Raw genomic sequence first — 111,250 nt, forward strand, 5'->3', positions numbered from 1 at the left:
AACTACTTTCTGCCTCCGGGCGTGCAGTTCGACATCATGCTGCGGGTGATCATCATGGTGACGCTCTTCTCCTCGGCCTATATTGCCGAGGTGGTTCGCGGGGGCCTCGCGGCCCTGCCACGCGGGCAATACGAGGGCGCTGACAGTCTGGGGCTGAACTACTGGCAGTCCATGCAGCTGATCATCCTGCCGCAGGCGTTGAAGATTTCGATCCCGGGGATCGTTTCCACCTTCATCGGCCTGTTCAAGGATACGACGCTGGTGGTCTTCATCGGCCTTCTGGACCCGATCGGCCTGTCAAACTCGATTCGGGCATCGACCGATTGGAACGGCATCTATTGGGAGCTGTTCATCTTCATCGGCCTGTGCTTCTGGATCTTTTGTTTTTCCATGTCCCGCTATTCGCAATGGTTGGAGCGCAAGCTTCACACCGGGCATCGTTAAGGAGACGTCCCAATGACTGACGCTCAATCAATCGCAGAGAACCGGCAAATCGACCGGTCGCACATGAAGGTCTCGGACGAGGTCGCCATCGACATCTCGGGTATGAACAAGTGGTATGGCACCTTCCACGTGCTCAAGGATATCGACCTGACCGTCTATCGTGGCGAACGGATCGTGATCTGTGGCCCGTCCGGCTCGGGCAAATCCACGCTGATCCGGTGCATCAACGCACTGGAAGAACACCAGCAGGGCAAGATCGTGGTGGACGGCACCGAACTGTCGAACGACCTCAAGAACATTGACAAGATCCGGTCCGAGGTTGGCATGTGCTTTCAGCACTTCAACCTGTTTCCGCACCTGACGATCCTTGAAAACTGCACGTTGGCCCCGATCTGGGTGCGCAAGACGCCCAAGAGAGAAGCTGAAGAAACGGCGATGCATTTCCTGCACAAGGTCAAGATCCCCGAACAGGCCGACAAGTATCCCGGCCAGCTTTCGGGCGGTCAGCAGCAGCGTGTGGCGATTGCCCGGTCGCTGTGCATGCGGCCCCGGATCATGCTGTTCGACGAACCGACGTCGGCCCTCGACCCCGAGATGATCAAAGAGGTGCTCGACACCATGATCGAACTGGCGGAAGAGGGCATGACCATGCTGTGTGTGACCCACGAGATGGGTTTTGCGCGGCAGGTCGCCAACCGCGTGATCTTCATGGACGCGGGCCAGATCGTGGAACAGAACGAGCCGGAACCGTTCTTTACCAATCCGCAGTCCGAGCGGACCAAGCTGTTCCTCAGCCAGATCCTCGGCCACTGATTGGGCCGAGAATAGACAGTCCAGACGCCCCGGTCGCAAGGCCGGGGCGTTTTGCATTGGGTCAAGCTGGGTCAGGCTGGGTCGGGCAGCTCGCGCGGGACGGCAAAGGCGACGATCTGCCCTGTGTCGGGGCACAGGTCAGACCAGTCGTCGATGTTGAACCGCATCACGCAGGTTGCACCGGTGGGGTAGTGGCAGAATTTCGGGTGCGCGGCCGGGGCGGCGGCAAGCCACCCGGCCAAGGCCGCCGTGCCCGGATTGTGCGCGACCACGGCCAGGGTCGCGCCGGTGGCAGAGCGGAGCTGGTCCAGCATCTGCTTGGGCGCGGCGAGGTAGAGCGCCCGGAGCAAGGTGGGAGCCGGGGCCGATGGCAGGAAGGGGGCGATCCCCGCCCATGTTTCCTGCGTGCGGGTCGCGGTCGAACACAGCACCTCGTCCGGCACTGTTTCAAGGCCCGCCAACCAGTGCCCGACCCGAGGGGCAGAGGCGCGGCCCCGTGCGTTGAGCGGGCGGTCATGATCGGGCAGGCTCTGGTCGTCCCAATCGGATTTTGCGTGACGGATCAGGATCAGGGTGCGGGTCATCGGTGGAAATGCCTCATGTAATGGGCGGATTGCGCGGCATCGCGGCCAAAGCGTTGGCTGACTGGGCAGATTTGGCGCACCAGGCAGCCGCCGGTCAGGCAGTCGGCCCCTTGGGGCGTATCCAGGTAGGCGTGGCAGGCGGGCACATCATACGGCTCGGACCCAAGCGCGCCAATCGGGCATGCGGTCAGGCAGTGTTGGGCGCAGCCCGCGCATGGGCTGACGGCGGGTGCAGGGGGCAGGTCGATCCGGCCTGGCAACAAGATCGCGCCCCGGATCGAGATCATCAACCCCGCCGTGTCGTGCACCAACATTCCCACCGGGCTGGCCCACGCCCGCCCGGTGCGCTTGGCCCATGCGATGAAGGGGGCATAGGGCGGGCCGTCGAATGGAAAATGCGCTGCGCCGCCAAGCGTGTCGGCAAGCCCGCCGATGATTCGGCTGGACCAGCGGTCGATCGGGTCGGGGGCACCGTCAGTGAGTTCCGGTTCAGCGGTCACATGCGCCCAGAACCCCGGTTCCAGCGGCGACAACATGATCAGCGTGCCGGGCGCGCACCCATCATCCGTGCCCGCATGAAACGCGCCGAAAATGTCCAGATGATGCCGCGCGGCGCGCTGACGGATCGTGTCGTAAATCATGATCGGCACAGTGCGCAGCCCTGGGCCGCTTGGCAAGCCTCAGGCCCGGATCATGCTGCCCGCGCCGTGATCTGTGAAGAGTTCCAACAGCACGGCGTTGGCGACACGCCCGTCAACGATGGTGCAGGCCCGCACCCCGCCTCGTACCGCCTTTACCGCGGTTTCGGTCTTGGGAATCATGCCGCCCGCGATCACGCCCTCGGCGGTCATCGCCTCGACCTCGGTGGCGGTCAGTTCGGTCACCACCTCGCCCGACGCGTTCTTGACGCCAGCGACATCGGTCAGCAGCAAGAGCCGGTCCGCCTTGAGCGCCGCCGCGATGGCCCCGGCGGCGGTGTCGCCATTGACGTTGAAGGTTTCACCCGCGCGGCCCGCGCCCAAGGGCGCGATGACGGGGATCATGTTATCCTCGAACAGGTTGAACAGAACGCTGGGGTCCATTTCCGCCGGTTCCCCGACAAAGCCGAGCGCTGGGTCCGCCGGGTCGCAGATCATCAGGTTGGCGTCCTTGCCGGACAGGCCCACCGCCTTGCCGCCCTGCGCGTTGATCGCCTGCACGATGCGCTTGTTGACCATGCCAGAGAGGACCATTTCCACCACGTCCACGGTGGCGGCGTCGGTCACGCGCTTGCCGTTCACGAAGTCGGATTTCACCCCAAGCTTGCCGAGCATTTCGTTGATCATCGGGCCGCCGCCATGAACGATCACCGGGTTCGCGCCCACTTGCTGCATCAGCACGACATCGCGGGCAAAGCTCGCCATGGCGTCGTCATCGCCCATGGCGTGACCGCCGAATTTTATCACCACGATCGAATCCGTGTAGCGCTGCATATAGGGCAGCGCCTCGGACAGCGTGCGGGCGGTGGCGGCGTAGTCGCGGGAGGTCATGGTCACTTGTTTCTTCATCGCTCTGCCCTATCGTCACGCCTTGTTAGCCTTACCGGGGCAGGCGCTCAAGTGGGAGTGAGGCGGCCGGGTGCAGGCGCGTTTACCCGGCAATCCCGGCAATGATCGCGCGCAGAGTGGCAATGCCCACGCCTTTTTCGGACGAGGTTGCCACGATCTCGGGGTAGGCGGCGGGGTGTTTGGCAAGGGCGCCGCGCACCTGCGCCAGGATTTTCCCCATCTCGGCCTGCTTGATCTTGTCGGCCTTGGTCATCACCACCTGAAACGGCACGGCGGATTTGTCGAGCAGGTCCATGATCTCTTCATCGACGGCCTTTGCGCCGTGACGGCTGTCGATCAACACGAAGGCGCGGCGCAGGTTCGCGCGGCCCGAGAGGTAGGCCTTTAGCAACCGCTGCCACTTTTCCACGACATGGACGGGCGCATTGGCAAAGCCATAGCCGGGCAGGTCGACCAGATAGTGGCTGTCGGCGATGGTGAAGAAGTTGATTTCCTGCGTGCGGCCCGGTGTGTTCGAGGCGCGGGCCAGCGCCTTGCGCCCCGTTACCGCGTTGATCAGGGTCGATTTGCCCACGTTCGAGCGGCCTGCGAAGCAAACCTCGACACGGTCGCCCGGTGGCATTCCGTCCATGGCGACGACGCCTTTGAGAAAGTCAGAGCCCGCAGCAAACAGCAACCGGCCCTGTTCGGCGGTCTGCTCATCCGGTTTCTCTGCAAGGGGGAAGCGGATTTCCATTGTCAAAGCACCTCTGCCGTGTCGCCAACCGCGATATCGCCCGAGGTCACGACCTCGCCATAGACGCAGAATTCGCGGTTTTCATTCAGAACGCTCAGCGTATCCGCGTCGCGTTTTCCGGTATCGGGGTTGGCCGCGGTGGCCATGCAGCGCACCACGGGTTCACGAATAGCAATCTCGGCGCTGCCGATCCGCAGGGTCTTGCCGACCAGGTCGATCTCTTCCCACGGGGCCAATCCGTCGAGCCAGATATTCGACCGCCAGCGTTTCGGTGACAGAGAGCGGCCGATCCGTTGTTCCACCACCCGGTGCGAGGCAAGGTTGCCAAGGCTGACCGAGGGGTAGTCGGTATCCGTCATCCCGCGGCCCGGAACCCGCACGATGCGTTGCGACACCGCCCGGTCGGGGGCCATCAGAGGCCGCGTCCAGTCGATCAGCGCTTGCGGGGCGTCGTCGGGGCGAAAGGTCAGGTCGGGCAGGTCGGGATGGCTGAGGGTGAGCGTCTCGGTCGCCTCGTCAAGCCTTGCGTTGATGGCCGTCAGGCCCGGCAGCTTGGTGCCGATCGAGAAGTTTACGCAAGGGGCCCAGCTTGTGCCATCTGTCCTGGCCGCGTCATGCGCAACCGCCCAGACCCGATCCCATGGAAAGGTCATGCCCGCCGTAAGGCGGGCATGGGGCAGGGCCTCTCGGCCATGGCTCTTGATCGGATGACGCCAGAGCTGGGTGACCGTGGCCGTCATCACTCGGACTTTTTCTTGCGCTTGAAGGTGGACAGGATGTTTCCGAACACATCCGGACGGTGCCCGTGGCTGCGCATGATAATGTATTGCTGGGTGAAGGTCACCGTGTTGTTGGTGATCCAGTAAACCAGCAGACCGCTGGCGAAATGCCCCAGCATGAACATGAAGATCCACGGCATGTACGAGAAGATCATCGCCTGTGTCGGATCGGCCGGGGCCGGGTTCAGCTTTTGCTGAAGGAACATCGAGATCCCCAGCAGGATGGGCAGCACGCCGATGAAAATGGTCGCCATGGTGGTCCCGGCCATCGGCGCGTCCCACGGGAACAGGCCGAACAGGTTGTAGATCGACGAGGGGTCGGGCGCCGACAGGTCGGTCAGCCAGCCAAAGAACGGCGCATGGCGCATTTCGCTGGCGTTGGCGATCACCTTGTAAAGCGAGAAGAAGATCGGGATCTGCAACAGGATCGGCAAACAGCCGGAGGCGGGGTTCACCTTCTCGCGCTTGTAAAGCTCCATCATCGCGGTCTGAAGCTTTTGCTTGTCGTCGCCCGCGCGTTCCTTGAGCTCTTCCATCTTCGGTTGCAGCTCTTTCATCTTGGCCATCGACACGTAAGAGCGATAGGCCAGCGGGAACAGCAGCGCCTTGAGGAACAGGGTCAGCAGGATGATCGAGATGCCCATGTTGCCGATCAGGGCGTGGACATGGTGCAGCACCCAGAAGATCGGCTTGGTCAGGAAGAAGAACCAGCCCCAGTCGATCGCATCGACGAAACGGTCGATGCCTTCTTCGTCTTGATAGCGGCGCAGGGTTTCCCATTCCTTGGCCCCCGCGAACAGGCGCGTCGTGCTCTCGCTGGTTTCGCCGGGCGCCACGGTCACGGCGGGAAGGCGGGCCTGCGTTTGGTAGATGTCCTGCGATTCGATGTAGCGCGAAACGGCGGTAAAGGGCTGCCCGGACTGGGGCACCAGCGCCGCCAGCCAGTATTTCGAGGTAAAGCCGATCCAGCCCGACCCCGTCACTTCCGTGATCTCGGCATTGGCCGCTTCGCGGTCGATATAGTCGAAATCGGGCATCTGGTCGTATTTGACATCGTTCAGCGTGCCGTCGCTGACCTGCACCACGCCTTCGTGGATCACGAAGAAGTTTTGCAGGTCCGACGGCAGGCCGTGGCGGGTCACGATGCCATAGGGGGCAAGTCGGACCTCGGACTCGCCGGTGTTTTCCACCGACTGGCTGATGGTGAAGAGGTAATCTTCGTCCACCGACACGGTGCGGCGGAAGATCAGGCCACTGCCGTTGTCCCACCGCAAGGTGACAGGGCTGTCGGCGGTCAGAACGTCACCAATTTCGATGGTCCACGGGGTTTCGGGGCCGGGAACCTGTTCGTAGTCAAGTGTACCGGCCGGCGTCCAGCCATAGAGCGCGTAATAGGCGCCCTCTTCCCCCGACGGGGTGAACAGGCGGACCGGCTCGGAATCCGGCGCAAGCGTTTCGCGGTAGTCCCGCAGCATCAGGTCGTCGAGTCGGCCACCGGTCAAGGCGATAGAGCCGCTGAGCGAGGGCGTGTTGATTTCCAGACGCTCCGTTTCGGCGACCGGTTGGGCGGCAGGGGCGTTGGCGGCGGTCGCCGTCGCGGTGCTGTCGACGCTTGGCGGGGTCAGCGTGACATCATTGCCGGCAGAGTCGGTGGTGGCGACGGCGGCAGGATCGGTAGGGTTGGGATCGACCGGAGGGGTCGCCGGTGGAAACAAGACCGACCAAATGAGGATGACGCCCATGCTCAACGCCATCGCGAGGATGAGGTTCCTGTTCTGGTTCTTGTCGTCCATGCCCGCGTGTCCAACCTTTATTGAAGTCACGGAGGTTCAACAGACTGAGGCTGGAAAGGTCAAGCGGTTTTCCCGTAAGGCCCCGAAACCCGCGCGGATTGGCCTCGATTCCAGCGGACTGTCAGCCCGCACGGCGCCCGATGCGCGTGGGCAGGGCCCGCCGCTTGCGATAGGTCGTGAGCCAGTCGGTCACCTGATCGCCGGGCATCGGGCGAGAGATGAAATAGCCTTGCAGATGATCGCAGCCAAGATGCGCGAGCATGCCCTGCTCGGCCTCGGTCTCGACCCCTTCGGCGACGGTGCCCACCCCCAGCCGATCGGCCAGCGCAAGGATTCCCGAGACGATGGCCCGCTGCGCCGGGTCGCTGTCGAGGTGGCTGACAAACCCCCGGTCGATCTTGATCCGATGCACCCGGAAGCGCCGGATATTGGCGATCGAGGATTGCCCGGTGCCGAAATCATCGAGATCGAGGTTGAAGCCATGCGCCGCCAATTGCTCGATATTGCGCAGGATGACATCATCCTCGGATTGCGCGGCCACGGTTTCGAGGATCTCGACGGTCAGCCGCGCCGGGGGCAGGTCGCACCGGTCTACCTCCCACTTGATGCGATCGGCGAGGCCGGGGTCGCGCAGTTCCTCGTCCGAGACATTGATCGAGACCGAGGGCACGCTGCACCCGACCGCATCCCACGCGGTCAGCGCCGCCAGCGCCGCGCGCAGCATCACGTCGCCAAGCCGCCCCATGTTGCCGGTGTCCTGCAAAGCGGGCAGGAAATCGGGCGGGACCAGAACCCCTTGGGTCGGGTGATGCCACCGCGCCAACGCCTCGACACCGGTGATCTCGCCGGTATGGGCGCTGATCTGTGGTTGAAACCACGGCCGGATGGCACCGGTGGACAGGGCCGTTTCAACCTCTTCCGCAAGGCAATGGCGGCGTTCGGACCGCGTCTTGATGCGTTCGGAAAAGCCGCGCACGCCGGCGGGGCCATGGCGGCGCGCCTCGATCAGGGCGGTCAGGGCGGCGTCCAGCAGGCAGGCCGCGGTCGCTTCGGCTGTTTGTTCGGGAATGGCGAAACCGACCGAGGCGGTTTGGTGGGTCGAGACCCCGGCCAACGCGATGGGTTCGGCCAGTGCGTTTTGAATACGGTCGACAAGGCCGGTCAGCACGTCAAGGTTGACCCGAGGCACCGGCGACAGGGCGACGGCGAACCGACCTTCGCCGATACAGGCAACCAGATCGTCCTGCCGCACCGCGGTTTGCAGGCGCTCGGCGCTGCGGCACAGGATGTGGTCGCTGGCCTCGGCGCCCCACCGGGCCGAGAGGTCGGCCACGTCGTCCAGTTCCACGACAAGGCAGGCTGTGTTCTGCCCGCTGTGTGCGGTTGCGTCGAGCATTTGACCAAGCGCCTTCAGAAAGGCGGGGCGCATGGGCAAGCCGGTCTTGCCATCCGCGGCGGCGTGGTCTGCACATGCCGCCGGTCGGGGCCGCAGGGCCTGCAACGCCAAAAGGCCGGGCAACAGGAAGGACGTGGCCAGGATGACCGCATTCGCCCCCAGCCAGAAGGCCGCCAGCGCCAGCGCCGGGAACAGCACCAGCACCTCGACCCGAGACAACCAGCGCCGGACGCTTTGGACAAAGGTCCACAGGCGGGCGGAAACGGTGTCTCGCATGGCGGGCCTCTCGTGCGGTTCTCGGTGTCGATGCGGAGATCGCTACGCCAAACTGCCTGACAGGCTGTTAATCCAAGCCGTTCATTCCTCGGGATTTACGTCGAATTGTTCTTGTCGGCTGAGCCCTGCGAAGTCGAACAATGCCGGGTCCAGCAGGTGCGATGGCCTTGCATTCATGAGCGCCGAGAAGATCTTTTGCCGCCGTCCGGGCGCGCGGGTCTCCCACTCATCGAGCAGTTTCTTGATCTGCTGGCGCTGCAACCCGTCTTGCGACCCGCACAGGTCGCAAGGAATGATCGGATAGTTCATCGCGGTGGCGAATCGCTCGCAATCGGCTTCGGCCACATGTGCGAGGGGGCGGTAGACGAAAAGATCGCCCTCGTCGTTCAGCAGCTTCGGCGGCATCGTTGCCAGCTTGCCGCCGTGAAAGAGGTTCAGGAAAAAGGTTTCCAGAATATCGTCGCGGTGATGGCCCAGAACCACCGCCGAACAGCCCTCTTCCCGCGCGATGCGATACAGGTTGCCGCGGCGCAGGCGCGAACACAGCGCGCAATAGGTGCGGCCTGCCGGCACTTTGTCCATCACGATGGAATAGGTGTCCTGATACTCGATCCGATGATCGACACCCATCTTTTCCAGAAACTCGGGCAGAACCGTCGCCGGGAAGCCCGGCTGCCCCTGGTCGAGGTTGCAGGCCAGAATCTCGACCGGCAGCAGCCCGCGCCATTTCAGTTCGGTCAGCGCCGCCAGCAGCGTGTAGCTGTCCTTGCCGCCCGACAGGCAAACCAGCCACTTGGCGCCGCGTTCGATCATGCCATAGCGCTCGATCGCCTCGCGGGTTTCGCGGATCAGGCGTTTGCGCAGCTTCTTGAACTCGGTCGTCGTGGGGGCGCCGTGAAAGAGCGGGTGAATATCGTCGGTCTCGTCAAGCATCTCTGGCCTCGCGGGGATCAGGGCAGAGCCTTACGGCAAAAGGGCAGGGCGGGGCAATGACGTTGGCTGGCGTTGCGCTCAGTTGCGATGCTCGGCGTCCCACTCGGCATCGGCGCCGGGAACCGGGTCGTAGCCATGATTGCCAAGCGGATGGCAGCGTCCGACCCGTCGCATGGCCAGCCATGTGCCCTTGATCGCGCCGTGCCGCTCCAACGCCTCCAGCGCATAGGCCGAACAGGTCGGTTGATAGCGGCAGCCATGCCCCACCCATGGGCTGAACAGCAGTCGATAGGCCCGGACAGGCAGGGCGACGATATGGGCGAGTGGGCTCATGTGTGCACCTTTCTCAGGGCGCGCGACAGGTCGGCCATCATGGCCTCCATCGGGCGGGCGGCGGTTTCATTGGCACGGCCAATCAAAACGTAGTCCCAGCCGGGGCGTCCCTCAAGCGGCAGGATGGCGCGGGCCACGGCGCGCAGGCGCCGCTTGGCCCGGTTACGCGCCACGGCATTGCCGACCTTCTTGGAACAGGTAAAGCCGACGCGGACCAGATCGGGCGACACGCCCTCGTCCTTGCGCCGTTTGCGGGCCTGCACCAGAAACGCCCCCGCCGGGGCCCGTGCCGCCCGTGCGGCCCGAAGAAAATCGGGGCGCTTGGTCAGGGTCTCGACTGTGGGCATGGCACGCTCCTGATCAGATCAGAAATACGAAAAGCCCCCGGGGCCGTGGCCAAAGGGGGCTTTCATGCGGCCCGAAGGCCAGTGCCGCAGGCGCAATTATGCGCTGAGCGACTTCCGGCCGCGTGCGCGACGGGCGTTCAGGATCTTGCGGCCTGCTTTGGTCGCCATGCGTGCACGGAAACCGTGGCGGCGCTTACGAACCAGGTTCGACGGCTGGTAGGTGCGTTTCATTTGTCTGTTCCCTTGTCATCAAGGCCGGTTGCGCGACAACTGACTCGCATCGACGGCCGGAGAATCCGTGTGAGGCCCGGGCAATAGGCCGTCATGGGCACCATGTCAACACGGGCAAGGCACTGAATCGGTCTTTCCCGTGACGCGCTGCAAATCCTTGTTTCTTTTTCTCCGATTTTCGCGCCCAAGGCCACCCATTCTGAAACAATGCCGCGCCATTCTGACATATCCGGCGCGAATCCGTCACGCCCGATCAATGGCCCGTGAAGGGGGCTGTTGTCCGCACCCTTGGCACCGCATGTTGCCTGAAAGTATGCAGGGGACATTTGATGATGAGCGAAACCACCCAAGCGATCCGGCCCGCGTGGCGCCGCGTGCTGCCGATCCTCGGGATCGTCGTCGGCGCGGTCATGGGGTGGGTTTTCCTGCGCGATTACCTGAGCTTCGAGACCTTGCGCGATAACCGGGTGGCGCTGTTGGCGTTTCGGGATGGGCACTACCTCGCACTCGTCGCGGCATATATGGCGGTCTACGTTCTGGTCGTGGCCTTCTCGTTGCCCGGCGCGACCATTGCCACGTTGTCGGGCGGCTTTCTGTTCGGCCTGTTTCCCGGTGTGCTGATCGTCGTTGTCTCTGCCACGCTTGGCGCAACCTGTATCTTTCTGGCCGCGCGCATGGGCTTTGGCGACAGGCTGGCCGCGCGCATGAATGCCTCGTCGGGCACGGTCAAGCGACTGAGCGATGCGATCCGCGCGAACGAATTGTCGATGCTGTTCCTGATCCGGCTGGTGCCAGCGGTGCCCTTCTTCGTGGCCAACCTGCTGCCCGCGCTCGTCGGGGTCAGCCTGCCGCGCTACGTTTTCACCACCTTCTTCGGCATCATGCCCGGCACGCTGGTCTTTACATGGGTGGGCGCGGGCCTGGGCGAGGTCTTTGCCCGTGGCGACACGCCCGACCTGTCCATCCTGACCGAGCCGATGGTGCTGGGGCCCATTCTTGCGCTCTGCGCGTTGGCGGGGCTGCCCATTCTCATAAAGGCCCTTCGCGGGCGGAAAGGCAATTGAGCCATGTCTGAGTTAACGACCGATATCTGCGTCATCGGGGCTGGCAGCGGCGGCCTTTCGGTTGCGGCGGGGGCCGTTCAGATGGGCGCGCGGGTGGTTCTTCTGGAAGGGCACAAGATGGGGGGCGATTGCCTCAACTATGGCTGTGTGCCGTCCAAGGCGTTGCTGTCGGCAGGGGCCAAGGCCCACGCGTCGGGGCAAAGCCCGACCGCCGCCGACTATCTGGCGGCCAAGGATCACGTCGCCGCCACCATCGCCTCCATTGAACCCCATGACAGCCAGACGCGGTTCGAAGGGCTCGGCGTTCAGGTCATCAGGGAATTTGGCCGCTTCATCGCGCATGACAAGGTGCAGGCCGGCGACACAGTGATCCGTGCCCGCCGCTTCGTGGTCGCCACCGGCTCGCGCCCCTTCGTGCCGCCGATTCCGGGGCTGAAGGACGTGCCCTACCTGACCAATGAAACCGTCTTCGATCTGCGCGACCGGCCCGATCATCTGATCGTCATCGGCGGTGGTCCCATCGGGTTGGAAATGGCGCAGGCGCATCGGCGGCTAGGCAGCCAGGTCACGGTGGTCGAGGCCGCCAAGGCGCTGGGCCAGGATGATCCCGACGCGGCGGCCCACCTGCTGGACAGGCTGCGGGGGGAAGGCGTCGATATCCGTGAAGGCACCGCCGTCACCGGGGTCTCGGGTAAAGCCGGTGACATCACCGTCGCATTGGGCGAAGGGCAAAGCCTGTCCGGCTCTCACCTGTTGGTCGCCGTGGGGCGCAAGGTCAACACCGATGGGCTGGACCTGCACAGGGCAGGGGTCGAGTCCACGAGGACCGGAGTCAAGGTCGGGACCGATTTGCGCTCGCCCACCAACCGGCGGGTCTATGCCATTGGCGACGCGGCGGGCGGGATGCAGTTCACCCATCTGGCGGGCTATCATGCGGGGGTGATCCTGCGGCCCATGCTGTTCGGCCTGCCCGCCAAGGCGCGCGCCGACCACATCCCGCGCGTGACCTATACCGACCCCGAACTGGCGCAAGTGGGCCTGACCGAGGCCGCGGCACGCAAGGCGCACGGCGATGCCCTTACGGTGATGTCCCAGCCCTACAGTGGCAACGACAGGGCCATCGCGACCGGCCAGACCGGGGGCTTTGCCAAGGTCATGGTGGTCAAGGGCCGTCCCGTTGGGGCGACAATCGTGGGGCCTCAGGCCGGGGAACTGATCCAGGTCTGGGCGCTGGCGCTGGCCAACGGCTTGAAAATGGGCGCAATTGCCGCGATGGTTTCACCCTATCCCACCTTGGGGGAGATTAACAAAAGACTGGCGGGCGCCTATTTTTCCCCCAAACTGTTTGAAAGCCCGTGGGTGAAACGGATCGTGCGGCTGATGCAACGCGTCTGACCCTCGGGTCAACGCAACGGAAGGACTTTTGGCCGCGTGCTCAATTCACTGACAGGCCGTTTGCTGATCTTGACCGTCATCTTCGTGATGCTGGCCGAGGTGATGATCTTCGTGCCTTCGGTCGCGCGGTTCCGAGAGGATTACCTGCTGGCGCGTATCGAACGGGCGCAGATCGCCTCGCTTGCTTTGCTGGCTGACGATTCCATGATGATCGACGACGCGCTGGAACAGGAACTGCTGGACAATGCGGGCGTTCTGAACGTGGCCCTGCGCCGCGATGCGGTCAGCCAGCTTGTGCTGTCGGTTGACCATATTCCCCCGATTGCGGCGCAATATGACACGCGGGACACCTCGGCCTGGGTGCGTATCCGCGACGCGATGCACAGGCTGATCACGCCGGAAAATCAGGTCATCCGCGTCATCGGCACGCCTTCGCGCGATGCGGGGATGCTGATCGACGTGACGCTGTATACCGCCCCCTTGCGGATGGCGATGATCGACTATGGGCTGCGCATCCTGATCCTCTCGGCGGTGATCTCGGTCATCACCGCGGCGCTTCTGTTCGTGGCGGCGCGCCGGGCCATCGTGTTGCCGATGCGCCGTGTGATCGATTCCATGCGGGACTATGCCGAGGCACCGGACGATGCGAACCGGATCATCGAGCCCTCTGCCGGGGTCAGCGAATTGCGCGACGCCGAGGTGACGCTGTGCGAGTTGCAAACTCAATTGACCGCCTCGCTCAAACAACGCGAGCGGCTGGCGCAACTGGGGGAGGCCGTGGCCAAGATCAGCCACGACCTGCGCAATATCCTGACCGTGGCCACGCTGATGGCCGACCGGCTGGAAGGATCGGAAGACCCCGCCGTTCAACGCACCGCCCCCAAGCTGTTGTCCTCGCTCGCTCGGGCGGTGAACCTCTGCGAAGGCACGCTGGCCTTTGGCCGGGCCGAGGAACCGCCCCCGCGTCTGACCCGCGTCGACCTTGCCCCGCTGATCGAGGACGTGGTCGATCAGGAACGGCTGTCCGCGACCGAACCCGAGGTCGAGATTCAATGCGACGTGCCCGCCGGGCTGGAGGCGCGGGCCGATCCCGAACAGCTTTACCGTGTGCTGGGCAACCTGTTGCGCAATGCCCGGCAGGCCATTCAGGCCACCGGCAAGCCGGGCCGCATCACGATCTGCGCCGTCGAAGATACCGAAGGCTGGCGGCTGCGCGTCACCGATACCGGGCCGGGCCTGCCGAAAAAGGCGCTCGACCACCTGTTCCAACCCTTTCAGGGGGGGGCCCGCAAGGGCGGCACCGGGCTGGGTCTGGCCATCGCGGCAGAACTGGTGCGCGGCCATGGCGGGCGGCTGGACTTGCAGAAAACCGGGCCAGAGGGGACCGTCTTTGAAATCCTTTTGCCAAGTCACCAGAAACTTTAATTTCGCTCTTGCACCTCTCCGAGGCTCGCATTAGACACCGCTCTCACGCGCTGGTAGCTCAGTTGGATAGAGTACTTGACTACGAATCAAGGGGTCGGGGGTTCGAATCCTCCCCAGCGCGCCATCACCAAAGGCTCAGCGATTAAACGCTGAGCCTTTTGCGTTTCCGGGCCATTTTTTTGCGGCTGCCTTGCCCCATCGAAAGGCCCTGCTCCCGTTATCTGTAGCCGTCTGCGGCCTCGTCGCCCCGCGCAACCAGATGCGCCTGGTCCCCCTCGCGTGCCGGGCGCTGTCCTGCATTGCCGAATTGACATGAATGATGATTCATGTTTCACATATTGCCATTACGGGAGAACAGGAGGGAGGAACCTGAGATGAGGACGATTTTCGCGGGCCTGGCCACGGTCGCTGCACTGACGGTCGCGGGCTCGGCCCATGCCGACATTCGTATTGCGCATGTCTACGGCCAGACCGGACCGCTCGAAGCCTATGCCGCGCAGTCCCACACCGGGCTGATGCTGGGGCTGGAATACGCCACCAATGGCACGATGGAGATCAACGGCGAGCCGATCGAGGTGCTGGAATTCGACACCCAGCTCGACCCGGCCATCGGGCGCGCGGCCCTCGCAGAGGCCTATGGTGACGCCGATGCGCAGATCGCCGTCGGGCCGGTTTCGTCCGGCGTGGCGCTGGCCATGTTGCCAGTGGCCGAGGAATATGAACGCCTGCTGATCGTGGAGCCCGCCGTGGCTGACTCGATCACCGGGACCAATTGGAACCGCTACATCTTTCGCACCGGGCGCAACTCGTCTCAGGATGCCATTGCCAATGCCGTCGCTCTGGGTGGCGAGGGTGTCGCCGTTGCGACTCTGGCGCAGGACTATGCCTTTGGCCGCGATGGCGTCTCTGCCTTCCGCGAGGCGCTGGCCGATACCGGGGCCGAGCTGGTGCACGAGGAATACGTGCCGACCGACACCACCGACTTCACTGCCGCCGCCGAGCGGATCTTCAACGCCATGCAGGATGTCGAGGCCGAGCGCCGCTTTCTCTTCATCATCTGGGCCGGGGGCGGCAACCCGATGTCCGCCATCAACGCGATGGACCCGGGCCGCTTCGGGGTGGAAATCGCCACCGGCGGCAATATCCTTGCAGCGCTGACGGCCTACCGCGAATTGCCGGGCCTCGAAGGGGCGACCTACTACTACTACGAGATTCCGCAAAACCCGGTGAATGACTGGCTCGTCGAAACCCATTTCGACCGTTTCGGCACCCCGCCCGACTTCTTCACCGCCGGTGGCATGGCGGCAGGCATCGCGGTGGTCGAGGCGATCCGGGCCGCCGGCGGCGCGGATGACACCGAAGCGCTGATCAACGCCATGGAAGGCATGTCGTGGGAAACGCCCAAGGGCACCATGATGTTCCGCCCCGAGGACCATCAGGCCCTGCAATCCATGTATCACTTCGTCACCGAAGTCCGCGACGACGTGGATTACGGTGTGCCCGTCCTTGTCCGCGAACTCGGCATCGAGGACATGGATATCCCGATCCGCAACCAGTGATCCTTTGTTCGGGCGGCGGCCTGGTCCGCCGCCCGTCACAACCTTCGGGAACCTTCAAATGTCTCAGGCACTTCTGGAAACGAACGGTCTGACCGTCCGGTTCGGCGGGCATGTCGCGGTCGATGGCGTGAGCTGTGCCTTCCGCGCCGGTGAGTTGACCGCCATCGTGGGGCCCAACGGGGCCGGAAAGACCACCTATTTCAACCTGATTTCCGGCCAGATCGCCGCCAGCGCAGGCAAAGTCAAGCTGATGGGCGAGGACGTGACCCGCGCTTCGGTCGCCGATCGCTGCCGCCGGGGCCTTGGTCGCGCCTTCCAGTTGACCAACCTGTTTCCCGACCTCTCGGTTCTGGAAAACGTGCGTCTGGTGATCCAGGCCCGTCATCGCAAGGGCTTCAACCTGCTGTCGATGGCCTCTTCGCATTCCGAGATCACGACTGCGGCCCGCGCCATTCTGGAGCGCGTGCATCTTGACCCGCTGGCCGACAAGCCCGTGTCCGAACTCAGCCACGGCAACCAGCGCAAACTGGAAGTGGCAATGCTGATCGCGCTCGACCCCATGGTCTACATGTTCGACGAACCCACGGCGGGGATGAGCGTCGACGAGGCGCCCGTCGTGCTCGACCTGATCGCGGAACTTAAACACGACACCGACCGCACCATCCTGCTGGTGGAACACAAGATGGACGTGATCCGCACGCTGGCCGACCGTATCATCGTGCTGCACAACGGTGCGCTCGCCGCCGATGGCCCGCCCGCCGAGGTGATGGCCTCGGACGTGGTGCAAGAGGCCTACATGGGAAAGGCGCTCGATCATGTCTGATCCGGTTCTCGAACTCTCGGGCCTGCACACCGATATCGCGCAGTATCACATCCTCGAAGGCGTCGATCTCAGCGTGCCACGCGGGCAGGTGACGATGCTGCTTGGCCGCAACGGCGTCGGCAAAACCACGACCCTGCGCACGATCATGGGCCATTGGGCGGCCAAATCCGGCACCATCCGCTATGACGCGCAGGACATCACCGGCTGGCCCACGCCCGCCCGCGCCCGCGCCGGGATCGGTTTCGTGCCCGAGGACATGGGCATCTTCTCGGACCTCACGGTCGAGGAAAACATGGTGCTCGCCGCCGCCTCCGGTCCGCTCGACCCGGCCCGGCTGACCCGCATCTTCGCCGCTTTCCCACCGCTCAAGACCTTCTGGACAGCCGAGGCGGGCAACCTTTCCGGCGGCCAGAAACAGATGCTGTCCATCGCCCGCGCCATGGCGGAAGAGCGCATCCTCTACCTGATCGACGAACCCACCAAGGGCCTCGCCCCCGCCATCGTCTCGACCATGGCGGGCGCTTTGCGCGACCTCAAGGCGCAAGGTGCGTCGATCCTGCTGGTGGAACAGAATTTCGCCGTCGCCAAGGCGCTTGGCGATCACGCCGCCGTCATGGAAGGCGGTCGCATCGTATGGACCGGCCCCATGGCCGAACTGGCCGCCGACACCGCCCTTCAGGAACGCCTGATGGGCCTGAACATGGAGGTGCAGGGATGACCGCCGCCCCCGACCACGCCCCCACCATGACCCGCGCTTCGCTGTTCCACCGCTTGGGACAGGCCGCGCCGGTCCTGCTGGTGCCGATCCTGATCCTCGCGGGCTTCCTCGCCATCGGCGCGCCGTCCTCTTGGCTGACGCTCACCGTGTCTGGCCTTGCCATGGGCATGATGATCTTCGTCATGGCCTCGGGCCTGACCCTCGTCTTCGGGCTGATGGACGTGATCAATTTCGGCCACGGGGCCTTCATCTCGCTCGGGGCCTTCGTGGGCATCTCGGTCCTGCTGGCGCTCTCTGGCTGGACCGAGGCGCCCTCGCTGGTCCTCAACCTCGCCGCGATCCTTCTGGCCATCGCCGCCGCCATGGTCCTGACCGGGGCCGTCGGCTGGGGGTTCGAGCGTGTCATTGTCCGCCCGGTCTACGGCGCGCATCTGAAACAGATCCTCGTCACCGTGGGTGGCCTGATCGTGGTCGAACAACTGATCCACGTGATCTGGGGCCCGGACGAGATCTTCCTCAACCGACCCGAGACCCTGCAAGGCGCGATCACCTTCGCCGGGGCCGCGCTGGAGAAATACCGCATCCTCGCGGTCGCCCTTGGCCTCGCCATCTTCCTCGCCATGCGTCTTGTCCTGCGCCGCACGAAGATCGGCCTGATCGTGCGGGCGGGGGTGCAGAACGGCCAGATGGTCGAAAGCCTCGGCTACCGCCTGCGCCTCGTCTTCATCGGCGTCTTCGTCGCGGGGTCTGCCCTGGCTGGTCTCGGTGGGGTGATGTGGGGCCTCTACCAAGGCGTCATCACCGCGGGCATGGGCGAACGTATGATGATCCTCGTCTTCATCGTGGTGATCATCGGCGGGCTCGGTTCGGTCGAGGGGGCCTTTATCGGCGCGCTCCTCGTCGGGCTGATGCAGAACTACATCGCCTTCCTTGAACCCAAGCTCGCCCTCGTTTCCAATATCGGCCTGATGACCGCCATCCTGATGTGGCGGCCGCAGGGCATGATGCCAGTCGTGAAGGCCAAGTGATCCCATGCTCGTGACCCTCCTCTCTGGCGACAAGCCACGCTCTGCCATCCTGACCGTGCTGCTGCTTGGCGTGCTGATCTGCCTCGCCGGGGCGCCGTTCCTGTTCCCCGGCGTCCGGTCGCTGGAAACGGCGGCGACGATCTGCATCTTCATCCTGCTGGTCGCGTCCTATGACCTGCTTTTGGGCTATACCGGCATTGTCAGCTTCGCCCACACCATGTTCTTCGGCCTCGGGGCCTACGGCGTGGCGCTGTCGGCCACGCATCTGGGCCGGGGCTGGGGGGCGCTGGTGGTGGGCAGCCTGTCGGGCGCAATCGCCGCAGCCCTGCTGGCCCTCGTCATCGGTCTCTTCTCGTTGCGGGTGCGGGCAATCTTCTTTGCCATGATCACGCTCGCCGTCGCCTCTGCTGTCGCGGTGTTGGTCAGCCAGCTTTTCAACATCACCGGCGGCGAAGACGGCCTGACCTACCGCATCCCGCGCGAACTGACCCCTGCCTTCCGAATGGGCGAACTTTTCGGGGTGCGCCTCAATGGCCGAATCCTGAACTACTACCTCGTGTTCATTTGCTGCTTCCTGCTCTTCCTGTTCTTGCTGCGGGTCGTAAACTCCCCGTTCGGGCGCGTTCTGCAGGCGATCCGCGAAAACGATTTCCGGGCCGAGGCCATCGGCTATCGCGTGGTCTGGTATCGCACCGCCGCGACCTGCCTGTCCGCTGCCATCGCCGCCCTTGCGGGCAGCCTCTACGCAATCTGGCTGCGCTATGTCGGGCCGGACACCACGCTGAGCTTCGAGATCATGCTCGATATCCTGCTGATGGTCGTGATCGGCGGCATGGGCACCATGTATGGCGCGGTTTTGGGCGCGGTGATCTTCGTGCTGGCGCAGAACTATCTTCAGGCCTTGATGGGCGTCGCCGCCAGCGCCACCGAAGGGGTGCCGATCCTGCCGCTCTTCCTCGACCCCAACCGTTGGCTGCTGTGGCTCGGCCTGTTGTTCATCCTCAGCGTCTATTTCTTCCCAACGGGCATTGTCGGACGGCTGAGAGCCGGACGCTGAGCTTGGACCGGACGATCATCCTCCTGCATGGCTGGACCATGCGTGGCGCCGTCTTCGAGCCGCTGATCCGCCACCTGCCGCGCGGGCTGCACGCCCTTGCGCCCGACCTGCCGGGCCATGGCGACACGCCCCCCGCCTGGCCGATGCTGGACGCCGCCGCGCGGGCCGTGCACGCCTTGGTGCAGGCCAATCCGGGGGCCATCGTCGTCGGCTGGTCGATGGGGGCAGCCGTGGCGTGGCGCATGATCCAGCAGCAGGGCACCGCCGGGCTTGGCGGCCTCGTCACCGTCGATATGTCGCCCCTCATCGTGAATGGCCCGGACTGGCCCCATGGCCTGCGCGGCCAGACCGCCGCGGATATTGCCCGCACCACGGCGCGGATGCAGGCCGACTGGCCCGGCACCGCCGACGCCATCACCGCCACAATGTTCGGTCCCCGCGACGGGCTTGACCCGGTGTTGCGCCGCCGGACGCGTGCGCAGGTGTTGTCGAATGACCCAGAGGTCATGCGCCGCTGTTGGTCGGAACTGACCGGCATGGACCTGCGCGGCGTCATCCCCCGCATCGACATTCCCTATCTGGTCACGCGCGGGGCCCGCAGCCGGGTCTATCCCGGCTCGGTCTCGGGCTGGCTCGCCGCGACCGCCCCCGATGTGAGGGTCCGCATCTTTTGCAACTCGGGCCATTCTCCGCCGCTGGAAGAGCCGCAAGAGATGGCCTCCGCCATGGCGAAATTTGCGAAGAGCCTGTGACCGGGCGTAGCCGTTGACCGGGTGCGCGCCTCTCGGTAGGCGACGTTTGGTCTGCACGGGTGGTGTACGGGGGGTGTACAGGGGGTGTACGGGCGGCGACGGTCGAAAACAGGGTTAATTGGCCCCCGCCACGTCCTTCGCCTTGACCAGAGACCGTCCCTCGCAGACCACTTTGCCGTCCGCCAGAACACAGGTGGCCCGCAGGTCCACAAGGTGCTTTTCCGGCCGCAACCGGGTGATCTCGACCCGCGCCGTCAGGGGCTGGCCGAGCGGGGCAGGGGCAAGGAAATTCAGCTCTTGTTTCAAATAGTTGGTTCCCGGCCCCGGCAGTTTCACACCCAGCAGATACGAGAACAAAGCCGCGATCAGCGGCTCTGGCACAGTGTCTTGCGCCGCCGCGCCAGACAGGCCCGCGAACGCCTCCAGATCCAGTGCCGTATAGGTCCGCGACAGCTCTGCTGATTGCCCCAGATCCATCACGCCACCTCCGCTTCGCCCACAAACACCTGCCCCCCATCCCCCCGCACCGCCACCATGGCAATCGTCCCCGGCATCTCGCCGGTGATCCGCAGGGTGATTTTTTCGTTTGTAAAGCAGGGGTTTGGGAACATCATCTCTTGTCGAATCTGCCGCGTTTCCGGGCGAGTTTTCATCACAAGACCCCAGAGTTTCGAGTAGATCAGCATGCCGTGGCTGACTGTTCGGCCAAAGCCTGTGCTGGCGGAAAAGGCCGGGTCCACATGGATCGGGTTGTCGTCCCCTGAAACGGCGGCAAAGGCATCGAATTCGTCCTGCGTTGGCGTCCAATCTGCGGTGATCTCAGGCATCGGCCAGCATCTCCTTCAACTCGGGTTTGCGCACCTTTCCAGCGGCGGTGCGCGGGAAGTCGTCCACCACCCGGAACAGCGCCGGAACCTTGTATCCAGCCAACCGCTCTCGGCACCATGGGCGCAGGCCATCCATGTCCAGCGTCTCGCCCGGACGCAGGATCACGAAGGCCGCGCCGGTCTCGCCCCATTTCGCATCGGGCACCCCCACGACGGCGGCTTCCAGAATGGCCGGGTGGGTGTGCAGAATCCGTTCCACTTCAGCGGGATAGACGTTCTCGCCGCCTGAGATGAACATGTCCTTGATCCGGTCCACGACAAAGAGATACCCGTCCCCATCGCGCCGCCCGACATCGCCGGTTTTCAGCCAGCCGTCTTCGGTAAAGGTCGCGCGGGTAGCGGTGTCATTGCCGAAATATCCGGGGGTTACGTTGGGGCCGAGAAACTGGATTTCACCGGTCCCCGCGCTGCGCCCCTCTACCCCCGCAAGGCGGATTTCATTCATGATCTGTGGCTTGCCGACCGAGCCGATCTTGGCCTCTGCCCCGCCTGCATCCATCAATGTGCCCATTGGGCCGGTCTCGGTCATTCCGTAGCCGTTCAGAACTTTGCAACCTTTGTCTGCGAAGAAGTGAATCAGCGGCTCCGACAAGGGTGCCCCGCCGCAGCCGCATCGGATTGTGCGCCAATCCACGTCTCTGACCGACTCTGACAAGCTGAAGGATTGATAGATTGCAGGCACACCGAAGAACTGGCTCACCGCCCCGTCCCGACACAGCCGCAACAGGGCTTCGGGATCGACCTTGGGCAACACGGTCGAGGCCCCCCCTGCGAGGAACAGGGGAAGGGTATAAAGGTTAATGCCCGCCGTGTGAAAGAGCGGCAGGAAATTGACTGACCGGTCGGCATCGGTCATCGCCACTGAATGATGCACGCTGACCGCATTGGCCCAAGCCATCCGCGCGGTCTGGATCACCGCCTTGGGCTGTCCCGTCGTGCCCGAGGTAAAGAGCAGATACCAAGGCCGGTCTGCTGGAACAGCCCCGGATGGGGCCAGCGGGGTCAACCCTTGCCACGCGCGCACGTCCTGATCGAAGGAGTAACAGGTGGCGTCGGCCCCGGCCGCCACTTCCGCCGCAAGCGGGGCGAAGGTGGCATCGTGCAAGATCGCGTGAATGCCCACTGGCGCAATGGTGCCCAGCAATTCCGGCGCGGGCTGGCGCCAGTTGAGCGGGCACAGGATGATCCCGGTCTTCTGGCAGGCAAACAGCGTCAGGAAAAACTCTACCGTGTTGTGGCACAGGATCGCCAGCCGATCACCTGCGCCAAGGCCTGCGGCCATCAGCCCCGCCGCAATGCCCCCCGCCGCGCGGTCGACCTCGGCGAAACTCCAGTCCCGCTCGGCCCGAAAGGCAAGCGCGTCAGGGGAAAGCTCGGCCCGTTTCGCGGCCATGTCGGGGATCGCGTCAAACATGCGCAGGCTCCTTGAGGCGTGCGAGGAAGGCGGCCATGCCTTCCAATGTCTCGGGCTTGTCGATGCGGTCGAGGAACGCGTCGGTTTCGCGGTCAAGGCGGGCGCGCAGCGCGGCCTTTCGGGGGGCGTCCCAGATCAGCGCCTTGGAGGCCAGCCGCGCCTCGATCCGGCCTTGGTCACACTGCTGCGTCACGGTGTCTTCCGGGGCGCTGCTACAGGTGTCTGCAAGGCGGAACGCCACCAGATCCGGCCCGGTCAGGCGGCGATCCTGCATCAGCCAATGGGCGGCGGCACCTGCGCCGATCCGCTCGGGCAGCAGGGCTGTCCAACCACCATCGGGCGCAAAGCCGACGGCTCCATAATAGGGTTGCACGAAACAATTGGGGCTGACCGCCGCGATATCGGCCGCGAAAAGCAGCCCCGCCGCCCCCCCGGTGACAGCCCCTCGCGCGGCAACGCCGACAAGGCAGGGCAGCGATACGAGACGATAGACGAAGTCTTGCAACACCGGCACAAGGCTTTGGGCATAGGCGCGGCCCTCGCCCCGCACGGCGGCTTGGTGGAACGCGGCCACATCGCCCCCGGTCGAAAAGGCCCGCCCGCCACAGATCAGAACTGCCTCCGCGCCGCTGTCCTCGGCCTGGTCTAGCGCCCCGGACAGCGCCTGCAACAGGTCCGGAGTTAACGCGTTGGACCGGGGCGCGGCCATGGTCAGTCGCGCCACCAGATGCCCGCTTTGTCGGCGGTCGAACGTCATATCGACAGTCATTCCCGCGGCCCCATGCCATCGCGGATCAGGTCGAAGGCGCTGTCGACAACAAGGTCGAGGTCCGGCTTTTCCTCCCACAGCACGAACCGGTCGCCAAGCGTCTTGGCAATGCCCATCAGCGCCCAGGCCCGGACCTCGGGGTCGCCCTCGGTGATCTCTCCGTCCGCCGCCGCCGCGCGCAGCCGGTCGGCATAGGCATCGGCAAAGCCGGTGAAATAGGCGCGGTAGGCATCAGGATCGACGAACCGGGCCTCTTCGACGATGCGATAAAGCGATGGCCGGTCGCCGACGAAGCTGAGAAAGGCGCGCAGACCGGCCTTTTCCGCCTGCAACCGGTCCGAAACCCCGGCGATGGCCTTGGTGACCGTCGTGCGGGTGACATGGCCCATTTCCAGAACCAGTTGGCGGAACACGTCTTCTTTGGTTGGGAAATAGATGTAGAACGTGCCGAGCGCGGTGCCCGCTTCGCGCGTTATGTCGGCGATGGATGCGGCGGAAAAACCCTTCTCTCCGATGACTTTTTCGGCCGCTTTCAGCAGCGTCGCACGGCGTTCAACGCCGCGTTTTGTTCTGGGGACTGTTACATTTGCCATGCAATTATGAATACTGATTCATGTTTCAATTTCAAGAGATTTCCTCGCTGCACCTGCGAGCATCACATACGGGGTGCTCGTGGGGCAGGCGTTGCCGAAACCGGGGTCCGGCCTGTGCAAGTCCGGCCCCTTGGCTGGCGACGACCGGGTGTTGGGTCGGCTGTCTCAAGGGGTGAAAATTTCGATTTCTTTTCGTCCGTGTCCTCAGCTAGGGTCCGGGCTGACTCGACGGCATGGGGGGCAGTCTTGCCGCCGCCGCCAGTCTGACCCGACCAACGCGCAGGCCCCTGACCAGACCCCGATGGGTCAGGCCGCGCCCGACTTTGGAGACGCCCGATGACCAGCCGCGGCTATGCGACCCGCCCGACCCGATCCTCTTATGACGTGGTCATCATTGGCGGCGCGATCATGGGATCGGCGACCGCGTGGTATCTGACGGAAAACCCCGATTTCGACGGCTCCGTCTTGGTGGTCGAGCGCGACCCAAGCTATGAAACCGCGTCGACCTCGCTGTCGTTTTCTTGCATCCGGATGCAGTTCTCGACCGAGCTCAATATCCGCATTTCCCAATACGCAGCCACCTTCATGAAGAACCTGCGTGCCCATATGGGCGGGGATGAGCGGGTGCCGAATGTCGAGATCCAGAATTACGGCTACCTGTATCTGGCCGACAATGACCGCCACGCGGACACGCTGCGCGCCAACCGGAACGTGCAGGTCGCGGCAGGGGCGGAAACGCGGTTGCTGACCGCCGATCAGATTGCCGCCGAATACCCGTTCTACATGCTCGACGATATCGTTCTGGGCAGCCTCAACACCAAGGACGAAGGCTATTGGGACGGCGGGACCGTCTTTGAATGGTGGCGCCGTTCGGCGCGCACGCGGGGGGTGGAATACGTTGCTGGCGAGGTGGTGGAGATGACCCGCAACGCAACCGGCAGCCGGGTGGAGACGGTGATTCTGGCCTCGGGCGAGGTCATTGCCTGTGGTCAGGTGGTGAACGCATCCGGCCCGCGTGCGGCGCGCACGGCCCGGATGGCGGGCATAAGCCTGCCGGTCGAGCCGCGAAAACGCTATAACTGGGTGTTCAAGGCCGAGCGTCCGCTGGATCGTGAGCTGCCCCTGACGGTTGATCCCTCGGGCGTCTATTTCCGGCAGGACGGGCCCGAGACCTACCTTGCCGGCAGTCGGGGCGTTGTCGATACCGCGGCCGATCCGAACGATTTCAACATGGACCACAGCCTGTGGGAAAACGAGGTCTGGCCTGTCATCGCCACGCGCATTCCGCAGTTCGAGGCGATCAAGGTCGTGACCGAGTGGTGCGGGCATTACGCCTATAACACGCTGGATCAGAACGCGGTGCTGGGGCCGCATCCCGAAGTGGAGAATTTCATCTTCCTCAACGGGTTTTCCGGCCACGGGCTGCAACAATCCCCCGCCATGGGGCGTGGCACGGCAGAATGGCTGACCTATGGCGCATACCGCACCCTCGACCTGTCATCCTTCGGCTATGGGCGCGTCGCCAGGGGCGAGGGTATTGTCGAGCAGGCCGTGATCTGACGCCGCGCTGATTTCGGGTGCCAGCCCCTTTGCCCCACCCGCGATCCGGGGCCTTGCCAGTCCGCACCGTTCGCGGTCAGAAATCGACCGTCACGCCCGGCAGGTTCAGCGTTTTCAGCAGGTCGCGCACCTCTTGCCGGGCGGCGATGTTCGACAGGTTCAGCCGGTCCACCCCCAGATCGCGCAAGTCCAAAAGGGTCATGCCGAGGGGAAAGAGTTCGCGGAAAATAACGCGTTCGGTCATGCCCGGCGCCACGCGAAAGCCGATCCGGCGTGACAGGTTTGTCAGCGCTTCGCCCACCTTGCGCTTGTTGTGCATTTGCTGCGCCCCAAGGCGGTTGCGCAGGACCACCCAGTCAATCGGCTTCAGCCCGGCCTTGGCGCGCAGTTGGCGCGAATGCCAGACCATCTCGGAGTAGACGGACGGCCCCTTGATTTCATAGTTGTCGGGGTCGATCCGCGCGAGTAGGTCGAAATCGACGAAACTGTCATTCATCGGCGTGATCAGCGTATCGGCCAGCGAATGCGCCACCTGGCTGAGCCGGGTGTGAGAGCCGGGGCAGTCGATCACGATGAAATCGCAACGCGGGTCGAGATCGGCCACCGCCAAGGAAAGCTTGCGGTCGTAGATGTTCTCGTCCGGCTCCAGCGTCGCGCGGTCCACATCAGGCAGGTCGATCAGGAACGGCGAGGGCATGTCGAGGTCGCGGGCCGCGATCGTGCTTTGCCGGTTTTCGAGGTATCGGCCAAAAGTGCGCTGGCGCAGGTCGAGATCGAGCGCCCCCACACGGTGCCCCATGCGCGCAACGGCTGTTGCCACATGCATGGCGGTGGTCGATTTTCCCGACCCGCCCTTTTCGTTTCCGAAAACGATGATATGCGCCACTGACGTCCCCTTCGTGGTCTTCTTGGTCTGCCCTCATTTCGTGGGGCATATTTATTGAGACGCAATATACGGGACGGGCGCGGCCCTGTTAAGCGCCAAACGCGGCGGCAAGGCCGGATCATTTCAGTTTGAACAGAATATCTTCGGGGTCTGGTAACCTGCCGAGCGTAATCTCGGGCCATCGAAGCAGAGGGAAAGGGCGTGGGTGATGGCCGACGAACGTCTGTTGCGCCAGTTGAAGGGGTTGAAAACGCCCCCCGGCTATGACGGAGAGACCGAGCGCATGGCGCAGGCGATGCGGCTGGATCTGCGCATGGCAGTGGAACAGGGGGATATCAGCTTGTCCGGCGTGCACCACATGGTCAGCCGTTGCAGCGCCTGCGGCGACAAGACCGGGTGCCATCGCTGGCTGGCCACCCGCAGCGGCGTGGCCCCGGCCCCCTATGACCACTGCGTCAACGCCAAGTTTCTGGCCGCCTTGCGGGACAAGGGAACGTCGCGGCGGCGCTGACCTGCGTGGGGTTGCCGAGCGCGGCGAATAGGGCGACTCTGGCTCCACAATGCAGCAGGAGGCCCGCCATGATCGCCATCATTTTCGAAGTCATTCCCGCGCCGGGGGAACGTGATCGGTATCTCGATATCGCGGCCAGCTTGCGCGACGACCTGGATCAGGTCGAGGGCTTTCTATCGGTCGAGCGGTTCCAGAGCCTGACCAACCCCGACAAGATGCTGTCGCTGTCCTTCTTCGAGGATGAAGCGGCGGTCGAGCGTTGGCGCACCCTGTCCCGACATCGCAGCGCACAGGCCGCAGGGCGCGGCGGGGTGTTTGCGGGCTATCGCTTGCGCGTGGCGCATGTGCTGCGCGACTATGGCATGACGGACCGTGCCGAAGCGCCCGAGGACAGCCGCGCCACCCACGGCTGAGCGGTCAGCCCTCGACCGGCGTGCCCAGTATGGCGATTGCCGCAGCCAGCAGGGCCAATCCGCCATGAAACAGGCGGGCCGGGCCACGGGCATGGCGCGCGGCGATAAAGGACTGCATCCCGTAGTAGGCGGCGAACGCCCGCGATGCGTAAGAGATGATCTGAAACACATCCGCCGCCCATGTCAGTGCCAGCCCCACCAGAACCAGCGCCAGATAGCCCTGCCGCGCCGAAAGGCGCCCCTCGGTCAGTTCCGCCACCAGCCCGCCCGAGCCGCCGGTATCGGCCACCGCCGCACTGAACTGGGCCGCCAGCGCGGCGGCCACCAGCATCATCGGCAGGATCGGGGCGACCCTCTGCATCAGGTCGATGATCTCGGTCTCTGTTACCCCTTGGTTCGGCACCGGCAGGGTAAAGACCAGCAAAGCGACGTATATCACGTAGATCGCGGTCGACAGGCCTTGTGCCATCTTCATGGACTGGTGGCGTACGCGGGCGCTGTATTCATCGCCAAGATAGCGCGAGGTCTCGAACCCCTGCACCGTGACCAGCAAGCCAAAACCGAGCGTCACCGCCTGCCAGCCGCGGATATGCGCCTCGGGCACGATCAGCGCACCGTCGCCGGACCGGTCCACGAAATAGACCGCAAGCGCCACCAAAAGCCCGGCGATGACCGCGAGTTTCAAGGCCACGGCCTGGTATTCTGCACGCTCTAGCGCGGCAAACCCGCTGGTCCAGCCAAGGCCGAGGATCAGGACATAGGCCGTCGTGGTGACGATCCGGGCCCCGTCTGGCCCGGCGAAGGGCGTCAGGCTGACGGCGAAAGAGCCGAACAGGTTGAGATAATAGGCGACCGAGATGACATAGGCGATAGCCAGCATGGCGGCGCTGATCTGTTCCGGGATGGTTTCCCGGACGGGCCCGTCCCCGAGCCGCGTGATATTGGCCCGGATCGACATGCCGAAGGCCCAGGCCAGCCCACAAAGCGCGGCCATGACGGCCGGGGCCCATGCCCCGAAATCCTTGGCCAGAACCGGCCCAAGGATCAAGAACCCCGAGCCGATGATCGACGCCAGCGGGGTCACCATCGCCCGCCACAGCGGATTGCGCCGGATCACCGGGCGCAGCAGGAGGACACCGGTCAGGACGGTGCTGGCGAGGATCAGCGTGGTCAGCATTGCGTGGGGGCTCTGGGGTCTCAAATGCAAAACGCCGCCCAGATCTGAGCGGCGTTTCATCATGTCTCAGGCGGCAAGGCTCAGAAGCCGAGGCCTTCGTATTTCTTCTTGAACTTGGACACGCGGCCACCGGTGTCCATCAGGCGCGACGAACCGCCGGTCCATGCGGGGTGCACGGTGGGGTCGATGTCGAGCGAAAGCTGGTCGCCCTCGGCGCCCCAGGTGGATTTCATCTGAAATACCGTGCCATCGGTCATCTTGACGTCGATGATGTGGTAGTCGGGATGGATATCTTTTTTCATGGTCGTCCCGCTCCTTAAGCTTCAGCGCCGGCTTTGGGCTTGTAGTTTGCAACTTCCGCGATACGGGCCGATTTGCCGCGACGCGAGCGCAGGTAATACAGCTTGGCGCGACGGACCTTGCCGCGGCGCACAACGGTGATGCTGTCGATGTTGGTCGAATGCAGCGGGAACACACGTTCCACGCCTTCACCGAAGGAAATCTTGCGGACGGTGAACGAGCCTGCGATGCCTGCGCCGTTCTTGCGGCTGATGCAGACGCCTTCGTAGTTCTGAACGCGCGAGCGCGTGCCCTCGGTCACCTTGTAACCGACGCGCACGGTGTCGCCGGCCTTGAAGTCGGGGATGTCTTTCCCCAGGGCGGCAATCTGTTCCGCCTCGATCTGTGCGATCAAGTTCATCGCATGTCTCCAATACTGATCGCGGTTTTTCCGCGAATGTGAGGACATCCCAAGAGCTCTCGGTCTTCTTCCGGGTCCGCCTGTATGCGCCCGCCAGAGATCAGGTCGTCATTGCTTTGAAACGTTCTGCCGGGGCTGGGCCACAACGGCAGGTCGAAGAAAACCTGCGTGGGGTTGACCCATGCCAATAGCAAAACGGCCCCGAGTCGGACTTCCGACCGGGACGATCGGTGTCTAGGCCAAGCCGGGGGTCATTGCAAGAGGCTCCATCAGCCCTTGCGGGCCAGATGAGCCTGCCACAGATCGGGGCGGCGGTCTTGCGTGATCTTCTCGGCCTGATCCTGTCGCCACTCGGCAATCTTGCCGTGGTGGCCAGACATCAGGACCTCGGGGATCTCGTGCCCCTTCCAGTCCGCGGGGCGGGTGTATTGCGGATGCTCCAGCAGCCCATGGGAAAAGCTTTCTTCCTCAACGGACTCGGAGTTTCCCAGAACCCCCGGCAACAGCCGCACGGTCGCGTCCAGCAGTGCCTGCGCCGCGATCTCTCCGCCGGTCATCACGAAATCCCCAAGGCTGACCTCGAGAATGTCGTAATGGTCCAGTACCCGCTGATCGACGCCCTCGAAACGCCCGCAAAGCAGCGTGACCCCGTCGCATCGGGCAAGGTCATGCATCATGGCCTGATCCATGCGCCGCCCACGCGGCGACAGGTAAATCAGTGGCATCCGGCCTCGGGCACTGGCCCGCGTGTGGTCGATCGCCCGGCCCAGAACGTCGGGCCGCAGCACCATGCCAGCTCCGCCGCCCGCCGGGGTGTCATCCACGTTGCGATGCTTGCCCTCGCCGAACTGGCGCAAGTCGGTCATCTGCATTTGCCAGCGCCCGTCCTTGAGCGCCTTGCCGGTCAGGCTCTCGCCCAACAGCCCCGGAAATGCCTGCGGGAAGAGCGTGATGATCTGCGCCGTCCAGACCCCGTAGAGGTCGGGTGTGTCGGTCATCAACTCGCGTGGCTTCAGCGAGGCGCTGATGGTCTTGCGGCCATGGGATTTGGAGGCGTCGGTCATCGGTTTCTCCTGCCGCCGGGGAGTGGTGGCGATCTGCGGGCGATCTGTGTCTTAGGCGGCGCATGGGGGCCGTGCAAGGCCGTCATCGACGCGCAGAATCTGCGAACGGCCGCTTTTCCTTGCTTTTTCGCTCGTTTTGGCCGGAAATACCAAGGCTTGTTGTGCAAACCCATTTCAGATGTGCCGATGGTTTCGATCCTTTTCAAACGCCTGATGCTAGCAGGCCTTTTGCTTGGTGCCGCCGCCTGCACGGCGCAGGATGGCCCCTCTGTGGACGGAACCCCGGTGAGGGTCTGGGCCACGGTCTATCGGCTGGTCGAGGGGCGGGCGCAGGATGGGGGCATCCCGATCCGCAACATGGGTGGGCGGTCGATCGGGCCGGATGTGGCAAGGTCCGACTGGTGCGCCGGGGCGCTTGCGGGCAGCCTTCGGGTCGATGGGCGCGTTTATAATTATGCGGGTGTGTCGGGTAGGCCGCAGGCCAGTTGTTCTCATGGGCCGAGCGAGCGCGTGCGGTGGAGCCGCTCGCCTTTTGCCAACGGCACCGGGGCGCAGGACAATCCACTGCACCCATTCCGCACCATTGCCTGTGATCTGGGCTGGGTGGGCGGCTCTCGCGCTTGGGTTGACGGGGGCTATCCGGCCTTTGGCCAGCAGATCTATATCCCCGCCGCCGTTGGTGTGGTGCTGCCCGATGGCAGTGTGCATGACGGGGTGTTCATCTGCGAAGATACCGGCGGTGCCGTGACCGGCAACCATATCGACGTGTTCCTTGGTCCCATGCCCGGCCCGATGAGCCGGGTGATCGAGCGGAACCCCTTTGATTTTGTCAGCCATGGCGACCATCAGGAGGTGCATGCCTATCTGCTGCCGATGCCGGAGGCGGATGAGCCCGACCGAACCGGGGGTTAGTCCGCGTCCTCGAACAGCCCCTCGGGCGGATCTGCCACCACGCGGCCCGCCGTCAAATCCACCGTCGGCACGATGTCCAACGTGAAGGGAACCAGCGTCGTTCCCTTCTGGCCGCGTTTTCGCACCTCCAGCAGGTCGCCCGCGCCGTGGTTCAGGACCGCGTGGATCTGCCCAAGCTCCTCGCCGCCGGTATCCACCACAGTCAGACCAATGAGGTCGGCGTGATAGAATTCGTCATCCGGAAGGGCAGGCAGGGCATCTCTCGGGGCGTAAAGGCGGGTGCCTTTCAGCGCGTCGGCCTCTTCCTTGGTTTTCACGCCCGACAACCGCACGGCAAAGCCGCCCTTGACCGGGCGCGTGATGGTCAGCGTAAAGCTGCGCGCGCCGTCGTCGGTGCTGAGCGGTCCGTAGTCGCCCATGGCCGCAGGTTCGGCGCAGAAGCTTTTGACCCGCGTCTCGCCGCGCACCCCGAACGAGCCGGTGACCGCCCCCACACAGATACGATCAGACATGTTCAACTTCCTCCGTTGGGTCTTGGGGCTCCGCCTGGGGGCGCTCGACGGCGAGGGCCACCCAGAACAGGAAAACGAGAACCGACGCGATGGCAATCAGCAACACCCCGACGATGCGGGCGGGGCCGTCGCCCTTGATCAGCAAGTAAAGGCCGAACCCCATGAATCCGAGTATCATGAAGATCATGCCAGTGCCGCCCTTGCTGTCATCGCGTGAAGATCTCCAGGTCATCGTTGCGGTCTTCCCAACCGAGCCGTTCCAACTCGGGCCGGTCAGCGCTGTCTTGCGGCCAGCCGATACAGAGATAGGCCACCAGACGCCAGTCTTGCGGGATGTCGAGGTCACGGACAAGCCGGTCGGGATCGAGGATCGAGACCCAGCCGACGCCAAGCCCGCGCGCCCGTGCCGCCAGCCAGAACAGCATCAGCGCCGAGACGACAGAATAGCGCAGCATTTCGGGCATCGTCTGCCGCCCAAGGCCCGCGCCCTTGGCGGTATCCTCATCCGAGAAGATCGCCAGTTGCACCGGCGCCTCGCGCATACCCGACAGTTTCAGCCCCGCATAACGCGCGGCCTTGTCGCCGGAATAGCCTTTGAGCGCCTCGGCATTGGCGACCTCGAAATTCGCCAGCGCGGCGGCGCGGGCAGCGTCGCTTTCCACGCGGACCAGCCGCCACGGTTCGGACAGGCCGACCGAGGGGGCAAGAGAAAAGGCGCCGAAGGCTTCCGCCAACAGCGCCTCGTCCACCGGATCGGGGCGGAAGCGGCGCACGTCGCGCCGCCACCGCATCAGATCGCGGAGATCCTTTTGAAAGTCGCGGGAAAACGCGCGCATTCCGATTATTCTTCGGATGCGGCCTCTTCCGCCGGAGCAGCAGCAGCTTCAGCAGCTGCCGCGGCCTTGGCGGCCCGCTCTTCGGCGCGATCCTGGGCTTTCTTGCCGGGGACGGCTTTTTTCGGGTTGGAGCGCTCTTTCTTGGCGATCATGCCAGCAGCTTCAAGGAAGCGGCTCACGCGGTCGGTCGGCTGCGCGCCCTGGTCAAGCCAGTATTGCACCCGCTCGGCGTCCATCTGCACGCGCTCTTCGCTGTCTTTGGCCAGCAGCGGGTTATAGGTGCCGAGCTTTTCGATGTAGCGGCCATCGCGGGGCATGCGGCTGTCAGACGCCACGATGCGGTAGAAGGGGCGCTTTTTGGAGCCGCCGCGGGCGAGCCGGATTTTCATAGCCATTGTGTGTATCTCCTTTGAATGGCGGGGACGGGCGTGGACCCGTTATTCCTGATGTTTCTTGTGGTGTCTGATGACTTCCTGAATGATGAAGTTCAGGAAAGCCTTGGCGAATTCCGGGTCGAGATCGGCCTCGGTCGCCAAATCCTCCAGCCGCGCGATCTGCCGTTCTTCGCGGGCCGGGTCGGAGGCGGGCAGGTCGTGCGCGGCCTTGAGTCGGCCAACGGCCTGGGTGTGCTTGAACCGCTCGCCAAGCGTGTAGACCAGGATCGCGTCAAGCCGGTCGATCGACTCTCGATGTTCCTTCAGGATCTCGGCCGCGCGGGCGGTGTCGTCGGTCATGAAAGGGTCTCCGGGCTGGGGTGGCGATAGACCAGCAGGGCCTCGCCATCGAATTCTGGCTGCTGGGCGTCGGGGTCCAGAACGCAGCCCAACCGTTCCGCCAGCGCGATCGACCGCGTGTTGGCCGGGTCGATGTAGGACACGGCCGTGGGCCAGTGCAAATCCGTATAGGCGAAGCGGCGGGCCTCGGTCGCGGCCTCGCGGGCGTAGCCCTTGCCTTCGGCGTCGGCGGTCCAGACCGTCCAGCCAATTTCACGCTCGGGCCAGTCCACGGGATGCCACGGGCCGGTCATGCCGAGAGGCTGGTCAGGCGTTTCTTTCAGCGCATAAACAAAGCTGCCATAGCCACGCAGCATCCACATCCCCGCGACATGGGCAAATCCACGCCATGCCGTCCGCTCGCTGGTGTCGTCGCCGCGCACGAAACGCGACCGGTCGGACGCGACGAATGCCGCCCACGCGGGCAGATCGTCCATCTGCGGCGCGCGCAGGACGAGACGCTCGGTTTCGAGCGTGGGGATATGGGGCAGGGGCAGGCTCACTTCTTCTTGCCGAAGCCGGACAGGCCGGGGGGCAGGTCGGCCCCGCTGCCGAGGCCCGGCAGACCGCCTGCACCGGGGCCGCCCATCTGCTTGGCGGCCTGTTCCAGCGCCGCCTGATCCATGCCACCCATGTTGCCCATGCCCGGCGGCATCCCGCCGCCCTTGCCGAAGAGCGCGCCAAGACCGCCACGCATCATGCCTTTTTTGCCCATCTTGCCGAGCTTCTTCATCGCGTCGGACATCTGGCGGTGCATTTTCAGCAGTTTGTTCAACTCGGACACGTCCTGCCCGGCCCCCGCCGCGATGCGCTTCTTGCGGCTGGCCTGAAGGATCTGCGGGTTGGCGCGTTCCTTCTTGGTCATCGACTGGATGAGTGCAATCTGGCGGCGGATCACGGCGTCGTCGAACCCGGCATCCTCGACCTGCTTGGCCATCTTCTTCATGCCCGGCATCATCGACATCATGCCTTCCATGCCGCCCATCTTCAGCATCTGCTCAAGCTGGCCCTTGAGGTCGTTCATGTTGAACTGACCCTTCTGGAAACGGCGCATCATGCGCTCGGCCTGCTCGGCCTCCAGCGTTTCCTGCGCGCGTTCCACCAGGGCCACGATGTCGCCCATGCCGAGAATGCGGCCGGCGATCCGCTCTGGCTCGAACGTTTCCAGCGCGTCCATCTTTTCGCCGAGGCCGACGAAGCGGATGGGCTTGCCGGTGATCGCGCGCATCGACAGGGCCGCGCCGCCGCGCCCGTCGCCGTCCATCCGGGTCAGGCAAACCCCGGTCACGCCGATCTTGTCGTCAAACTCCTGCGCGACGTTCACAGCGTCCTGACCGGTCAGGCCGTCGACGACGAGCAGCGTTTCGCGCGGGCTGGCGATGTCGCGCACTTCCTGCGCCTGCTGGATCAATTCCTGATCAATGTGCAGACGACCGGCGGTGTCCAGCATGAAGACATCATAGCCACCAAGGCTGGCCTGCGTCTTGGCGCGCTTGGCGATCTGTTGCGCTGTCTCACCCTTGACAATCGGCAGGGTGTCCACGCCGATCTGGGTGCCAAGGATAGCGAGCTGTTCCATCGCCGCCGGGCGATTGGTGTCGAGCGAGGCCATCAGCACCTTTTTGCCCTCGCGCTCTTTCAAACGCTTGGCGAGCTTGGCAGTGGTGGTCGTCTTGCCCGACCCTTGCAAACCGACCATCAGGATCGGGGCAGGCGGGTTGTCGATCTTCAACGCGCCGGGGTCGCCCTCGCCACGCAGGGTTTCGATCAACTCGTCATGGACGATCTTGACGACCTGCTGACCGGGTGTGACCGACTTGGTGACGGCGCTTCCGGTGGCCTTCTTTTCGACAGCCTTGATGAAGTTGCGGGCGACGGGCAGGGAAACGTCGGCTTCCAGCAGGGCGACCCGCACCTCGCGCATTGCCGTGCGAACATCGTCCTCGGACAGAGCACCCTGTTTGGTCAGGCGGTCGAAGACACCAGACAGGCGTTCGGACAGATTTTCGAACATGGGCGCGGCCCCTTTTCTCTACGACTGTTGCCTTCCCCAGATAGGGGGCGGCGAGGAATGCACCAACACCCCCGTGGGCGAAACCTCGCTGACGGGGGGCGATCCTGAAAACAGACTCAGGACCGGAAAGTTGGCACTTCCCGGATTTGGAAATGGCTTTAGGGCTGTTCCTCGGGGGAGTCAATACAGGACGCGGTCAGCGCCGTGACATCGCCGCCGAGCATATCGTTGCTGTCTGGCGCGTGAAGTTGAAAGACGCGGCGCAGCGTCAGGCTGTCCCATTCTTCTTGCGAGATCGGCGGACGGGCATAGGGCCAGCTGCCGGGGTCGCCATACAGGGTGATGGCCATGGGACCGCGAAACTCCTGCCCGACAAAGCTCAGCCCCTCCACATCCAGCGCATAAAGGCCCACCAGGTCGGCGGCAACGGTGCGGCTGGTTGTGATGAGGGTCCAGAGCCGCCCGGTGATATGGCCATCAAGCGACATGGTGCCGGTGGCCAGATGGGCGGTTGCGCCGCCCTCTTGCCGGAAACTGCGCAGGGTTTCGAACTGGGCCGCGCCTTGCAGGTCGGTGCCGGGCGGGTAGGTGCCGATGCCGTGGGTCACGTGGACCGAAAAGGTCAGCGAGCAGGTCAGGGCAATTGCCTTGGCGGGCAAAAGGATCAGCAGGATCGCGGCGCGCAGCATGGGCGCAAGCGTAGCATGGGCAACGCGCCGCGAGAAGTGTCAGGCGGCAAGAGCCTCGACTTGGGCGTGAGCGGCCTTCAGCGTGGCCTCGGGGTCGAGCATGAGGCGATCGGCGGCCACGAAGTCCACCTCGGTGATGCCGATGAAGGACAGCACATGGCGGATATAGCCAGTGGCGAAGTCGATCTCGGACCCGGCCTCGGTGCCGCCGGACGCCACGGCGACGATGGCACGTTTGCCGGTCAGCAGACCTTCGGGGCCGGTTTCGGTATAGCGAAAGGTGACGCCGGCGCGGGCGACCTGATCGACCCATGCCTTGAGGGTCGCGGGCACGCCGAAATTGTAGATCGGAAGACCGATGACCAACGTGTCGGCGGCGGTGACTTCGGCGATCAGCTCATCCGACAGGGCAAGCGTTTCGCGCTGCGCCTTGGTGCGCTCGTCCGCAGGGGTGAAATTGGCGGTCACCCAGCTTTCGTCAATCAGCGGCATGCCACCCGACAGGTCGCGGGTGGTGACGGTGGCATCGGGGAAGCGGGACAGGATGCGGTCGGCAAGGTCGCGGCTGACAGAGCCGGTGCGGCGGGCCGAGGCGTCGATGCGCAGGATGTGGTTGGTCATGGGGGTTTCCTTTGTCGGATGCGATTATGGACAAAGACATGCTCCGTGCGCCGACACATGGAAACGGGCAAAACCTGATAGGCGCTGCGCGGAAATGCACAAGTAAACGGATGGCTTGCCAAAGCGCCAACTGCCGGATCAACGGTTTCCCAAGGGCCGCTGGCTGCGGACATTCGTTCTGGCAGGGGCGGGGTTCGGGATCGCCCGAGGGTGGTTGCTTTTGCTCGAATGCGCACACAATATGCGGCCAGACAGGGAAATGTGGGAGCACGCACAGGTGTCATTCAGCGACTGGGACGAAATACGCACCGCCTATCAGGTGGCGCGCATGGGCACCGTGAGCGGGGCAGCCGAGGTTCTGGGCGTCCATCATGCGACGGTCATCCGCCATATCGACTCGCTTGAGGCGCGGCTTGGGGCAAAGCTCTTTCAACGTCATGCGCGCGGCTATACGCCGACCGAGGCCGGGCAGGATCTGCTGGCCGTGGGCGCGCGGGCCGATGACCAGTTCGGCCAATTGGCCAGCCGCATTCGCGGGCGCGGCAACGAAGTGACAGGCGATCTGCGCATCACCTCTCTCTCGGCCTTCGCGCCCCTTGTCGTCCCGGCGCTTGGCGAATTTCAGGAACAGCATCCGGGGCTAGAGGTGCAATTCCTGACAGATATGCGACTCTACCGGCTGGAATATGGCGAGGCACATGTCGCCATCCGGGCCGGTCGCCCCGGTGACAACCCCGACAACATCGTCCAACCCTATTGCACCTTTTCCAGCGTGCTCTGCGCGACCAAGGGGTATCTGGAGCAATTCGGACCGCTGACCGAAGACAACGTCGCCGAACACCGCTTTATTGGAACCACGCAGGAAACGCCGCGTGCGCCCTTCTTGCGCTGGCTGGTCGACGTGGTGCCCCCCGAATGCATCCGCTTCAAGTGCAACGATACCGACAGCATGGAACAGGCGGTCAAGTCGGGCATGGGGATCGGCTTTGTGTCCAGCCTCGAACTGCAAACCAATGACGACCTTGTCGAGATGCTGCCCCCGCTGGAGGAATGGACGGTCAAGCTGTGGCTGGTGACCCACATGGACCTGCACCGCACGGCCAAGGTCCAGACGGTGCTGCGCTTTCTGAAAGAGAAGGTGCAGCAATGGCCGGTGGACCCAGCCTGACATGACGGATTCTACACGCGGCCATCTGGCCATGCTCGCCTTTTCGGCGCTTGTGGCTGGGTCGTTCTCGCTCGGCTCGATGACGGCCAATCACATTGATCCGGCCGCCTTCAACGCGGTGCGCTTCGTCTTTGGGGCCGTTGTGGTCGGGTCTCTGGTGCAGGCCCGTGGCGGGTTCGAACGCTGGCAATTCCGTGCGCCGTGGCGATACCTCGTGCTTGGGGGGCTGTTCGGCGCCTATTTCGTGTTGATGTTCGAAGGGTTGAAGACGGCGGCCCCGGTGTCGGCGGCGGCGGTTTTTACCCTGACGCCGATCATGGCGGCGGGGTTTGGCTATCTCTTGCTGCGGCAGGTCATGACTGGGCGCATGGCGTTGGCGCTGGCCATCGGCGGGGCCGGGGCCTTGTGGGTGATCTTTCGGGCCGATCTGTCGGCGCTGCTGGCGTTCCAGGTGGGGCGGGGTGAGGTGATCTATTTTGTCGGCTGCGTGTCGCATGCCGTCTACACACCGATGGTGCGCGCCCTGAACCGGGGCGAGCCCGCGCCGGTGTCGACCTTTGGCACGATGGTGGGCGGTGCGGTGGTTCTGTTCGCATGGGGCTGGCCCGCCGTGGTCGGCACCGATTGGGCGGCGTTGCCGATGATCGTCTGGATCACGCTGTTTTACACGGCGGTCTTCGCCACGGCGGTAACCGTGGTGCTGCTGCAATTCGCGTCGATGCGCCTGCCCGCCTACAAGGTCATGGCCTACACCTATCTGACGCCCACATGGGTCATCGGGTGGGAGTTCCTGTTGGGCAATGGCCTGCCCACGATCTACGTGTTGGGGGGCATCGCGCTGACCTGCGTGGCGCTGTTGCTTCTGTTGAAGGAAGAGGGCTGACCCCTCGCGCGGCGCGGACACCGCGCCTATTTATGGGACATGAGGAGACTACAGGCATGACCAACCCGCTCTTGCAAGACTGGCAGACGCCCTTTGCCCTGCCACCCTTCGACGCCATCACGGATGAGGATTTCGGCCCCGCATTGGACGCCGCACTGGACGAGGGGCGCGCCGCGATCACGGCGATTGCCGACAACCCCGCGCCGCCGACCTTCGCCAACACGATCGAAGCGCTGGAACGGGCGGACAAGCGGCTCGATCAGGTGGCGGGGGTGTTTTACAACCTTGCCGGGGCCGATGCGACGCCCGCGCGGCAGGACTTGCAGCGGAGCATGGCACCGAAGCTGTCGGCCTATTCCTCGGACATCACCAACAATCGCGCCTTGTGGCAGCGGATCGACACGCTGTGGCAGGCGCGGGATGGCCTTGGCCTGACGGCGGAACAAGAGCGTGTGCTTTACCTGACACACCGCAGTTTCGCCCGGTCGGGCGCGGCACTGGAAGGCGCGGATCGTGACCGGCTTACTCAGGTGAAATCGCGGCTGGCGGTGCTTGGCACGCAATTCACCCAGAATCTGCTGGCCGATGAGCGCGAGTGGTTCATGGAATTATCTGAAACCGATCTGGACGGGCTGCCCGGTTTCGTTGTCGATGCCGCCCACGCGGCCGGGCAAGAGAAGGGCGTTGATGGCCCGGTGGTGACTCTGTCGCGCTCGCTGATCGTGCCGTTCCTGCAATTTTCGCCCCGCCGCGACCTGCGGGAAAAGGCCCAGAAGGCCTGGGCGGCACGGGGCGCAAATGGCGGCGAGACCGACAACCGGGGTATCGCGCAAGAGGTGCTGGCCCTGCGCGACGAACGGGCCAAACTGCTCGGCTATGACAGTTTCGCGGCCTACAAGCTGGAAACCGAAATGGCGGGCACGCCAGAACGCGTGCGCGATTTGCTGATGCAGGTGTGGAAGCCCGCGAAAGCGCAGGCGTTGGCTGATGGCGACATCCTGACCCGGATGATGCGCGAGGACGGGATCAACGGCGATCTGGAGCCGTGGGACTGGCGCTATTACGCAGAAAAGCGGCGCAGGGCCGAACATGACCTCGATGAAGCGGCGCTGAAGCCGTATTTTCAGCTCGACCGGATGATCGACGCGGCCTTTGACTGCGCGAACCGCCTTTTCGGGCTGGAGTTCACGCCGCTGGACGCCCCGATGTATCATAAAGACGTGCGCGCGTGGGAGGTCACGCGGAACGGTCGGCACATGGCTGTCTTCCTCAGCGACTATTTCGCGCGCGGGTCCAAGCGCTCGGGGGCATGGTGTTCGGCCATGCGCAGCCAGTCAAAGCTGGACGGGGAGGTGCGGCCCATCGTGGTCAATGTCTGCAACTTCGCCAAACCGGCGGAAGGGGCCCCGGCGCTGCTGTCTTATGACGATGCGCGCACACTGTTCCACGAGTTCGGCCATGCGCTGCACCAGATGCTGTCGGACGTGACCTATGGCTCGATCTCCGGCACCTCGGTGGCGCGCGATTTCGTGGAATTGCCAAGCCAACTTTATGAACATTGGCTGGATGTGCCGGAAGTTCTGCAAAAACATGCGCTGCACGCGGAAACGGGCGAACCGATGCCCAAGGATGTGCTGGAGCGGCTGTTGGCGGCGCAGACCTATGACATGGGGTTTCAGACGGTGGAATATGTCGCCTCGGCGCTGGTCGATCTGGACTTTCATGACGGGGCGGCCCCGGCAGACCCGATGGCGGCGCAGGCCGAAACCCTGGCGCGGATCGGGATGCCGAAACCCATCGTCATGCGCCACGCCACCCCGCAATTCGCCCATGTGTTCTCGGGCGACGGCTATTCCTCGGGCTACTACAGCTACATGTGGTCAGAGGTGATGGACGCCGACGCCTATCAAGCCTTCGAGGAGGTCGGCGATCCTTTTGATGCCGAAATGGCGGGCAAGCTGGAACGGTTCATCTTGTCGGCTGGCGGCAGCGAGGAAGCCGACGCGCTCTACACCGCGTTCCGGGGTCGTATGCCGGGCGTTGAGGCGCTGTTGAAAGGTCGGGGGCTGGACGCGGCGGCGTGATCGGGGGCACCCGATGCTTTATCGCGCTGTAACGCCGGGCGCCTGCGCCCGGCCGTCAGCCACTGGTCGCACAGGGTCGCGCGGTCATTGCCACTCGCCCGAAAACCCCTTCGGAACCAGCAGGTTGTGCGGTCCGAGGTTCGCGACGTCGCGTTCGCCGCAGAGGGCCATTGTGGTGTCCAGCTCCTTGTGGATCACCTCCAGCGCCTTGGTCACGCCGGCCTCGCCCATTGCGCCGAGGCCGTAGACGAAAGCCCGTCCTATATAGGCCCCCTTGGCCCCCATCGAGATGGCTTTCAGGACGTCCTGACCCGAGCGGATTCCGCTGTCGAGATGCACCTCGATCTTGTCGCCCACGGCGTCGAGGATCGGTTGCAGGGCGCGGATCGAGGAGATGGCGCCGTCCAGTTGGCGTCCGCCATGGTTCGAGACCACGATGGCGTCGGCCCCTACGTCGAGCGCTTTTTTCGCATCTTCGACGTCGAGGATGCCTTTCAGGATGACCGGGCCATCCCACCACTTGCGGAATTCCTTGATCCGCTCCCAGTCGAGCGAATGGTCGAACGCCTGGCTGGTCCAGGCCGACAGCGACCCGGTGGCGTCCACGCCTTTGGCGTGCCCAACCACGTTGCCGAAGGTGCGCCGCTTGGTGCCGAGCATGCCAAGGCCCCATTGCACCTTGGTCATCATGTTGGCGATGGATTTGGGGGTCAGCTTGGGCGGGGCGGACAGGCCGTTGCGGATATCCTTATGCCGCTGGCCCATGATTTGCAGGTCCACCGTGATCACCAGGGCCGAACATTTTGCCGCTTTCGCGCGGGCGAACAGGCGTTGCATGAAGTCGTCGTCCTTCAGCGTATACACCTGAAACCAAAAGGGTTTTTCCGTGTTTTCGGCAACGTCCTCGATCGAACAGATCGACATGGTCGACAGGGTGAAGGGCACGCCGAATTTCTCGGCGGCGCGGGCGGCTTTGATCTCGCCATCGGCGCATTGCATGCCGGTCAGCCCGACGGGGGCGAGCGCGACCGGCATCGAGACGTCTTGCCCGATCATCTGGGTCGCGGTGTTGCGCCCGGTCATGTCTACGGCGATGCGCTGGCGCAGGTAGATGTCATCGAAATCGCTGGAGTTCTCGCGGAAGGTCTGTTCCGTCCAGCTTCCGGACTCGGCGTAATCGTAGAACATCTTGGGCGTGCGCCGCTTATAGATTCGCTTGAGATCCTCGATCGTGGTGATGACTGGCATGAACGGCCTCCCCGTATTGGTGAGAAATTCTTACCAATGCATCGTTGCCCGTGCAACGTCCAATGCGTCGCGGCCCGTTTTGGGGGGGTGCCATGCGTACACCCCCCGTACACTCCCCGTACACCGGGCGTGCAGACAGAACGGCGTTTTTGGGGGGAGGGAGGGGCGCCGGTATGACTGGACAACCCCGCGTCCGCGGGGATGACAAGGGGGACGGGCCAGGCCCCCGCTTTCGCGGGGGTGACAGGGGGTCAGGCGCGGTGTGCGCCGTCGGCCAGTCCCTTGACGAAGGAAAGCACTTCAGAAACCGGCTTGCCCGCCGCGATCTCGCCCACGATGGCGGAGCCGACCACAGCGCCGTCTGCGACCGAGGCGATGGCCTGCGATGTTTCCGGTGTGCGGATGCCGAAACCGACGATCACTGGCAGATCGGTCTGCGCCTTGATCCGGGCAACCTCGGGGCCGACATCGGTGGCCTCGGCAGCCGCCGCGCCGGTGATGCCGGTGATCGAGACGTAGTAGACAAAGCCGGAGGTGTTGGTCAGCACCTTGGGCAGACGTTTGTCATCGGTCGTGGGGGTGGCGAGGCGGATGAAGTTCAGACCGGCCTTTTGCGCCGGAATGCACAGCTCGTCATCCTCTTCCGGCGGCAGGTCGACAACGATCAGCCCGTCGATCCCTGCGGCCTTGGCATCGGCAAGGAACCTGTCCACGCCGCGGCTGTAGATCGGGTTGTAGTAGCCCATCATCACGATCGGGGTGCTGTCATCGGCCTTGCGGAACTCGGTGGCCATATCCAGCGTCTTTTGCAGGGTCTGCCCGCCTTCAAGGGCGCGCTGGCCCGCCAACTGGATGGTCGGGCCATCGGCCATCGGGTCGGTGAACGGCATCCCGAGCTCGATGATATCCACGCCTGCGCCGGGCAGGCCCTTGATGATCTCAAGCGAGGTGTCGTAATCGGGGTCGCCCGCCATCACATAGGCCACGAAAGCCTTTTTGCCGTCCGCCTTGAGTGCTGCGAATTTGGCGTCGATCCGAGTCATCCTGATCCCCCGTCTGAGTTCCGGCTTGGTTTGGCGAATGTGCACGGGGAAATCAATGGGAAACGGCCCCGCAACCGGCCCTGCCCGCACGAGTCCCGTTGCAGCGGCGCGCCCATGCGCATAGAAGGCGCCGAAAGCGAAGATGCGGAGGGCCGAGATGGGCTTCAAGATGGGTATCGTGGGTCTGCCGAATGTGGGTAAGTCCACGCTCTTCAACGCGCTGACCAAAACGGCGGCGGCGCAGGCGGCGAATTTCCCCTTCTGCACGATCGAGCCGAACGTGGGCGACGTGGCGGTGCCGGACAGCCGGTTGGATCAACTGGCCGACATTGCCGGGTCGAAGGCGATCATCCCGGCGCGGATGACCTTTGTCGATATCGCCGGTCTGGTGAAAGGCGCGTCCAAGGGCGAGGGGCTTGGCAACCAGTTCCTTGCGAACATCCGCGAGACGGATGCGATTGCGCAGGTGCTGCGCTGCTTCGAGGATGACGACATCACCCATGTCGATGGCCGGATCGACCCCATCGCCGACGCCGAGACCATCGAGACCGAGTTGATGCTGGCCGATCTGGAAAGCATCGAGAAGCGCCGCGCCAACCTTGTCCGCAAGCTGAAAGGCAACGACAAGGAAGCGCAGCAGCAAGACCGCCTGCTGGCCGAGGCACAGAAAGTGCTGGAAGACGGCAAACCCGCGCGTCTGGTCGAGGTATCGGACGAGGACGCCAAGGCGTGGAAGATGCTGCAACTGCTGACCACCAAACCGGTGCTTTATGTCTGCAACGTCGATGAAGGGTCAGCGGCCACCGGCAACGCGTTTTCGGAAAAAGTCGCCAAGATGGCGGAAGAGCAGGGTGCGGCGACGGTCGTGATCTCGGCCCAGATCGAGGAAGAGATCAGCCAGCTCGACGCCGAAGAAGCCGAAATGTTCCTGAGCGAAATGGGGCTGGAAGAGGCCGGGCTCGACCGGTTGATCCGCGCGGGCTATGAGCTGTTGAACCTTGAGACCTATTTCACCGTCGGCCCGAAAGAGGCGCGGGCGTGGACGATCCGCAAGGGCACGGCGGCGCCGCAAGCAGCGGGCGTGATCCATGGCGATTTCGAGCGCGGATTCATCCGGGCGGAAACCATCGCCTTCCCCGATTTCGTGGCCTGCAAGGGCGAGACCGGGGCCAAGGAAGCGGGCAAGATGCGGGTCGAGGGCAAGAGCTATGTCGTCAAGGATGGCGACGTGCTGCATTTCCTGTTCAATGCCTGATCCCGTCAAGCTGATCATCGACACCGACCCCGGTATCGACGATGCGATGGCGATCTTTCATGCCGCTGCCGCGCCGGACATCGACCTTTTGGGGCTGACCAGCATTTTCGGTAATGTCACCACGGCCAAGGCGACGCGCAATGCGCTGCGCCTGGTCGAGGCGGCGGGGCTGCATTGCCCGGTGGCCCGAGGGGCCGAGCGGCCCTTGGTGCTGCCGCCGTTCCCGCCATCTGCCAAGGTGCATGGCGAAGAAGGCTTTGGCGATATCCCGGCGGAAGAGCCGACCGGTCGCGCTGTGGGTGAGAGCGCGGCGGCGTTTCTGGTGCGCATGGCGCGGAACCATGCCGGGGAATTGGTGGTCTGCCCCATCGGGCCGCTGACCAATATCGCCGAGGCGCTGCGGCTGGACCCCGATTTTGCCCGGAACGTGAAGCGCATCGTCATCATGGGTGGCTCGCTGGAGGATGGCGGCAACATCACGCCCTATGCCGAGGCCAATATCTACCACGACCCGCACGCGGCGGACGAGGTCTTTGCCTCGGGCGCGCCGATCACGCTGGTGGGGCTGGATGTGACGCACCAGATTCTGTGCCCGGCCGAGGATTTCGCTGGCATCGCGGCAGACGCACCGCGCCTTGGCGGGATGCTGCAAGAGATGAGCCGGTTCTACCTGCGGTTTTATGAGAGCGTGGGCAAGTTTGGTGGCTGCTCGCTGCACGACCCCGCCGCCGTCATTGCCTGTGCGCATCCAGAGCTGTTCACGACCCGGCCCGTGCCGCTGTGCGTGGTGTGCGAGGGCGCGGCGATTGGCGCGACCGTCGCGGATGAAAGCGGCACCCGCCTGCCGGTCGAGGTCTGCATGGGCGTGCAGGCCGAGGCGGTGAAGCAGGTGTTCCGCGACACGCTGGCCCTGCTGCCATAAGCTGCCATAAAAGGGGCGCCGGTCTGGCTGCGGGGCTGGATGGCCGATGTGGTGCCGGTGACGGTCGGGGCTGACAGGGGTCAGCCCACCTTTATGATCAGCTTGCCGGTGTTTTCGCCCTTGTAAAGCATCTCGATGGCGCCGGGCGCGGCCCCTGGCCCGTCGAGGATATGCTCCCGCACAGTGATCTTGCCCGCGCGAAGCCAGCCCGCCAGTGCGTCGCGCGCTTCGTGCAGGCGATCCATGTAGTCGAAGATCAAAAAGCCCTGCATCCGGGCGCGGGCGACCAGCAATTGCCGGTGCACGCGGGGGCCGATGGGCAGAGGGTCCCATTCGGTGATCGCCGCCGTGCCGCAGATGGTGATCCGCGCGCCTTGGGCAAGCTTGGTCATCACCGCGTCCGTTATCGGCCCGCAGGTGTTGTCGAAATAGCAATCCACCCCGTCCGGGCAAGCCGCGGCGATGGCCGTGGCCACATCCTCGGACTTGTAGTCGATGGCGGCGTCATAGCCGAATTCCGCAAGGCATTGCCGGGTCTTTTCGGCCCCGCCCGCGATGCCCACGGTGCGGCAGCCCATGACCTTGGCGATCTGCCCCACGGCAGACCCCACGGCCCCGGCAGCGGTCGAGACCACGACGGTATCGCCCGCCTTTGCGGCGCAGGTTTCCCGCAGGCCGAAATAGGCGGTGGTGCCGTTCAGACCCATGATCCCGAGCGCGTAAGAGCGCGGCAGGTCGGTTTCAGTCACCTTGTGGCCGATGTTGGCCCCGTCTGTCACGACATGGGTCTGCCAGCCAAGCAGCCCTTCGACCACGTCGCCCTCGGCATAGTCCGGGTGGCGGCTGGCAATGACCTCGCCCACGGCAAAGCTGCGCATCGGGTCGCCTAGCGCGACTGGGGGGGAATAGTTCGGCACGTCATTGGCCCAACCCCGCATCGCCGGGTCCACCGACCAGTGGCTGGTGTGGATCAGGCATTGGCCCTCTTGCAGCGCTGGCACATCGGTCTCGCGCAGCTCGAAATGCTCGGGCTTGGGCACGCCCACGGGGCGGCGGGCGAGAATGACTTGGGTGTTTTTCATGGGGCCTCCTGTCCTGTTGGCCGCGATCCTGAGGCCAGCGGGGGCAGGGGGCAACCCGAAATCCCGACAGATCAGTCGGCGAGGAAGGGCAGGTGCAGCCCGAACGTATCGCCCAGAAGCACGAAATTCAGCCCCAGCACGATGGCCGACCCCAGGCCGGCAAGGGTCCACAGAACGGGGCCGACCTTGAATGCGCCCATGATGTCCTTGCGGCCCGAGAAGATCAGAAGGGCGATCATCGGCACCGGCAAGGCGATGCTGAGCACGACCTGGCTGAGGACCAGCGCCTGCGTGGCATTCACCCCCGCGGCCACCACCGCGAAGGCGGGCGCCATCGTGACCAGACGGCGCAGCCAGATCGGCACATGCACCCGCAAGAAGCCTTGCATGATGATCTGCCCGGCCATGGTGCCGACGACCGAGGACGAAATGCCCGACGCGATGAGCGAGGCCAGAAACATGCCCGCCGCCGCCGCCCCCAGAAGAGGCGTGAGGGTGTGGTAGGCGGTTTCAATCTCGGCCACGTCCGGGTTGCCTTGGTGAAAGGCGCTGGCGGCCATCATCACCATCGCCATGTTGATCATGCCCGCAACGGCGAGGGCGACCACGACCTCGATATTCGAAAAGCGCAGCAGCTTGCGCCGTTCGCTATCGGTGCGGATGGTGGCCCGGCCCTGCGTCAGGCCCGAATGCAGGTAGATGGCGTGCGGCATGACGGTGGCACCGATGATGCCGACCGAGATCGTCAGGGCGACGCTGTCGGGCAGGGCGGGCTGCATCATTCCCGCGATGGCGGCCCCCCAATCGACCGGGGCAATCAGCATCTCGGCGAGGTAGCACAGCCCGATGATCCCCACCATCGCGCCAATGACCAGCTCGATCGGGCGAAATCCGTGGCGTTCGAAGATCAGGATCGCATAGGTGATGATGGCAGTGATCGCCATGCCCACGATCAGCGGCAGGTTGAACAGAAGCGATAGACCGATGGCGCCACCGAGGAATTCGGCCAGATCTGTCGCCATGGCCGCGATTTCCGAGATCACCCACATGATCCAGACCACGGGGCGGGGGAAATGGTCGCGCGACAGCTCGGCCAGGTTCCTGCCCGTCACGATGCCAAGACGTGCCGACAGGGCCTGGAACAACATCGCGATCAGGTTGGCCAGCAGGACGACCCATAGCAGGGTGTAGCCATAGCCCGCGCCCGCCTGAATATTCGTCGCGTAGTTGCCCGGGTCGATATAGGCGACCGAGGCAATGATCGCGGGGCCGACAAACAACAGCTTGGACCGCCAGCCGGGGCGCTGCCCGGCCAGCACGTCGGACATTCCGCTGCGGGTGCGGTCGCTGAGCGACTTCAGGTCGCGGGGGGACTCGGGGTGCATTGCCATGGGCGCATTTGATAGCCGATGCTATTTTTTCTGCAAGGGGCTTTTCGCCCTGCGCCGAATCTTCTGGCCGCGAGGGAAAGCTTTGGCTATAAAACATTCCCCACCGATAGGTTGAGAAGGGCCCGCACCGTGCCAGACACCGTCCCCCCCGAACAACAGGCCGACCGCTTCGCCCGCGCCCGCGAGGTGCAGGCGGTGGCCTTGCTGGAGGACTACGTGGAACTGATCGGCGACCTCATCGCCGAAATGGGCGAGGCCCGCGTGGCCGATATCGCCGAACGCATGGGCGTGGCACAGCCCACGGCAACCAAGGCCGTTGCCCGGCTGAAACGCGAAGGTCTGGCGACCTCGCGCCCCTATCGCGGTGTCTTCCTGACCGAGGATGGCGCCGACCTGGCCGATCGCGTCCGGGCGCGCCACAGAACTGTTGTGGAACTGCTGATCGCCGTGGGTGTGCCCGAAGACACCGCGGAACTGGACGCCGAAGGGATCGAACACCACGTCTCGGACAAGACACTGGCCGCCTTCGCCGCCTACCTCAAGGAATGCCGCGGCTGAGTCAGTGCACCGCCCGCCAGACGCGCGGCGGAACACCGTCTGCGCGGGGGCTTGGACCCGAGCGACACGCCCCCTGCCAATCCCCAAATTTCGCCTTGTTTTCCCCAGACGCCATCGTTAGACGGGTCCGCGGAGACGTGGCCGAGTGGTCGAAGGCGCTCCCCTGCTAAGGGAGTAGGCCCGGAAGGGTCTCGTGGGTTCGAATCCCATCGTCTCCGCCACTTGACCTGTAACCCTCTGGTCAATCTACAGTTTTCCAAGAGCGAAACTGGCAAATCCGGCTCCTGCTACAGAACACTGCTACAGTGGGAGCGCCAAGGATGGGCATTACTCCGCATCTCGTGCTGCGAGGCACGACATATTATTTTCGCATGGCCGTGCCCCGCCACCTCGTCAAAAAGGTGGGTCGGCGCCAAAGGCTGCGTTCATGGACTGCGACGGCGACGTGATGTCCACAGCAAGGACGCGGTTCAATCAGCAGGCCGAAAAAGGCCGGCAGAGGATTCTGCCGACCTCGTGTCGCGGATGAGCGGCAACCACTCAGAGCGCGCCGACTTCCTCGTAGTAGCGGCGTGCGCCGGGGTGGATCGGCATGCCTGCAAGCGATTGAACGGCGTAGTCGATGCTGATCGCCGAGGCCCAGGGCGCGTCGGAGGTCACCTGTTCGAGGTTTTCCCAGAACGCGCGGGTGATCTGGTAGACGGTTTCGTCGTCCAGGTCGGTGCGCACACCGATGCCGACGGCGGTGTTATGCGACCAGACCGGCGCGGTGTTGGTCTGGTTGGCATAGGCGTCGGCCGGGATTTCTTCGAGATAGCTGAAATTTCCGAGGAACTGGTCGACGGCCTCGCCTTCGGTGCTTTCGGGGCCGATGAAGCGGAGCGGTTCGGTTTCCGAGAACTGGATGAACTGCTGGCAGGGGTCGAGGCAGCCGTTCACATACATGTCGATATTGCCGTCGAGAAAGGCCTGAAAGCCGGTCTGCCAATTGGCGCTGATGGCTTCGTAATCCTCGCCCACAACAAGGCCGGTCGAGGCCTCGATCCAGCGCGAGGCGGCGTTATAGGCCCCGCCGCCCTGCGGTCCGATGAAGACGGTCGCACCCTCGATGTCGTCCAGCACCTCGATATCGCTGCCGCCGCGCACAGTGTAGTGATACTGGCCGTAAGGGAACCACATCAGCAGCGAGACATTCTCGCTCGCTTCGATCGCGTCGGGCTGGTTCTGGTACATCGCCCGGCCATTCGACATCAGTGCGTAGATGGTGGGCGAGGTCATGGCGAAATCGAGGTTGCCCCGGCCGACTTCCAACTGGTGCAGCGTGGCGGCCCCGCCACCGGCGACCTCGATGGTAATGCCGTCGAGATTGTCATTCACGATATTGGCAAAGGTCGCCATGGTGATGGCCTGCCCGAGGCTGGGGGCGATTGTGGCCATGCGCAAGGTCTGGTCCTGTGCCAAGGCCGGGCTGGCGGCGAGCAGCGCGGCCAATGCGGCGCCTTTGAAGATATGGGTCATGTGTCCTCCTCCAGGTGATCCAGTGATTATGGGTTCGGGGCCGGGTTGGGCCCGGCACCGGCGGTGAAGCGGCGCCAGGCGATCAGCACGACGCCAAGGGCGACGGCCGGGGCGGCGACGAGCGTTTGCGGCACGAGCAGCGCAAATCCGGCGACAAGGCGCATGGCCCGTTCCGGCGCTTTCAAGCGCGCGGTTTCGTACCCGGCAAGGGCCGAGGCCAGCAGCCATAGCGACAGGCTGAAAGCAAAAATGATCCACGCGAAACCGGCCCATGTCACATCGGCGGCCGACAGCATGGCGCGCGAGGTCACGGGATCGCCGCCAAACCACTCGAACACCACCATCAGCTTGTACAGCATCGCCGGGTGGTAGACGAAGACGAAGGGGATCAGGAACCCCGCCATGCCGATCCGCGCGGCGGCGAAGCCGGTTGCGATCGGGTCAGCCTTGGCAATCGGCGCGGCGGCAAAGGCGGCAAGGGCCACCGGCGGCGTCACCGTTGACATGACCGCGAAGAAGACCACGAAGAGGTGTAACGACAGGTCCGGAATGCCGACGGCGTCAATGCCGGAACTCAGCGCGATCACGATGATGAAATAGGTCGCCCCGGGCGGCAGTCCCATCCCCAACACGATCGAGCCGAGCGCCACCACGATCAGCACGGTGAAGAGTGGGCCCGAGGCCAGTTGCGCCAGCAAGAGCGACAGTCGCCCGGCAAAGCCCGAAAGCTGAATCAGCCCGACGATCAGGCCGATGGCGGCAACGATGGTGACGATGGAGGCGGACATGCGGCCCGCATCGACCAGCGCGGCCCAGATCTTCTGACGGCTGCGGAACTCGGGGAACAGGACCAGTGCCGACAGGATCGCCGCAAGGAAGCCGTAGAACCCCGCCTTGGGAACGGACGGCTGGATGAACAGGAAGGTCGAGAGCACACCGAGCGGGATCACGAAGACCAGGGATTGCAAGGCTTCGTGTCTGTTCAGGCCGGGGCGCTGATCTGCGGGCAGGGTGCCGACGCCTTGCTTGTGGGCCTCGAAATAGACGCTCAGGAAGGTACCGAGGTAGTAGAAGAACGCGGGCAGGATCGCGGCCACCACGATGTAGCGATATTCCAGCCCGATCTGGCCCGCGACGAAAAAGGCGACGACGCCCATCACCGGCGGCATGACTTGACCGCCGGTCGATGCCGCCGCCTCCACCGCGCCGGCGAACGCGGGCTTGAAACCGGCCCGCTTGATGACGGGAATGGTCATGACCCCGGTCGAGACCACGTTGGAAATCGCCGCGCCCGACAGCGTGCCGAAAAGAGCCGAGCTTGCCACCGCCGAATGCGCCGCGCCACCGACGAAACCGCCGGTCAGCCGGTTGGCGATCTTCATCAACAGGTCGCCCGCGCCGCTGCCCATCAGGACCGCGCCGAAGACGATAAAGATCAGGACGTTGCCAGAGACGACCTGCAAAGGCTGGCCAAAGGCACCGCCGGTCTGTGCCCAGAAATTCTGGACCATCGCGCGCAGGTTCTGGGACAGGGTCGCTTCGGACCCGGCAAGGATGCCGGTCCAGTCGGGAAACAGCCCGCGGGTAAAGAAATAGATCACCCAGAAGACACAGAATGCCGCGATGAAGCCGCCGAACAGCCGCCACGCAAGGTAGAGGGTGATCGTGGTGATGATCGGAAAAACCACATAGTCGAGCGGCTGCGCCGACGGCAGAAGGCCCGCGTCGGTGCCGAAAAGCTTGACGATCCACATGGTGAACCCGCCCACGGCCAGCACCGTCATAAGCCAGTTCAGCCAGCGCAGACCGGGCCGCTTGTGCAGCGTCAGCAGGGTGATCGCGAAGGCGAAGGTGATCGGCAGGCCAAGGATCAGGCCCGTGGGTTGAAGAAAGCTGCGTTCGAAGCTGCGAAAGCCGCCGCCAAGCCAGTGTTCGCGCATCAAGATACGTTGGTCCCGGCGCGACAGCTCGTCCCAACCGGCGGTGGTGCTCTCGATGAACCAGCGCACGAAATCCGAGATCGGGCCGCTGGCGGCATAGGTCAGGATGACCAACGTGAAGAACACGGCCAGGATATCGACCAGCCGGTCATCGGGCGATTTGATCGGGCGCGGATCAGTCATCGCCGGTCTCCTGCATGGTAAAGTCGCGCTCGGCCTCGCCCCGGTATTTCACCAGCAAATCCTCGGACACTTCGGACCCGTCATAAAGGAAGGGCAACACCCCGCGCCGCAGGGACCGGCCCCGCATGGCGGTTATATCGGACTCGGATCGCGTGACACGCTGCGACATGCGCAGGCCCCATTGAGCCAGAAACCCCTGCATCCGGGCGATCTGGTCCTCGTGGCCCGGCCCCTTGGCGAGATCGTGAAATTCCTCGGGGTCGGTTTCGAGGTCGAACAGCATCGGACGATAGCCGCCCTCGGCATGGATCAGTTTCCACCGCCCGTCGAACACCATGAACAGCCGCGCATCGGCGGACCGCTGCACCAGCGTCTTGCCAAAGGGGCGGCAGGCATAGTCGTATTCGCTGATCACCGCCTCGCGCCAGTCGGCGGGCGTTTCGCCCCGCAGCCATGGCATCAGCGAGCGGCCTTCGAGGATGTGGGTCGGCACTTCTGCCCCGGCGGCCTCGACAAAGGTCGCAGCGAGGTCGATCGACTCGACCAGCGCGTCGCAGGTGGTGCCGCGCGTCGCGTCGGCCTCGGAGCGCGGATCGTAGAGGATCATCGGGATCTTGACCGAGGGGTCGTGGAACAGGTCTTTCTCGCCCATCCAGTGATCACCCAGATAGTCGCCGTGATCCGAGGTCAGGACGATCATGGTGTCGTCGATCTTCCCGGTCCGCTCCAGACAATCGAGGATTACCCCCAACTGGTCGTCGCATTGCTTGATCAGGCCCATATAGGCCGGGATCACCTTTTGCCGGACCTCTTCGCGCTGAAAGGCCTCGGAGATCCTGGAGGTCAGGAAGGCATCAAAAATCGGGTGTGTGTTCTCGCGCTCCACCTCGTGCCGCGTCGGGGCGGGCACATGGTTGGCGCCGAACATGTCGTGATAGGGGGCGGGCACGATGTAGGGCCAGTGTGGCTTGATATAGGAGACATGCGCGCACCACGGGCCGGTCTGCGCGTCCACGAACGCCAGCGTTTGACGGGTCAGCCACGGAGTTTCGCTGTCTTCCTCGCGGATGTTGGCAGGTTTGTCGGCGTTGCCGAACATCCAGCCCGAGGCGACCTTGCCACCTTCGATTCCGGCATTGGCGTAGTCGGCCCACGGGTTTTCGCCCGGATAGCCCTTGGATTTCAGGTATTCGTTGTAGGGGGATCGTTTTTCGTCATAAAAGCCGTCCGGCCCCTGCGCCCAGAGGCCATCGTCGCGGATCCACGCATCGAAGCCGCATTCCGCCTGCCGCGCGCCGATCACGCTGTCGCGCGAAAGCCCAAGGCGTTCCATCCCGTCGGCATCGGCCTTCATATGTGTCTTGCCGATCAGCCAGCACTCCATCCCGGCCTTGCGCAGATGGTCGCCCATCGTCTGCTCGCCGACCCGCAGCGGGTAGCCGTTCCACTGTGCCCCGTGAGACGAGGCATAGCGGCCGGTATAGAAACTCATTCGGCTAGGACCGCAGATCGGCGACTGGCAATAGGCATTGGTAAAACGCACGCCCTTGGCGGCGACGCGGTCGAAATTCGGGGTGTCCAGATGCGGATGCCCGGCGCAGCTGAGGTAATCGAACCTCAACTGGTCATACATGATGAACAGGATGTTCACGCGTTCCTCCTTTGACAGGCCGTGGCCTGATCTCCCGGGGTAGACGCTATCCTGCGGGGAGAGGGGGAAATAGTCCCTGAAAAGTTACTGAGATAAATTTCAGGAATACCCACGCGTGCGGGCGAAATCGTCGGCCACGGCCAGAAGGCAATCGCGGAAACACTGACCTGCCGGGGTCAGGGGGCTTTCTGCCGAATGTGTTATGGCGATCACGACCGGATCGAAATGTTCGCGGATCGGGATCGGGACGATCGGCCAGATCTGCTGGATCTCTTCCAGAAGGAAGGTAGGAAAGGTGCAGACCAGATCGCTGTCGCGCAGCATCCCGAGAATCGACAGGATCGAATCCGAGTTGGTCGCAGGCACCGGTGGGGCGAGGCCAAGGTCACGGAAATACCCCGCAACGATGGGCTGCCGTTCGCGCGGGCCGATCATGATCCATTCTGCCTCGGTCAGGTCCAGCACGCTTGTGGCGGTGGCATGGCGCGACGTGGTGCTGGTCACGACGGATATCGGCGTGCGGGTGATTTCAGCCACGCTCAGCCCCTTGGCGCGATGACCGAGCGGGGCCGGTCCGATCACGAAATCGACCTCGCCGTTGCGCAAGGGGCCGAAGGCCATCGGTTCGTGCCCGCCCGAGATTTGCACATGCACATCGGGATAGCGGCGCCGAAACCGCTTGATTGCTGGTGGTACGAACCGGGCCGCAGCCAGCGGTGAGACGGTGATGGTAAGGCTGCCATCCATCTGGCCCTGCATCTGCCGGACCTCATCCTCCATCCGGCGCAATTCGCCTTGAATGATCCGGGCCCGGCGCAGCACCGCACGGCCCTGTTCGGTGACGACAACCCCGCTCGGCCCGCGTTCGAAGATCGCCATGCCCAGATCGGCCTCGGCCTGCCGCAGGGCCTTGGTCATCGCGGGTTGTGTCCGTCCAAGCGCCTTTGCGGCCGCCCGCAGGCTGCCGGCGGTCTCGATCGCCAGAATGATCTCGATATGCTTGAGGTTCATGCAGCCGCCTCCCTTGCCGCGCAGTATGGCGGGGCCGGGCAGAGAGGTCCAATGGCTTCGCGCCGGTTCGGATCAGTCCTTACCGGGCACGGGCGGCGTGCCGTGGGTGTGAAAGCTGGGGATGGTTTTCAATCCCCAGGCTTGCCCCTTCTTGCGGTCGGCCTCGGTCCATTTGATTGGTGTCCAGTCGGGCGCAAGGATCAACCGGGCCCCGGCATTGGCCAATTCCACGCGATTGCCCGCCGGTTCCCAGACATAGAGGAAGAAAGTGCCCTGAATAGCGTGCTTGTGCGGCCCGGTTTCGATATGGACGCCGTTTTGCAGGAAGATATCGGCGGCGCGCAGGATGTCCTCGCGCTGGTCGGTGGCATAGGTGACGTGGTGCAGCCGCCCCAGACCGCCGCCGTGTTCCTCGGTGCAGGCGAGGTCATAGCTCTTGTTGTTCACCGTGAACCAGCAGCCGCCGAGCCGCCCGTTGTCCAACTCGATATATTCGGTCACGCGACTGCCAAGACAGGTTTCCATGAACCGCTTAAACTCGGTCACATCCTCGGACAACAGGTTGAGATGATCGAGCCGCCGGGGCGGGGCGCCGGTAAAGGCGCTGGCGGTGTTCTTGAGGGCAGGGCGGTCTGCGCCCTCGGCCGCGTGCCAGCGGGTTTCGTAGTAGATTTCGAAGACATGGCCGAACGGGTCGTGGAACCGAAAGGCGGGTCCGTGCCCCATGTCGCCCTCGACCCAGCCAAGCGTCTTGTAGCCCGAGGCCTCGATCGCGGCGACCCGCCGGTCCAGCGCTTCAGGGCTGGCGGCGCGATAGCCGATATGGCCCACCCCTGTCGTTTTGGCGCGGGTCAGCTTCAACGAGTGAAATTCGTAGTCGTCCCACGCCCGCAAATAGGCGCTGGTTTCGTCCTGCCCGCTCAGCTTCAGGCCATACACGCGCGTGAAGAAGTCAAGGCTTTCTTCGAACCTGTCTGTAAGCATCTCGACATGCCCCAAATGGGCGATGTCGAACGGGGTCGTTGGGGGCGTCGTCATCTGGCGTCCTTGTGACTGGCCGCGCCGGGACCGGACTGCGCGCTGTAAGATGTGTCCCGGTGCAGCGATCCCATGATGGTGGGGCCTTGGCAATTCGGAACCCCGTGCGCAGGCATAATTACTGGCTATAGCCCTATTGTATGGTAGACAGGGCCCCTGCCGCGACATGGTAAAAATCGCAGAGGTGAGATGGCGAAAAAAGCCGCAAGGACAGGCTATAGCGCGCAACGTGCGGCGGGGGCGGGGCAATGATGTCGCGTAACTTGCGTCATTTCCGGGTTTTCCTTGCCGTGGCGGATCTGCATTCGCCGACGCAGGCTGCGGTCGCCTGCGGGGTCTCGCAGCCTGCGGTAACCCAATCGCTTGGCAAGCTTGAAAACGAGGCCGGCGGGCCACTGTTCGAGCGCACCCGGCAAGGGTTTTTCCTGACAGAGCGCGGCGCCCTGTTCGAGGCGCGGCTGCGTCGTGCGATGACCCGGCTCGATACCAGCTTGTCCGAGGTGTCACCCCGCCTGATCCTGACCGCTACGGCTGCACAACTGACGGCGCTGATCGCCATGACCGAGGCGCAGAACTTTACCCTTGCGGCGCGACGGCTGGGATTGGCGCAACCCACGGTGCATCGCGCCATTGCCCAGATCGAGCAAGAGGCGCCGCGCCCCATGTTCGAGCGGACCTCGTTCGGCATGGTGCCGACCCGGCCCTGCCAGCGGCTGGCGCAGGCGGCGCGGCTGGCATTTTCCGAATTCGATCAGGCGGCGGCGGAATTGGCCGAGTTCGACGGGCGCGAGGTCGGACGGATCGTCGTCGGAGCGTTGCCGCTGTCACGCTCGGTCCTGTTGCCAGCAGCGTTGGCGCGGTTTCATGCCGCTCGGCCCCGGCAAAGGGTGACGGTTCTGGATGGCCGCTACGACGACCTGCTCGGCGGCATTCGGCGCGGCGATGTGGATGTCATGATCGGGGCGCTGCGCGATCCGCTGCCAATTGCGGATGTAACCCAAGAGTCCCTGTTCGACGACCATCTGGCGTTTGTGGCCGGTCCTGAGCACCCGCTGGCTGGCGCGCGGGATGTGCCGTTGGACGGACTGACCGCCTATTCATGGGTCGTTCCGCGCTCTGGCACGCCATCGCGGTCGCAGTTCGATGCGTTGTTCGTGGAGCGGGGGCTGCCGATGCCGGACCGGCTGCTGGAATGTGGTTCGATCCTGATGATGCGAGAGCTTTTGCGGCGCGGCGCGGGCCTTGGCTGCATCTCGGGCAAACAGGCCGAGGCGGAAATCGCCAATGGCTTGCTGGTTCGCGTCAAGGCCGGGATCGAATGGCCCGGTCGCCCCATCGGCCTGACCTATCGCGCGGAATGGGTGCCGACAAAGGCGCAGGCGCAGCTTCTGGACCTGATCCGGGACGAGGCGCGGGCGTGATCCGTCAAGGGGCTGGCAACAGCCCGGTCTTGCATTCCTCGATCAGGGCAACGCACGGGGCTGCCGATCCGACCTCTTCCGATAGGGCCAGGGCCAACTTGGCCAGAAAAAGCGTGGAGCGATCGGGGCCGACGCTGTCCAGCGCCTTGGCGAGAGTGTCGTAGACGGTTTCCAGATCGGTCGGGGTCATGCCATTTCCTTGTGTTCAGCCAGCAGGTTGGACAGGGCCACAGTGATCGCCGTTGCAGAGCCCTGTCGCCAGCGCGCCGCAATATGCAGGTCGGGCCGTATCAGGTAGGCGCTGCCCTCGATGGCGCCGTAGGGGCGCGCAGCGGGGCCCGTTGCCGGCAAGGGCACCACCGTCAGGTCGGGGTGCGCAGGCACGGACACTGCGCCAAAGGTCAGCAAGGTCAGCCCCGGTCCGATGCGGTCGGAGAGAAACCCGTCGTCAAGCGCTACGTCTTGCAGCATCGCCCCCGGTTTCGGCCCGCCCTCAAAGCCGGGGTCGTCGGGCATGGTCGCCGGGCTGTCGGAATAGGTATAGGGTGTCATCTGGCGCGGGTTGGCCAGCCGCCCGGCGCTTTCGCGCGTCAGGGCGAGGGACAACGCCGCGTCCCGCATCAATCGCCACCCGGCCGTGGGCGGCGTCATGAACCGCGTGCTTTTGGTGGCGTTGGCGAAGACATCCAGCGTTGCGCCCCGGCGTTCCGGCGAATAGCTGTCGAGCAGCGCTTCGCCCGCCCGCCCGGTCAGCACCCATGCCAGTTTCCAGCCGATATTCATGCCGTCCGCGATGCCGTTATTCAGCCCGCGCACCCCGAAGATCGGCACGATATGGGCGCTGTCCCCGATGAATACAACGCGCCCGTCGCGGTAGTCGTCCAGCAACAGGGTATTGGCGGAATAGACGCTCCACCATTCCAGATCCCACGGGCCGTCATGGCCGATCTCGGCCAGAACCCCGGCGACCGAGGCGCGCACGTTTTCTTCGCGCGTGGCCTTGTCATTGGCCTCGTCGTCACGCAGTTGATAGTCGATCCGCCAGATATTGTCGGGCTGTTTGTGGATCAGCACCGTGCCGCCGGGGCGGCAGGCCGGATCGAACAGGGCGCGGCGGATGGTGGGGTAGTCATGGTCCATCTGCACATCGGCGATGACATAGCGGCCCTCGTAGTTCTCGCCCTTCAGGCGCAGCCCGCGCGCCGCCCGGATAGAACTGCGCGCGCCGTCGGCCGCCAGCAGCCAATCGGCAGTCAGGTCATAGGCCCCGTTGGGGTCGCGCACGGACAGACGTACGCCCGCGTCGATGTCTTGCACGCCGGCCACGTCGCTTTGCCAGCGGGTCTCGATCAGGTCGCACGCTGCCACGGCCTGCCACAGGAAGGCTTCGATATATTGCTGTTCGAGGTTGTACATCGGTCGAAATTTTTCGTCCGGGCCATCGGGCATGTCGAATTCGAGGATTTGCTGACCGCGAAAGAAGCTGCGCCCCTTGGTCCAGCCGAGGGATTTGTCGAGAAATGGCGCGACCGCCCCCAATTGATCGAGGATGTGAAAGCTCGATCGAGATACGCAGATCGCGCGGCTGCCGTCGTTGAAGGTCTCCTTGGCATCCAGAAGCAGGCTGGCCACCCCGTGTTTCGCCAGCGTCAGCGCCGCCACCATCCCCACCGGACCCGCCCCCACGATGATCACCGGGCGGTGTGCCTCGGTCGCGGGCCGGTCGGGCGCGTCGAAATGCGGGTAGTCGAAATAAAGCGAGTCCAGCTCGCCACGGCCTGCGGGGCGCATGGGGGGTTCTCCTCGTGGTCCTGTCCCGGCTTTTATAGCCCGGCGCGCTGACCTAAACAGTCCTACAAAAAGGGGGACAGGATGCCCACGCCCGACACCATCGCCCGGATCGACGCCTGCCTTGCCCTTAGGGGCGGCGATGGCTGGGCCGACCCTTTCGTGGACCTCGTCGAAGCCACCGGCGCGGTGCAGGTCATGGTGTTTTCCTACACGTCCGAGCGGGCGGCCTGCCTGATGTCGCGAAATTTCCGGCAAACGGCGGTCGGGGCGCGGCTGTCGCACGATTACCTTGATGGATGGTATCGGCGCGATCCGCTGGTCGCGCAGGTGCGGGACATGGCCGAGGGCACGTTGGCGCAAGTCGAAAGTGCCGATATTGCCCCAGCGATGAGCGAGGAATATCGCGCGCGGTTCTACGATCGGCCGGGATTGGCCGGAAAGACGGCGGTGTTGGTGGCGGGCGTGCGGCTGCGCCTTGCGGTGTATTTCTATTGGCGGAACGGGCCGCCTGCCGCCGGTGATCCGACGATCCCGCTGCTGGCACGTCTCGCGCTGTTGCATTTCGAGGCGCGGTCGGAACATGCGCCCCCCGCCCCGCTGGCGGTGTTGTCGGACCGCGAGCGGGATGTCTGCCTCGGGATCCTGTCGGGGAAAAAGGCGGAATTGATCGCGGCAGATCTGGGGATTGCCCCGTCCAGTGTCGTCACCTATCGGACCCGCGCCTACACCAAGCTCGGGATTTCGTCGCGGGGGGCGCTCTTCGCCCTGTGTGCTGCCTGAATGGTGGGCCGAGGCGGCGGGAACCCGCAAACCGGCCCCGGTCACACAAAAAGCTGAGTGGTCATTACCGCTTTCGCCCACTAGGTATGGGCCAGATCATGCCGGGGGCAGACCGTGCGCCATTTGACATCGATTCTCGCGCTTGTTGCGGCGGCGGCCACGGCTGGGCCGGTTACGGCAGAGGTGCGCCTGACCGTGTCCGGCGGGGCCGATACCCTGCAAGATGACCTGCGGGCGGCGTCCCGGCTGGTCAGCTTGGGCGAGCCGAGCACCCAATCCGCGCAGGATGTGATCGCGGCGGCCCGGTCCGATTATTCCCGGCTGCTCGCCGCCCTCTATGAACGCGGCTATTTCGGTCCGGTTCTGTCGATCCGGCTGGATGGGGTCGAGGCGGCTGACCTGTCGCCGTTTCGGGGCGGAACCGCCTTCCAGACGGTTGAAATAGCGGTAGAGCCCGGTCGCGCATTCCGACTTGGCCAAGCGCAAATCGCGCCGCTGGCCCCGCGCACCGAGGTGCCGGAAGAGTTCGCCCCCGGCGGCCCGGCGACGACCCCCTTGCTGCGGCGCACCGCAGAAGCGGGCATCTCTGGCTGGCGGGACGCGGGCCATGCGGCGGCGGTCATCGCGGATCAGAGCATCACGGCGCGCCAGGCCGATGCCGAACTGGATGTCGACATCCGGCTCGATCCCGGCCCGTTGGCCATCTTTGGCACGCTGACCCCCACCGGGCAGGAACGGATGCGCGAAGATCGTATCCGCCGCATCGCCGGTCTGCCGAGCGGAACGCAGTTCGATCCCGCGACCCTTGACCGTGTCGCGGGCCGTTTGCGGGATACCGGGGCGTTTTCCTCGGTGGCGCTGACCGAGCAACCGATTGCAGAGGACGGCACCCTCGATCTTCAGGCGGAGCTGGTCGAAGCGCCCTTGCGACGGCTTGGGTTCGGGGCGCAGGTGTCTTCGAATGACGGGGTTGGTCTGTCGGCCTACTGGCTGCACCGAAACCTCTTTGGCGGGGCCGAGCGGCTTCGGCTGGATGCGGAAGTCTCGGGCCTTGGCGGCGAAAATGGCGGGTATGATGCGCTTTTGTCGGCGCATTATTCGCGCCCGGCCTCGCTGACACCCGACACGACGCTGGAATTCGGGGTGACGCTGGAACATCTCGACGAGGTGACTTTCACCGATGACCGGATCGCCCTGTCGGCGGGGTTGAGCCGCTGGTTTTCGGAAACGCTGGATGGCTCGCTTGCGATTGAACTATCGCGTTCCGAAGTGACGGACGCGTTTTCGACGCGGGGCGTGACCATGCTGTCGCTGCCCGCTGCACTGACATGGGACAACCGCGATGACGCTTTCGATCCGCGAAACGGGGCCTATGCCGAGCTTGGCGTGGCCCCCTTCGCCATGGAGGACGGCAGCGGCGGCGTGCGGCTGGATCTGGATACGCGGGGGTACATGGGCTTTGGCGAGAACGATCGCACCCGGCTGGCTGCGCGGCTGCAACTGGGCACGGTCGATGGCGGGGCAGTGGCCACGTTGCCGCCCGATTGGCTGTACTTTTCCGGCGGGGCGGGCACGGTACGGGGGCAATCCTACCAGTCGCTCGGCGCGGTGCAGGGCGGTGTTCAGACCGGTGGCCGCAGTTTCGCAGGCGTGTCGCTGGAACTGCGGCAGGACATCATCGGCAATTGGGGGGCCGCGCTGTTCGCGGATGCGGGCTATGTATCGACCGACGCCTATTGGTCCGGGTCGAGTGACTGGCATTCCGGGGCCGGGGTCGGCGTGCGCTACGATACCCCGGTCGGGCCGATCCGCTTCGACCTTGCGGCACCGCTGAACGATACGGGTGGCGTGTCTTTCTACATCGGCATAGGGCAGGCGTTTTGATCCGGGTTTTCTTGATCCTTGTGACCGTCTTCTGGGCGGGGGCTGCTGCGGCGCAGGACCAAGGCGATGATCGGTCCCGGCTGGTGCGTTTCCTCGAAGACTCGCTGTCTGACGGCGCTGCGCGGGATGTGCGGATCGAAGGCTTTGCCGGTGCGCTCAGCGCCACCGCCACGCTCGACCGGCTGACCATCGCGGATGAGGACGGGATCTGGCTGACGCTGGAAGGCGCCGAATTGACATGGACCCGCTCGGCCCTGTTGCGCGGAGCGTTGGAGGTCGACCGGCTTGCCGCAGACCGTATTGTTCTGGCCCGGCTTCCGGCCACTGGCGGCGGCAACGCCCCCAGCCCCGAGGCAACGCCGTTCCAACTGCCCGACCTGCCGGTGTCGATCAATATTTCCGAGTTGCAGGTGGGCGAGATCGTGCTTGGTGCCCCTGTTCTGGGGCAGAACGTCCGCGCCAACCTGAGCGGGGCGGCCTCGCTGGCGGGCGGGGAAGGGGCAGCGACGCTTGACCTTGTGCGGCGCGACGGGCCGGAGGGTGCCTTTCACCTTGCGGCATCTTACGCCAATGCGACGGACACTCTGGATTTATCGTTGTCGCTGACCGAGGCCGAGGGCGGTATTGCTTCGACGCTGCTGTCGCTGCCCGGCGCGCCGTCGGTTGCCCTCGATCTGAGTGGGTCCGGGCCGCTCGATGACCTGACCGTTGACCTTGCCCTTGCGACGGATGACACCCCGCGTCTGGCAGGCCAGCTTCGGCTTCAGGGCCAAGAGGATGGCGCCCGGCGGATCACGGCGGATGTGTCTGGCGACCTGGCGCCGCTGATGGCCCCGGACTATCGGCCCTTCTTCGGCGACGCGATCGCCTTGCAAGCGGATGCCGTGCAGGATGCGGATGGTGGGCTGCAATTGGATCGGGTCGCAATCGACACGGCCTCGTTGCGCTTGTCGGGCAGTGCAACGCTCGCCCCTGACGGGGTGCCGCTGCGGTTCCGCCTGACCGGGGATATCCGCGATGCGTCGGGCGCGCCGGTGCGCTTGCCGGTGCCGGGGCGGGTTCTGGTCGATGGGGCGGATATCGTGCTTGGCTATGACAGGGCCAGAGGCAATGACTGGCAGGGGCGGGCCGTCGTCTCGGGGATCGAGGCAGAGGGCAATCGCGTCGCCTCGGCCACCCTTGACATGACGGGCCGTATCACTCCGCCCGATCAGGGGGGCCTTGCGGTAACAGCGCAGGGCGACGTGTCCCTTGCAGGGCTCGCCCTGACCGATCAGGCCCTGCAAGAGGCGCTTGGCCCCGAGGCGGATCTTGCGCTGTCGCTGAGCTGGGAACAGGGACGCCCGCTTGACATCGACAGCCTGACCCTTGCCAGCCGGACGGCGAACCTGTCAGGCTCAGGCCGGTTTGAAACGGGGGACAGCACGCTCAACGCCAATGTGACCCTTGCGGGTAGTTTGCCCGATCTTGCCCCGTTTTCCGGCCTTGCGGGGCAGACCCTGTCAGGCGCCGCTGCGTTGCAGATGGAGGCCGAGGTCGAGGCCCTGTCGGGCGCCTTCGACACCACATTGACCCTGACGGGGCGCGATTTGCGCTATGGCTCCGCCCTGCCGCCCGCCTTGCTGGCTGGCGAGACCACGCTCTCCAGCCATGTGATCCGCGACGCCGACGGTCTGCGGCTAGAGGCGCTGGAGCTTGAGGGGCAGGCACTGTCGGCGAGTGCCCAAGGCACGCTCAGCTCGGGTGAAAGTCGCCTGACCGCCTCGGCACGGCTGGCCAATGCGGGCATCCTGACCAGCGCCCTCACCGGTCCGGTGACTGCCGATCTGGCCGTGTCGCGCGCCAGCGATGCGGTCCCTTGGGCGATCACCGCATCGGCGGCGGGGCAGGGTGGCTTGACGGCGGATATCTCGGGCCGGGTCGGCCTGCCGAATGGCGCGGTCGATCTGGCGGTAACCGGCGCTGTGCCGTTGGCGCTTGCCGATCCGTTCCTCGCCCCTCGCTCGTTGCGGGGCACCGCGCGTCTGGATCTCGCGGTGCAGGGGCAGCCGGGGCTGAACGCGGCCGGGGGAACAATCACGGCAACGGATGTCAGGGTGTCTCTGCCGGATGTCGGCATGGTGCTGCAAAATGTCAGCCTGTCCGCGTCTTTGTCGGGCGCCCGCGTCAGCCTGACGGGAACGGGGAATGCCGAGGCCGGGGGGCGGTTCTCTTTGGACGGGATGCTCGACATGACTGCGCCGGGGGTGCCGGGGCAGATCGACGTTACGCTGACCGGGCTCGTCATCAGCGAAGAGGGCCTTTTCCAGACGACGGTTCAGACCGGGACCATTTCCGTGCGCGGCCAGGTGGCCAATGGCCCGGCGGTCGGCGGCACCTTGGTGCTGGGGCAAACCGATATCTTGCTCGATGACCTCTCGTTCGGATCGTCCGAACCGATCCCCGACATTCGCCATGTTGGCGAGAGCAGCGCCCAAACCGCGACACGTGACCGGGCCGGGCTGATCCAGAGGGGGGGCGGTACGCCCGCGCGCCCGGTGCCGCTGGACCTGACCGTATCTGCGCCGGCCCGCATTTTCTTGCGCGGGCGGGGTCTGGATGCGGAACTGGGCGGCGAGATCCGCATTGGCGGCACCAGTGCCAATGTCATCCCGTCGGGGCGCTTCGAATTGATCCGTGGTCGCCTGTCGCTGCTTGGCCAGCGCTTCGATCTGGACGAAGCCTCTGTCACGCTGCAAGGCAGTTTCGACCCGGTTCTGCGCGTCGTGGCGCAGACCCAGGCGGGCGATACGATGGTGACCATTACCGTTGCGGGCCCGGCCTCGGCCCCCGAGTTGACCCTGTCATCGGCCCCGCAACTGCCGCAAGATGAAATCCTGTCCTTGCTGCTCTTCGGGCGCGAGGCGTCAAGCCTGTCGCCGGTGCAGGCCATCCAGCTTGTCGATGCTGTGTCGGGGTTTGCCGGGGGCGGCGGGCTGATCGCGGGGCTGCGCCAGTCCTTCGGTCTGGATGATGTCGACCTGACCACCGACAGCGAGGGCAACGCGCAGGTGTCGGTTGGGCGGTACCTGTCGGACAATGCCTATACCAGCGTTGAAATCAACGGTCTTGGAGAGGCAGAACTGAATCTGAATCTTGACCTGACTCCGACGATCACCGCCCGCGGCGGGGTGGGGTCGGACGGTTCCAGCAGCCTAGGGGTGTTCTACGAGCGCGACTACTAAACGGTGGCGGTTCTGGCAGTATTGCTGCATTCAGGGTTGTATACTAATGTATGCAAGCCACCATCCGAACAATCAGGATGGTGTGCTGCCGAAGGCGCGCAATGATAGACGTTTTGACATCCCTGCCTGAGGGCCTGACGGCTGTCGCCTTCGGGGGCCTGATTGCCGTCAGTTTCGTCAGTTCATTCATTACCGTGTCATTCGGAATTGGCGGTGGAACGTTGTTGATCGCCATGATGGCGACGCTTGTGCCGCCGCTCGTCTTGATCCCGGTGCACGGCGTCATTCAGCTCGGCTCCAACACCGGCAGGGCCGTTTTGTTGGCACGTCATGTTCATTGGGCTGCGTTGCCGGGTTTCGTGGTCGGCGCCGTCATCGGTAGCCTGCTTGGTGGGATGATGGCGGTGGAGATTCCGCCTCAATTCGTCCAGATCGGAATCGGCTGTTTCGTGATTTACAGCGTCCTGTCTCGTCCGCCGAAATGGCTCGCCGCGTGGCCGTGGCTTTCCGGCGGCGTGTCGAGCTTCCTGACCATGTTTTTCGGTGCGACCGGCCTCTTCGTCGCAAATTTTATCAAATCTATGGATCTGCCGCGTCATCGCCATGTGGCGACCCACGCTACGCTGATGACGGTGCAGCATGCTTTGAAGGTTATTGTCTTCGGCTTTCTGGGTTTTGCGTTCGGGGGGTGGGTGCCCTTCATCGGGGCAATGATTCTCTCCGGGCTCGTTGGCACGGTTTCAGGACGACTGCTGTTGAACCGTATGACCGACCATGGGTTCAAACGCGCCCTCAATGTCGTGCTCTTGTTGATCTCGGCGCGTCTGATTTGGGGCGGGCTCATGGGCTGAGCTATTGGAGCAATATAGTCTGGGAGAAATAACCAAAGGGCTGTTCGGCCTTGCGCTGATCCGGGGTCGGGGCTTACCTTCGGGCATGACCGATCCGATTGATTCCACCTTTGCCCGCCTCCGGATCCGTGTCCATTTCGGCGAAGCCTTGATGCTTGGCCCGGGCAAGGCCGACCTTCTGGAACTGATCGGCACGACCGGCTCGATCTCGGCGGCGGGGCGGGCCATGTCCATGAGCTACAAGCGCGCGTGGTCTCTGGTTGACGAGATGAATCATGCGTTTCAGACCCCGCTGGTCGAAAGTGCGCGAGGCGGCCCCAAGGGGGGCGGCGCGCATCTGACCGATACCGGGCAGGCGGTGCTGGACCATTATCGCAAGCTGGAGGACATCACGGCAGAAGCGGGCGCAGCCCGGATCGGGGCAATCCGTGACCTTCTCAAGGATGTGTCCGATGGAAAATAACGCTTGCGCTCCCTTGTTGGATTTGCGTTATGTTTGGTCAGACATAACGTTCAAAGAGTAACCCCCATGCCGTCCTGCCGAATTGTGTCATTTGTTGCGGCCCTAGTGTTCACCACGCCCGCTGTTCAGGCGGGGCAAGTGACTGTCTTTGCCGCTGCCAGCCTGACCAATGCCATGGCCGAGGTCGAAGCCGGGTTCGAGGCCGAGACAGGCCACGACCTTTTGGTGTCCTTGGCCGGTTCTTCGGCCCTTGCCCGCCAAATTCAGCAGGGCGCCCCGGCAGATGTGTTCATTTCGGCCAACCCCGACTGGATGAATGCTCTGGATGCAGATGGGTTGATCGACTCCGCCAGCCGCACCGACTTGCTCGCAAATTCGCTTGTCCTGATCGCGCATGGTGCGGATGCGCCCGCCACCGATCCGGCGGACCTGCCCGAAATATTGAATGGTCGTCCCCTCGCCATGGCGCTGGTCCAAGCGGTGCCAGCCGGCATTTACGGTAAAGCGTCGCTTGAAAGCCTGGGCCTGTGGGACACGCTCGCGCCGCATGTGGCGCAGGTGGACAATGTGCGGGCGGCCTTGGCCCTTGTGGCCTTGGGGGAGGCGTCGTTCGGAATCACCTACGCGACCGATGCCGTGGCGTCGGACAACGTCACCGTCGTCGCAACCTTCCCAGAGGACAGCCATCCGCCGATCCTATACCCCGTTGCCCGGATCTCAGGCGCAGAGACGTCTGCCACAGATGCCTTTCTGTCCTTCCTGCAAGGCGACGTGGCCCGCGCCGCGTTCGAACGGCAGGGCTTCACGGTTCTGTCGGCGCGCTAATGGGCTGGCTTGGACCCGAGGAATGGCAGGCGGTTGCGCTCTCGCTGCGGGTGGCCCTGTGGGCAACGGCTTGCAGCCTGCCGCCCGGCATCTTCGTGGCCTATGCCCTTGCGCGTTGGCGGTTTCCAGGGCGAGAGGTGGTCAACGGGCTGGTGCATCTGCCCCTGATCCTGCCGCCCGTGGTCACCGGCTACCTGCTGCTGCTGACCTTCGGCACCCGCGCGCCCGTCGGGGCGTTCTTGCAGGATATCGGCATCACCTTTGCCTTCCGCTGGACCGGCGCAGCGCTCGCCGCCGGGATCATGGCCTTTCCGCTGATGGTCCGGGCCATTCGCCTGTCGATTGAAGCAGTGGACCCCAAGCTGGAACAGGCCGCCGCGACCATGGGGGCCTCGGCCCCGTGGGTGTTTCTGACCGTCACCTTGCCGATGATCCTGCCCGGTGTGCTTGCCGGGGCGATCCTTGCCTTCGCCAAGGCCATGGGAGAGTTCGGTGCAACGATCACCTTCGTGTCGAACATTCCCGGCCAAACCCGCACGGTGCCCTCGGCGATCTATGCGTTCTTGCAGGTTCCGGGCGGAGAGGGCGCGGCGCTGCGGCTGGTCGTGGTGTCCGTGGCGGTCGCCATGGCGGCGATTCTTATGTCAGAAGTCATGGCTCGACGTCTGGCCAAACGGGTGGGCGGGGCATGACGCTTTCGGTCACGCTTCACCATCCCTTCGCCGGGTTCACCCTCGACGTCAGCTTTACCGCGCCGTCCGGTGTGACGGTGCTGTTCGGGCGATCCGGCTCTGGCAAGACCACCATCGCCAATGCCGTGGCCGGGTTGTTGCGCCCCCAAAAGGGCCGGGTCGCGGTGGACGATCGCGTGTTGGTGGACAGCGAGCGGGGCCTGTGGCTGCCGCCGCATCGACGCCGCTTGGGCTATGTCTTTCAGGAAGGCCGCCTGTTTCCGCATCTCACAGTGCGCCAGAACCTCGCCTACGGCCGCTGGTTCGCCCCCAACGGCGCGCGCAAGGAGCGCCCGGATCATGTGATCGAGATGCTCGGGATCGGCCATTTGCTGGACCGCCGTCCCGGCGCGTTGTCTGGCGGCGAAAAGCAGCGGGTCGCGATTGGGCGGGCGTTGTTGTCTGCGCCGCGCCTGATCATCGCCGACGAACCGCTGGCCGCGCTGGACGAGGCCCGCAAGGCCGAGATCCTGCCGTATTTCGAGAGGTTGAGGGACGATGTCGAGACGCCGATCCTCTATGTCAGCCATTCCGCCGCCGAGGTGGCGCGGTTGGCGACCACGGTCATCGCGTTGGAAAATGGTCGTGTTGTGGGGCAGGGCCCGGCCGAGCAGGTCTTGGGCGATCCCACGATCACCCCGCTTGGCGCGCGTTCTGCCGGGGCGTTGTTGACCGCAATTGTCGCCGCCCACCACGATGACGGACTGACCGAGCTCGATGCCCATGGCTGCCCCCTGTTCCTGCCGAAAATCGACAAGGCCCCCGGCAGCCAGACCCGTATCCGCATTGCGGCCCATGACGTGATCTTGTCCCGTACCCGGCCCGAGGGACTGTCCGCCCTGAACATCCTGCCCGGCACGGTGCGAGAGGTCCGCGCCGGCGATGGCCCCGGTGCTATCCTGTCGATCGACACGCCGGCAGGCCCGATCCTCGCCCGCGTCACCCGCCGATCGGTCACGGCGCTCGGTCTTTTGCCGGGCAGCCCTTGTCATGCGGTAATCAAGACCGTGGCCATCGCGCCCGAGGATGTGGGCGGGGCCTGACACCTCTGCTATCCTGTGGGCAAGGAAGGAACGCGCGTGGACAAGCTGTCGGTCATGAACGCCTATTGCCGCATCGTGGAACGCGGCAGCTTTGCCCGCGCGGCAGAGGATCTGGGCGTGTCACCTGCGCTGTTGAGCCGCGAGGTGAAACTGTTGGAAGAAAGCCTCGGCTGCACCCTTTTGACCCGCACCACGCGGTCGATGTCACTGACCGATGCCGGGCGGCTCTATTACGAGGAGTCGCGGGGCATTCTCGACGCCGTGGGGCAGGTAGAGGACCGTATCCGCGATCGTGCCGGTTCGGTGCGCGGGCATCTTAGGGTCAATGCCTCGTCCTCTTTCGGGCAGATGGTGATTGCACCGTTCCTGCCCGCCTTCCTTGATGCGCATCCCGATCTGCGGGTCACGCTGTCACTCGATGACCGGGTGGTGGACATGGTGGAAGGCGGGTTCGACCTGTCGATCCGCATTCGGTCGGGAATGCCGGATTCCGCCCTGATCGCGCGACGGATCGGGGCGATGCGGCAGCGGATATTTGCCTCGCCTGACTACCTTGGGCGCGCAGGCACGCCGACCCGGCCAGAGCAGATCGCCGGTCATCAGATTGTCAGCTTTCTCTTGGGCGATCACGCGACCGAGTGGCAGGTCAACGGGCCAGAGGGTGCACAGACCATCGCCGTTGACCCGCGCGTGGCGGTTGGCAACAGCCTGGTCCTGCGCGACCTGCTGATCGCGGGCTATGGCATTGGCACGCTGCCCGATTTCATTTCGAACGCCGCCGAGGCGCGGGGGGAACTTGTCCGGGTTCTGCCGCACCATGAATTGCCCGCCCGTGACATCTACGCGGTCACGGCGTCGCGATTCGGAATGGATACCCGCGTAGCCGCTTTCCTTGATCACCTTCGCGCGGCGCTTGCCGGCTGACATTCTTCAACACCGGTAAAGAATGACTTTCCCTTGGGCCGCTTATTCCGGCGCGAGTCGGGGGCCATCCTCTCGCAGGTCAACACAAGCGAAAGGACACCTCCCATGACTCGTATTCTCGTTCTCTACTATTCCGCCTATGGCCATATCCGCGAGATGGCCCAGGCCGAAGCCGACGGTGCCCAGTCTGTCCCCGGCAACCATGTCGATATCCGCCGCATGCCCGAAACCGTGCCCGAGGCGATCCGCCAAAGCGCGGGCTTTTTCACCGACGACACGCCCGTGGCGGCCCCCGCCGACATGGCCGACTATGACGCCATCATCCTTGGCACGCCGACCCAGTTCGGGATGATGGCCGGGCAGGTGAAAAGCTTTCTCGATCAGGCGGGCGGTCTTTGGGCGCGCAATGCCTTGGTCGGCAAGGTCGGCGCGGTCTTCACTTCGACCGGCTCGCAGCACGGTGGGCATGAGGCGACGCTGCTGTCGGCGCAAATCCCTTTGCAGCATTTCGGCATGGTCATCGTCGGAATGCCATACAGCTTTGCGGGCCAGACCGCGAAAGAGGGTGTGATCGGGGGCGCCCCCTACGGCGCGGGCACCATCGCCGGGGCAGACGGATCGCTGCGTCCGACCGAGACCGATCTGGCCGGCGCGCGCTTTCAGGGCGCGCATGTCGCCCGCATCGCCGCGCGTTTGGCTGGCGCCTTCGTCACCGAGGAGGCCGCGTGATGCTGACAATCGACTTCTTCCACGACACCGTCTGTTGCTGGTGCTACAACGTCTCGGCGCGGATGCGGGGGCTGGCGACCGAGTTCGATCTCGACATCCGCCACCGCACCTTCGTGCTGCAAGCCAGCAAGCAGGAGATGGCCGAGCGATGGGGCCACCCCGGACAGGCCAAGGCAACGATCCTTGGCCATTGGAAAACCTGCCGCCGTGCCAGTGACCGCCCCGACATGGTGAATATCGACGCAATGGCTCGCGCCCCCTTTGATTATCCCCACGGGATGGAGGCTGCGTTGGCCTGCAAGGCAGCGCAGGAAGTGGCCGGTCAAGCGGGCCACTGGGACATGTTCGACCGCATTCAGCGGGCGCATCTGTCAGAGGCGCAGAACATCGCCGATCCGGCTGTTCTGGCGCGGCTGGCGGGCGAGGCGGGGTTCGACCCGATCCGGATTGCCCGGCTGATGCGTGACCCGGCCATCGCCATCGCGGTCCAGGCAGACCGTCAGCGCGCCCGCCGGATGCAGGTGCATGCAATCCCCGCCCTGATCGTGCGGGAAACCGGCACCCGTCTGATCAATGGCCCCCTTGGCGATCTGCGCGCGCAACTTCGCGCTGCGCAGCGCCTGGCCGCATAGAAGACGGAGGCCCACGATGTCTCGACAGATCGACATATGTCTCACGGCGCTTGCCCCCGCGATTTGGGGCAGCACCTATATTGTCGCCTCCGAAATGCTGCCTGAGGGCTATCCGATCACGCTGGCGGTGCTGCGCGCGCTGCCGGCTGGTCTTCTACTCCTTCTCGTCACCCGCTGCCTTCCGCCCAAGGCGTGGCTGGGCCGCATTGCCCTGCTTGGCGCGTTCAATTTCGCGGTGTTCTGGGCGCTGCTGTTCGTGGCGGCCTACCGCTTGCCCGGAGGCGTGGCCGCGACGCTTGGCACCATGCAGGCGCTGATGGTGATTGGCCTTGCGCGTGGCTTTCTCGGCACGCAGGTGCGGCCCATGGCCGTGATCGCGGCGTTGATGGGCAGTTTTGGCGTGGCCTTTTTGTTGCTTGGGCCTGAAGCGGCGCTCGACCCGATCGGGGTGGCCGCAGGGGTGGGCGGCGCCGCGTCCATGGCCTTCGGAACGGTGCTGAGCCGCAAGTGGCAACCCCCGGTCCCGCCCCTGGCCTTCGCCGCGTGGCAACTGACGGCTGGCGGGCTGTTGCTGGTGCCGGTGGCCCTGCTGGTCGAGCCGCCGCTGCCCGCCCTGACCGGACCCAATATCGTGGGGCTTCTCTGGCTTGGCCTGATCGGTGCGGCGGCCACCTATTGGCTCTGGTTTCGCGGGCTGGCCCGGTTGGAACCGGGAACGGTCTCGATGCTGGGCCTGATGAGTCCGGTGACCGCCGTGGTCCTTGGCTGGGGCATTTTGGGGCAGGGGATGACCCCGCTTCAGGGAATTGGCGCGGTGATCGTGCTCTGGTCAATCTGGGCGGGGCAGGCGGCGAACCGGGGCCGTCCGACCCCGGAATTGGCGCGCGCCTGACCTTTGGGGCGGGTCTTCCCGCCCCATCGACATTCCCTCGGGCCTGCGGCCATTATACCTGTGCCAGCAGAACGGGGACACCATGGACACCAAGGATTACGCCGAGTGGATCGGGCGCAGTAGCACGCAGAGCGATACCATCACGCCGCAAAAGCTGGCCCAGTTGCGGGTGACACTTGGCCCCGCTTGCGGGCCTGCCGAGGTGCCGGGCGGGATGCAATGGTGCATCGCCCCCGATCTGGCCCCAGCAGATCATCTTGGCCGCGACGGGCATCCGCGCCCCGGCCTTGTCCTGCCCGCACTGCCCTTGCCGCGCCGCATGTGGGCCGGTGGGGCGCTGACGGTTCACAAGGAATTTTCCAAAGGCGATGTCGTCACGCGCAAGACCACGATCCGCGATGTGGCGTTCAAGCAAGGCCGCAGCGGGCCGCTCGGCTTCGTGACGGTCGAGCATTTCTATGCTGTGGACGATGACCCGCGCCTGAGCGAGCGGCAGGATATCGTCTACCGCCAAGACCCGGTGGCGGGGCAAGAGCGCCTGCCAGAGCCGGGAGAGGTTTGGCATCCGCTGGTAAAATGGCACATCGCTCCAGACGCCACGTTGCTTTTCCGTTTCTCGGCGCTGACCTTTAACGGCCACAGGATTCATTATGACCACCCCTATGCGACCGGGGTGGAGGGCTACGCCGGGTTGGTCGTGCACGGACCGCTACAAGCCACGTGGATGCAGAACCTTGCCGCCGAGGTGTTCGGCCACGCACCGACGCGCTTTTCCTATCGCGGTTTGACGCCCCTGATCGTGGGCGACCCCGTGTCGGTCGAGGCGCGCAAGACAGACAGTGGGCTGGCGTTGCGCGTTCGGCGTGCGCGAGATGGGGTGGTGACGATGCAGGCCGATGCCGAGGTGGCAGATCATTCCTGAACGATCCGCGCCACCCCGAGTCATCTTGTACAAGATTATTGAGGCGACTGCGGCAAGCCTAGCTCAGCAGCGCCCGTGTCAACGGGTGGTCAGGGTCTTTTAGCCCATCCACCACATCGAAATGGTGACGACCAGGGTCGAAGACCGCCGGGTGCACGGCCTCTGACCCGGCCCAAGCCTCGGACAGGATTTGCGCCTGCCGCAGAAACTCGGGCCGCTCCAGCGCGCCGGTCCAGCAGGCAAACGGAATACCGGGCAGGACATCCTTCAGGACCGGGCTTTCCGCCACGGCCTCGGCTTGATCCAGCCCGAGCGTGGCGTTCATCGAGTGCCGCCGCAAGGGGCGCAGGTCATGCACGCCGCTTAGCGAAATCACCTTTGTCAGCCGCGCCACGATGGGTTTTGGCAGGGGCGTGTCGGCGCAGGCCATGCGGCTGACAAGATGCCCGCCCGCCGAATGACCGGTCAAGCGGATCGGTCCGGCGACAAGCTGTGCCGCCTTGCAGATGGCCGCGCCGATTTGCGTCGTGATGGTTGAAATCCGGGCCTCCGGGGCAAGTGTGTAGCTGGGCATGGCAACAGCCCATCCATGGGCCAGCGGCCCCTCGGCCAGATCGGACCAAAGTGCGCGGTCCATTTTCATCCAGTAGCCGCCATGCACGAACACGACCAACCCTTTCGTCGCGCCCTTGGGGCGGAACAGGTCAAGCTTTTCCCGCCGCGCGTCACCATAGGCGACCCCGAGGTCCGACCCAGTCCAGCCATCGCGAAAGGCATGGGCGCGCTGTTCCCAGATCGCAGGGAAGCCATCGCCGCCGGGGATGTGATCCCCGTTGTTGAAGGCGTCTTCCCAGTCGATGCCGGTCTCTGCTTCGGTGGTGCTCATCTGGTCGGTCCTTTCGGCGCGGTTTTTCCCCGGCCCGAGACTAGCCGTGCCGGGGGGCAGTGTTCAAACAGGAAGCGGCTGGCTCAGATAATCTCTTCGAACAATGCGCGGATGTTCGCCTCGGTCAATGGGACCGGATTACCACCGCAGCTCGGGTCGTCCAACGCCATCCGGGTCAAGGCGTCGATGCGATCGCGCCCGACGCCCATGTCAGACAATCTGCGGGGAATGCCGAGGCTGTCGTTAAATTCTTGTACAAAAACCTGAAATCCGACAAAGCCGCCTTCGATGCCCAGATACCCCGCCGCACGGTCGAAGCGTGCCGCGATTTCGGGTGCGTTCAGCCGCAGGACAGCGGGCATGCAGACCGCGTTCGTGGTGCCGTGGTGGGTGCCGTAGACCGCGCCGACGGGGTGGCTGAGCGCGTGGATCGCGCCAAGCCCCTTTTGGAACGCCGTCGCGCCCATGGCCGCCGCGCTCATCATATTGGCGCGGGCCTCGATATCGGTGCCGTCGGCAAAGGCGCGCGGCAGGTTTTCCACCACCAGCCGCATCCCTTCCAACGCGATGCCCTGGCTCATCGGGTGATAATGCGGGCTGCTGAACGCCTCGACGCAATGGGCGAAGGCATCCAGACCGGTGCCCGCGGTGATCGCCTTGGGCATCCCGACGGTCAATTCGGGGTCGGCGATGACCACGGTGGGCAATACCTTGGGATGGAAGATGATCTTCTTCACGTGGGTCCGGGAATTGGTGATGACGCTGGCGCGCCCCACCTCCGACCCGGTGCCAGCGGTTGTCGGAACGGCGATGATCGGGGCGATCCCGGCAGGATCTGCACGGGTCCACCAGTCGCCCACATCCTCGAAATCCCACACGGGCCGGATCTGGCCTGACATGAAGGCGACCATCTTGCCAAGGTCCAGCCCCGATCCGCCACCAAAGGCAATCACCCCGTCATGTGCCCCGGCCTTGTAGGCCTCCAACCCTTCGGCGAGGTTGATCTCGTTCGGGTTCGGATCGACGTCGGCGAACATCGCCCGGCCAAGCCCTGCGGACTCCAGACTATCCAGCGCGGCGCCGGTGATCGGCAAATCGCGCAGGCCCCGGTCAGTGACCAGCAGGGGCCGCGTTATGCCCGCTTGTGCGCAGGCCATGGGCAATTCAGCGATACGTCCCGCGCCGAACTTGATGGACGTGGGGTAGGACCAGTTGCCGGTCAGGGTCATGGGTGTCGAAGCTCCGGGAAGGGGGGTTATGCGCGTTCGAACCCGCGCGCGATTTCGTAATCCGTGACCACGGCGTCGAAATCCTCGATCTCGACCTCTGCGGCGCGGGTGTAGTGGTCGATGACATCGTCGCCCATGGCAGCGCGCAACATGGACGAGCCGGTCAAAGTCGCCATCGCCTCGCGCAGCGTGCCCGGAATGTGGCCGACATTGCTTTCATAGGCGTCCCCGGTAAAGGGCGGGTCCAATGTCAGCCCCTTTTCGATCCCCTCGATCCCGGCAGCCAGCAGCGCGGCCATGGCGAGGTAGGGGTTCAGGTCCGATCCGCCGATGCGGCATTCTACGCGGATAGCCTTTGTGCCCTCGCCGCACAGGCGGAAGCCCGCCGTGCGGTTGTCGATCGACCAGACGGTGCGGGTCGGGGCAAAGCTGCCTTTCTGGAAGCGCTTGTAGCTGTTGATGTAGGGGGCGAGGAAATAGGTGTAGTCGCCTGCAAATTTGATCAGCCCGGCCATGTAGCTTTTCATCAGGTCCGACATGCCATGCGGGTCGCTGTCGTCGAAGAAGGCCGATGTCGCGCCCTGCAACAGCGATTGGTGCACATGGCTGGAACTGCCCACCTTGTCGCGATGCCATTTCGGCAAGAAGCTGGCCGCGTGTCCTTGCTGCCAAGCGATTTCCTTGACCGCCTGCTTTGCGATGGTGTGGTGGTCTGCGGTGTCCATGGCGGGGGCGTAGCGAATGTTCAATTCCTCTTGCCCGGCCTCGGCCTCGCCCTTGGAATTTTCCACCGGAATGCCCGCCGCGAACAGGTGATTGCGGATTGGCCGCATCACGTGTTCTTCCTTGGTGGTTTGCAGGATGTTGTAATCCTCGTTGTAGCCACACAGCGTCCGAAGATCGCGGAACCCCGATTTTCGGATCTCGTCAAAGCTCTTCTCGAACAGGAAAAACTCCAGCTCGGTCGCCATCATCGGGGCATAGCCCATGACCGCCAGCCGGGCGATCTGGCGTTTCAGCATCGCGCGCGGCGAATGCGGCACCTCTTCATGGCTGTGATGATCCAGCACGTCGCACAGCACCATGACAGTGCCTTCCAGCCACGGCACCGGGCGCAGCGTGTCGAGGTCGGGCCTCAGGATGTAGTCGCCATACCCCTTTTCCCAACTGGTCGAGGCGTAGCCTTCTGGCGTGGACATGACCAGATCGGTGGCCAGCAGGTAATTGCAGCAATGGGTTTCGGCCCAACCGCCCTCGATGAAATGCACGGCATGAAAACGCTTGCCCATAAGGCGGCCCTGCATGTCCACCATGCAGACCAGAACCGTATCGACCTCGCCCTTTGCGACCTGATCCTTGAGGGTGTCGAAGCGCAGAAAAGCGGGCATAGGCAATATCCTGTCAGGAGGGATGGCGTCCGCACCATGCTGGCGCAGATCGTGCGTGTTCTGCAAGCCCCGAGCGACAGAAGGAGGCGGGCGCGATGCGTCTGACGTTGCGTTTTCACCCTGCACATTTTTTTGGCCATGCGCGTGGAAGTGTCGTCGAAATAATCAGCCCCATGGTGCGGGCGGTCGTGCCATGCCGCCGCCACTTCCATAGATGTCGCCGGAAAGGGCACCTCTTTAGGGCATCTGTCCCAAGGAGGCTGCCATCAACCGGCCCGTCACAGCCATTGATCTGCCGTTGCCGCCCGACCCGCCAAGGGCCATCGGGGTGGCGAAGGTTTCGGTCGGTCCATCTGGCTTGACCGGCCTGCGCCAGCAAGGCTCGATGCGGGTGCTCTTTCCGCGCACTGGCGAGGCTTGGCCAACAGCAGTGACGCTGAACACATCCGGCGGCGTAACCGGCGGTGACCGGTTTTCCATCGACGCGCGGGCCGAGGCGCACGCCCGCTTGACGCTGACAACGCAGGCCGCCGAGCGCATCTACCGCGCGCAGCCGGGGGATACCGGGCGGATCGACACGCGCCTGACCGTTGGGGCCGGATCGCGGATCGACTGGTTGCCGCAGGAAACCATCCTGTTCGACCGCGCGTCCCTGCGCCGACGCCTGACCGTCGACATGGCCTCTGACGCCACGCTTCTGCTTGTCGAGCCGCTGATGTTCGGGCGCCGTGCCATGGGCGAGACGCTGGACCAGATCGCCCTTTCGGACCGGATCGACATTCGCCGCGCGGGGGCTTTGCTGTTTACAGATGCGACGCGGATCGACGGCAATGTCCCCGACCTGATGCAAGGGCAAGCCACCGGGTCCGGGGCCGGCGCCATGGCGACGCTGATCCTTGCCGCTCCGGGGGCAGAGGCGGCGCTGGACCCGCTCCGCGCGGCCCTGCCGGACAGGGGCGGGGCCAGCATGATCCGTGAGGACCTGATCGTTGCCCGCATTCTGGCCGAAGACAGTTTTGCCCTGCGCGCCGCCCTCATTCCCATTCTGACCAAGCTGAACGGCGGCGATCTGCCCCGAACATGGATGCTCTGACATGAACCTCACCCCCCGCGAAAAAGACAAACTGCTGATCGCCATGGCCGCCGAGGTCGCTCGCAAGCGCCTGTTGCGGGGTGTGAAGCTGAACTACCCCGAAGCGATTGCCCTGATCACCGACGCCGTCGTTGAAGGCGCGCGCGACGGACGCTCGGTCGCCGACCTGATGGAAGCAGGGGCCGAGGTCGTCGCCCGCGCCCAGTGCATGGAAGGCATCCCCGAAATGATCCACGAGGTGCAGGTCGAGGCGACCTTTCCCGATGGCACCAAACTCGTCACCGTTCACAATCCCATCCGCTGAGAAAGGGCCTGCCAGATGAAAGTCCTCCTTCCCCTCCTTCCCCTCCTGTCCATCCTTCTGGCCACCGCCGCGTCGGCCCACGAGGGCCCGCATCTGCACCCGCACGCTGCCAACAGTTGGTTTACCATGGCGTTCCTTCTGGCTGTCGGGTTGGCGGGCGGCTACCTGATTGGGCGGACCCACAAATGATCCCCGGAGAGCTGTTTCCAGTCGAGGGCAGCCTGACCCTGAACGAGGGTCGCACAGCGATCACGTTGATGGTCGCCAACACCGGTGACCGCCCTGTTCAGGTCGGCAGCCACTACCATTTCGGCGAAGCCAACAGCGCGCTCGATTTCGACCGTGCTGCTGCGCGCGGGCTCAGGCTCGACATCGCTGCGGGCACCGCCGTACGGTTCGAACCGGGACAGCGGCGTGAGGTTCATCTCATCCCCATCGGGGGCAAAGGCCGCGTCTTCGGCTTTAACCAACAGGTGATGGGAGACCTCTGATGACCACTTTACCCCTTCTGACCGACGATCAGCTTTCGCCCGAGGCGGCGGCGGTGTTCGCCGATATCCGTGCCACACGCGGAACGGATTACGTCAACAACTTCTGGCGCGCGTTGGCCCACAATCCCGCACAGCTGAAGGCGACGTGGGAGGGGTTGAAGCCGGTGATGGGGCCGGGGGCGCTGGACCCGCTGGTGAAAGAGATGATCTATATCGCCGTCTCTGCCGCCAATGCCTGTGAATACTGCTGCCATTCCCACGCGGCCTCTGCCCGCGCCAAGGGCATGACACTGGACATGTACAACGAACTGATGTCGGTCGTGGCGATGGCCAGCAGCACGAACGCGCTGGCCAATTTGCTGCAAGTGCCAGTGGACGAGGCGTTCCGCGCATGACGTCCGACCCGCGATACCCCTGACAGGAGACCCCGATGCCCGCCATGATATCCCGCCGTGACTATGCTGCCATGTTTGGCCCCACCGTGGGCGACCGGCTGCGGCTGGCCGATACCGACCTGATCATCGAGGTCGAGCGCGATCTGACCGGTCCTTACGGCGAAGAGGTCAAGTTCGGCGGTGGCAAGGTAATCCGCGACGGCATGGGGCAGGGGCAGGCGACGCGGGCCGAGGGTGCGGTCGACACGGTCATCACGAACGCGCTGATCGTGGACTGGACGGGGATCTACAAGGCGGATGTGGGCCTGAAAGACGGGCGCATTCACAGGATCGGCAAAGCAGGGAACCCCGATACCCAACCGGGCGTCAATATCATCGTCGGACCGGGGACAGAGGCCATCGCAGGCGAGGGGCGCATTCTGACGGCGGGGGGTATCGACAGCCATATCCACTTCATCTGCCCGCAGCAGATCGAGGATGCGCTGCATTCTGGCCTGACCACGATGATCGGTGGCGGCACCGGGCCTGCGCATGGCACGCTGGCGACCACCTGCACGCCGGGGCCGTGGCATATTGGGCGGATGTTGCAGGCGGCCGATGCGTTTCCGATGAACCTCGCGTTCGCGGGCAAGGGCAACGCGTCGTTGCCCGCCGCGTTGGAGGAACAGGTGCTCGCGGGGGCCTCTTGCCTCAAGCTGCACGAAGACTGGGGCACCACACCCGGCGCGATTGATTGCTGCCTGTCGGTGGCCGATGCGATGGACGTGCAGGTGATGATCCACACCGATACGCTCAATGAGTCCGGCTTCGTGGAAAACACCGTAAAGGCCATGAAGGGCCGCACCATTCATGCGTTTCACACCGAAGGCGCGGGCGGCGGTCATGCACCCGATATCATCAAGATCTGTGGTGAGGAGCATGTGCTGCCGTCCTCCACCAACCCCACGCGGCCCTTTACGGTGAACACGCTGGAAGAGCATCTGGATATGCTGATGGTCTGTCACCACCTCGACAAGTCGATCCCAGAGGACGTTGCCTTTGCCGAAAGCCGCATCCGGCGCGAGACCATCGCGGCAGAGGACATCCTGCACGACATGGGCGCGTTCAGCATTATCGCCAGCGACAGCCAGGCCATGGGCCGGGTGGGCGAGGTGCTGATCCGCACCTGGCAGACCGCTGACAAGATGCGAAAACAGCGGGGGCGGCTGGCTGATGAGACCGGCCAGAACGACAACTTCCGCGTGCGCCGCTACATCGCGAAATACACGATCAACCCGGCGATCGCCCATGGGATCAGCGCCCATGTCGGCAGCATCGAGGAAGGCAAGCGCGCCGATCTGGTGTTGTGGTCGCCCGCCTTCTTCGGGGTCAAGCCCGAGATGGTGCTGCTGGGGGGGACCATTGCGGTGGCGCAGATGGGTGACCCGAATGCCTCCATCCCCACGCCGCAGCCGGTCTATACCCGGCCGATGTTCGGGGCCTATGGACGGTCGGTCGAGCGGTCTGCCGTGACGTTCGTGTCCGCCGCCGCGCAAGAGGACGGGATCGGACGGTCGCTTGGGTTGGCGAAAGACACCATGCCGGTGGTCAACACGCGGGGCATTGGCAAGCGGGATCTCAAACTGAACGATGCGATGCCGGTGGTCGAGGTAAATCCCGAAACCTACGAGGTGCGCGCCGATGGCGAGCTTCTGACCTGCCAACCCGCCGAGGTTCTGCCCATGGCGCAGCGCTATTTCCTGTTTTGATGCCAATGCGGGACGTTGTCATCATAGGCACCCACCCGGACTCAAGGCACGCCCTGCGCGCCGCCGGGCAGCGCCCGACCGCCCCATCGGACGGGTGCTTCGGTGACGTTCGCACGACGCTTCAGTGGCGGATGCGGCGGCGCGATGAAGTGCTGACCACTGCCGTTGCAGCGCCCACCCGCGGTCGGGCACTGCCCGGCGAATTTGCTCCTGTCGAGGTTCTGCAATGACCCAATTCACCGCCACCGCCTATCACGGCCATGCCCATACCGCCCCGGTTGGCACAGTCCGGCTCGACTACGAAGGCCGGTTCCTGCGCCGCAAGGTTCTGACTCTGACAGACGGGCGGTCTTTGCTGGTCGACCTGCCCAAGACCACTTCGCTCGATCATGGCGGGGTGCTAATTACAGCAGAGGGGGAAATCACGGTCGAGGCCGCGCCCGAACCGTTGCTGGAAGTCACCGCATCCGACCTGACCCGAATTGCCTGGCACGTCGGCAACCGCCACACGCCCTGCCAGATCGAGGCCGGTCGCCTGCTGATCCAGCGTGACCATGTCATCGCGGATATGCTGGCCCGGCTGGGGGCCGCGACCCGGTCAGTCGAAGAACCCTTCACCCCCGAGGGCGGGGCCTATGGCCACGGGCGCACCCATAGCCACGACCATGGCCACACCGCCCACGGCCATGCCCATTGATCCGATGACCAACCCTGCGACCCTTCTGACCCTCACGCAATGGTTCTCACCCGCCTATCCGGTCGGGGCGTTTGCCTATAGCCATGGGCTGGAGCAGGCGGTGGCCGAGGGGCGGGTGACGAATGCGGCACAGGTCGAGGGGTGGATCGGCGATGTGTTGGCCCATGGCGGCCCGCGTGTGGACGTGACCCTGTTGGGCAGAGCATTTCATGCCGAGGACAGCCACGAACTGGCGGCGGTCGATGCGCTCGCCCGTGCCCTTGCACCCTCCAAGGAGCGTTTGTTGGAAACTGTTCAGCAGGGCCAGTCCTTTGCCCAAACCACGCGCGCCATCTGGGGCGGCGATCTGCCGGACCTGACCTATGCCGTTGCCGTGGGTTGCGCCGCGCGTTTGCAGAGGTTCCCGGTCGAAACCGTCGCCACGCTCTACCTGCATGCCTTCGCCGCTAACCTCATCTCCGCCGCCATTCGCATCGTGCCGCTTGGGCAGACGGCGGGGCAGGCGGCGCTCTCGCGGCTTGCCGTCAAATGCCCCGCCCTCGCATCGCAGGCCCTTCAAGACACGCCCGACGATATCGGCAGCGCCAGCTTCCTTGCCGATATCGCGTCGATGCGCCACGAAACCCTGTATTCGAGGATTTTCAGATCATGAGCATGAACGGCCCCCTTCGTGTCGGCATCGGTGGCCCTGTCGGCGCTGGCAAGACCACCCTCACCGCCGCCCTGTGCGAGGCCATGCGCCACCGCTGGTCCGTGGGCGTTATCACCAACGATATCTATACACGGGAAGACGCCGAGGCGCTGATGCGCCTGCAAGTTCTGCCGCAAGAGCGGATCGTGGGCGTTGAAACCGGCGGCTGCCCGCATACGGCGATCCGCGAAGATGCTTCGATCAACCTTGCCGCCATCGCCGAGCTGACCGGGCGCATCCCCGACCTCGATGTGGTTTTCATCGAAAGCGGTGGCGACAACCTGTCGGCGACCTTCAGCCCGGAACTGGCCGATCTCACGCTCTACGTCATCGACGTGGCGGCGGGAGAAGAAATTCCGCGAAAGGGGGGGCCTGCAATCACCAGATCGGACCTGCTGATCATCAACAAGACTGACCTTGCGCCCTATGTCGGGGCCAGTCTTGATGTGATGGACCGCGATGCCACGCGGATGCGGGCCGGGCGGCCTTTCCTTTTTGCACAGCTTCGCCATCGCAAGGGGGTCGAGGGCATTGTCGCCCAGATTGCCCGGATCGGCGGGCTACCAGAAACGGCCCCGGTGGACGCTTGAACGGTCAAGGCCCGGATTTTCAGCTTCTGCCAGTCAATGCTTCACGCTTTTCGAAGGGGGCTGACGGTGGCGTCGGCGCGCGGCATGGGCTTTGATAGCGACACGTGATTGATAATCGGAGCCCTGCCGCCATGTCCCCCCGTTCCTACTATGCCCCCAAGGGCGGCCTGCCGCCGCAGACCCAGCTTTTGACCGATCGCGCGGTGTTCACCGAAGCCTACGCGGTCATCCCGCGCGGCTGTTTCAGCGATATCGTTACCTCGCTTTTGCCATTTTGGGACAAGGCGCGGTTCTGGGTCATCGCACGGCCCCTGTCCGGCTTTGCCGAAACCTTTTCGCAATACGTGGCCGAGGTGCAGCCCGGCGGGGGCAGCGACCGCCCCGAGACCGACCCGCGCGCCGAGGCGGCACTGTTCGTGGTCGAGGGGCAGATGACCGTTACCATCGACGGCACGGCACATGACCTGATCCCCGGCAGCTTCGCCTTCATCCCGGCGGGCACGGCATGGACCTTGCGGGCCACCGGCGACGCACCCGCGCGGTTCCATTGGCTGCGCAAGGCCTTTGAGGCGATTGACGGCCTTGGCACGCCCGAGGCGTTCGTTGTCAACGAGGCCGACATCGCGCCCACCGCGATGCCCGATACCGAGGGCAAATGGGCCACGACCCGCTTCATGGACCACGACGATTTGCGCCATGACATGCATGTGACCATTGTCACGCTGGATCCCGGCGCGGTGATCCCCTTCCTTGAAACCCATGTCATGGAACACGGGCTATACGTTCTGCAAGGCAAGGGGGCCTATCGGCTGAACCGCGATTGGGTCGAGGTCGAGGCAGGCGATTTCATGTGGCTGCGCGCCTTCTGCCCGCAGGCGTGCTACGCGGGCGGGCCGGGGCCGTTTCGCTACCTGCTCTACAAGGACGTGAACCGCCATCCCACGCTGTGATGGTTCCGTCTGCCCCCTGATCAAATGAAACGGGCCGCGCTGGAAACTGGCGCGGCCCTTCTTTTCGGGGCTGGGGAGGGGCCAGTTAAACAGCGCCTTCTCCGTGGCCGGGGGTGCTGCGGGCCTCATCCGGCTCGTCTCCGGCCAGATCGTGCGGCAGGACGAGGTTCAGGATGATGGCCAGCGCCGCCGTCGGCAACAGGCCAGAGGTCAGCAGGATCTGCGCCGTGCGGCCCAGATGTTGCAGCGCCTCGGGCACCAGTTGCAGGCCGAAGCCAACCGACAGAGAGGTTGCGAAGATCACCATGTTGCGGCGGTTCCAGGTCACGTCCGACAGCATGTTGATGCCGCTGGCGCAGACCATGCCGAACATCACGATCACGCCGCCGCCCAGAACATGCTCGGGCATGGTGCGGATGATGGCACCGACGACGGGCATGCAGCCGCAGACGATCAGGAACAGGCCGCCGATGGTCACAACGTGGCGGCTCATCACGCCGGTCATGGCGACGAGGCCGACGTTCTGGCTGAACGAGGTGTTGGGCAGGCCGCCGAAGACGCCCGCGATGGCGGTGCCCAGGCCGTCGGCAAAAGTCGCGCCCTGAATTTCTTCGTCGGTGGCTTCCCGGCCAGCGCCGCCCTTGGTGATGCCGCTGGTGTCGCCCACGGTTTCGATCGCAGACACGACCGCCATGAAACACATGCCGATCACGATGGCCCAGTTGATTTCGAACCCGTAGTGGAACGGCATTGGCACCTGAAAGAGCGCGGCGTTGCCGACATTGGCAAAACTGACCTGACCCATGAGCAGGGCGACGATGTAGCCCGCCACGATGCCGAGGAACACGGCGGCGATAGACAGGAAGCCCTTGGTGAAGAACTTGATCAGCAGCGTCACCGCGACCACGACAAGCGCCGGTCCCCAGTATTGCAGCGTGCCAAAGCCAGCAGCCATGCCTGCATTGCGGTCGGACAATTCAACCGCGGTTTGCGCGGCTCCGGCGGCGGTTTGCAGATGCGCCGGGTTGTAGCGCAGAACGCCCCCGGCAGCATACTGGATGCCCACCTTGATCAGCGCCAGCCCGATCATCAGGACAATCAGCCCGGTGACCAGCGGCGGCAGCGCAAAGCGGATGCGACCCACGATGAAACCAAGGCAGAAATGGAATATACCGCCAAGGAATACCCCGGTCATCAGGCCGCCAAGACCGGCGGCCCCAAGGCCCGCCACGGCGGGGATCATGATCGGCACGAAGGCAAAGGACGTGCCTTGCACGATGGGCAGCCGCGCGCCCACGGGCCCGAAGCCGATGGTCTGGATCAGCGTGGCGATGCCCGCAAACAGCATCGACATCTGGATCATATAGCTCATGTCGGGAAAGCCGAGCGCCCCCTGATCGGACCCGAAGCCGATGCCCGCGGCACCGGCAACGATAATTGCCGGGGTGACGTTGGAAACGAACATAGCCAGCACATGCTGGATGCCGAGCGGAACCGCCTTGGCGAGGGGCGGCATATAGTTCGGATCGCGCAGTTGCTCTGCGGTGCCGATTGACGTGTCAGCCATCACTTGTCTTCCTTCTGTTGGACCATGCTGGTTTCCCCGCTCTTTGTTGGCGGGTTCAGTTCATTGCCCCGACCCTCAGCGGCGTGTCGAACCAATGCTCCTCCAAATTGTCACCGGGGCCAATTCTATCGACCACGGCATAAAGCCCGCGCTCTCCGAGCGGGCACAGCACCCCGTGCCAGACACCGCGATGGAGGTTCACGGACTGGCGGGATTGGGTGACGAAGGCCTGTGGACGAGCGGGCGTGCCGTCATCGTCTTCGGCCACGATCACCAGAAACGGTGTTCCGGTGAGGGGAATGAAGGCCTGCGAGCCGAGCGGATGGCGTTCCACCATATCGACGGTGCAGGGCAGGTGCCGCGCATCGGCATCGAACAGGCTGATCCCGGCGCGGCCATCGGTGAAATCGAGCGTGGCCAGATCGTGGTGCCGCCCGCAATGGCCCTGATTGATGATCTTGTCAGGCGCGTCCTTCAGGTCGATCACGTCCCCGAAGGCCGCGAATGCTGCTTGCGTCAGGGGGCGTGGGTTGAGCGTCATCACGGCAACAGATCCTTCAGCCGGATTTCGGCGATCCGCTCGACCTGTCGGCAGGCTTCCGCGAACTCTGTCGCGCTGTCATTGCCGATGCGCCGTTCAAAGGCCGCGCGGATGCTGGTCTTGTCGTGGTCGCGCACCGCGATGATGAAAGGGAACCCGTGCGTGTCGACATAGTCTGTGTTGAGCCGTGTGAAGGCGTCGCGCTCGTCATCGGTCAGCATGTCGAGGCCCGCGCCGGTTTGTTCCGCGGTCGATTCCGCCGTCAGGCGTCCGGCCGAGGCAAGCTTGCCCGCCAGGTCGGGGTGGGCCCGCAGAACTGCGAGGCGCTCGTCATCGCTTGCGGACCGGAACACACGGGCCAACGCGCTGTGAACACCCGCCGCGCAATCATGGGCGGGTCCAAGCTCCAGATCCCATGCCCGCTCGGCAATCCACGCCGAATGCTCGATAATACCGCCATAGGCCGCGACAAACGCGTCGCGTGTCATCTCTGATGGGCGCAGGCGCGGCACGGGCGGGTGCATCCGTGCCCAGTGCTCGGCGATGTCGATACGGCGGGCGAACCAGACGTCTGGCTTGCTGGCGGCATAGTCAAGGAACCGCTTCAGCGCCATCACGCGGCCCGGTCGCCCGATCAGGCGGCAATGTAGTCCGACCGACATCATCTTGGCCGACCCGGCCTCGCCTTCTTCATAAAGCGCGTCGAACGTGTCCTTGAGATAGGCGAAGAACTGATCGCCCGAATTGAACCCCTGCGGCGTCGCAAATCGCATGTCGTTGCAGTCGAGCGTATAGGGCACGATCAACTGGTCCGTGTCGTTCAACCGCTTCCAGTAGGGCAGGTCGTCGTCATAGGTGTCGGCGACGTAGTCCATGCCCGCCTCGGACGCGAGCGGCACGGTGTTGACCGAACAGCGCCCCGTATACCAGCCGCGCGGACGCTCGCCCGTCACCTCGGTATGCAGGCGGATCGCTTCGGCAATTTGCGCGCGCTCCTCGGCTTCGGGCATGTCCTTGTGTTCAACCCATTTCAGCCCATGGCTGGCGATCTCCCACCCGGCCGATTGCATCGCACGGACCTGTTCGGGGCTGCGGGCGAGGGCGGTGGCGACGCCGTAGACGGTCAGCGGCAGGCCCATGCCGGTGAACAGGCGATGCAGCCGCCAAAACCCTGCGCGGGCGCCGTATTCGTAGATCGATTCCATGTTCCAATGCCGCTGGCCGGGCCATTGCGCGGCTCCGACGATCTCGGACAGGAAGGCCTCGGACGCGGCGTCGCCATGCAAAACACAGTTCTCGCCGCCCTCTTCGTAGTTGAGAACGATCTGCACCGCGATCTTCGCGCCTCCGGGCCATTTGGGATCGGGGGGAATGGGGCCGTAGCCGCGCATGTCTCTGGCGTACCGTGTCACTAAACTTGACCTTTCTGGATTTGCGACACTCTAGGCGAGAAAATCGCGTTTTACTTTCTTAAGATTTTTGAAACTGCTGTAGATTGGAAGCCAATGCAGCCTGTTTCACAAGACGGCATAACGGGATGAAACCAAGGAGGGCAGGCGATGGCCGGATACTTGACGACCCATGTGCTCGACACCGCGCGGGGATGCCCGGCGGCGGGGCTGAGGATCACGCTTTACGCGATCGACGGGAACGGGCGGCTGCCTGTGGCCGAGATGACCACCAATGCAGATGGCCGCACCGACAGCCCGATCCTGCCGCAGGACGCGTTCCGCACCGGCACGTATGAGCTGGTGTTTTTCGCGGGCGACTACCTGCGCGCCACCGGACAGGACGGTGCGGCACCGCTCTTCCTGGACGAGGTTCCGATCCGGTTCGGCATGTCGGATGCCGAGGCCCATTATCACGTGCCGCTGCTGCTCTCGCCCTATGGGTATTCGACCTACCGCGGAAGCTGAGGCGGCGGTGATGGGCGCGCGGTGAGCTGCCCGCCGTCCCGCCGGGGGCTGGCCCCGTCCCTCAAGAGTGGTTTTGCCAAGAAGAAGCGGTGATGGCGGGGACGCTCAGGGCAGTTCCTTGCGGATATGTTCGGCCATATAGTCGATGAGGAGCCGCGCCTTGGGGTCTTGGCGTCGTCGGTGCATGTAAAGGCAGGCCAGTTGGATCGGAACCGGCGGTTCGGTGTCCAGAACTTGGACCAGCGCGCCCGAGGCGAGGTGATCGGCCACTTCGAAGACCGGCTTCAGGATGATCCCCTGACCTGAAAGCGCCCATCCGGTCAACACATCGCCATCGTCGGATTCGAAGGGCCCCTTCACCGCAAAGCGCCGCACCCCGTCTGCGGTTTGCAGCGGCCACTGGAATTCCGGCGCGCCGGGATAGCGCAGGTTCAGGCAGTCATGCTTGCCGCCGGTCAGGTCTGCGCCGGTGCGCGGCATGCCCTTGCGCGCGATGTAATCCGGCGCCGCGCACAGAACGCGCGGGCAATCGGCGATCTTTCGGATGCGCATGGTGCTGTCTTCCGGCACGCCAAGGAAAAAGGCCACGTCCAGCCCTTCCTTGGCCATGTCCAGCCGTCGGTCCGACAGGCGCAGGCGGATGTCGATCAGCGGATACTGCGCCTTGAACCCCGGCACAGCGGGCGCCACCAGCCGCCGCCCGATGCCAAGCGGGGCGGCGACGTAGAGCGTGCCGCGCGGGGTGAGGGTGACCTTGTTGATCTCGGCCTCGGCCTCATCCACCGCTTCAAGGATCTTGCAGGCCCCGCGATAGAAGATCAGCCCCTGTTCGGTCGGGTTCAACTGCCGCGTGGTGCGCAGGAAGAGGCGCACGTTCAGGTGCTCCTCCAACTGCGAAATGCGCGACGACGCGACTGCGGCCGAAATCCGCTGGTCGCGCGCGGCAGCCGACATTGAGCCGAGTTCGAAAACGCGCACAAACGTTCGGATGTTATCCAGGTAGGCCATGCCAATTCTTAGCCAATTTTTGAAACAGCTGGGTAATTTCTTGCAATACTGGGTAACGGCGCGCTGCGATAGGGGTAAGATCGAGCAGACATCATTCAAGAGACGAGGGACCGAGGGATGCAGGACTTCCTGATCATGTGGGATTGGCTGGAGACCGCCGTGCGCTGGCTACACGTCGTCACGGCAATCGCATGGATCGGGTCGAGCTTTTATTTCATCGCGCTCGATCTCGGTTTGAACCGCAACATCCCCGGCCCGGCGGATGGCGAGGAATGGCAGGTCCATGGCGGCGGGTTCTACTATATTCAGAAATACCTGGTCGCGCCGGAGCGGATGCCCGATCACCTGACATGGTTCAAATGGGAAAGCTATTCCACTTGGCTCTCGGGGGCGGCCTTGCTGATGCTGGTCTACTGGGCCGGGGCGGAACTGTTCCTGATCGACCCGGCCAAGGCGGATCTGGCGGTGTGGCAGGGCATCCTGATATCCGCCGCGTCGTTGACCGTGGGCTGGCTGATCTATGATTTCCTGTGCAAATCGGGTTTGGGCGAGAAACCGACGCTGCTGATGCTGCTGTTGTTCGTGCTGCTGGTGGCCATGGGGTGGGGCTATAACCAGATCTTCACGGGCCGTGCAATGATGCTGCATCTGGGGGCGTTCACCGCCACGATCATGACGGCCAACGTGTTCTTCATCATCATGCCGAACCAGCGCATCGTGGTGGCCGATCTCAAGGCGGGCCGCAAGCCCGACCCGAAATACGGCAAGATCGCCAAGCTGCGCTCGACCCACAACAACTACCTGACCTTGCCAGTCGTGTTCCTGATGTTGTCCAACCACTACCCGCTGGCCTTCGCCACGGACTACAACTGGATCATCGCGGCGCTAGTCTTCCTGATGGGCGTGACGATCCGGCATTTCTTCAACTCGATGCATGCGCGCAAGGGGATGCCGTGGTGGACATGGGCGGTTACGGTGATCTTGTTCATCTGCATCGCGTGGCTGTCGACCGCCGGCAGCGAGCACGACACCTACGAGGAGTCCGAGGCCCGCGCGTTGACGCAGCGAGAAGAAATGCTGATGGCCGCCGACGGGTTTCAGGACGTGAGCTGGACCATTCCGGGCCGCTGCGCCATGTGCCATGCGCGAGAGCCGTCTTGGCCCGGCATCCGGCAGGCTCCGCGGGGCATCTTGCTGGAAACGCCCGCCGATATCGCCCGTGCCGCGCGCGAAATCTACTTGCAGGCGGGGGTGACGCAGGCGATGCCACCGGCCAATGTGTCCTACATGGACGTGGAGGAACGGGCACTGATCCGCCGCTGGTATCGCAATGCGGCCGAGGGCACGACGCTTGGAATTGCGATGAACTGAGGCCGCGTTAAGAGTCCTGAAAGGGGACGCCGCCTAGAGTGGGGACATGAGTGACCTTGCCGCGCCGCCACGTCCGCTTTCCCCTGTCCAGATCGAATTGATCGGGCAGAGTTTCGCGCTTGTCTTTTGCAAGAAGGCCGAATTTGCCAAGCGGGTCTATGACCGCTTTTTTGTGTTGGAGCCAGAGGCGCGCGCCTTGTTCCAGTCGAACCTGACGCGACAGCGCGCCAAGATCACACAGGCCCTGTCCCTGACCGTGCGGGCCATGTCCTCGCAAGCGGAGTTGGAGCTTCTGGCAGAACGGCTGGCGCGGTCGCATCTGCGCTATCGGATCGGGGCGCGGGAAATGGGCCATATGGCCAAGGCCATTCTGGCCGCGTTCGACGATTGCCTTGGCGCGGCGTTCACCCCGGACATGCGGGGCAGTTGGCAGGCTGCTTTCGATCGCTTTTTGCCAATGTTCCTGTCGGCACAAGCCAAACTGGAAGGCGGCGGACTGACCGCTCAGGCCGCTGCTGACGAAGCCGCCGCGCGCAGGGCGCGGATATTGTCGCCGTAGACCTGCGGGTGTGCAACCGAGCCGCCCTTGAAGACGGCGGATCCCGCCACCAGAACATCGGCCCCCGCCGCCGCAACCAGCGGCGCGGTTTGCGTGGTCACGCCGCCGTCGATCTGGATATGGATCGGACGGTCACCGATTTTCCGACGCAGCTGTCGGGTTTTTTCGACACCGCTGTCGATAAATTTCTGTCCGCCGAAGCCGGGGTTCACCGTCATGATCAGCACCATGTCCACAAGGTCCAGCACATGCTCGATGCTGTCCAGCGGCGTGCCGGGGTTCAGGCTGACGCCCGCCATCTTGCCGGTGGCCTTGATGGCCTGAAGGGTGCGGTGGATATGTGGGCCGGCCTCGACATGGGCGGTGATCATGTCGGCGCCCGCTTCGGCGTAGGCGTCGATATAGGGATCTACCGGGGCGATCATCAGGTGCACGTCCATGAAGGTTTTGACATGCGGACGGAACGCTTTGACGGCGGGCGGGCCGAAGGTGAGGTTCGGCACGAAATGCCCATCCATCACATCGACATGCACCCAGTCTGCGCCCTGATCCTCGATCGCGCGGATCTCTACTCCGAAATTGGCGAAATCGGCGGACAGGATCGACGGGGCGATCTTGATGGAACGGTCGAAGGACATGGCAGCTTCCTCTGCAAAAGACGTAGGGCGGGGTTACCCCCGCCCTTGCGGCAGTTCAAGCGGGCATTCACCCGTGATGGGCCGCGACGGTCTTGAGCACCGAGAAGCCGTAGAGCGCCTCGAACCCCTTTTCGCGCCCGTGGCCCGAGTGGCCGACACCGCCGAAGGGCAGTTCCACCCCGCCGCCCGCGCCGTAATTGTTGATAAAAACCTGTCCCGCCCGCAGTTTTCTGGCCATCCGCATCTGCCGGGCCCCATCGCGCGACCAGACCGAGGCGACCAGCCCGAAATTGGTGCTGTTGGCAATCTCGACCGCGTGGTCTTCATCGCGGAACGGGATAATGACCTGAACGGGGCCAAAAATCTCATCCTGTGCCAACGGATGATCCGGTCTGATGCCGGAAATCAGCGTGGGCGCCACATAGTGCCCGCCTGCCGGGGCGTCTTCCATGATCTCGCCGCGGCTCAGAATGTGGTTGTTGTCGGTCTGGGTCAGGAAACCCAGCACGATCTCTTTCTGCCGCGCGGAAATCAGCGGGCCGACGTTCAGATCGTCCATTGCCGGGCCGACGCGCAACGCGTCATAGGCCGCTGCCATGTGAATGCAGAGTTCATCATACAGGCTCTCATGGACCAGAATGCGGGACGAGGCGGAGCAGGTCTGACCGGCGTTCTGGATGCCCGCATTCACAAGGAAGGGCAGGGCCTTTTCCAGATCGGCATCTTCGAACACCACCTGCGGGGACTTGCCGCCCAGTTCCAGTGTCACCGGCACAATGTTGTCCGCCGCAGCTTTCTGCACCTCGCGGCCCACGCAGACCGAGCCGGTAAAGGAGATATGGTTGACACCGGGATGCGCCGTCAGGGCTGCGCCGGCCTCTTCCCCCAGACCCGGCACCACGTTCAAGGCACCGTCGGGCAGGCCCGCCTGCCGGGCCAGATCGGCAAAGGCAAGCGCCGACAGGCAAGCCTCTTCCGCCGGTTTCAGAACACAGGCATTGCCCATGGCCAGCGCCGCGCCGACCGAGCGTCCGATGATCTGCATCGGGTAGTTCCACGGCACGATATGGCCGGTCACGCCATGCGGTTCGCGCAGGGTGTAGACGGTGTAGCCATCGAGATAGGGGATGGTTTCGCCCATCACCTTGTCGGCTGCGCCGCCGTAGAATTCCATGTAGCGGGCCAGCGCGATGGCATCGTTTCTGGCCTGCGTCAGCGGTTTGCCCACGTCAGTCGCCTCGATCTCGGCAAGCTCATCGACCTTTTTCGAGATCAGCCACGAAAGCCGCATCAAGACGCGGCCCCGTTCGGCAGCGGTCATCGCGCCCCATTCGCCTTCCAACGCCTCTTGTGCGGCGGTGACGGCGTTGTCGATATCCGCCGCGGTGCCGCGGGCGATCCGGCCGATGTCCTCGCCGGTCGAAGGGTTTTCCAGCGGCAGGGTCTCTCCGCTTGCGGGCAGGAACCAGCGTCCGCCGATGAATACCTCGGCCGTGTCGAACCAGAGCTGCATGGGGTCAGTCCTTTCTTGCATAATCGGGCAGGCGCGGCGCTGCCGCCAGCAAGGCCCGAGTGTAGGGATGGTCCGGCGCTTCGAAAACGCGGCGTGTTGGCCCTTCCTCGACGATCTTGCCCGCCTGCATCACCAGCACCCGGTCGGTGATGGCGCGCACCACGGTCAGGTCGTGGGAAATGAACAGGTAGGACAGGCCCATCCGGGCCTGAAGATCGGCCAGAAGATCAAGGATCTGGGCGCGGACGCGGACATCGAGGGCCGACACCGCCTCGTCCAGAACCAGAATTTTTGGATGCGTGATCAGCGCGCGCGCAATGGCGATGCGCTGCCGCTGGCCGCCCGAGAATTCGTGCGGGTATTTGTCCATATCCGACGATTGCAGCCCGACCGCCTCCAACGCCTGCGCCACCTGTGTGCGGCGCTCATCCCGTTGCGGCGCTTCGGGCAGCAGGTGATAGGGCTCGGCCACCAGATGCTCGACCGTCCAGCGCGGGTTGAAGCTGCCGTACGGATCTTGGAACACCACCTGAATGCCAGCGCGGTTTTCGCGCGGCATGTGGGGCGAGACGGCGTAGCCAAGGGCGCGGATGTCGCCGCCCTGAATCGGATCGAGACCGAGGATCGCGCGGGTCAGCGTGGACTTGCCACAGCCGGATTCGCCGACAAGGCCAAGGCTTTCGCCCGTCTGCAAGCCAAGGCTGACGCCATCGACGGCCCGAACGGGAGCGCCCCGGCGAAACAGGCCGATGCGCGGGCCGGGATAGTGGCGCGTGGTGTTCGTCACCCGCAGCAGGGCCTCGCCGCCCGTGTCCATGTCAGGCGTGGATCGCCGGGGCTGGTGATCGGACGCTTCAAACAGCGCGCGGGTATAGGGGTGTGTTTGCTGGCTCAGCACGTCGTGGGTCGTGCCCTGTTCGACGATCCCGCCCGCCTTCATCACCGCCACATGGTCGGCCATGTCCGCCACCACGGCGAGGTCATGGGTGATCAGCAAAAGCGCCATGTCTTCTTCCTCGACCAGACCGCGAAGCAGGTCGAGGATCTGCGCCTGCGTTGTGACGTCGAGCGCGGTCGTCGGCTCATCCGCAATCAGCAGCCGGGGGCGCAGGGCAATGGCGGTGGCGATGCACACGCGCTGACGCTGGCCACCAGACAATTCGTGCGGATACCGGTCGAGGGCGATCTGCGGCAGGCCAACGCGGTCGAGCTTTTGACGCGCCATCTTCAATGCGTCCCGGCGGGGTGCGGCCCCGTGAATACACAGGGTTTCCGCAACCTGATCGCCGATGCGGCGCACCGGGTTCAGGGCGGTCATCGGTTCCTGAAAGATCATGCCCAGTTCATTGCCGCGCAGGGCGCACATCTCGGCCTCGGGGCGGTCGAGCAGGTTGATGCCGTCAAGACTGGCCGTCCCGCTGGTCTGAAACCCCTCGGGCAACAGTTGCATCAGGGCCAGCGCGGTCATCGACTTGCCAGAGCCGCTTTCTCCGACAAGCCCGAAGGTGCGGCCCGGCTGCATGGCAAAGCTGACATCCCGCAGGATGGGCGTGCCGTGGATCGACAGCGACAGGTGGTCAACGCTGATCATTGGCGCTGCCTCCTCAACCGGGGGTCCAGCAGGTCGCGCAGCCCGTCACCCATCAGGTTCAGCCCCAACACCATCAGCACGATGGCCAGCCCCGGCAGAACGGCCAGCATCGGGTGGGTGTAGATCATGGTCTGGGCATCGGCCAGCATCCGGCCCCAACTGGGGGTGGGCGGCTGAACCGACAGGCCGACATAGGACAGCGCCGCCTCGGCAAGAATGCCAAGCGAGAACTGGATCGTGGCCTGCACGATCAGCAGGTTGGCAATGTTGGGCAGGATATGTTCCGCGCTGATCCGGACCTTGCCCTTGCCCGCGACACGGGCTGCCAGGATGTAGTCCAGCGTCCACAGGCTGAGCGCGCCGCCGCGCGAGACGCGGGCAAAGACGGGTATGTTGAAGATGCCGATGGCGATGATCGCGTTGAAGGCGGAGGGGCCGAACACGGCGGTGATCAGGATGGCGATGACAAGGCTGGGGAAGGCAAAGATCAGGTCGTTGCCGCGCATGATCACCTCGTCCAGCAGGCTGCCGCGCGTGGCCGCCGCCGCAAGGCCAAGCGGCACGCCGAGGGCAACGCCGATGCCCACGGCGACCAGCGCCACCGCCAGCGACACCCGCGCGCCGACCATGAGCATCGACAACAGGTCACGCCCGAACTGATCCGTGCCCAGCCAGAACTGCCCGCTTGCGGGTTGCAGCCGGTCGGCGATGACCAGCTGTTCCACGTCATGCGGGGTCCAGGCAAAGCTGAGCAGTGCCATGGCAAGGAAGATGGCGGACAGGACAGCGCCGATCGTCAGGGGGACGGGCAGGCGGATCATCCGCGCCTCCTTAGCCGGGGGTCGGCGATGGCATAGGCGATGTCGACAAGGAAGGTCACCACGATCACGGCGAAGACCAACAGCATGGTGACGGATTCCACCACCACCAGATCGCGCTGCGTGATGCCCTGAAAGATCAGGCGCCCGAGGCCGGGCAGGAAGAACACGTTTTCGATGATGATCGCCCCCGCCAGCAGGAACGAGAATTGCAGCCCGATGATGGTCAGAACCGGGATCAGGGCGTTTCGCAGGGCGTGGCGCAGCACCGCTTGGCGGCGGCTCAGCCCCTTGGCGCGGGCGGTGCGCATATAATCCTGCGCCAAGGTCTCGATCAGGGCCGAACGCATCACGCGGGCAAGGATCGCGGCTTGCGGCAGGGCCAGTGCAATCGAGGGCAGGACGAGGGATTTCAGGGCCATGATCGGCGTGCCCCATCCGGGAAAGCCACCTGCGTTGAACCAGTGCAGATTGACCGCGAAGACCAGCACAAGCAGCATGGCGAACCAGAAATTGGGCACGGCGATGCCCAATTGGGTGCCGCCCATGATCCCGTAATCGGCCGCCCGGCCACGGTTGGCAGCTGCGATCAGGCCGATGGGAAAGGCGATCAGAGTCGAGAGGATCAGCGACAGAACGGCAAGGGGCAGCGACACCCACAGCCGGTCGGCCACCAAGTCGGCCACCGGGACGCGATAGGTGTAGGAGGTGCCGAAATCGCCCTGCACCATTCCGGTGATCCACGCGACGTAGCACTCTGCCCTGGACCCGTCGAGGCCAAGGTCGGCGCGCAGGGCGGCGACCGTGCTGTCATCGGCATTCAATCCCAGCATGAACGCCGCCGGGTCGCCGGGAATGACCTCGATCACCGTGAAGATGACGAGGCTGGCGACGATCAGGCTGAGGCTCAGCGAGACAAGGCGACCGAGGATATAGCGCAACATGGGGTGACGTTAGACGGGGCAATTCGCGTGCGCCAGAGGGGACTTGCCACGACGCACGTTTCTGGATTATCGGAAGGTCAGGCAGGGGCGATGGCGTCGCCCCGGCGGCTAGGCCGCTTGCCGGCGGGCCCTCCCCGCGACCGCCCTGTACGCCGGGGCCTTGGTCATATGAAGGAACTTCCCATGGACCGTCCCGAATTCTACCGCCTGCATAATGGCGACAAGGCCGTGCTGGCCTTTTCGCAGGCAGAATACGACGATCGCCTGATGGGGCTACGCACCATCATGGACGCCAGCGGCGTCGAGGCCGTGGTGCTGACGTCGATGCACAATATCGCCTATTACTCGGGTTTTCTCTATTGCGCGTTCGGGCGGCCCTACGGGCTGGTGGTGACGGCGCGCGAGGCGGTGACGATCAGCGCCGGGATTGACGCGGGCCAGCCGTGGCGGCGATCCGCGACCGACAACATCACCTACACCGACTGGCAGCGCGACAACTTCTGGCGGGCCGTTTTACACGTCGCAGGTAAAGGAAAGGTTATCGGTTTCGAGGCCGATCACCTGACCCTTGCGCAGCAGGACAAGCTGAGGGCCTTTCTGGCCCCATCGACCGAGATGGATATCGCGGCGAAGACCATGCAGCAAAGAATGCGCAAATCGCCCGCCGAGATTGCCTTGATCCGGGCCGGTGCTGCGGTTGCCGACGTGGGCGGATACGCCATCAAAGACGCTGTAAAACAAGGTGTTAGAGAGATCGACGTGGCGATGGCGGGGCGCGATGCGATGGAGGCGGAGATCGCCCGGCGGTTCCCCGATGCCGAATATCGCGACACGTGGGTCTGGTTCCAGTCGGGGATCAACACCGATGGCGCGCACAACCCGGTGACGGGCCGGGTGCTGGAGCGGGGCGATATCCTGAGCCTCAACACCTTCCCGATGATCTCGGGCTATTATACCGCGTTGGAACGGACGATGTTCGTGGAAGAGGTGGACGCCGCCTCTCTGGCCTATTGGGAGGCCAATGTGGGGGCCCATGAATACGGGATGAGCCTGCTGAAGCCGGGCGCGAGTTGTGCGAAAGTCACTCATAAAATCAATGACTTCTTTGCCGAGAGAGACCTGCTGCAATACCGTAGTTTCGGTTATGGTCACAGTTTTGGAGTGCTGTCCCACTACTACGGGCGCGAGGCAGGATTGGAGCTGCGCGAGGATATCGACACGGTGTTGGAGCCGGGCATGGTGATCTCGATGGAGCCGATGCTGACCATCCCCGAAGGCCAGCCCGGTGCGGGCGGATACAGGGAGCACGATATCCTGATCATCACCGAGGACGGGGCCGAGAACATCACCGGCTATCCCTATGGACCAGGGTTCAACGTGGTCAAATAAGGCCGTCGCCGGGCGTGCACCCCCGGTACACCCCCCGTACACCCCCCGTACACCGGAAGAGCACTTTTCAGAAAGCCGGGCCTTGGCCCGGCTTTCGCGTGTCCGCAGGGGGTGTCTCGTCACCCACCGGCCCGCTAGGGTGGTTCCATTGCCCGACCCGAGCCGAGAGGTGCGCCTTGATTCCACGTCATCTTTGGTACCTGCGCACGATGCTGCGCAAGGTCTGGGTTCGGGTCGTGGGCTTCGCTGTGCTGGCCTTTTTCTCGGTCGGCCTGTCGCAGCTTGTTTCGCCGATCATGCCGGAAGGTCTGGGGGTGCAGCTTGGGGCACAGGCCGTCGGGCAGATTCTTGGGGTGCTGGCCTCGTCGATGCTGGCGGTCACCACCTTTTCGCTGTCGATCGCGGTGTCGGCTTTCGCGGCTGCGGCGGGCAGCGCGACGCCACGGGCGACGGCGCTGTTGCAACAGGACCGGACCACGCAGAACGTGCTGGCGACCTTTCTGGGGGCGTTCCTGTTCAGCCTTGTGGGGCTGATCGCGCTGAACGCCGATCTCTATGACAGGGCGGGGCAGTTCGTGCTGTTGCTTGTCTCCATCGCGGTTGTGGCGTTGGTCATCGTCGCCCTGATCCGCTGGATCGGCCACCTGATGAGCTTTGGGCGCATGGGCAATACGCTGGACCGGGTCGAGGCTGCTGCTGCGGCATCGCTCAAGGCGCGGCAGGGCACGCCCTATCTTGGCGGCACCCGAGACACCGGCGAGGGCCGGAAAAAGGGCGTCTCAGTCCGTGCCAAGGCCACGGGCTATGTCCAGCATGTCGACATGCGCGCCTTGCAGAACGCCGCAGAGGATTGTGGCGGGCAGGTCTATATCCGCCGTCTGCCCGGGTCGTTCGTGTCGGTTGGCGCCGTGGTGGTCGATGTGCTGGAGGGCGAGCCGGATGAAGGGCAGGTGGCGGCGATGCGGTCTGCCTTTGCGCTGGGCAAGGAGCGGCTGTTTGACGAAGACCCCCGGTTCGGCCTGATCGTGCTGGCCGAGATCGCCTCGCGCGCCCTGTCGCCTGCTGTCAACGATCCGGGCACGGCGATCAGCGTGATCGGGCGGCTGGTGCGGGTGCTTGCGGAATGGCGCGACGAACGCGATGCCGATGTGGTCTTTCCCGACCTTTATGTGCCGCCGGTCACCCGGCAAGAGGTGGTCATAGATGCGTTCCGCCCGATTGCGCGGGACGGCGCCGCGCTGATCGAGGTGCAGATCCGGTTGCAAAAGGCGCTGGCCTCGCTCTGTCTTGCCTCGCCCGACCTGTTCCGCGAGGCGGCGGTCGATATGGCGGGCTATGCGTTGGCGCAGGCCGAAAAGGCGGGGCTGAGCGAGGCCGAGCTGGAGGAGCTGCGCATTCTCGCGCCGGGGCACGGGTCGAGCGGTGACGCCTCTGACAAGAGCTAGGGGGTGCGGCCTGCCATGACGGGGCGGGCCCCCCCCGCGCCATGACTGGGACATCAGCTTTCACCCCACTGTCACGAAACCGTGAGCGGCCTGTTACGTTCAGCCACCACGACAGGAGACGCACCATTTTTGGGAGAGTCTCGCATGACACATCGCTTTTTGCTGCTCAGCACGGCCGTCTTGGCCGTCGCGGGCAGCCCTGCCCTGGCAGACATGAACTTCAACCGCGTCGCCTCGTTCCCGGTGGCCCGGAACGCGCCGGACGCCGAGGAAACCTCTTCGGAAATCATCGCGGCCACTGCCGATGGCATGACGCTGGTCTACACCGACAGCCTTGGCGAAACGCTTGGCTTCATCGACATCGCCGACCCGGCCAACCCCGTTGCGGGCGGTGCACTGGAGCTGGATGGCGAGCCGACCTCGGTCGCCGTGATCGGCCAGACCGCCTATGTCGGCATCAACACCTCGGCTGACTATGTGAACACCTCGGGTCACTTGCAGGTGGTCGACGTGGCCTCGCATGACACGCTTGCGAACTGCGATCTGGGCGGTCAGCCCGACTCGGTCGCCGCCGCGCCCGACGCCTCGTTCATCGCCGTCGCAATCGAGAACGAGCGCAACGAAGATCTTGGCGATGGCCGCGTGGGCCAGATGCCCGCAGGGTATGTTGTCATCCTGCCGCTGGCCGAAGGAATGCCGCAGTGTGACGAGGCGATCTTTGCCGACGTGACCGGCTTGGCCGAGATCGCGCCGGAAGACCCCGAGCCCGAATTCGTCTCGATCAATGCCGAAAACGAGATCGTCCTGACCATGCAGGAAAACAACCACATGGTCATCCTGAGCGCCGCTGGTGAAGTGCTGAACCACTTCTCGGCCGGAGCCGTGGACCTTGAAGGTATCGACACCCGCGAAGAAGGTGCGCTGGTCTTCACCGACAGCCAGCCGGGTCGCCTGCGCGAGCCGGACTCGGTGACCTGGATCGACGCCGATCATTTCGCCATTGCCAACGAAGGCGACATGGATGGCGGCAGCCGCGGCTGGACCATCTTCAACCAGGACGGCACCGAGGTTTACGAATCCGGCACCTCGTTCGAACAGGCGCTGATCCAGATCGGCCATTACCCCGAACAGCGGTCTGGCAACAAAGGCGTCGAGCCTGAATCCGTGACCTTCGGTGTTTTCGACGGCACGCCCCTGTTGTTCGTCGGTTCCGAGCGCGGCTCGGTCGTGGGCGTCTATGACGTGACCGACCCGGCCACCCCTGCGCTGCTGCAACTGCTGCCCTCGGGCATCGGGCCGGAAGGCTACGTGGTGATCCCCGAGCGTGGCCTGCTGGTGTCGGCCAACGAGGAAGACCTTGGGCTGGACGGCGGAGCGCGCAGCCATGTCATGATCTTCGAGCGTCAGAATGCCGACGCGGTCTATCCGCATCTGACCTCGGCGGGCATGGACGAGCTGACCGGATGGGGCGCCCTGTCGGGGCTGGCCAACGACCCGGAAACCGGGCTGATCTACGCGGTCAACGACAGCTTCTACGCGATGCAGCCGACGATCTTCGTGATCGACCCCTCGATGGACGGCCCTTCGCAGATCGTGGACGCGATCCGCGTGACCCGTGGCGGTCAGCCAGCGCAATTGCTGGACATGGAAGGCATCACGCTGGACGGTGAGGGCGGTTTCTGGATCGCTTCGGAAGGCCGCACCGACCGTCTGGTGCCACATGCGCTGTATCATGTCGGTGCCGATGGCGAGATCGAGGACTACGTGACCCTGCCGGCAGAGCTGCAAGCGGTCGAGCGCCGCTTTGGCTTTGAAGGCATCACCATGGTGGGCGACACCCTGTGGATGGCCGTTCAGCGCGAATGGGCCGACGATCCGGCGCATCAGGCCAAGCTGGTGTCCTACAACACCCTGACCCGTGACTGGGGCGCCGTCCGCTACGAGCTGACCACCCCCGACTACGGCTGGGTCGGCCTGTCCGAGATCGAGGCGCATGGCGACTATGTCTACCTGATCGAGCGCGACAACCAGTTGGGCGAGCTTGCCCGGACCAAGCTGGTCACCCGCGTGGCGATTGCCGACTTGCAGCCCGCGCCGCTTGGCGGCGACCTGCCCGTCGTGCCGCATGAGATGGTGGTCGACCTGATGCCCTACATGGCCTCGACCGGTGGTTTCGTGGTGGACAAGGTCGAAGGCCTGACCATCATGGAAGATGGCACCATGTGGATCGTTACCGACAATGACGGTGTCGATGACTCCTCTGGCGAGACGATGTTCTTCTCGATCCCGCCGATGTAATCGGTCGGACTGACCGGCATTCCGACCTCCGGCGGAGCGATCCGCCGGGGGTTTTCGTATTCAGCGTGTCCATGCAAATTCGCATATTGGATCGACAGATTCAGGCAATTCGCGCATGGCGATCTTTGGCGTAGTCTTCAGGTGCAACAAGACATGGAGGCCTGCGATGCACGCCCTTTATTACGACAGATACGGTGGCCCGGATGTTGTCAGCCCGCGCGAGATTGCCATGCCCGAGCCGGGCACGGGCGAGGTTCTGGTGCGCGTCGCGGCGGCGGGGGTCACCACGGCGGATTGGCGGTTGCGTGCGTCGGCCTTTCCCGGTGGATTGTGGCTGGCGGGGCGGCTGATGACCGGGCTGTTCGGTCCCCGCAAGCGTGTGCTTGGCGGCGATTTTGCCGGAACGGTCGCGGCTGTGGGCAAGGGCGTGTCCCGGTTTCGTCCCGGCGACCCGGTGTTCGGCTTCAGCAGGTATGGCGCCCATGCCGAGTATCTGGTGATGCCGGCAGAGGGGGCGCTGGCCCGCAGGCCCGAAGGGATCACCCCGGCGCAGGCGGCGGCGTTGCCCTTTGGCGCGTTCTGCGCGTTGGAGTTCCTGCGTGACAAGGCCAGGCTGCGCCCCGGACAGCGGGTGCTGGTGGTGGGTGCGTCGGGCGGCGTGGGCGTTTATGCGGTGCAGATGGCCAAGATGTTCGGGGCCGAGGTGACGGGCGTCGCCAGCGGTGACAACCTTGGGCTGGTGCGGGATCTGGGGGCCGATCATGTCGTGGACTATCGCACCACCGATCTGGCCGGGCTGTCCCAACGCTTCGACGTGATCTTCGACACGGTCGGGGCGCTGTCGTTTGCGGCGGCCAAGGGTTTGCTGGGGCCGCGCGGCTTGTTCCTGCCGCTGAATTTTTCCGCCGCAGACCTGCCGCGCGCGCTGTTCTCGGGCCGCAAGGGCGGGCCGCGCATGGTGCTGCATGTGAGCGGCGACACCCGCGAGCAGGCGGAAACGGTCGCGGGGCTGGTGGCGGCGGGGCGGCTGAAACCGGTTCTGGACGAGGTGTATCCGATGGACCGGATCGGCGCGGCCTATGCCCATGTCGAAGGGCGGCACCGGCGCGGGGCGGTGGTGCTGGATATCGGGCGGGCGGCGGACCGAGACGCGGTGGCCTGACGCCGGTTAGCCGCGCCGGGACAGGCGGCGTTCGCGCAGGTAGATCATCAACCCACCCGCAATGATCAGCAGACCACCGGGAAAGAGCGCGCGAAACGGAGTTTCGCCGAAGGCGAGCCAGCCGAGGACGAAAGCGGTGGGAATGCCGAAATAGGCGAAAGGTGCGAGGTTGCCGGGGTCTGTCATGCGATAGGCGATGATGAGGCAAAGCACGGCCCCACCGCCGCAGATGCCCATGGCGATGATCCAAAGCAGGTCTGCGAGGGGTCCGATGGGGGAAAAGCCCCCGAGGACCATGGCCAAGGCAAAAGCCCCCGCCGCCGAGACCGAGGAGGACCACAGGTTGATCAGCGGACTGGGCACGTCTTCGTCCATCATCCGCGACGAGACCCCAGCGAAAGCATAGAGCGCGGCGGCGATCAGCGGCAGCAGCGCGTCGATGTCAAACCCCGCCTGGCTTGGGCCGATCACCATGACCACACCGGCGAACCCGACCAGAGCCGCAGACCAGCGGAAGGGGCCCACCCGCTCGCCCAACAGCGGCACGGAATAGACGAGGATGAACAGCGCATTGGCGTAAGAGATCGTCGACGCGGTGGCAAAGGCGAGCCGCCCGAGCGACAGGTAGAAGCAGAACTGCGCCACGGTGACGGCGGCGCCGCGCAGCAGCGGGATCTGCCATTGCCGGATCAGCAGCCGTCGCCCGCCCCGATGCCAGCCCGGCGATGTCCAGAGCGCGATAGCCGCCGGGATCAGGCCGAAGAGGTTGCGATAGGCCGACAATTCCGCCGCGCCGTAGCTGCCGGACAGATGCTTGATGATCAGCCCCATGATGTCGAACAACAGGATCGACAGCAGGCTGATCAGGATCGCGGGCAACGGTCGGTTGGTGCGGGGTGGCGTCGGCATCGGGTATCCAATAGAAAACCCCCGCCGGTCCGGTTGGAGGGCGGGGGTCATGCTGTCAGGTGGGCCTTAGTCCGTCCAGTGAACCGCCGTCAGGTCGTTGGCCTGCGTCGGCGCGTTTTCCCATAGACCCTCGATATTGGCGTTGGCGACGCCGGTCTTGGCGAGCTGGAAGAGATAGCCGTTCACGTAGTCTTCCGAGATGATGCGCTGCGCCTGTTGCAGCAGGTCAGAGCGCGCCGCCGGGTCGGTGGTGGCCGTCAACTCATCCATCACCGCGTTGAAATCGGGATTGTGATACTGGAAATAGTAGTCGTCGCGCCCGTAGATGCCGATATCCATCGGTTCGGTGTGGCTGACGATGGTCAGGTCGAAGTCATGACCGCGAAAGACCTGTTCCAGCCATTGCGCCCATTCGAGGTTGGTGACCTCGATATCCAGCCCCACGGCCCGCAATTGCGAGGCGACGATTTCGCCCCCGCGCCGGGCGTAGGAGGGTGGCGGCAGCATCAGCCGCAAGGTGATGCCTTCCGCGCCCGCCTCGGCCAGCAATGCGCGCGACCGGTCCGGGTCATAGGCGGACAGGTCGGTCAGGTCGATATAGTCGGGATTGTGCGGCGCAAAATGGGTGCCGATGGGGGTGCCGTAGCCGAACATCGCGCCGTCGATGATGTCCTGGCGGTTGATGGCATGGGCGATGGCCTCGCGCACGCGGACGTCGCCGAGATGGTCGGCCTGGTTGTTGGTGGACAGGATCGTCTCGCCCTCGGTCGAGCCGACGATGACGTTGAAGCGGGGATCGGCCTCGAACTGGGACAGCGTTTCAGGCGCCGGGAAGTTCGGGAAGGCATCGACATCGCCCGCCATCATCGCGGCAAAGGCCGCATTGGGATCAGAGATAAAGCGGAAGGTGGCGTGTTCCAGCGCCACCGGGTCGCCCCAGTAATCCGGGTTGCGGCTGAGGTCCACCCGGTCGCCCTGCACCCATTCGTCGAAGGCAAAGGGCCCGGTGCCCACGGGGGCGGTGGCGTTGGTCTCGGCGCTTTCGGGCGCGACCATCACCGCGTCGCCCCACGCCATGTTGAACAGGAAGCTGCCGTTCGGCTGGGCGAGGGTCACGACCAGCGTGGTATCATCCACGGCCTCGGTGCTGGCGATGTCGGCAAACAGGCCCGGCTGCGCGTTGGTCGAGCCGTCGGCGCGGGCGCGGTCAAGGCTGAACACCGCGTCTTCGGCGGTGAAGGTTGTGCCATCGTGGAAGGTCACGCCGTCGCGCAGGTGGAAGGTATAGGTCATCCCGTCGTCGGAAATGTCCCAGCTTTCCGCCAGCCCCGGAATGACCGACCCGTCCGAGGCGAAGCGGGTCAGCCCTTCGAACACATTGGCATAGACCACCTCGTCAATCGCTGCGGCGGCACCGCCGGTCGGGTCGAGGTTTGGCGGCTCCAACACCATGCCGAGCGTGATGTCGGTGGTGGTGGCATAGGCGCCGGTTGCCCCAAGCACCAGCGCCAGTGCGGTGGTTTGCAGGATACGCATGTCATCTTCTCCCTGTCGGGGCCGGTCAGGTGCCGGCCGTCAGATCCCATGAAAGGGCGAATATGATGCGTAATCAAGCGGCTTGCTGAGTAATTTTATTGCGCGAATTTTTTCTCCGGGGTGGATTTCTGCGGTGCAGCAAGATATGTTGGCGCACCGATCTGACGCTCTCAAGGAGGAGAGATGAGCGCCACTGCCAAGAAAACCGCGCCTTTGCCCGCTGATATCATCGCGCGCAAAGGGGAAACGCCGCTTGTGTGTCTGACCGCTTACACCACGCCGATTGCCCGTCTGACCGACCCGTATTGCGATATCGTTCTGGTCGGCGATTCCGTCGGCATGGTGCTGCACGGGATGGAGTCGACGCTTGGCGTCACCATGGAGATGATGGTGATGCACGGGGCCGCCGTCCGGCGGGGGTTGGCCAAGGCGATGATGGTCATCGACATGCCCTTTGGCAGCTACGAGGAGGGCCCGCAGCAGGCGTTTCGAAACGCTGCGCGCCTGATGCGGGAAACCGGCGCGGCGGCCGTCAAGCTGGAAGGCGGGGTCGAAATGGCAGAAACCATCCGCTTCCTGACCGCCCGGTCGATCCCGGTGATGGCGCATATCGGGCTGACGCCGCAGGCAATCAACACGCTCGGTGGCTACAAGGTGCAGGGCCGGGGCCAAGACCGCGCCCGTGTGCTGGAAGATGCCCACGCGGTGGCGCGGGCCGGGGCGTTTTCCGTCGTGCTGGAAAAGGTGCCCGCCGCGCTGGCCGACGAGATCACCGCCGAACTGCCGATCCCCACGATCGGTATCGGGGCCTCTGCCGGGTGCGACGGGCAAATCCTGGTGGTCGATGACATGCTGGGGCTGTTCACCGCGTTCAAACCGAAATTCGCCAAACGCTATGGAACATTGGGGCAAGCGGCGGACGCGGCCATCGCGGCCTATGCCGAGGAGGTGCGCGCCCGCGCCTTCCCCGCGCCCGAGCATGTGTTCGGCGACGCGGTGCCGGAGACAAAGGCGTGACTGCCCCGATTATTCGCCGCAAGGACGACCTGCAGGCGCTGACGCGGGCGTGGCGGCGCGCGGGTGACGTGATCGGGGTTGTGCCCACCATGGGCGCGCTGCATCAGGGGCATCTGAGCCTTGTGCGGGCGGCGAAAGCGGGGGCGGATCGGGTGATCGTCACGATTTTCGTGAACCCAAAGCAGTTCAACGACCCCAAGGATCTGGAAAATTACCCCCGCACCGAGGAAGACGACGCGCGCAAACTGGCGCCCTTTGCCGTCGATGCGATCTACGTGCCGGACCCGGACCAGATTTACCCTGACGGGTTTGTCACCACGGTCTCGCTCGGCGGGGTGGCATCGGTGCTGGAGGGCGCGGCGCGCCCCGGCCATTTTGACGGGGTGGCCACTGTCGTAACCAAGCTTTTCACCCAGACCATGGCCGACCGCGCGTGGTTTGGGGAAAAAGACTATCAGCAATTGCAGGTGGTCACCCGGCTGTCCGCCGATCTGGACCTTGGCACCGAGGTGGTGGGCTGCCCGACCATCCGGGAAGAGGATGGGCTGGCCCTGTCGTCGCGCAACCTGTTGCTTTCGGACCGGGCGCGGATCAAGGCCCCGGCGTTGAACGCCGCGATGGAACGGGCGCGGGGCCGGATCGAAGCGGGCGAAGAGGTGGCCCAAGTTCTGGACGAGGCCAGCCTTGAGGTGGAGCGCGCCGGGTTCAACGCGGTGGAATACCTGGTTTTGCGGGCCGCGGGCACGCTGGCCCCGATGGATAGGCTGACCGGCCCCGCGCGGCTGTTGGCGGCCGCTCAACTTGCAGGTGTGCGGCTGATCGACACGATCGCGGTCACTCCGCCCGACTGACACCGCCCTTGTCGGCGATGTCGAAAGACCCGCGAACCCCTGCCAAGAACGAGAAACGACCGCCTCTTGCAAGGCGGCCGTTCCGGGCTGTCCCTCTCCCCTTTTCGGGGGTTAGTCGCGGGCCGACGAACTGGGGTTCAGGTAGTCGATCCAGTGCGGAATCGGCTCGGAGGCTTTGGTGCGGCGGGTGCCTGCGAACAGGTCGCGCAGGTCGAAGGCGGTCATCAGAAAGCCGAAGGCGTGCAGGTTGTGGGCGGCATTGGGCATGGCACGAATCCTTTGTGCGAAGGGGAGATAGGTCTTGAGGCGCACCTAGCCCCCCGGCAGGCATAAAACCATCGCCGTTTGAACAACCCAGAGATGCAATTGCTGCAATACTTAGCGGCTTAAAAACTTTGAAACCCTAAGCGCCGCGCACCAATTGATCCGGGGGCAGGTGGTCGATGTGCCAGAAGGCGCGTGCTCCCGGTGGCAGCTTTTCCAGCACCCGCGCAAGTTCGGCAGAGTTCATCACGCGCCACAGGGCGGTGGCCGTCGCCTCTATCGCGTTGTCGGGTGTCAGGTTGTGGTGGCGGCGCAGGGCCCTGACCTCCGCCGTCATGTCCTCGCGCGAGGCGAAGGGCAGGGGCGGCGTGGAGATATCCCAATCGCGGATGAAGATCGCGGCCAGAACCGAGGGGAGGGCACTGGCGAAGAGGATGCCCTGTTCCGGCGTCAGGCGCCTGCGGAAACATTGCAGCACCCCGTCCACCGCCGTGTAGGTCATGTTGTCGGAGTCGAGGGCCATTTCCTCTCGGGCGGCAGCGATGAAGGCGCGAAATTCGCTGCTGGCATGGCGGTAGGTCCATGGCATCGGCATGGGTGGCCCCTCAGGTCAGCAGCTCTTGCAAGGTCAGCGCCATCACCTTGGCGCTGTCCATCATGTCCTGCACACCGACCCATTCGTCGGGCTGGTGTGCAAGATCCAGAATGCCCGGCCCATAGGCGATGCAGTTCTTCAGCTTGCCGATCCGGTCGATATGCTTCTGGTCATAGGTGCCGGGCGAGACGACGAATTCAGCTTGTTTGTGCAGGACTTTTTCGATGGCCGCCTGCACCGTCTTCACCACCGGCGCATCTTGATCGGTCATGCTGGGGATGACCTCGAACAGATCGCGGATGTCGTAGTCGAATTTCGGGCGGGTCTGCTTGATGCCGTCCAGCATCCGGGCGACTTCGGATTTCACCTCGTTCAGGTCTTCCTCGATCAGGAAACGCCGGTCGATCACGATGCGGCAGCGGTCGGCGACGCAGGGCGCGGGCAGGCCGGTGTAATCGGCATCCTGTTCCGGCTCGCCGCCATGGATCGAGTTTATGTTGAGCGTCGATTGCCTGGCGCCTTCGGGCACCACCGGCATTTCGGTGCGTTTGCCGGCCAGAAGGGGGTAGAGCGTGCGCTCGATCTCTTCCAGCACCGCACCCATGTGGCGAATGGCACTGTCACCGAGGAACGGCATGGAGCCGTGGGCAATGCGGCCCTTGGTTTCGATCTCGGCCCACCACACGCCACGGTGGCCAAGGCAGATGCGGTCCTTGTTCAGCGGTTCGGGAATGATGACGTGCTGCACCTTTTCCGGGCTGAACCAGCCCTGTTCGGCCAAATAGGCCACACCGCCATAGCCGCCAGATTCTTCGTCTGCCGTGGCGCTGATCTCGATGGCGCCGGTGTGGTCGGGATGGGCCGCGATAAACGCCTCGGCCGCGATGACAGACGCCGCCAGCCCGCCCTTCATGTCACAGGTGCCGCGCCCGTAGATCTTGCCGCCTTTCAGGTCGCCGCCGAAGGGATCGGTCGTCCAGCCATGGCCTACCTCGACCACATCGTGATGGCTGTTGAAATGCACGCAGTCGCCGGGGCTGGCGCCCTCGTGCCGGGCCACCATGTTCCAACGCGGATAGGTCTCGCTGTCGGCGGGGGCACCATGGGCGCGGATCAGGTCGACGGCGAAGCCCTTGGCACGCAGGCGCTCGGCCAGGAAGTCGCAAATCTCGCGGTAGCAGCGCCCCGGCGGGTTCAGGGTGGGGATGCGGACGAGATCCTGGGTGAGTTGGATCAAGTCGCCCTCTCGGGCGGCCAGTTCCATGTCGAGGCGGGTCTGGGGCGTGTCAGTCATGGGCAGCACTTTGCGCGCCCGGCCCATATGCCGCAAGCCCTCGCATTTGGCTTGGACGCGCCCGTGTGAAAGGGTAGGACAATGCCATTCAGACCCGCGAAGGATTGTGACCGCCATGAGATGGGCCCGCTGGATTTTCTTGCTGTTGATTGCGCTGCTGATCGGCGGCTTTCTGCACTATACCCTGCCGCAACGCGATATCGTGCGGATCACGGGAACCGAGATCATCCGGGCGGACCTGTCGGGCTGGAACGCTTGGTTCTACGCGCGCTCGGATACCGGGAACGCCTCGGGCACGAACCGGGATTTGCGGCTGATCAACTCTACCCGGCCCGATGGCAGCGTCAGCGTCTACCGCAATGAGGATACCGGCTTTGGCTGGCCACCCTATTTCAAACTGGACAGTTCCGACCTGCATGCCGAGGCGACCGACCTGACAAGCACCAGCGCCAACCCGCAATGGGTGGTGATCACGCATTACGGCTGGCGCTCTCGGGCGTTGTCGATCTACCCCAATGCGGTGGCGATCCGGGCCGTGGACAGCCCGGATGTGAGTTTGTTTCCATGGCTCAACATCATCATTCTGCTGATCCTCGCCTCGATCCTGTTCGCGCTGTGGCGCCTGTGGGAGCGGTTTGAAGACCGGGTGATCGACCCCACCGTCGACCGGGTGATCGTGACATGGGCCAAGCTGAAAGACCGGGTGCGCGGCCGCTGAGAAACGCGCGGATTCGGGGGGAACCTGACCCAAGGATCGGTTGACCGGGGCAGGTCTTGTGGTTATCTTCTCGGTCCCCCCAACAGCTATGGGCGCCCCTTTGGATTCGCCCTTCCAAACAAGTGGAATTAGACCGATGAGCCGCTTCTCCGCCCCGATTGCCGAAGCCATTTGGGACATGAAATACAGGCTCAAGGAAGCCGACGGGACACCGATCGACCTGACGGTCGAAGACACGTGGCGCCGAATCGCGCGGGCTCTGGCCAAGGTCGAGAAAGACCCCGCGCAGTGGGAGGACAAGTTCTACGCCGCGCTGGAAGATTTCAAATACCTGCCCGCAGGCCGCATCACCGCAGGCGCGGGCACCGGGCGCAACGTGACGCTGTTCAACTGCTTCGTCATGGGCACCATCCCCGACAGCCTTGGCGGCATCTTCGAGAACCTCAAGGAAGCGGCCCTGACCATGCAGCAGGGCGGCGGGATCGGTTATGACTTCTCGACCATCCGGCCCAAGGGCGCGGATGTGAAGGGCGTTGCCGCCGACGCGTCTGGCCCGCTCAGCTTCATGGATGTGTGGGATGCGATGTGCCGCACGATCATGTCGGCAGGCAGCCGCCGCGGCGCGATGATGGCGACCATGCGCTGCGATCACCCCGATATCGAGGATTTCATCACCGCCAAATCCGACGCGGCCCGCCTGCGCATGTTCAACATGTCGGTGTTGGTGACCGATGCGTTCATGCAGGCGGTCAAGGCCGATGGTTCTTGGGAACTGGTCTTTGACGGCAAGGTTTATCACACGGTCGAGGCGCGCGATCTTTGGAACCGGATCATGCAGTCGACCTATGACTATGCCGAGCCGGGCGTGATTTTCATCGACCGCATCAACACCGCAAACAACCTGCAATATGCCGAACAGATCGCGGCGACCAACCCCTGCGGCGAGCAACCGCTGCCGCCCTATGGCGCCTGCCTGCTGGGGTCTGTAAACCTCGCGCGGTTGGTGGCCGACCCGTTCAGCGAAGCCGCCCATCTGGATGCGAACGCGCTGGAGGATCTGGTGGGCACCGCCGTGCGGATGATGGATAACGTGGTCGATGCGTCCCGTTTCCCGCTGGAGGCGCAGGCGCAGGAAGCCGCCGCCAAACGTCGGATCGGGCTTGGCGTCACCGGGCTTGCCGACGCGCTTTTGATGCTGGGGCTGCGCTATGGCTCGGACGAGGCCGCGGCGCAGACCGAAGCATGGATGAAACAGATCGCCCACGCAGCCTATCGCGCCTCGGTCGCCTTGGCCAAGGAACGCGGGGCGTTCCCGCTGTTCGATGCCGAGGCGTTCCTGTCGTCGGGCAATATGCAGACGATGGACGAAGAGCTGCGCGAAGAGATCCGCCAGCACGGCATCCGCAATGCGCTGCTGACGTCGATCGCGCCGACGGGGACGATCAGTCTTTATGCAGGCAATGTCAGCTCGGGGATCGAGCCGGTCTTCGCTTATGCCTACAAGCGCAAGGTGCTGCAACGCGACGGCAGCCGGACCGAGGAAGAGGTGGTCGATTACGCGGTGCAGATGTGGCGCGAAACCAAGGGCGACGCGGCGTTGCCCGACTATTTCGTCAATGCCCAGACCCTGCCGCCGACCGACCACGTCAAGATGCAGGCCGCTGCCCAGAAATGGGTGGACTCGAGCATATCCAAGACCATCAATTGCCCCGAGGACATCAGCTTCGAGGCGTTCAAGGATGTCTACATGCAGGCGTGGGACGAGGGCTGCAAAGGCTGCACGACCTACCGCCCCAACGACGTGACGGGCAGCGTGTTGACCATATCGGAATCCGAGGAAAAACCCGCCGCCGAGCGCCCCGATGACGATGGCGACGTGGTCTATATCGCCGAGCCGCTGGACCGCCCGCAGGAACTGGAAGGCCTGACCTACAAGCTGAAATGGCCCGACTCCAACCATGCGATCTATATCACGATCAACGATATCGTCATCGCGGGCCACCGCCGCCCGTTTGAAATCTTCATCAATTCCAAGAACATGGAGCATTTCGCCTGGACCGTGGCCCTGACCCGCATGATCAGCGCGGTGTTCCGGCGCGGCGGCGATATTTCCTTCGTGGTGGAAGAGCTGAAGGCCGTGTTCGACCCGCGCGGCGGTGCATGGATGGGCGGCAAATACGTGCCGTCGATCCTTGCCGCGATCGGCGGCGTGATCGAGAAACACCTGATTGCCATCGGCTTTATCGACGGCGAGGGGATGGGCCTGAAAACCGACCCCCGCGCCGAAGTCAGCGCGCTTGGCAACGGTCGCCCCAAAGGCCCGGCCTGCCCGTCCTGCGGCGAATACCAGATGCGGATGGTCGAAGGCTGCATGACTTGCGCCAATTGCGGCC

Annotated in this window: 116 protein-coding genes and 2 tRNA genes (2 of these 118 cut by a window edge); 60 read left to right on the forward strand and 58 right to left on the reverse strand. The window is 64.4% G+C overall.

Annotation, left to right across the window (positions count from 1 at the left end):
- A protein-coding gene (locus BKY27_RS03490; protein WP_071673060.1) for an amino acid ABC transporter permease crosses the window boundary here: on the forward strand, positions 1–444 show its 3' portion. Its footprint begins 861 nt before the window's first position; 444 of the gene's 1,305 nt are visible here — the last part of the coding sequence; the start codon falls outside the window, past its left edge; its stop codon occupies positions 442–444.
- Between the two features lie 12 nt (positions 445–456).
- Positions 457–1,257 (forward strand): amino acid ABC transporter ATP-binding protein, encoded by an 801-nt coding sequence (locus BKY27_RS03495; RefSeq protein ID WP_071673061.1) that lies wholly within the window; start codon positions 457–459, stop codon positions 1,255–1,257.
- 71 nt (positions 1,258–1,328) lie between these two features.
- Here BKY27_RS03495 and BKY27_RS03500 read toward each other — a convergent pair whose 3' ends face one another.
- The 11 genes from BKY27_RS03500 to rpmH form a co-directional block, all read right to left on the reverse strand.
- Positions 1,329–1,841: a SixA phosphatase family protein gene (locus BKY27_RS03500; RefSeq protein WP_071673062.1), complete on the reverse strand. Its 513-nt coding sequence runs from the start codon at positions 1,839–1,841 to the stop codon at positions 1,329–1,331.
- Entirely contained in the window at positions 1,838–2,482 is a 645-nt protein-coding gene (locus BKY27_RS03505) for a ferredoxin (RefSeq protein ID WP_071673198.1), read from the reverse strand. Before BKY27_RS03505 ends, BKY27_RS03500 begins: the two co-directional genes overlap by 4 nt.
- Before the next feature lie 39 nt (positions 2,483–2,521).
- Positions 2,522–3,388, reverse strand: coding sequence for an acetylglutamate kinase (gene argB / locus BKY27_RS03510; RefSeq protein WP_071673063.1), 867 nt, complete (start codon positions 3,386–3,388; stop codon positions 2,522–2,524).
- Positions 3,389–3,470: 82 nt separating this feature from the next.
- Positions 3,471–4,124 carry a ribosome biogenesis GTP-binding protein YihA/YsxC gene (yihA, locus tag BKY27_RS03515; RefSeq protein ID WP_071673064.1) on the reverse strand — a complete coding sequence of 218 codons (654 nt, stop codon included), beginning with the start codon at positions 4,122–4,124 and terminating at the stop codon, positions 3,471–3,473.
- Positions 4,125–4,126: 2 nt separating this feature from the next.
- Positions 4,127–4,864 carry an MOSC domain-containing protein gene (locus tag BKY27_RS03520; RefSeq protein ID WP_071673065.1) on the reverse strand — a complete coding sequence of 246 codons (738 nt, stop codon included), beginning with the start codon at positions 4,862–4,864 and terminating at the stop codon, positions 4,127–4,129.
- Positions 4,864–6,696: a membrane protein insertase YidC gene (gene yidC / locus BKY27_RS03525; RefSeq protein WP_071673066.1), complete on the reverse strand. Its 1,833-nt coding sequence runs from the start codon at positions 6,694–6,696 to the stop codon at positions 4,864–4,866. The genes BKY27_RS03520 and yidC overlap by 1 nt, the downstream gene beginning before the upstream one ends.
- Before the next feature lie 121 nt (positions 6,697–6,817).
- Positions 6,818–8,368 (reverse strand): putative bifunctional diguanylate cyclase/phosphodiesterase, encoded by a 1,551-nt coding sequence (locus tag BKY27_RS03530; protein WP_071673067.1) that lies wholly within the window; start codon positions 8,366–8,368, stop codon positions 6,818–6,820.
- 81 nt (positions 8,369–8,449) lie between these two features.
- Positions 8,450–9,301: a tRNA 2-thiocytidine(32) synthetase TtcA gene (gene ttcA, locus BKY27_RS03535; RefSeq protein WP_071673068.1), complete on the reverse strand. Its 852-nt coding sequence runs from the start codon at positions 9,299–9,301 to the stop codon at positions 8,450–8,452.
- A 78-nt stretch (positions 9,302–9,379) separates the two neighbouring features.
- Positions 9,380–9,634, reverse strand: a complete 255-nt coding sequence (yidD, locus tag BKY27_RS03540) for a membrane protein insertion efficiency factor YidD (protein ID WP_071673069.1) — start codon at positions 9,632–9,634, stop codon at positions 9,380–9,382.
- On the reverse strand, positions 9,631–9,981 hold the full coding sequence (gene rnpA / locus BKY27_RS03545) for a ribonuclease P protein component (RefSeq protein ID WP_071673070.1): 351 nt from the start codon (positions 9,979–9,981) through the stop codon (positions 9,631–9,633). Before rnpA ends, yidD begins: the two co-directional genes overlap by 4 nt.
- Positions 9,982–10,077: 96 nt before the next feature.
- Positions 10,078–10,212, reverse strand: coding sequence for a 50S ribosomal protein L34 (gene rpmH, locus BKY27_RS03550; protein WP_005980833.1), 135 nt, complete (start codon positions 10,210–10,212; stop codon positions 10,078–10,080).
- 332 nt (positions 10,213–10,544) lie between these two features.
- On the opposite strand from rpmH, the gene BKY27_RS03555 reads away from it, so the two are divergent.
- The 10 genes from BKY27_RS03555 to BKY27_RS03600 all read left to right on the forward strand — a co-directional run bounded on the left by BKY27_RS03555 (position 10,545) and on the right by BKY27_RS03600 (position 20,033).
- Positions 10,545–11,276, forward strand: coding sequence for a TVP38/TMEM64 family protein (locus tag BKY27_RS03555; RefSeq protein ID WP_071673199.1), 732 nt, complete (start codon positions 10,545–10,547; stop codon positions 11,274–11,276).
- 3 nt (positions 11,277–11,279) lie between these two features.
- Positions 11,280–12,671: a dihydrolipoyl dehydrogenase family protein gene (locus tag BKY27_RS03560; protein ID WP_071673071.1), complete on the forward strand. Its 1,392-nt coding sequence runs from the start codon at positions 11,280–11,282 to the stop codon at positions 12,669–12,671.
- A 36-nt stretch (positions 12,672–12,707) separates the two neighbouring features.
- Positions 12,708–14,096 (forward strand): sensor histidine kinase, encoded by a 1,389-nt coding sequence (locus BKY27_RS03565; protein WP_071673072.1) that lies wholly within the window; start codon positions 12,708–12,710, stop codon positions 14,094–14,096.
- Between the two features lie 47 nt (positions 14,097–14,143).
- Positions 14,144–14,220: transfer RNA gene (locus tag BKY27_RS03570), tRNA-Arg, on the forward strand.
- Positions 14,221–14,470: 250 nt separating this feature from the next.
- Positions 14,471–15,655, forward strand: coding sequence for a substrate-binding domain-containing protein (locus BKY27_RS03575; protein WP_071673073.1), 1,185 nt, complete (start codon positions 14,471–14,473; stop codon positions 15,653–15,655).
- 58 nt (positions 15,656–15,713) lie between these two features.
- On the forward strand, positions 15,714–16,478 hold the full coding sequence (locus BKY27_RS03580) for an ABC transporter ATP-binding protein (RefSeq protein WP_071673074.1): 765 nt from the start codon (positions 15,714–15,716) through the stop codon (positions 16,476–16,478).
- Complete coding sequence (locus BKY27_RS03585) at positions 16,471–17,196, forward strand: ABC transporter ATP-binding protein (protein ID WP_071673075.1); 726 nt, start codon at positions 16,471–16,473, stop codon at positions 17,194–17,196. Before BKY27_RS03580 ends, BKY27_RS03585 begins: the two co-directional genes overlap by 8 nt.
- Positions 17,193–18,224 carry a branched-chain amino acid ABC transporter permease gene (locus BKY27_RS03590; RefSeq protein WP_071673076.1) on the forward strand — a complete coding sequence of 344 codons (1,032 nt, stop codon included), beginning with the start codon at positions 17,193–17,195 and terminating at the stop codon, positions 18,222–18,224. The genes BKY27_RS03585 and BKY27_RS03590 overlap by 4 nt, the downstream gene beginning before the upstream one ends.
- 4 nt (positions 18,225–18,228) lie before the next feature.
- The gene (locus BKY27_RS03595) at positions 18,229–19,281 is read left to right on the forward strand and encodes a branched-chain amino acid ABC transporter permease (RefSeq protein WP_071673077.1); all 1,053 of its coding nucleotides are present in this window, start codon (positions 18,229–18,231) and stop codon (positions 19,279–19,281) included.
- A gap of 2 nt (positions 19,282–19,283) precedes the next feature.
- Positions 19,284–20,033: an alpha/beta fold hydrolase gene (locus tag BKY27_RS03600; protein ID WP_084667839.1), complete on the forward strand. Its 750-nt coding sequence runs from the start codon at positions 19,284–19,286 to the stop codon at positions 20,031–20,033.
- A 114-nt stretch (positions 20,034–20,147) separates the two neighbouring features.
- On the opposite strand, the gene BKY27_RS03605 is transcribed toward BKY27_RS03600, so the two are convergent.
- Genes BKY27_RS03605 through BKY27_RS03625 form a run of 5 tightly spaced genes read right to left on the reverse strand, consistent with a single transcriptional unit; the run spans position 20,148 to position 23,696 of the window.
- Complete coding sequence (locus BKY27_RS03605) at positions 20,148–20,510, reverse strand: hotdog family protein (protein ID WP_071673078.1); 363 nt, start codon at positions 20,508–20,510, stop codon at positions 20,148–20,150.
- A complete protein-coding gene (locus tag BKY27_RS03610) occupies positions 20,510–20,860 on the reverse strand; it encodes a MaoC family dehydratase (RefSeq protein WP_071673079.1) in 351 nt (116 codons plus the stop codon). The genes BKY27_RS03605 and BKY27_RS03610 overlap by 1 nt, the downstream gene beginning before the upstream one ends.
- Complete coding sequence (locus BKY27_RS03615) at positions 20,853–22,334, reverse strand: class I adenylate-forming enzyme family protein (RefSeq protein WP_071673080.1); 1,482 nt, start codon at positions 22,332–22,334, stop codon at positions 20,853–20,855. Before BKY27_RS03615 ends, BKY27_RS03610 begins: the two co-directional genes overlap by 8 nt.
- The gene (locus BKY27_RS03620) at positions 22,327–23,103 is read right to left on the reverse strand and encodes an enoyl-CoA hydratase/isomerase family protein (RefSeq protein ID WP_084667841.1); all 777 of its coding nucleotides are present in this window, start codon (positions 23,101–23,103) and stop codon (positions 22,327–22,329) included. The genes BKY27_RS03615 and BKY27_RS03620 overlap by 8 nt, the downstream gene beginning before the upstream one ends.
- On the reverse strand, positions 23,100–23,696 hold the full coding sequence (locus BKY27_RS03625) for a TetR/AcrR family transcriptional regulator (RefSeq protein ID WP_071673082.1): 597 nt from the start codon (positions 23,694–23,696) through the stop codon (positions 23,100–23,102). Before BKY27_RS03625 ends, BKY27_RS03620 begins: the two co-directional genes overlap by 4 nt.
- A gap of 336 nt (positions 23,697–24,032) precedes the next feature.
- Between BKY27_RS03625 and BKY27_RS03630 the strand changes: the two genes are divergently transcribed.
- The gene (locus tag BKY27_RS03630; protein ID WP_071673083.1) at positions 24,033–25,256 is read left to right on the forward strand and encodes an NAD(P)/FAD-dependent oxidoreductase; all 1,224 of its coding nucleotides are present in this window, start codon (positions 24,033–24,035) and stop codon (positions 25,254–25,256) included.
- A gap of 76 nt (positions 25,257–25,332) precedes the next feature.
- Here BKY27_RS03630 and BKY27_RS03635 read toward each other — a convergent pair whose 3' ends face one another.
- Complete coding sequence (locus BKY27_RS03635) at positions 25,333–26,142, reverse strand: division plane positioning ATPase MipZ (protein ID WP_071673084.1); 810 nt, start codon at positions 26,140–26,142, stop codon at positions 25,333–25,335.
- A gap of 208 nt (positions 26,143–26,350) precedes the next feature.
- Here BKY27_RS03635 and BKY27_RS03640 point away from each other — a divergent pair, with 208 nt between their 5' ends.
- Together BKY27_RS03640 and BKY27_RS03645 are read left to right on the forward strand one after the other, a co-directional pair.
- Positions 26,351–26,653 (forward strand): DUF6455 family protein, encoded by a 303-nt coding sequence (locus tag BKY27_RS03640; RefSeq protein ID WP_071673085.1) that lies wholly within the window; start codon positions 26,351–26,353, stop codon positions 26,651–26,653.
- Between the two features lie 68 nt (positions 26,654–26,721).
- A complete protein-coding gene (locus BKY27_RS03645) occupies positions 26,722–27,066 on the forward strand; it encodes an antibiotic biosynthesis monooxygenase family protein (protein ID WP_071673086.1) in 345 nt (114 codons plus the stop codon).
- Positions 27,067–27,070: 4 nt separating this feature from the next.
- On the opposite strand, the gene BKY27_RS03650 is transcribed toward BKY27_RS03645, so the two are convergent.
- The 4 genes from BKY27_RS03650 to trmD form a co-directional block, all read right to left on the reverse strand.
- The gene (locus BKY27_RS03650; protein ID WP_071673087.1) at positions 27,071–28,243 is read right to left on the reverse strand and encodes an APC family permease; all 1,173 of its coding nucleotides are present in this window, start codon (positions 28,241–28,243) and stop codon (positions 27,071–27,073) included.
- A gap of 80 nt (positions 28,244–28,323) precedes the next feature.
- Positions 28,324–28,545: a 50S ribosomal protein L31 gene (gene rpmE, locus BKY27_RS03655; protein WP_071673088.1), complete on the reverse strand. Its 222-nt coding sequence runs from the start codon at positions 28,543–28,545 to the stop codon at positions 28,324–28,326.
- Positions 28,546–28,559: 14 nt separating this feature from the next.
- Positions 28,560–28,943: a 50S ribosomal protein L19 gene (rplS, locus tag BKY27_RS03660; protein WP_071673089.1), complete on the reverse strand. Its 384-nt coding sequence runs from the start codon at positions 28,941–28,943 to the stop codon at positions 28,560–28,562.
- Positions 28,944–29,212: 269 nt separating this feature from the next.
- Entirely contained in the window at positions 29,213–30,007 is a 795-nt protein-coding gene (gene trmD, locus BKY27_RS03665) for a tRNA (guanosine(37)-N1)-methyltransferase TrmD (protein WP_071673090.1), read from the reverse strand.
- Between the two features lie 213 nt (positions 30,008–30,220).
- Between trmD and BKY27_RS19865 the strand changes: the two genes are divergently transcribed.
- Complete coding sequence (locus tag BKY27_RS19865) at positions 30,221–30,919, forward strand: 3D domain-containing protein (protein WP_158514956.1); 699 nt, start codon at positions 30,221–30,223, stop codon at positions 30,917–30,919.
- Here BKY27_RS19865 and rimM read toward each other — a convergent pair.
- The 9 genes from rimM to BKY27_RS03715 all read right to left on the reverse strand — a co-directional run bounded on the left by rimM (position 30,916) and on the right by BKY27_RS03715 (position 36,364).
- Complete coding sequence (gene rimM, locus BKY27_RS03675; protein ID WP_071673092.1) at positions 30,916–31,431, reverse strand: ribosome maturation factor RimM; 516 nt, start codon at positions 31,429–31,431, stop codon at positions 30,916–30,918. The two genes, BKY27_RS19865 and rimM, sit on opposite strands and share 4 nt — an antisense overlap.
- Entirely contained in the window at positions 31,424–31,663 is a 240-nt protein-coding gene (locus tag BKY27_RS03680) for a hypothetical protein (protein WP_146636160.1), read from the reverse strand. Before BKY27_RS03680 ends, rimM begins: the two co-directional genes overlap by 8 nt.
- Positions 31,638–32,267, reverse strand: coding sequence for a 5,6-dimethylbenzimidazole synthase (bluB, locus tag BKY27_RS03685; protein ID WP_071673094.1), 630 nt, complete (start codon positions 32,265–32,267; stop codon positions 31,638–31,640). The genes BKY27_RS03680 and bluB overlap by 26 nt, the downstream gene beginning before the upstream one ends.
- A gap of 5 nt (positions 32,268–32,272) precedes the next feature.
- Positions 32,273–32,662, reverse strand: coding sequence for a 30S ribosomal protein S16 (gene rpsP / locus BKY27_RS03690; RefSeq protein WP_071673095.1), 390 nt, complete (start codon positions 32,660–32,662; stop codon positions 32,273–32,275).
- Positions 32,663–32,704: 42 nt separating this feature from the next.
- A complete protein-coding gene (locus BKY27_RS03695; protein WP_071673096.1) occupies positions 32,705–33,001 on the reverse strand; it encodes a chorismate mutase in 297 nt (98 codons plus the stop codon).
- A complete protein-coding gene (locus BKY27_RS03700) occupies positions 32,998–33,543 on the reverse strand; it encodes a GNAT family N-acetyltransferase (RefSeq protein ID WP_233491765.1) in 546 nt (181 codons plus the stop codon). Before BKY27_RS03700 ends, BKY27_RS03695 begins: the two co-directional genes overlap by 4 nt.
- Positions 33,540–35,054 carry a signal recognition particle protein gene (gene ffh, locus BKY27_RS03705; RefSeq protein ID WP_071673097.1) on the reverse strand — a complete coding sequence of 505 codons (1,515 nt, stop codon included), beginning with the start codon at positions 35,052–35,054 and terminating at the stop codon, positions 33,540–33,542. The genes BKY27_RS03700 and ffh overlap by 4 nt, the downstream gene beginning before the upstream one ends.
- Before the next feature lie 158 nt (positions 35,055–35,212).
- The gene (locus tag BKY27_RS03710; RefSeq protein ID WP_071673098.1) at positions 35,213–35,743 is read right to left on the reverse strand and encodes a hypothetical protein; all 531 of its coding nucleotides are present in this window, start codon (positions 35,741–35,743) and stop codon (positions 35,213–35,215) included.
- A gap of 39 nt (positions 35,744–35,782) precedes the next feature.
- The gene (locus tag BKY27_RS03715; protein WP_071673099.1) at positions 35,783–36,364 is read right to left on the reverse strand and encodes an FMN-dependent NADH-azoreductase; all 582 of its coding nucleotides are present in this window, start codon (positions 36,362–36,364) and stop codon (positions 35,783–35,785) included.
- A 259-nt stretch (positions 36,365–36,623) separates the two neighbouring features.
- Here BKY27_RS03715 and BKY27_RS03720 point away from each other — a divergent pair, with 259 nt between their 5' ends.
- The 3 genes from BKY27_RS03720 to BKY27_RS03730 are packed head-to-tail and all read left to right on the forward strand — an operon-like array spanning position 36,624 to position 40,499.
- A complete protein-coding gene (locus BKY27_RS03720) occupies positions 36,624–37,532 on the forward strand; it encodes a LysR family transcriptional regulator (protein ID WP_071673202.1) in 909 nt (302 codons plus the stop codon).
- A gap of 1 nt (position 37,533) precedes the next feature.
- A complete protein-coding gene (locus tag BKY27_RS03725) occupies positions 37,534–38,415 on the forward strand; it encodes a DMT family transporter (protein ID WP_071673100.1) in 882 nt (293 codons plus the stop codon).
- A gap of 56 nt (positions 38,416–38,471) precedes the next feature.
- Positions 38,472–40,499, forward strand: coding sequence for a M3 family metallopeptidase (locus BKY27_RS03730; protein ID WP_071673101.1), 2,028 nt, complete (start codon positions 38,472–38,474; stop codon positions 40,497–40,499).
- A gap of 84 nt (positions 40,500–40,583) precedes the next feature.
- Here the strand turns inward: BKY27_RS03730 and BKY27_RS03735 are convergent, their stop codons facing one another.
- Complete coding sequence (locus tag BKY27_RS03735) at positions 40,584–41,747, reverse strand: alpha-hydroxy acid oxidase (protein ID WP_071673102.1); 1,164 nt, start codon at positions 41,745–41,747, stop codon at positions 40,584–40,586.
- 251 nt (positions 41,748–41,998) lie between these two features.
- Positions 41,999–42,790, reverse strand: a complete 792-nt coding sequence (gene trpA, locus BKY27_RS03740) for a tryptophan synthase subunit alpha (RefSeq protein WP_071673103.1) — start codon at positions 42,788–42,790, stop codon at positions 41,999–42,001.
- A gap of 157 nt (positions 42,791–42,947) precedes the next feature.
- Between trpA and ychF the strand changes: the two genes are divergently transcribed.
- Entirely contained in the window at positions 42,948–44,045 is a 1,098-nt protein-coding gene (gene ychF, locus BKY27_RS03745; RefSeq protein WP_071673104.1) for a redox-regulated ATPase YchF, read from the forward strand.
- Entirely contained in the window at positions 44,038–44,967 is a 930-nt protein-coding gene (locus BKY27_RS03750; protein WP_071673105.1) for a nucleoside hydrolase, read from the forward strand. The genes ychF and BKY27_RS03750 overlap by 8 nt, the downstream gene beginning before the upstream one ends.
- 80 nt (positions 44,968–45,047) lie before the next feature.
- Here BKY27_RS03750 and BKY27_RS03755 read toward each other — a convergent pair whose 3' ends face one another.
- Together BKY27_RS03755 and BKY27_RS03760 are read right to left on the reverse strand one after the other, a co-directional pair.
- Positions 45,048–46,049 carry an NADP-dependent oxidoreductase gene (locus tag BKY27_RS03755; RefSeq protein ID WP_071673106.1) on the reverse strand — a complete coding sequence of 334 codons (1,002 nt, stop codon included), beginning with the start codon at positions 46,047–46,049 and terminating at the stop codon, positions 45,048–45,050.
- A gap of 71 nt (positions 46,050–46,120) precedes the next feature.
- Entirely contained in the window at positions 46,121–47,440 is a 1,320-nt protein-coding gene (locus tag BKY27_RS03760) for an Nramp family divalent metal transporter (protein ID WP_071673107.1), read from the reverse strand.
- Positions 47,441–47,569: 129 nt separating this feature from the next.
- On the opposite strand from BKY27_RS03760, the gene mntR reads away from it, so the two are divergent.
- The 3 genes from mntR to BKY27_RS20620 all read left to right on the forward strand — a co-directional run bounded on the left by mntR (position 47,570) and on the right by BKY27_RS20620 (position 48,447).
- Positions 47,570–47,998: a manganese-binding transcriptional regulator MntR gene (gene mntR, locus BKY27_RS03765; RefSeq protein ID WP_199559064.1), complete on the forward strand. Its 429-nt coding sequence runs from the start codon at positions 47,570–47,572 to the stop codon at positions 47,996–47,998.
- 131 nt (positions 47,999–48,129) lie between these two features.
- Positions 48,130–48,219, forward strand: a tRNA-Ser gene (locus tag BKY27_RS03770).
- 99 nt (positions 48,220–48,318) lie between these two features.
- The gene (locus BKY27_RS20620) at positions 48,319–48,447 is read left to right on the forward strand and encodes a DUF6538 domain-containing protein (protein ID WP_407668407.1); all 129 of its coding nucleotides are present in this window, start codon (positions 48,319–48,321) and stop codon (positions 48,445–48,447) included.
- Positions 48,448–48,538: 91 nt separating this feature from the next.
- Here BKY27_RS20620 and BKY27_RS03775 read toward each other — a convergent pair whose 3' ends face one another.
- From BKY27_RS03775 to BKY27_RS03795, 5 genes are all read right to left on the reverse strand, one after another.
- A complete protein-coding gene (locus BKY27_RS03775; protein WP_071673108.1) occupies positions 48,539–49,516 on the reverse strand; it encodes a TAXI family TRAP transporter solute-binding subunit in 978 nt (325 codons plus the stop codon).
- A gap of 26 nt (positions 49,517–49,542) precedes the next feature.
- Positions 49,543–51,639, reverse strand: coding sequence for a TRAP transporter permease (locus BKY27_RS03780; protein WP_071673109.1), 2,097 nt, complete (start codon positions 51,637–51,639; stop codon positions 49,543–49,545).
- The gene (locus BKY27_RS03785; RefSeq protein ID WP_071673110.1) at positions 51,632–53,290 is read right to left on the reverse strand and encodes a sulfatase-like hydrolase/transferase; all 1,659 of its coding nucleotides are present in this window, start codon (positions 53,288–53,290) and stop codon (positions 51,632–51,634) included. The genes BKY27_RS03780 and BKY27_RS03785 overlap by 8 nt, the downstream gene beginning before the upstream one ends.
- A gap of 99 nt (positions 53,291–53,389) precedes the next feature.
- Positions 53,390–54,301 carry a LysR family transcriptional regulator gene (locus BKY27_RS03790; RefSeq protein ID WP_071673111.1) on the reverse strand — a complete coding sequence of 304 codons (912 nt, stop codon included), beginning with the start codon at positions 54,299–54,301 and terminating at the stop codon, positions 53,390–53,392.
- A gap of 72 nt (positions 54,302–54,373) precedes the next feature.
- Positions 54,374–55,339 carry a VOC family protein gene (locus BKY27_RS03795; protein ID WP_071673112.1) on the reverse strand — a complete coding sequence of 322 codons (966 nt, stop codon included), beginning with the start codon at positions 55,337–55,339 and terminating at the stop codon, positions 54,374–54,376.
- A gap of 248 nt (positions 55,340–55,587) precedes the next feature.
- Here BKY27_RS03795 and BKY27_RS03800 point away from each other — a divergent pair, with 248 nt between their 5' ends.
- Positions 55,588–56,760 carry a LysR family transcriptional regulator gene (locus BKY27_RS03800; RefSeq protein ID WP_071673113.1) on the forward strand — a complete coding sequence of 391 codons (1,173 nt, stop codon included), beginning with the start codon at positions 55,588–55,590 and terminating at the stop codon, positions 56,758–56,760.
- Between the two features lie 4 nt (positions 56,761–56,764).
- Here the strand turns inward: BKY27_RS03800 and BKY27_RS03805 are convergent, their stop codons facing one another.
- Together BKY27_RS03805 and BKY27_RS03810 are read right to left on the reverse strand one after the other, a co-directional pair.
- Positions 56,765–56,950, reverse strand: a complete 186-nt coding sequence (locus BKY27_RS03805; RefSeq protein WP_071673114.1) for a hypothetical protein — start codon at positions 56,948–56,950, stop codon at positions 56,765–56,767.
- Positions 56,947–58,551 carry an FAD-dependent monooxygenase gene (locus BKY27_RS03810; RefSeq protein ID WP_071673115.1) on the reverse strand — a complete coding sequence of 535 codons (1,605 nt, stop codon included), beginning with the start codon at positions 58,549–58,551 and terminating at the stop codon, positions 56,947–56,949. The genes BKY27_RS03805 and BKY27_RS03810 overlap by 4 nt, the downstream gene beginning before the upstream one ends.
- Before the next feature lie 81 nt (positions 58,552–58,632).
- Here BKY27_RS03810 and BKY27_RS03815 point away from each other — a divergent pair, with 81 nt between their 5' ends.
- The 13 genes from BKY27_RS03815 (at position 58,633) to BKY27_RS03875 (ending at position 72,451) form a co-directional block, all read left to right on the forward strand.
- Complete coding sequence (locus BKY27_RS03815) at positions 58,633–59,331, forward strand: helix-turn-helix transcriptional regulator (RefSeq protein ID WP_071673116.1); 699 nt, start codon at positions 58,633–58,635, stop codon at positions 59,329–59,331.
- Between the two features lie 114 nt (positions 59,332–59,445).
- Positions 59,446–61,215, forward strand: a complete 1,770-nt coding sequence (locus tag BKY27_RS03820; RefSeq protein ID WP_071673117.1) for an autotransporter assembly complex protein TamA — start codon at positions 59,446–59,448, stop codon at positions 61,213–61,215.
- Entirely contained in the window at positions 61,212–64,439 is a 3,228-nt protein-coding gene (locus BKY27_RS03825) for a translocation/assembly module TamB domain-containing protein (protein WP_071673118.1), read from the forward strand. The genes BKY27_RS03820 and BKY27_RS03825 overlap by 4 nt, the downstream gene beginning before the upstream one ends.
- 101 nt (positions 64,440–64,540) lie before the next feature.
- The gene (locus tag BKY27_RS03830) at positions 64,541–65,290 is read left to right on the forward strand and encodes a sulfite exporter TauE/SafE family protein (protein WP_071673119.1); all 750 of its coding nucleotides are present in this window, start codon (positions 64,541–64,543) and stop codon (positions 65,288–65,290) included.
- An 85-nt stretch (positions 65,291–65,375) separates the two neighbouring features.
- A complete protein-coding gene (locus BKY27_RS03835) occupies positions 65,376–65,753 on the forward strand; it encodes a winged helix-turn-helix domain-containing protein (protein ID WP_071673120.1) in 378 nt (125 codons plus the stop codon).
- A gap of 66 nt (positions 65,754–65,819) precedes the next feature.
- Complete coding sequence (gene modA / locus BKY27_RS03840; RefSeq protein ID WP_071673121.1) at positions 65,820–66,578, forward strand: molybdate ABC transporter substrate-binding protein; 759 nt, start codon at positions 65,820–65,822, stop codon at positions 66,576–66,578.
- Positions 66,578–67,270 carry a molybdate ABC transporter permease subunit gene (modB, locus tag BKY27_RS03845; RefSeq protein WP_071673122.1) on the forward strand — a complete coding sequence of 231 codons (693 nt, stop codon included), beginning with the start codon at positions 66,578–66,580 and terminating at the stop codon, positions 67,268–67,270. The genes modA and modB overlap by 1 nt, the downstream gene beginning before the upstream one ends.
- The gene (gene modC, locus BKY27_RS03850) at positions 67,267–68,352 is read left to right on the forward strand and encodes a molybdenum ABC transporter ATP-binding protein (protein WP_071673123.1); all 1,086 of its coding nucleotides are present in this window, start codon (positions 67,267–67,269) and stop codon (positions 68,350–68,352) included. The genes modB and modC overlap by 4 nt, the downstream gene beginning before the upstream one ends.
- Positions 68,353–68,388: 36 nt before the next feature.
- Positions 68,389–69,276 (forward strand): LysR family transcriptional regulator, encoded by an 888-nt coding sequence (locus BKY27_RS03855; RefSeq protein ID WP_071673124.1) that lies wholly within the window; start codon positions 68,389–68,391, stop codon positions 69,274–69,276.
- Between the two features lie 105 nt (positions 69,277–69,381).
- Complete coding sequence (gene wrbA, locus BKY27_RS03860; RefSeq protein WP_071673125.1) at positions 69,382–70,005, forward strand: NAD(P)H:quinone oxidoreductase; 624 nt, start codon at positions 69,382–69,384, stop codon at positions 70,003–70,005.
- Complete coding sequence (locus BKY27_RS03865; RefSeq protein ID WP_071673126.1) at positions 70,005–70,637, forward strand: DsbA family oxidoreductase; 633 nt, start codon at positions 70,005–70,007, stop codon at positions 70,635–70,637. Before wrbA ends, BKY27_RS03865 begins: the two co-directional genes overlap by 1 nt.
- A 16-nt stretch (positions 70,638–70,653) precedes the next feature.
- Positions 70,654–71,529 carry an EamA family transporter gene (locus BKY27_RS03870; protein ID WP_071673127.1) on the forward strand — a complete coding sequence of 292 codons (876 nt, stop codon included), beginning with the start codon at positions 70,654–70,656 and terminating at the stop codon, positions 71,527–71,529.
- An 82-nt stretch (positions 71,530–71,611) separates the two neighbouring features.
- Positions 71,612–72,451 carry an FAS1-like dehydratase domain-containing protein gene (locus BKY27_RS03875; RefSeq protein ID WP_071673128.1) on the forward strand — a complete coding sequence of 280 codons (840 nt, stop codon included), beginning with the start codon at positions 71,612–71,614 and terminating at the stop codon, positions 72,449–72,451.
- Positions 72,452–72,509: 58 nt separating this feature from the next.
- Here BKY27_RS03875 and BKY27_RS03880 read toward each other — a convergent pair whose 3' ends face one another.
- The 3 genes from BKY27_RS03880 to BKY27_RS03890 form a co-directional block, all read right to left on the reverse strand.
- Positions 72,510–73,337, reverse strand: a complete 828-nt coding sequence (locus BKY27_RS03880) for an alpha/beta hydrolase (RefSeq protein WP_071673129.1) — start codon at positions 73,335–73,337, stop codon at positions 72,510–72,512.
- Between the two features lie 83 nt (positions 73,338–73,420).
- Positions 73,421–74,566: an iron-containing alcohol dehydrogenase gene (locus BKY27_RS03885; RefSeq protein ID WP_071673130.1), complete on the reverse strand. Its 1,146-nt coding sequence runs from the start codon at positions 74,564–74,566 to the stop codon at positions 73,421–73,423.
- A 26-nt stretch (positions 74,567–74,592) separates the two neighbouring features.
- Positions 74,593–75,954 (reverse strand): glutamine synthetase family protein, encoded by a 1,362-nt coding sequence (locus BKY27_RS03890; protein WP_071673131.1) that lies wholly within the window; start codon positions 75,952–75,954, stop codon positions 74,593–74,595.
- A gap of 328 nt (positions 75,955–76,282) precedes the next feature.
- On the opposite strand from BKY27_RS03890, the gene BKY27_RS03895 reads away from it, so the two are divergent.
- The 11 genes from BKY27_RS03895 (at position 76,283) to BKY27_RS03935 (ending at position 82,913) form a co-directional block, all read left to right on the forward strand.
- Entirely contained in the window at positions 76,283–77,047 is a 765-nt protein-coding gene (locus tag BKY27_RS03895; RefSeq protein WP_233491767.1) for an urease accessory protein UreD, read from the forward strand.
- 1 nt (position 77,048) lies between these two features.
- Complete coding sequence (locus BKY27_RS03900; RefSeq protein WP_071673133.1) at positions 77,049–77,351, forward strand: urease subunit gamma; 303 nt, start codon at positions 77,049–77,051, stop codon at positions 77,349–77,351.
- Positions 77,352–77,366: 15 nt separating this feature from the next.
- Entirely contained in the window at positions 77,367–77,540 is a 174-nt protein-coding gene (locus BKY27_RS20095) for a hypothetical protein (protein WP_158514957.1), read from the forward strand.
- Positions 77,537–77,842 (forward strand): urease subunit beta, encoded by a 306-nt coding sequence (locus tag BKY27_RS03905; RefSeq protein WP_071673134.1) that lies wholly within the window; start codon positions 77,537–77,539, stop codon positions 77,840–77,842. Before BKY27_RS20095 ends, BKY27_RS03905 begins: the two co-directional genes overlap by 4 nt.
- Positions 77,842–78,237 carry a carboxymuconolactone decarboxylase family protein gene (locus tag BKY27_RS03910; RefSeq protein ID WP_071673135.1) on the forward strand — a complete coding sequence of 132 codons (396 nt, stop codon included), beginning with the start codon at positions 77,842–77,844 and terminating at the stop codon, positions 78,235–78,237. The genes BKY27_RS03905 and BKY27_RS03910 overlap by 1 nt, the downstream gene beginning before the upstream one ends.
- 35 nt (positions 78,238–78,272) lie before the next feature.
- Entirely contained in the window at positions 78,273–79,985 is a 1,713-nt protein-coding gene (gene ureC / locus BKY27_RS03915; protein ID WP_071673136.1) for an urease subunit alpha, read from the forward strand.
- Between the two features lie 5 nt (positions 79,986–79,990).
- Positions 79,991–80,215 (forward strand): hypothetical protein, encoded by a 225-nt coding sequence (locus tag BKY27_RS19875; RefSeq protein WP_146636163.1) that lies wholly within the window; start codon positions 79,991–79,993, stop codon positions 80,213–80,215.
- Entirely contained in the window at positions 80,212–80,682 is a 471-nt protein-coding gene (locus tag BKY27_RS03920; RefSeq protein ID WP_071673137.1) for an urease accessory protein UreE, read from the forward strand. Before BKY27_RS19875 ends, BKY27_RS03920 begins: the two co-directional genes overlap by 4 nt.
- Before the next feature lie 4 nt (positions 80,683–80,686).
- The gene (locus tag BKY27_RS03925; RefSeq protein WP_071673205.1) at positions 80,687–81,334 is read left to right on the forward strand and encodes an urease accessory protein UreF; all 648 of its coding nucleotides are present in this window, start codon (positions 80,687–80,689) and stop codon (positions 81,332–81,334) included.
- The gene (gene ureG, locus BKY27_RS03930; RefSeq protein WP_071673204.1) at positions 81,328–81,963 is read left to right on the forward strand and encodes an urease accessory protein UreG; all 636 of its coding nucleotides are present in this window, start codon (positions 81,328–81,330) and stop codon (positions 81,961–81,963) included. The genes BKY27_RS03925 and ureG overlap by 7 nt, the downstream gene beginning before the upstream one ends.
- Before the next feature lie 131 nt (positions 81,964–82,094).
- On the forward strand, positions 82,095–82,913 hold the full coding sequence (locus tag BKY27_RS03935; RefSeq protein ID WP_071673138.1) for a bifunctional allantoicase/(S)-ureidoglycine aminohydrolase: 819 nt from the start codon (positions 82,095–82,097) through the stop codon (positions 82,911–82,913).
- A gap of 85 nt (positions 82,914–82,998) precedes the next feature.
- Here BKY27_RS03935 and BKY27_RS03940 read toward each other — a convergent pair whose 3' ends face one another.
- Genes BKY27_RS03940 through puuE form a run of 3 tightly spaced genes read right to left on the reverse strand, consistent with a single transcriptional unit; the run spans position 82,999 to position 86,433 of the window.
- Positions 82,999–84,480 carry a uracil-xanthine permease family protein gene (locus BKY27_RS03940; RefSeq protein ID WP_071673139.1) on the reverse strand — a complete coding sequence of 494 codons (1,482 nt, stop codon included), beginning with the start codon at positions 84,478–84,480 and terminating at the stop codon, positions 82,999–83,001.
- Positions 84,481–84,535: 55 nt separating this feature from the next.
- Complete coding sequence (locus BKY27_RS03945) at positions 84,536–85,021, reverse strand: ureidoglycolate lyase (RefSeq protein ID WP_071673140.1); 486 nt, start codon at positions 85,019–85,021, stop codon at positions 84,536–84,538.
- Positions 85,021–86,433: an allantoinase PuuE gene (puuE, locus tag BKY27_RS03950; protein WP_071673141.1), complete on the reverse strand. Its 1,413-nt coding sequence runs from the start codon at positions 86,431–86,433 to the stop codon at positions 85,021–85,023. Before puuE ends, BKY27_RS03945 begins: the two co-directional genes overlap by 1 nt.
- 147 nt (positions 86,434–86,580) lie before the next feature.
- Here puuE and uraH point away from each other — a divergent pair, with 147 nt between their 5' ends.
- Positions 86,581–86,937, forward strand: coding sequence for a hydroxyisourate hydrolase (uraH, locus tag BKY27_RS03955; protein ID WP_071673142.1), 357 nt, complete (start codon positions 86,581–86,583; stop codon positions 86,935–86,937).
- Positions 86,938–87,042: 105 nt separating this feature from the next.
- On the opposite strand, the gene BKY27_RS03960 is transcribed toward uraH, so the two are convergent.
- Entirely contained in the window at positions 87,043–87,945 is a 903-nt protein-coding gene (locus BKY27_RS03960) for a LysR family transcriptional regulator (protein ID WP_071673143.1), read from the reverse strand.
- 117 nt (positions 87,946–88,062) lie between these two features.
- Here BKY27_RS03960 and BKY27_RS03965 point away from each other — a divergent pair, with 117 nt between their 5' ends.
- Complete coding sequence (locus BKY27_RS03965) at positions 88,063–89,316, forward strand: urate hydroxylase PuuD (RefSeq protein ID WP_071673144.1); 1,254 nt, start codon at positions 88,063–88,065, stop codon at positions 89,314–89,316.
- A 46-nt stretch (positions 89,317–89,362) separates the two neighbouring features.
- Positions 89,363–89,875: a globin domain-containing protein gene (locus tag BKY27_RS03970; protein ID WP_071673145.1), complete on the forward strand. Its 513-nt coding sequence runs from the start codon at positions 89,363–89,365 to the stop codon at positions 89,873–89,875.
- Here the strand turns inward: BKY27_RS03970 and rpe are convergent.
- The 5 genes from rpe to BKY27_RS03995 form a co-directional block, all read right to left on the reverse strand.
- Entirely contained in the window at positions 89,821–90,513 is a 693-nt protein-coding gene (gene rpe / locus BKY27_RS03975) for a ribulose-phosphate 3-epimerase (RefSeq protein ID WP_071673146.1), read from the reverse strand. The two genes, BKY27_RS03970 and rpe, sit on opposite strands and share 55 nt — an antisense overlap.
- A 67-nt stretch (positions 90,514–90,580) precedes the next feature.
- The gene (locus BKY27_RS03980; protein ID WP_071673147.1) at positions 90,581–92,026 is read right to left on the reverse strand and encodes an aldehyde dehydrogenase family protein; all 1,446 of its coding nucleotides are present in this window, start codon (positions 92,024–92,026) and stop codon (positions 90,581–90,583) included.
- Positions 92,027–92,030: 4 nt separating this feature from the next.
- Positions 92,031–93,617 (reverse strand): ABC transporter ATP-binding protein, encoded by a 1,587-nt coding sequence (locus tag BKY27_RS03985; protein WP_071673148.1) that lies wholly within the window; start codon positions 93,615–93,617, stop codon positions 92,031–92,033.
- The gene (locus BKY27_RS03990) at positions 93,614–94,438 is read right to left on the reverse strand and encodes an ABC transporter permease (RefSeq protein ID WP_071673149.1); all 825 of its coding nucleotides are present in this window, start codon (positions 94,436–94,438) and stop codon (positions 93,614–93,616) included. The genes BKY27_RS03985 and BKY27_RS03990 overlap by 4 nt, the downstream gene beginning before the upstream one ends.
- Positions 94,435–95,379 (reverse strand): ABC transporter permease, encoded by a 945-nt coding sequence (locus BKY27_RS03995; RefSeq protein WP_071673150.1) that lies wholly within the window; start codon positions 95,377–95,379, stop codon positions 94,435–94,437. The genes BKY27_RS03990 and BKY27_RS03995 overlap by 4 nt, the downstream gene beginning before the upstream one ends.
- A gap of 183 nt (positions 95,380–95,562) precedes the next feature.
- Between BKY27_RS03995 and BKY27_RS04000 the strand changes: the two genes are divergently transcribed.
- The 4 genes from BKY27_RS04000 to BKY27_RS04015 all read left to right on the forward strand — a co-directional run bounded on the left by BKY27_RS04000 (position 95,563) and on the right by BKY27_RS04015 (position 101,673).
- The gene (locus BKY27_RS04000) at positions 95,563–96,768 is read left to right on the forward strand and encodes an aminopeptidase P family protein (protein ID WP_071673151.1); all 1,206 of its coding nucleotides are present in this window, start codon (positions 95,563–95,565) and stop codon (positions 96,766–96,768) included.
- A gap of 176 nt (positions 96,769–96,944) precedes the next feature.
- Entirely contained in the window at positions 96,945–98,213 is a 1,269-nt protein-coding gene (locus tag BKY27_RS04005; protein WP_084667845.1) for a DUF2254 domain-containing protein, read from the forward strand.
- Positions 98,214–98,357: 144 nt separating this feature from the next.
- Positions 98,358–100,511 (forward strand): esterase-like activity of phytase family protein, encoded by a 2,154-nt coding sequence (locus BKY27_RS04010; RefSeq protein ID WP_071673152.1) that lies wholly within the window; start codon positions 98,358–98,360, stop codon positions 100,509–100,511.
- Between the two features lie 166 nt (positions 100,512–100,677).
- Complete coding sequence (locus tag BKY27_RS04015; RefSeq protein WP_071673153.1) at positions 100,678–101,673, forward strand: NAD(P)-dependent alcohol dehydrogenase; 996 nt, start codon at positions 100,678–100,680, stop codon at positions 101,671–101,673.
- Between the two features lie 6 nt (positions 101,674–101,679).
- Here BKY27_RS04015 and BKY27_RS04020 read toward each other — a convergent pair whose 3' ends face one another.
- Positions 101,680–102,582 (reverse strand): DMT family transporter, encoded by a 903-nt coding sequence (locus BKY27_RS04020; RefSeq protein ID WP_071673154.1) that lies wholly within the window; start codon positions 102,580–102,582, stop codon positions 101,680–101,682.
- A 66-nt stretch (positions 102,583–102,648) separates the two neighbouring features.
- Positions 102,649–104,118, reverse strand: a complete 1,470-nt coding sequence (locus BKY27_RS04025) for an ABC transporter substrate-binding protein (RefSeq protein WP_071673155.1) — start codon at positions 104,116–104,118, stop codon at positions 102,649–102,651.
- 183 nt (positions 104,119–104,301) lie between these two features.
- Here BKY27_RS04025 and panB point away from each other — a divergent pair, with 183 nt between their 5' ends.
- Positions 104,302–105,135: a 3-methyl-2-oxobutanoate hydroxymethyltransferase gene (panB, locus tag BKY27_RS04030; protein WP_071673156.1), complete on the forward strand. Its 834-nt coding sequence runs from the start codon at positions 104,302–104,304 to the stop codon at positions 105,133–105,135.
- Positions 105,132–105,986 (forward strand): pantoate--beta-alanine ligase, encoded by an 855-nt coding sequence (panC, locus tag BKY27_RS04035; RefSeq protein WP_071673157.1) that lies wholly within the window; start codon positions 105,132–105,134, stop codon positions 105,984–105,986. Before panB ends, panC begins: the two co-directional genes overlap by 4 nt.
- 111 nt (positions 105,987–106,097) lie before the next feature.
- On the opposite strand, the gene BKY27_RS20100 is transcribed toward panC, so the two are convergent.
- The 3 genes from BKY27_RS20100 to BKY27_RS04045 all read right to left on the reverse strand — a co-directional run bounded on the left by BKY27_RS20100 (position 106,098) and on the right by BKY27_RS04045 (position 108,139).
- Positions 106,098–106,253, reverse strand: coding sequence for a hypothetical protein (locus tag BKY27_RS20100; RefSeq protein WP_158514958.1), 156 nt, complete (start codon positions 106,251–106,253; stop codon positions 106,098–106,100).
- Positions 106,254–106,389: 136 nt separating this feature from the next.
- Positions 106,390–106,845, reverse strand: a complete 456-nt coding sequence (locus BKY27_RS04040; protein ID WP_071673158.1) for a DUF2267 domain-containing protein — start codon at positions 106,843–106,845, stop codon at positions 106,390–106,392.
- Between the two features lie 10 nt (positions 106,846–106,855).
- Entirely contained in the window at positions 106,856–108,139 is a 1,284-nt protein-coding gene (locus BKY27_RS04045) for an acetylornithine deacetylase/succinyl-diaminopimelate desuccinylase family protein (RefSeq protein WP_071673207.1), read from the reverse strand.
- 115 nt (positions 108,140–108,254) lie between these two features.
- On the opposite strand from BKY27_RS04045, the gene BKY27_RS04050 reads away from it, so the two are divergent.
- Together BKY27_RS04050 and BKY27_RS04055 are read left to right on the forward strand one after the other, a co-directional pair.
- Positions 108,255–108,857 carry a DUF1523 family protein gene (locus tag BKY27_RS04050; protein ID WP_071673159.1) on the forward strand — a complete coding sequence of 201 codons (603 nt, stop codon included), beginning with the start codon at positions 108,255–108,257 and terminating at the stop codon, positions 108,855–108,857.
- Positions 108,858–108,993: 136 nt separating this feature from the next.
- Positions 108,994–111,250, forward strand: partial view of an adenosylcobalamin-dependent ribonucleoside-diphosphate reductase gene (locus BKY27_RS04055; RefSeq protein WP_071673160.1) — the 5' portion only. Its footprint extends 17 nt past the window's final position; 2,257 of the gene's 2,274 nt are visible here — the first part of the coding sequence; the start codon lies at positions 108,994–108,996; its stop codon lies off the right edge, out of view.

This window comes from Nioella nitratireducens (assembly GCF_001879715.1).
Taxonomy (GTDB): domain Bacteria; phylum Pseudomonadota; class Alphaproteobacteria; order Rhodobacterales; family Rhodobacteraceae; genus Nioella; species Nioella nitratireducens.

Bases quoted from the DNA above. Each gene is read 5' to 3' on its own strand.
- BKY27_RS20095 (WP_158514957.1), top strand. From the start codon at position 77,367: ATGAAAGTCCTCCTTCCCCTCCTTCCCCTCCTGTCCATCCTTCTGGCC.
- BKY27_RS03980 (WP_071673147.1), bottom strand. From the start codon at position 92,026: ATGCAGCTCTGGTTCGACACGGCCGAGGTATTCATCGGCGGACGCTGG.
- uraH (WP_071673142.1), top strand. From the start codon at position 86,581: ATGGCCGGATACTTGACGACCCATGTGCTCGACACCGCGCGGGGATGC.
- BKY27_RS03645 (WP_071673086.1), top strand. From the start codon at position 26,722: ATGATCGCCATCATTTTCGAAGTCATTCCCGCGCCGGGGGAACGTGAT.
- BKY27_RS03495 (WP_071673061.1), top strand. From the start codon at position 457: ATGACTGACGCTCAATCAATCGCAGAGAACCGGCAAATCGACCGGTCG.
- BKY27_RS03945 (WP_071673140.1), bottom strand. From the start codon at position 85,021: ATGACGCTCAACCCACGCCCCCTGACGCAAGCAGCATTCGCGGCCTTC.
- BKY27_RS03735 (WP_071673102.1), bottom strand. From the start codon at position 41,747: ATGCCAGTCATCACCACGATCGAGGATCTCAAGCGAATCTATAAGCGG.
- BKY27_RS03810 (WP_071673115.1), bottom strand. From the start codon at position 58,551: ATGCGCCCCGCAGGCCGTGGCGAGCTGGACTCGCTTTATTTCGACTAC.
- BKY27_RS03965 (WP_071673144.1), top strand. From the start codon at position 88,063: ATGCAGGACTTCCTGATCATGTGGGATTGGCTGGAGACCGCCGTGCGC.
- BKY27_RS03505 (WP_071673198.1), bottom strand. From the start codon at position 2,482: ATGATTTACGACACGATCCGTCAGCGCGCCGCGCGGCATCATCTGGAC.
- BKY27_RS03920 (WP_071673137.1), top strand. From the start codon at position 80,212: ATGACCCAATTCACCGCCACCGCCTATCACGGCCATGCCCATACCGCC.
- BKY27_RS03995 (WP_071673150.1), bottom strand. From the start codon at position 95,379: ATGTTGCGCTATATCCTCGGTCGCCTTGTCTCGCTGAGCCTCAGCCTG.
- BKY27_RS03935 (WP_071673138.1), top strand. From the start codon at position 82,095: ATGTCCCCCCGTTCCTACTATGCCCCCAAGGGCGGCCTGCCGCCGCAG.
- BKY27_RS03640 (WP_071673085.1), top strand. From the start codon at position 26,351: ATGGCCGACGAACGTCTGTTGCGCCAGTTGAAGGGGTTGAAAACGCCC.
- trmD (WP_071673090.1), bottom strand. From the start codon at position 30,007: ATGACCGACGCCTCCAAATCCCATGGCCGCAAGACCATCAGCGCCTCG.
- BKY27_RS03500 (WP_071673062.1), bottom strand. From the start codon at position 1,841: ATGACCCGCACCCTGATCCTGATCCGTCACGCAAAATCCGATTGGGAC.
- BKY27_RS03865 (WP_071673126.1), top strand. From the start codon at position 70,005: ATGCTGACAATCGACTTCTTCCACGACACCGTCTGTTGCTGGTGCTAC.
- BKY27_RS04000 (WP_071673151.1), top strand. From the start codon at position 95,563: ATGGACCGTCCCGAATTCTACCGCCTGCATAATGGCGACAAGGCCGTG.
- bluB (WP_071673094.1), bottom strand. From the start codon at position 32,267: ATGCGCGCGTTTTCCCGCGACTTTCAAAAGGATCTCCGCGATCTGATG.
- ffh (WP_071673097.1), bottom strand. From the start codon at position 35,054: ATGTTCGAAAATCTGTCCGAACGCCTGTCTGGTGTCTTCGACCGCCTG.
- BKY27_RS03800 (WP_071673113.1), top strand. From the start codon at position 55,588: ATGATGTCGCGTAACTTGCGTCATTTCCGGGTTTTCCTTGCCGTGGCG.
- BKY27_RS03760 (WP_071673107.1), bottom strand. From the start codon at position 47,440: ATGGCAATGCACCCCGAGTCCCCCCGCGACCTGAAGTCGCTCAGCGAC.
- BKY27_RS03835 (WP_071673120.1), top strand. From the start codon at position 65,376: ATGACCGATCCGATTGATTCCACCTTTGCCCGCCTCCGGATCCGTGTC.
- ttcA (WP_071673068.1), bottom strand. From the start codon at position 9,301: ATGCTTGACGAGACCGACGATATTCACCCGCTCTTTCACGGCGCCCCC.
- BKY27_RS03815 (WP_071673116.1), top strand. From the start codon at position 58,633: ATGCCCACGCCCGACACCATCGCCCGGATCGACGCCTGCCTTGCCCTT.
- BKY27_RS03595 (WP_071673077.1), top strand. From the start codon at position 18,229: ATGCTCGTGACCCTCCTCTCTGGCGACAAGCCACGCTCTGCCATCCTG.
- rpmH (WP_005980833.1), bottom strand. From the start codon at position 10,212: ATGAAACGCACCTACCAGCCGTCGAACCTGGTTCGTAAGCGCCGCCAC.
- rimM (WP_071673092.1), bottom strand. From the start codon at position 31,431: ATGTCTGATCGTATCTGTGTGGGGGCGGTCACCGGCTCGTTCGGGGTG.
- BKY27_RS19875 (WP_146636163.1), top strand. From the start codon at position 79,991: ATGCGGGACGTTGTCATCATAGGCACCCACCCGGACTCAAGGCACGCC.
- BKY27_RS03780 (WP_071673109.1), bottom strand. From the start codon at position 51,639: ATGACTGATCCGCGCCCGATCAAATCGCCCGATGACCGGCTGGTCGAT.
- rplS (WP_071673089.1), bottom strand. From the start codon at position 28,943: ATGAACTTGATCGCACAGATCGAGGCGGAACAGATTGCCGCCCTGGGG.
- BKY27_RS03560 (WP_071673071.1), top strand. From the start codon at position 11,280: ATGTCTGAGTTAACGACCGATATCTGCGTCATCGGGGCTGGCAGCGGC.
- BKY27_RS03775 (WP_071673108.1), bottom strand. From the start codon at position 49,516: ATGACCCATATCTTCAAAGGCGCCGCATTGGCCGCGCTGCTCGCCGCC.
- BKY27_RS03885 (WP_071673130.1), bottom strand. From the start codon at position 74,566: ATGACCCTGACCGGCAACTGGTCCTACCCCACGTCCATCAAGTTCGGC.
- rpsP (WP_071673095.1), bottom strand. From the start codon at position 32,662: ATGGCTATGAAAATCCGGCTCGCCCGCGGCGGCTCCAAAAAGCGCCCC.
- panB (WP_071673156.1), top strand. From the start codon at position 104,302: ATGAGCGCCACTGCCAAGAAAACCGCGCCTTTGCCCGCTGATATCATC.
- BKY27_RS04045 (WP_071673207.1), bottom strand. From the start codon at position 108,139: ATGACTGACACGCCCCAGACCCGCCTCGACATGGAACTGGCCGCCCGA.
- BKY27_RS03650 (WP_071673087.1), bottom strand. From the start codon at position 28,243: ATGCTGACCACGCTGATCCTCGCCAGCACCGTCCTGACCGGTGTCCTC.
- BKY27_RS03695 (WP_071673096.1), bottom strand. From the start codon at position 33,001: ATGACCGACGACACCGCCCGCGCGGCCGAGATCCTGAAGGAACATCGA.
- BKY27_RS20100 (WP_158514958.1), bottom strand. From the start codon at position 106,253: ATGCCCAATGCCGCCCACAACCTGCACGCCTTCGGCTTTCTGATGACC.
- BKY27_RS03680 (WP_146636160.1), bottom strand. From the start codon at position 31,663: ATGACCTGGAGATCTTCACGCGATGACAGCAAGGGCGGCACTGGCATG.
- argB (WP_071673063.1), bottom strand. From the start codon at position 3,388: ATGAAGAAACAAGTGACCATGACCTCCCGCGACTACGCCGCCACCGCC.
- BKY27_RS03555 (WP_071673199.1), top strand. From the start codon at position 10,545: ATGAGCGAAACCACCCAAGCGATCCGGCCCGCGTGGCGCCGCGTGCTG.
- BKY27_RS03725 (WP_071673100.1), top strand. From the start codon at position 37,534: ATGACGGATTCTACACGCGGCCATCTGGCCATGCTCGCCTTTTCGGCG.
- BKY27_RS03830 (WP_071673119.1), top strand. From the start codon at position 64,541: ATGATAGACGTTTTGACATCCCTGCCTGAGGGCCTGACGGCTGTCGCC.
- BKY27_RS03620 (WP_084667841.1), bottom strand. From the start codon at position 23,103: ATGACTGTCGATATGACGTTCGACCGCCGACAAAGCGGGCATCTGGTG.
- BKY27_RS03790 (WP_071673111.1), bottom strand. From the start codon at position 54,301: ATGAACCTCAAGCATATCGAGATCATTCTGGCGATCGAGACCGCCGGC.
- BKY27_RS03580 (WP_071673074.1), top strand. From the start codon at position 15,714: ATGTCTCAGGCACTTCTGGAAACGAACGGTCTGACCGTCCGGTTCGGC.
- rpmE (WP_071673088.1), bottom strand. From the start codon at position 28,545: ATGAAAAAAGATATCCATCCCGACTACCACATCATCGACGTCAAGATG.
- BKY27_RS03615 (WP_071673080.1), bottom strand. From the start codon at position 22,334: ATGTTTGACGCGATCCCCGACATGGCCGCGAAACGGGCCGAGCTTTCC.
- BKY27_RS03960 (WP_071673143.1), bottom strand. From the start codon at position 87,945: ATGGCCTACCTGGATAACATCCGAACGTTTGTGCGCGTTTTCGAACTC.
- BKY27_RS03910 (WP_071673135.1), top strand. From the start codon at position 77,842: ATGACCACTTTACCCCTTCTGACCGACGATCAGCTTTCGCCCGAGGCG.
- BKY27_RS03730 (WP_071673101.1), top strand. From the start codon at position 38,472: ATGACCAACCCGCTCTTGCAAGACTGGCAGACGCCCTTTGCCCTGCCA.
- BKY27_RS03605 (WP_071673078.1), bottom strand. From the start codon at position 20,510: ATGGATCTGGGGCAATCAGCAGAGCTGTCGCGGACCTATACGGCACTG.
- BKY27_RS03870 (WP_071673127.1), top strand. From the start codon at position 70,654: ATGTCTCGACAGATCGACATATGTCTCACGGCGCTTGCCCCCGCGATT.
- BKY27_RS04020 (WP_071673154.1), bottom strand. From the start codon at position 102,582: ATGCCGACGCCACCCCGCACCAACCGACCGTTGCCCGCGATCCTGATC.
- ychF (WP_071673104.1), top strand. From the start codon at position 42,948: ATGGGCTTCAAGATGGGTATCGTGGGTCTGCCGAATGTGGGTAAGTCC.
- rnpA (WP_071673070.1), bottom strand. From the start codon at position 9,981: ATGCCCACAGTCGAGACCCTGACCAAGCGCCCCGATTTTCTTCGGGCC.
- ureC (WP_071673136.1), top strand. From the start codon at position 78,273: ATGCCCGCCATGATATCCCGCCGTGACTATGCTGCCATGTTTGGCCCC.
- rpe (WP_071673146.1), bottom strand. From the start codon at position 90,513: ATGTCCTTCGACCGTTCCATCAAGATCGCCCCGTCGATCCTGTCCGCC.
- BKY27_RS19865 (WP_158514956.1), top strand. From the start codon at position 30,221: ATGCTAGCAGGCCTTTTGCTTGGTGCCGCCGCCTGCACGGCGCAGGAT.
- BKY27_RS03720 (WP_071673202.1), top strand. From the start codon at position 36,624: ATGTGGGAGCACGCACAGGTGTCATTCAGCGACTGGGACGAAATACGC.
- yidC (WP_071673066.1), bottom strand. From the start codon at position 6,696: ATGGACGACAAGAACCAGAACAGGAACCTCATCCTCGCGATGGCGTTG.
- BKY27_RS04025 (WP_071673155.1), bottom strand. From the start codon at position 104,118: ATGCGTATCCTGCAAACCACCGCACTGGCGCTGGTGCTTGGGGCAACC.
- BKY27_RS03625 (WP_071673082.1), bottom strand. From the start codon at position 23,696: ATGGCAAATGTAACAGTCCCCAGAACAAAACGCGGCGTTGAACGCCGT.
- BKY27_RS03905 (WP_071673134.1), top strand. From the start codon at position 77,537: ATGATCCCCGGAGAGCTGTTTCCAGTCGAGGGCAGCCTGACCCTGAAC.
- BKY27_RS20620 (WP_407668407.1), top strand. From the start codon at position 48,319: ATGGGCATTACTCCGCATCTCGTGCTGCGAGGCACGACATATTATTTT.
- BKY27_RS03985 (WP_071673148.1), bottom strand. From the start codon at position 93,617: ATGATCAGCGTTGACCACCTGTCGCTGTCGATCCACGGCACGCCCATC.
- BKY27_RS03890 (WP_071673131.1), bottom strand. From the start codon at position 75,954: ATGCCCGCTTTTCTGCGCTTCGACACCCTCAAGGATCAGGTCGCAAAG.
- trpA (WP_071673103.1), bottom strand. From the start codon at position 42,790: ATGACTCGGATCGACGCCAAATTCGCAGCACTCAAGGCGGACGGCAAA.
- modA (WP_071673121.1), top strand. From the start codon at position 65,820: ATGCCGTCCTGCCGAATTGTGTCATTTGTTGCGGCCCTAGTGTTCACC.
- modB (WP_071673122.1), top strand. From the start codon at position 66,578: ATGGGCTGGCTTGGACCCGAGGAATGGCAGGCGGTTGCGCTCTCGCTG.
- BKY27_RS03755 (WP_071673106.1), bottom strand. From the start codon at position 46,049: ATGAAAAACACCCAAGTCATTCTCGCCCGCCGCCCCGTGGGCGTGCCC.
- BKY27_RS03590 (WP_071673076.1), top strand. From the start codon at position 17,193: ATGACCGCCGCCCCCGACCACGCCCCCACCATGACCCGCGCTTCGCTG.
- BKY27_RS03630 (WP_071673083.1), top strand. From the start codon at position 24,033: ATGACCAGCCGCGGCTATGCGACCCGCCCGACCCGATCCTCTTATGAC.
- BKY27_RS03900 (WP_071673133.1), top strand. From the start codon at position 77,049: ATGAACCTCACCCCCCGCGAAAAAGACAAACTGCTGATCGCCATGGCC.
- BKY27_RS03585 (WP_071673075.1), top strand. From the start codon at position 16,471: ATGTCTGATCCGGTTCTCGAACTCTCGGGCCTGCACACCGATATCGCG.
- BKY27_RS04010 (WP_071673152.1), top strand. From the start codon at position 98,358: ATGACACATCGCTTTTTGCTGCTCAGCACGGCCGTCTTGGCCGTCGCG.
- BKY27_RS03970 (WP_071673145.1), top strand. From the start codon at position 89,363: ATGAGTGACCTTGCCGCGCCGCCACGTCCGCTTTCCCCTGTCCAGATC.
- BKY27_RS03710 (WP_071673098.1), bottom strand. From the start codon at position 35,743: ATGCTGCGCGCCGCGATCCTGCTGATCCTTTTGCCCGCCAAGGCAATT.
- modC (WP_071673123.1), top strand. From the start codon at position 67,267: ATGACGCTTTCGGTCACGCTTCACCATCCCTTCGCCGGGTTCACCCTC.
- BKY27_RS03610 (WP_071673079.1), bottom strand. From the start codon at position 20,860: ATGCCTGAGATCACCGCAGATTGGACGCCAACGCAGGACGAATTCGAT.
- BKY27_RS03750 (WP_071673105.1), top strand. From the start codon at position 44,038: ATGCCTGATCCCGTCAAGCTGATCATCGACACCGACCCCGGTATCGAC.
- BKY27_RS03530 (WP_071673067.1), bottom strand. From the start codon at position 8,368: ATGCGAGACACCGTTTCCGCCCGCCTGTGGACCTTTGTCCAAAGCGTC.
- yidD (WP_071673069.1), bottom strand. From the start codon at position 9,634: ATGAGCCCACTCGCCCATATCGTCGCCCTGCCTGTCCGGGCCTATCGA.
- BKY27_RS03990 (WP_071673149.1), bottom strand. From the start codon at position 94,438: ATGATCCGCCTGCCCGTCCCCCTGACGATCGGCGCTGTCCTGTCCGCC.
- BKY27_RS03880 (WP_071673129.1), bottom strand. From the start codon at position 73,337: ATGAGCACCACCGAAGCAGAGACCGGCATCGACTGGGAAGACGCCTTC.
- BKY27_RS03805 (WP_071673114.1), bottom strand. From the start codon at position 56,950: ATGACCCCGACCGATCTGGAAACCGTCTACGACACTCTCGCCAAGGCG.
- BKY27_RS04050 (WP_071673159.1), top strand. From the start codon at position 108,255: ATGAGATGGGCCCGCTGGATTTTCTTGCTGTTGATTGCGCTGCTGATC.
- BKY27_RS03925 (WP_071673205.1), top strand. From the start codon at position 80,687: ATGACCAACCCTGCGACCCTTCTGACCCTCACGCAATGGTTCTCACCC.
- yihA (WP_071673064.1), bottom strand. From the start codon at position 4,124: ATGGAAATCCGCTTCCCCCTTGCAGAGAAACCGGATGAGCAGACCGCC.
- BKY27_RS04040 (WP_071673158.1), bottom strand. From the start codon at position 106,845: ATGCCGATGCCATGGACCTACCGCCATGCCAGCAGCGAATTTCGCGCC.
- BKY27_RS03520 (WP_071673065.1), bottom strand. From the start codon at position 4,864: ATGACGGCCACGGTCACCCAGCTCTGGCGTCATCCGATCAAGAGCCAT.
- BKY27_RS04015 (WP_071673153.1), top strand. From the start codon at position 100,678: ATGCACGCCCTTTATTACGACAGATACGGTGGCCCGGATGTTGTCAGC.
- wrbA (WP_071673125.1), top strand. From the start codon at position 69,382: ATGACTCGTATTCTCGTTCTCTACTATTCCGCCTATGGCCATATCCGC.
- BKY27_RS03940 (WP_071673139.1), bottom strand. From the start codon at position 84,480: ATGGCTGACACGTCAATCGGCACCGCAGAGCAACTGCGCGATCCGAAC.
- BKY27_RS03875 (WP_071673128.1), top strand. From the start codon at position 71,612: ATGGACACCAAGGATTACGCCGAGTGGATCGGGCGCAGTAGCACGCAG.
- BKY27_RS03715 (WP_071673099.1), bottom strand. From the start codon at position 36,364: ATGACCAACCACATCCTGCGCATCGACGCCTCGGCCCGCCGCACCGGC.
- BKY27_RS03795 (WP_071673112.1), bottom strand. From the start codon at position 55,339: ATGACGACGCCCCCAACGACCCCGTTCGACATCGCCCATTTGGGGCAT.
- BKY27_RS03575 (WP_071673073.1), top strand. From the start codon at position 14,471: ATGAGGACGATTTTCGCGGGCCTGGCCACGGTCGCTGCACTGACGGTC.